The organism is Streptomyces sp. NPDC057694, from assembly GCF_042799415.1.
Taxonomy (GTDB): Bacteria; Actinomycetota; Actinomycetes; order Streptomycetales; family Streptomycetaceae; genus Streptomyces.
Genome location: NZ_JBHVIX010000001.1, coordinates 973,313 through 1,066,198, shown reverse-complemented (window position 1 = coordinate 1,066,198; position 92,886 = coordinate 973,313). Strand labels below are relative to the sequence as shown.

General features: G+C 71.8%; 70 protein-coding genes (1 of these 70 running past the window's edge). 36 read left to right on the top strand and 34 right to left on the bottom strand.

From position 1 onward, the window contains the following. Positions 1–153: 153 nt before the first annotated feature. Entirely contained in the window at positions 154–3,480 is a 3,327-nt protein-coding gene (locus ACFVDP_RS04890) for a S8 family serine peptidase (RefSeq protein ID WP_383483269.1), read from the top strand. A 60-nt stretch (positions 3,481–3,540) separates the two neighbouring features. On the opposite strand, the gene ACFVDP_RS04885 is transcribed toward ACFVDP_RS04890, so the two are convergent. From ACFVDP_RS04885 to ACFVDP_RS04875, 3 genes are read right to left on the bottom strand one after another with little or no spacing between them, the layout of a single operon-like run. Beyond that, positions 3,541–4,383 carry an ATP-binding cassette domain-containing protein gene (locus ACFVDP_RS04885; protein WP_383483266.1) on the bottom strand — a complete coding sequence of 281 codons (843 nt, stop codon included), beginning with the start codon at positions 4,381–4,383 and terminating at the stop codon, positions 3,541–3,543. Beyond that, positions 4,380–6,176 (bottom strand): dipeptide/oligopeptide/nickel ABC transporter permease/ATP-binding protein, encoded by a 1,797-nt coding sequence (locus ACFVDP_RS04880; protein WP_383483263.1) that lies wholly within the window; start codon positions 6,174–6,176, stop codon positions 4,380–4,382. The genes ACFVDP_RS04885 and ACFVDP_RS04880 overlap by 4 nt, the downstream gene beginning before the upstream one ends. Further along, positions 6,173–7,114, bottom strand: coding sequence for an ABC transporter permease (locus ACFVDP_RS04875; RefSeq protein WP_383483260.1), 942 nt, complete (start codon positions 7,112–7,114; stop codon positions 6,173–6,175). Before ACFVDP_RS04875 ends, ACFVDP_RS04880 begins: the two co-directional genes overlap by 4 nt. A 274-nt stretch (positions 7,115–7,388) precedes the next feature. Here ACFVDP_RS04875 and ACFVDP_RS04870 point away from each other — a divergent pair, with 274 nt between their 5' ends. Continuing rightward, a complete protein-coding gene (locus tag ACFVDP_RS04870; protein ID WP_383483257.1) occupies positions 7,389–8,042 on the top strand; it encodes a TetR/AcrR family transcriptional regulator in 654 nt (217 codons plus the stop codon). Here ACFVDP_RS04870 and ACFVDP_RS04865 read toward each other — a convergent pair. Further along, positions 8,032–8,913 (bottom strand): SGNH/GDSL hydrolase family protein, encoded by an 882-nt coding sequence (locus ACFVDP_RS04865; RefSeq protein WP_383483255.1) that lies wholly within the window; start codon positions 8,911–8,913, stop codon positions 8,032–8,034. The genes ACFVDP_RS04870 and ACFVDP_RS04865 overlap by 11 nt on opposite strands. A gap of 219 nt (positions 8,914–9,132) precedes the next feature. Between ACFVDP_RS04865 and ACFVDP_RS04860 the strand changes: the two genes are divergently transcribed. Continuing rightward, complete coding sequence (locus tag ACFVDP_RS04860) at positions 9,133–11,460, top strand: glycoside hydrolase family 3 C-terminal domain-containing protein (RefSeq protein ID WP_383483252.1); 2,328 nt, start codon at positions 9,133–9,135, stop codon at positions 11,458–11,460. Positions 11,461–11,544: 84 nt separating this feature from the next. On the opposite strand, the gene ACFVDP_RS04855 is transcribed toward ACFVDP_RS04860, so the two are convergent. Further along, a complete protein-coding gene (locus ACFVDP_RS04855) occupies positions 11,545–12,129 on the bottom strand; it encodes a TetR/AcrR family transcriptional regulator (RefSeq protein WP_383483249.1) in 585 nt (194 codons plus the stop codon). A 10-nt stretch (positions 12,130–12,139) separates the two neighbouring features. Further along, positions 12,140–13,423, bottom strand: a complete 1,284-nt coding sequence (locus tag ACFVDP_RS04850; protein WP_383483246.1) for a glycoside hydrolase family 1 protein — start codon at positions 13,421–13,423, stop codon at positions 12,140–12,142. A gap of 212 nt (positions 13,424–13,635) precedes the next feature. On the opposite strand from ACFVDP_RS04850, the gene ACFVDP_RS04845 reads away from it, so the two are divergent. Beyond that, positions 13,636–15,264 (top strand): family 20 glycosylhydrolase, encoded by a 1,629-nt coding sequence (locus ACFVDP_RS04845; RefSeq protein ID WP_383483243.1) that lies wholly within the window; start codon positions 13,636–13,638, stop codon positions 15,262–15,264. Between the two features lie 91 nt (positions 15,265–15,355). Here ACFVDP_RS04845 and ACFVDP_RS04840 read toward each other — a convergent pair whose 3' ends face one another. From ACFVDP_RS04840 to ACFVDP_RS04820, 5 genes are all read right to left on the bottom strand, one after another. Further along, on the bottom strand, positions 15,356–16,891 hold the full coding sequence (locus ACFVDP_RS04840; protein ID WP_383483240.1) for an ABC transporter substrate-binding protein: 1,536 nt from the start codon (positions 16,889–16,891) through the stop codon (positions 15,356–15,358). A 326-nt stretch (positions 16,892–17,217) separates the two neighbouring features. Next, positions 17,218–19,428 carry an alpha-L-rhamnosidase C-terminal domain-containing protein gene (locus ACFVDP_RS04835; RefSeq protein ID WP_383483238.1) on the bottom strand — a complete coding sequence of 737 codons (2,211 nt, stop codon included), beginning with the start codon at positions 19,426–19,428 and terminating at the stop codon, positions 17,218–17,220. A 463-nt stretch (positions 19,429–19,891) separates the two neighbouring features. Then, complete coding sequence (locus tag ACFVDP_RS04830) at positions 19,892–20,686, bottom strand: DeoR/GlpR family DNA-binding transcription regulator (RefSeq protein ID WP_383483235.1); 795 nt, start codon at positions 20,684–20,686, stop codon at positions 19,892–19,894. An 84-nt stretch (positions 20,687–20,770) separates the two neighbouring features. After that, positions 20,771–22,129, bottom strand: a complete 1,359-nt coding sequence (locus ACFVDP_RS04825) for a gluconate:H+ symporter (RefSeq protein WP_383483232.1) — start codon at positions 22,127–22,129, stop codon at positions 20,771–20,773. Next, positions 22,126–23,526 carry a homoserine dehydrogenase gene (locus tag ACFVDP_RS04820; protein WP_383483229.1) on the bottom strand — a complete coding sequence of 467 codons (1,401 nt, stop codon included), beginning with the start codon at positions 23,524–23,526 and terminating at the stop codon, positions 22,126–22,128. The genes ACFVDP_RS04825 and ACFVDP_RS04820 overlap by 4 nt, the downstream gene beginning before the upstream one ends. Positions 23,527–23,694: 168 nt before the next feature. On the opposite strand from ACFVDP_RS04820, the gene otnK reads away from it, so the two are divergent. After that, on the top strand, positions 23,695–24,981 hold the full coding sequence (otnK, locus tag ACFVDP_RS04815; protein WP_383483227.1) for a 3-oxo-tetronate kinase: 1,287 nt from the start codon (positions 23,695–23,697) through the stop codon (positions 24,979–24,981). After that, the gene (locus ACFVDP_RS04810) at positions 24,978–25,625 is read left to right on the top strand and encodes a class II aldolase/adducin family protein (protein ID WP_383483224.1); all 648 of its coding nucleotides are present in this window, start codon (positions 24,978–24,980) and stop codon (positions 25,623–25,625) included. Before otnK ends, ACFVDP_RS04810 begins: the two co-directional genes overlap by 4 nt. Before the next feature lie 15 nt (positions 25,626–25,640). Here ACFVDP_RS04810 and ACFVDP_RS04805 read toward each other — a convergent pair whose 3' ends face one another. Next, complete coding sequence (locus ACFVDP_RS04805; RefSeq protein WP_383483221.1) at positions 25,641–26,117, bottom strand: hypothetical protein; 477 nt, start codon at positions 26,115–26,117, stop codon at positions 25,641–25,643. Between the two features lie 169 nt (positions 26,118–26,286). On the opposite strand from ACFVDP_RS04805, the gene ACFVDP_RS04800 reads away from it, so the two are divergent. Beyond that, entirely contained in the window at positions 26,287–26,481 is a 195-nt protein-coding gene (locus ACFVDP_RS04800) for a DUF2304 domain-containing protein (protein ID WP_383483218.1), read from the top strand. 24 nt (positions 26,482–26,505) lie between these two features. Here ACFVDP_RS04800 and ACFVDP_RS04795 read toward each other — a convergent pair whose 3' ends face one another. Together ACFVDP_RS04795 and ACFVDP_RS04790 are read right to left on the bottom strand one after the other, a co-directional pair. After that, complete coding sequence (locus ACFVDP_RS04795) at positions 26,506–27,339, bottom strand: PIG-L family deacetylase (RefSeq protein WP_383483215.1); 834 nt, start codon at positions 27,337–27,339, stop codon at positions 26,506–26,508. Positions 27,340–27,437: 98 nt separating this feature from the next. Beyond that, positions 27,438–29,243: a sigma-54-dependent Fis family transcriptional regulator gene (locus ACFVDP_RS04790; protein ID WP_383483212.1), complete on the bottom strand. Its 1,806-nt coding sequence runs from the start codon at positions 29,241–29,243 to the stop codon at positions 27,438–27,440. Between the two features lie 215 nt (positions 29,244–29,458). Here ACFVDP_RS04790 and ACFVDP_RS04785 point away from each other — a divergent pair, with 215 nt between their 5' ends. From ACFVDP_RS04785 to ACFVDP_RS04770, 4 genes are read left to right on the top strand one after another with little or no spacing between them, the layout of a single operon-like run. Next, positions 29,459–30,253 (top strand): acetoin reductase, encoded by a 795-nt coding sequence (locus tag ACFVDP_RS04785; protein ID WP_383483209.1) that lies wholly within the window; start codon positions 29,459–29,461, stop codon positions 30,251–30,253. 38 nt (positions 30,254–30,291) lie between these two features. After that, positions 30,292–31,293 carry an amidohydrolase family protein gene (locus ACFVDP_RS04780; protein ID WP_383483206.1) on the top strand — a complete coding sequence of 334 codons (1,002 nt, stop codon included), beginning with the start codon at positions 30,292–30,294 and terminating at the stop codon, positions 31,291–31,293. Between the two features lies 1 nt (position 31,294). After that, positions 31,295–32,053 carry a metal-sulfur cluster assembly factor gene (locus ACFVDP_RS04775; RefSeq protein ID WP_383483203.1) on the top strand — a complete coding sequence of 253 codons (759 nt, stop codon included), beginning with the start codon at positions 31,295–31,297 and terminating at the stop codon, positions 32,051–32,053. Next, positions 32,050–33,075, top strand: coding sequence for an NAD(P)-dependent alcohol dehydrogenase (locus tag ACFVDP_RS04770; RefSeq protein ID WP_383483200.1), 1,026 nt, complete (start codon positions 32,050–32,052; stop codon positions 33,073–33,075). The genes ACFVDP_RS04775 and ACFVDP_RS04770 overlap by 4 nt, the downstream gene beginning before the upstream one ends. A 76-nt stretch (positions 33,076–33,151) precedes the next feature. Here ACFVDP_RS04770 and ACFVDP_RS04765 read toward each other — a convergent pair whose 3' ends face one another. The 5 genes from ACFVDP_RS04765 to ACFVDP_RS04745 all read right to left on the bottom strand — a co-directional run bounded on the left by ACFVDP_RS04765 (position 33,152) and on the right by ACFVDP_RS04745 (position 42,232). After that, positions 33,152–36,061, bottom strand: a complete 2,910-nt coding sequence (locus ACFVDP_RS04765) for an alpha-glucuronidase family glycosyl hydrolase (RefSeq protein ID WP_383483197.1) — start codon at positions 36,059–36,061, stop codon at positions 33,152–33,154. A gap of 91 nt (positions 36,062–36,152) precedes the next feature. Beyond that, a complete protein-coding gene (locus tag ACFVDP_RS04760; RefSeq protein WP_383483195.1) occupies positions 36,153–38,483 on the bottom strand; it encodes an AbfB domain-containing protein in 2,331 nt (776 codons plus the stop codon). A gap of 264 nt (positions 38,484–38,747) precedes the next feature. Then, positions 38,748–40,469, bottom strand: a complete 1,722-nt coding sequence (locus ACFVDP_RS04755; protein WP_383483192.1) for an MFS transporter — start codon at positions 40,467–40,469, stop codon at positions 38,748–38,750. A gap of 114 nt (positions 40,470–40,583) precedes the next feature. Next, positions 40,584–41,021, bottom strand: coding sequence for a MarR family winged helix-turn-helix transcriptional regulator (locus tag ACFVDP_RS04750; protein WP_383483189.1), 438 nt, complete (start codon positions 41,019–41,021; stop codon positions 40,584–40,586). A 47-nt stretch (positions 41,022–41,068) separates the two neighbouring features. Further along, complete coding sequence (locus ACFVDP_RS04745; protein WP_383483186.1) at positions 41,069–42,232, bottom strand: MFS transporter; 1,164 nt, start codon at positions 42,230–42,232, stop codon at positions 41,069–41,071. A 92-nt stretch (positions 42,233–42,324) separates the two neighbouring features. Here ACFVDP_RS04745 and ACFVDP_RS04740 point away from each other — a divergent pair, with 92 nt between their 5' ends. The 4 genes from ACFVDP_RS04740 (at position 42,325) to ACFVDP_RS04725 (ending at position 44,364) form a co-directional block, all read left to right on the top strand. Further along, a complete protein-coding gene (locus ACFVDP_RS04740) occupies positions 42,325–42,783 on the top strand; it encodes a winged helix-turn-helix transcriptional regulator (RefSeq protein WP_383483182.1) in 459 nt (152 codons plus the stop codon). Positions 42,784–42,817: 34 nt separating this feature from the next. Next, positions 42,818–43,162 carry a GNAT family N-acetyltransferase gene (locus tag ACFVDP_RS04735; RefSeq protein WP_383483179.1) on the top strand — a complete coding sequence of 115 codons (345 nt, stop codon included), beginning with the start codon at positions 42,818–42,820 and terminating at the stop codon, positions 43,160–43,162. A 52-nt stretch (positions 43,163–43,214) separates the two neighbouring features. After that, positions 43,215–43,871 (top strand): aspartate/glutamate racemase family protein, encoded by a 657-nt coding sequence (locus ACFVDP_RS04730; RefSeq protein WP_383483177.1) that lies wholly within the window; start codon positions 43,215–43,217, stop codon positions 43,869–43,871. Positions 43,872–43,932: 61 nt separating this feature from the next. Then, a complete protein-coding gene (locus tag ACFVDP_RS04725) occupies positions 43,933–44,364 on the top strand; it encodes a nitroreductase family deazaflavin-dependent oxidoreductase (RefSeq protein ID WP_383483174.1) in 432 nt (143 codons plus the stop codon). Between the two features lie 363 nt (positions 44,365–44,727). Here ACFVDP_RS04725 and gndA read toward each other — a convergent pair whose 3' ends face one another. Further along, positions 44,728–46,167: an NADP-dependent phosphogluconate dehydrogenase gene (gene gndA, locus ACFVDP_RS04720; protein ID WP_383483171.1), complete on the bottom strand. Its 1,440-nt coding sequence runs from the start codon at positions 46,165–46,167 to the stop codon at positions 44,728–44,730. A gap of 137 nt (positions 46,168–46,304) precedes the next feature. Between gndA and ACFVDP_RS04715 the strand changes: the two genes are divergently transcribed. Both ACFVDP_RS04715 and ACFVDP_RS04710 read left to right on the top strand, forming a co-directional pair. Then, entirely contained in the window at positions 46,305–47,276 is a 972-nt protein-coding gene (locus ACFVDP_RS04715; RefSeq protein ID WP_383483168.1) for an acetylxylan esterase, read from the top strand. A 106-nt stretch (positions 47,277–47,382) separates the two neighbouring features. Next, the gene (locus ACFVDP_RS04710) at positions 47,383–48,627 is read left to right on the top strand and encodes a transglycosylase family protein (RefSeq protein ID WP_383483165.1); all 1,245 of its coding nucleotides are present in this window, start codon (positions 47,383–47,385) and stop codon (positions 48,625–48,627) included. Here the strand turns inward: ACFVDP_RS04710 and ACFVDP_RS04705 are convergent. Beyond that, positions 48,617–49,726, bottom strand: coding sequence for a DMT family transporter (locus tag ACFVDP_RS04705; RefSeq protein WP_383483162.1), 1,110 nt, complete (start codon positions 49,724–49,726; stop codon positions 48,617–48,619). The genes ACFVDP_RS04710 and ACFVDP_RS04705 overlap by 11 nt on opposite strands. Before the next feature lie 308 nt (positions 49,727–50,034). Here ACFVDP_RS04705 and glgA point away from each other — a divergent pair, with 308 nt between their 5' ends. Both glgA and glgC read left to right on the top strand, forming a co-directional pair. After that, positions 50,035–51,192, top strand: coding sequence for a glycogen synthase (gene glgA / locus ACFVDP_RS04700; protein WP_383484338.1), 1,158 nt, complete (start codon positions 50,035–50,037; stop codon positions 51,190–51,192). 20 nt (positions 51,193–51,212) lie between these two features. After that, on the top strand, positions 51,213–52,430 hold the full coding sequence (gene glgC / locus ACFVDP_RS04695) for a glucose-1-phosphate adenylyltransferase (RefSeq protein WP_383483159.1): 1,218 nt from the start codon (positions 51,213–51,215) through the stop codon (positions 52,428–52,430). 21 nt (positions 52,431–52,451) lie between these two features. Here glgC and ACFVDP_RS04690 read toward each other — a convergent pair whose 3' ends face one another. After that, positions 52,452–53,492 (bottom strand): Lrp/AsnC family transcriptional regulator, encoded by a 1,041-nt coding sequence (locus ACFVDP_RS04690; RefSeq protein ID WP_383483156.1) that lies wholly within the window; start codon positions 53,490–53,492, stop codon positions 52,452–52,454. A 122-nt stretch (positions 53,493–53,614) separates the two neighbouring features. Between ACFVDP_RS04690 and ACFVDP_RS04685 the strand changes: the two genes are divergently transcribed. Genes ACFVDP_RS04685 through ACFVDP_RS04675 form a run of 3 tightly spaced genes read left to right on the top strand, consistent with a single transcriptional unit; the run spans position 53,615 to position 59,391 of the window. After that, complete coding sequence (locus tag ACFVDP_RS04685) at positions 53,615–54,817, top strand: M20 family metallopeptidase (RefSeq protein ID WP_383483154.1); 1,203 nt, start codon at positions 53,615–53,617, stop codon at positions 54,815–54,817. Then, positions 54,814–56,265 (top strand): MFS transporter, encoded by a 1,452-nt coding sequence (locus ACFVDP_RS04680; protein WP_383483151.1) that lies wholly within the window; start codon positions 54,814–54,816, stop codon positions 56,263–56,265. The genes ACFVDP_RS04685 and ACFVDP_RS04680 overlap by 4 nt, the downstream gene beginning before the upstream one ends. Before the next feature lie 9 nt (positions 56,266–56,274). Further along, positions 56,275–59,391: an ATP-binding protein gene (locus ACFVDP_RS04675; RefSeq protein ID WP_383483148.1), complete on the top strand. Its 3,117-nt coding sequence runs from the start codon at positions 56,275–56,277 to the stop codon at positions 59,389–59,391. Here ACFVDP_RS04675 and ACFVDP_RS04670 read toward each other — a convergent pair. From ACFVDP_RS04670 to ACFVDP_RS04640, 7 genes are all read right to left on the bottom strand, one after another. Next, positions 59,372–60,157, bottom strand: coding sequence for an ABC transporter permease (locus ACFVDP_RS04670; protein ID WP_383483145.1), 786 nt, complete (start codon positions 60,155–60,157; stop codon positions 59,372–59,374). The genes ACFVDP_RS04675 and ACFVDP_RS04670 overlap by 20 nt on opposite strands. After that, positions 60,154–61,140, bottom strand: coding sequence for an ATP-binding cassette domain-containing protein (locus tag ACFVDP_RS04665; protein ID WP_383483142.1), 987 nt, complete (start codon positions 61,138–61,140; stop codon positions 60,154–60,156). The genes ACFVDP_RS04670 and ACFVDP_RS04665 overlap by 4 nt, the downstream gene beginning before the upstream one ends. Positions 61,141–61,229: 89 nt before the next feature. After that, positions 61,230–62,261 carry an ABC transporter permease gene (locus tag ACFVDP_RS04660; RefSeq protein WP_383483139.1) on the bottom strand — a complete coding sequence of 344 codons (1,032 nt, stop codon included), beginning with the start codon at positions 62,259–62,261 and terminating at the stop codon, positions 61,230–61,232. Continuing rightward, on the bottom strand, positions 62,258–63,220 hold the full coding sequence (locus ACFVDP_RS04655; RefSeq protein WP_383483136.1) for an ABC transporter permease: 963 nt from the start codon (positions 63,218–63,220) through the stop codon (positions 62,258–62,260). The genes ACFVDP_RS04660 and ACFVDP_RS04655 overlap by 4 nt, the downstream gene beginning before the upstream one ends. Further along, positions 63,213–64,739 carry a sugar ABC transporter ATP-binding protein gene (locus tag ACFVDP_RS04650; RefSeq protein WP_383483134.1) on the bottom strand — a complete coding sequence of 509 codons (1,527 nt, stop codon included), beginning with the start codon at positions 64,737–64,739 and terminating at the stop codon, positions 63,213–63,215. The genes ACFVDP_RS04655 and ACFVDP_RS04650 overlap by 8 nt, the downstream gene beginning before the upstream one ends. 1 nt (position 64,740) lies before the next feature. Continuing rightward, positions 64,741–65,844, bottom strand: coding sequence for an ABC transporter substrate-binding protein (locus ACFVDP_RS04645; RefSeq protein ID WP_383483131.1), 1,104 nt, complete (start codon positions 65,842–65,844; stop codon positions 64,741–64,743). Positions 65,845–66,038: 194 nt separating this feature from the next. Further along, positions 66,039–67,055: a LacI family DNA-binding transcriptional regulator gene (locus ACFVDP_RS04640; protein ID WP_383483128.1), complete on the bottom strand. Its 1,017-nt coding sequence runs from the start codon at positions 67,053–67,055 to the stop codon at positions 66,039–66,041. 190 nt (positions 67,056–67,245) lie between these two features. Here ACFVDP_RS04640 and ACFVDP_RS04635 point away from each other — a divergent pair, with 190 nt between their 5' ends. From ACFVDP_RS04635 to ACFVDP_RS04615, 5 genes are all read left to right on the top strand, one after another. Further along, positions 67,246–69,885 (top strand): PA14 domain-containing protein, encoded by a 2,640-nt coding sequence (locus ACFVDP_RS04635; RefSeq protein ID WP_383483125.1) that lies wholly within the window; start codon positions 67,246–67,248, stop codon positions 69,883–69,885. 79 nt (positions 69,886–69,964) lie between these two features. Continuing rightward, on the top strand, positions 69,965–72,358 hold the full coding sequence (locus ACFVDP_RS04630; RefSeq protein ID WP_383483122.1) for an RICIN domain-containing protein: 2,394 nt from the start codon (positions 69,965–69,967) through the stop codon (positions 72,356–72,358). Positions 72,359–72,420: 62 nt separating this feature from the next. Beyond that, a complete protein-coding gene (locus tag ACFVDP_RS04625) occupies positions 72,421–74,787 on the top strand; it encodes a GH92 family glycosyl hydrolase (RefSeq protein WP_383483119.1) in 2,367 nt (788 codons plus the stop codon). A gap of 174 nt (positions 74,788–74,961) precedes the next feature. Next, on the top strand, positions 74,962–76,329 hold the full coding sequence (locus ACFVDP_RS04620; RefSeq protein ID WP_383483116.1) for a wax ester/triacylglycerol synthase family O-acyltransferase: 1,368 nt from the start codon (positions 74,962–74,964) through the stop codon (positions 76,327–76,329). A 149-nt stretch (positions 76,330–76,478) separates the two neighbouring features. Beyond that, on the top strand, positions 76,479–77,978 hold the full coding sequence (locus ACFVDP_RS04615; RefSeq protein ID WP_383483114.1) for an SDR family NAD(P)-dependent oxidoreductase: 1,500 nt from the start codon (positions 76,479–76,481) through the stop codon (positions 77,976–77,978). Here ACFVDP_RS04615 and ACFVDP_RS04610 read toward each other — a convergent pair. Together ACFVDP_RS04610 and ACFVDP_RS04605 are read right to left on the bottom strand one after the other, a co-directional pair. Then, complete coding sequence (locus ACFVDP_RS04610; RefSeq protein WP_383483111.1) at positions 77,957–78,778, bottom strand: SDR family oxidoreductase; 822 nt, start codon at positions 78,776–78,778, stop codon at positions 77,957–77,959. The genes ACFVDP_RS04615 and ACFVDP_RS04610 overlap by 22 nt on opposite strands. A gap of 150 nt (positions 78,779–78,928) precedes the next feature. Continuing rightward, positions 78,929–79,525, bottom strand: coding sequence for an inositol oxygenase family protein (locus ACFVDP_RS04605; RefSeq protein WP_383483109.1), 597 nt, complete (start codon positions 79,523–79,525; stop codon positions 78,929–78,931). Positions 79,526–79,656: 131 nt separating this feature from the next. Here ACFVDP_RS04605 and ACFVDP_RS04600 point away from each other — a divergent pair, with 131 nt between their 5' ends. From ACFVDP_RS04600 to ACFVDP_RS04565, 8 genes are all read left to right on the top strand, one after another. After that, positions 79,657–80,010, top strand: a complete 354-nt coding sequence (locus ACFVDP_RS04600) for a hypothetical protein (RefSeq protein ID WP_383483106.1) — start codon at positions 79,657–79,659, stop codon at positions 80,008–80,010. A gap of 59 nt (positions 80,011–80,069) precedes the next feature. Next, positions 80,070–80,798 (top strand): DsbA family protein, encoded by a 729-nt coding sequence (locus ACFVDP_RS04595; protein WP_383483103.1) that lies wholly within the window; start codon positions 80,070–80,072, stop codon positions 80,796–80,798. Next, a complete protein-coding gene (locus tag ACFVDP_RS04590) occupies positions 80,795–81,679 on the top strand; it encodes a cytochrome c biogenesis CcdA family protein (protein ID WP_383483100.1) in 885 nt (294 codons plus the stop codon). The genes ACFVDP_RS04595 and ACFVDP_RS04590 overlap by 4 nt, the downstream gene beginning before the upstream one ends. 87 nt (positions 81,680–81,766) lie before the next feature. After that, entirely contained in the window at positions 81,767–82,546 is a 780-nt protein-coding gene (locus ACFVDP_RS04585; protein ID WP_383483097.1) for a DUF4142 domain-containing protein, read from the top strand. 355 nt (positions 82,547–82,901) lie between these two features. Beyond that, positions 82,902–83,075 (top strand): hypothetical protein, encoded by a 174-nt coding sequence (locus ACFVDP_RS04580; protein ID WP_383483094.1) that lies wholly within the window; start codon positions 82,902–82,904, stop codon positions 83,073–83,075. A 204-nt stretch (positions 83,076–83,279) separates the two neighbouring features. Next, on the top strand, positions 83,280–85,166 hold the full coding sequence (locus ACFVDP_RS04575; protein WP_383483092.1) for a family 20 glycosylhydrolase: 1,887 nt from the start codon (positions 83,280–83,282) through the stop codon (positions 85,164–85,166). Between the two features lie 42 nt (positions 85,167–85,208). After that, positions 85,209–86,756 carry an alpha-L-fucosidase gene (locus tag ACFVDP_RS04570; protein ID WP_383483089.1) on the top strand — a complete coding sequence of 516 codons (1,548 nt, stop codon included), beginning with the start codon at positions 85,209–85,211 and terminating at the stop codon, positions 86,754–86,756. Between the two features lie 121 nt (positions 86,757–86,877). Beyond that, entirely contained in the window at positions 86,878–87,879 is a 1,002-nt protein-coding gene (locus ACFVDP_RS04565; protein ID WP_383483086.1) for a formylglycine-generating enzyme family protein, read from the top strand. 19 nt (positions 87,880–87,898) lie between these two features. Here the strand turns inward: ACFVDP_RS04565 and ACFVDP_RS04560 are convergent, their stop codons facing one another. Continuing rightward, a complete protein-coding gene (locus tag ACFVDP_RS04560) occupies positions 87,899–89,548 on the bottom strand; it encodes an amidohydrolase (RefSeq protein ID WP_383483083.1) in 1,650 nt (549 codons plus the stop codon). 52 nt (positions 89,549–89,600) lie between these two features. After that, positions 89,601–91,082, bottom strand: coding sequence for an APC family permease (locus ACFVDP_RS04555; protein ID WP_383483080.1), 1,482 nt, complete (start codon positions 91,080–91,082; stop codon positions 89,601–89,603). A 134-nt stretch (positions 91,083–91,216) separates the two neighbouring features. On the opposite strand from ACFVDP_RS04555, the gene ACFVDP_RS04550 reads away from it, so the two are divergent. Further along, complete coding sequence (locus ACFVDP_RS04550; protein WP_383483077.1) at positions 91,217–91,924, top strand: TetR/AcrR family transcriptional regulator; 708 nt, start codon at positions 91,217–91,219, stop codon at positions 91,922–91,924. Positions 91,925–92,346: 422 nt separating this feature from the next. Here the strand turns inward: ACFVDP_RS04550 and ACFVDP_RS04545 are convergent, their stop codons facing one another. Then, positions 92,347–92,886: the 3' portion of a FadR/GntR family transcriptional regulator gene (locus tag ACFVDP_RS04545; RefSeq protein WP_383483075.1), read on the bottom strand. 159 nt of this gene lie beyond the right edge of the window; 540 of the gene's 699 nt are visible here — the last part of the coding sequence; its start codon lies beyond the right edge, outside the window — the gene reads right to left on this strand; it ends in the stop codon at positions 92,347–92,349.

Sequence of the window (92,886 nt, the reverse complement as noted above, 5' to 3'; positions counted from 1 at the left end):
TCGGCAGCTCGCCTCCCCATATCTCCCCTTTGTCGCTGTTGTTCGCGCCCGCTGCGCGCCTCCCCCCCCCCGCCCCCCGAACCCGACGCGCGCCGGACACCCCGCGCGCGCGTCGAGCACCACCGTCGTCCCTGCTCCCACCTAAGGAACCCCGTGCGCAGACTCGTCACCAGACCCGGCCTCGTCGCGCTGGCCGCCACCGCGGTCGTCGCGGCGACCGCGACCGCCGCCGTCCCGGCCACCGCCGGGCCCGCCGCACCGGCCAAGAAGCAACCGGCCCAGCACCGGGTCCAGTTGATCACCGGAGACGTCGTCCAGGTCACGGACGGCAAGGTCACCGGCTTCACCCCGGCCGCCGGCCGCGCGAACATACCCGTGCACGTCGAGAACGACGGCAAGCGGTCCCTGGTCGTTCCCCTCGACGCCCAGCGGCTGATCTCCGACGGCACCCTCGACAAGCGGCTCTTCGACATCGGGCAGCTGAACACCGCCGCCGCCCGCAAGCTGTACAAGAACGGGCTCAAGGTCATCGTCGGCTACCAGGGCGGCGCCGCCGACGCCCGCGCCGGCGTCCAGGACACGGGCGCCACGGTCCACCGCGGCCTCAAGGCCCTCAACGCCCAGGCCCTCACGGCGACCCCCGACGACCTGCCCGCCCTGTGGAAGTCCCTCACCCGGTCGGACAACGATGTCAGCCGGACCACCGCGGCCCAGGGCGTCGACCACGTCTGGCTGGACGCACCGGTCAGGGCCCAACTCGACGTCAGCGTCCCCCAGATCGGCGCCCCCGCCGCCTGGCAGGCCGGATACGACGGCAAGGGCGTGAAGGTCGCCGTCGTCGACACCGGCGTCTACGCGGACCACCCCGACCTGGCCGGCAAGGTCGTCGCCGCGAAGAACTTCTCCACCTCGCCGGACGACGTGGACCACCAGGGCCACGGCACGCACGTGGCCTCCACCATCGCCGGGTCCGGCGCGAAGTCCGGCGGCAAGTACAAGGGCGTCGCCCCCGGGGCGAGCATCATCGCCGCGAAGGTCCTCGACGACACCGGCAGCGGCGCCGACTCCGACATCATCGCGGGCATCGACTGGTCCGTGGCGCAGGGCGCCGACGTCGTCAACATGAGCCTGGGCGGCACCGACACCCCGGACCTCGACCCGCTCGAGGAGACCGTCAACCGCTACAGCGAGAGCGACGGCGTCCTCTTCGCCGTCGCCGCCGGCAACGAGGGCCCGGGCGACAGCACCGTCGGCACCCCGGGCTCCGCGGACAGCGCGCTCACGGTGGGCGCCGTCGACAGCGACGACAAGACGGCCGACTTCTCCAGCCGCGGCCCGCGCCTCGGCGACGGCGCGATCAAGCCGGACGTGACCGCGCCGGGCGTCGACATCACCGCCGCCTCCTCGCCGGGCAGCGTCATCGCGGGGGAGGTGGGCGAGAACCCCGAGGGCTACGTCACCATCTCCGGTACGTCCATGGCGACACCCCATGTCGCGGGCTCCGCGGCCCTGTTGAAGCAGCAGCACCCGGACTGGAAGGCCGCGCAGCTCAAGGGCGTACTCACCGCGTCCACCAAGGACACCGGCTTCGGCGCGTTCGAGCAGGGCTCCGGCCGCATCCAGGTCGACCACGCCATCAAGACCGGCGTGTACGCCGAGCAGACCTCGCTGAACCTCGGCACGGCCGCCTGGCCGCACGACGACGACCAGCCGATCACCCGCACCCTGACCTACCGCAACACGGGCACCTCCGACGTCACCCTCGACCTCACCGCGAGCGGCACCTCGGCGGACGGCAAGGCCGCCCCCGACGGCATGTTCACGGTCAGCCCGGCCAAGGTCACCGTGCCGGCCGGCAAGACGGCCGACGTCACGGTCGCGGCCGACACCAAGGTGGACGGCCCCGACGGCCAGTACACGGGCGCTGTCGTCGCCGCGGGCGCCGAGCAGAGCGTCCGCAGCGCGTTCGCCGTGAAGCGTGAAGTCGCCTCGTACCAGGTCGACCTGAGCCACATCGGCCGTGACGGCAAGCCCGCCGCGCACTTCCAGACGTACATCGAGGGCCTGACCGGCGAGGCCGCCGGGCAGTCGTTCGCGTTCGACGAGAACAGCGACGCGACGAAGGTGCGCCTGCCGATCGGCGAGTACACCGTGCAGGGCCTGATCCTCGCCGACCGCGCCGACAGCACGAAGGGCGCCGACTGGATCGCGCAGCCGAAGCTCGTCGTGGACGACAAGGACCAGAAGGTCACCCTGGACGCCCGCACCGCCAAGCCGGTCGACATCACCGTCCCCGCGAAGAAGGTCACGGACGCGCAGGCGTACATGGTCTACGGGATCAAGGTGGGTTACAGCACCCGGCAGTTCGGGTGGCAGCTGACCTCGTACAAGAACTTCCGTGCCGCGCACCTCGGTCCGGAGATCACCGACGGTTCCCTCCAGCAGCTGTGGGACGCGGCCTTCACCAAGGGCGACGACACGCAGTACACCTTGGTGTACGGCGGTCCGGTGACACGCATGGCGACCGGCTTCACCCGGCACGCGAAGCGGCGCGACCTCGCCGAGGTGAAGATGGGTCTCGGTGAGCTGGCGCCCGGCAAGGACGCGTACCTCGGCATGATCGGCTCGATCAAGGACGGCCTCATCGGCTTCACCGCGGGCCGGATGCCCCTGGAGACCCCGGGACGGCAACGGATGTACGTGTCCACGGCCGACGACGTGCGGTGGAGCACCTACATGGAGCAGCTGGGCGACACCCTGCCCAACGGCTGGCGGCTGACCGATGTCGGCTACCACGAGAACTTCGCGACCTTCCGCGCGGGCCGGACGTACGAGAAGAACTACAACACCGGTGTCGTCGGACCGGTCATCGACGACGAGGCCCTGCAGAACGTGACGCGTTCGCAGAACACGCTCTACGCGTTCCTGAGTCTGTTCTCCGACGGCCAGGGTCACGAGGCGAGCCCCGAGCTGACGTCGTCGCACACCACCCTCTACCGCGACGGCGAGAAGGTCGCCGACACCGACGACGACCTGGACTTCGCCTCGTTCGCGGTGCCGGCCGAGGACAGCGAGTACACGCTCAGCACGTCACTGACCCGGGACCCGAAGATCGCCGCTGTCGGCAACGCGATCGACGTCAGCTGGACCTTCCGCTCGAAGGACGGGGACAAGACCGTGCCCGCCTCCGTGGTCCGCTTCCACCCCGACCTCGACCTGAGCTCGCAGGCGAAGGCCGGTAAGAAGCTCTCCATGCCGCTGGAGGTGCAGGGCGCCGCCGCCGGTGACAACCTCAAGTCCCTGACGGTTCAGGCGTCGTACGACGACGGCGCCACCTGGCAGAAGCTCACCGTGAAGCACGGCAAGGCGTCCCTGAAGGCCCCCGCCAAGGGCAAGGGGGTCGCGCTGCGCGGCGAGGTCGTCGACCGGCAGGGCAACACGTCGGAGGTGACCGTGCACCACGCGTTCCTCGGGCGCTGACCCGTCCGTCGTCCGGGCCGGGGCCACGGCCGCGGCCCGGACGACGGCGGTGGGACGGCTTCACGCCGTGCTGTTGTGCCGCAGCGCTCTGCGCTCGCGCTGGGCGGCGACATCGGCGACGGGCGACGCGAGCAGGAGCGAGCGGGTGTAGGGATGCCCGGGGGAGCTGGTGAGGGGGTCGGTCTCGCCGGTCTCGACGATCTCGCCGTGGCGGATGACGGCGACGCGGTGGCTCATGAGACGTACGACCGACAGATCGTGGGAGACGAACAAGTAGGCGACGTCGGTGGCCTCCTGGATCTCCAGGAGCAGGTCCAGGATGGTGCGCTGCGTGGTGAGGTCCAGCGCGGAGACCGGCTCGTCGCAGACGATGAAGCGCGGTTCGAGGGCCAGGGCGCGCGCGATGGCGACGCGCTGGCGCTGGCCCCCGGAGAATTCGCGGGGCAGCCGTCCGGCGGCGTCGGCGGGCAGGTGGACACGGTCGAGCAGAGCACGGACGCGCTCCCGGGCCGCGCCGGCACCGAGCCCTTGGGCGACCAGGGGCTCGGCGAGGGTGTCGCCGATGGTGAGGGCCGGGTTCAGTGAGGTGTACGGGTCCTGGAAGACGACCTGGATGTCCCGGCTGAGGGCGCGCCTGCGGGCCCGCGACAAGTGATCGATGCGCTCCCCGTCGAAGGTGACGCGGCCCCCGGAGAGCGGGACGAGACCGAGGATCGCGCGGCCGATGGTCGTCTTGCCCGAGCCGGACTCACCGACCAGGCCGAGGGTTTCGCCGGGCCGGACGTCGAGGTCGACGCCCTTGAGGATCTCGGTGCGCCGGGCGCGCAGACCGCGCCCGGCGAACGAGACGCGGACCTGTTCCAGACGGAGCAGGGGCTGTGGGCTCTGGGCCGTGCTCTTCATGCGGTGGCGCTCCTTGCCGTGCGCGGCTGCCAGGGCGCGCGGGCCGGCTCCTTGTCCAGGACGGCGCCGAGCAGCGTACGGGTGTAGGGGTCGTGCGGACCGCCGAGCAGCTCGGCGGTCGGGCCGGTCTCGACGATGCGGCCGCCGTTCATGACGGCCACCCGGTCGCACAGGTCGGCGACGACGCCGAGGTTGTGGGTGACGAGGAGGACCCCGAGGCCGCGTTCCTCCTGGAGCCGCCGGAGCAGATCGAGGATCTCCGCCTGGACGCGTACGTCGAGCGCGGTGGTCGGCTCGTCCGCGATCAGGAGTTTCGGGTCGCAGGACATGGCGCCGGCGATCAGGACCCGCTGCGCCATGCCTCCGGAGATCTCGTGCGGATAGCGGCGGGCCACCTGGCGCGGGTCCGGGATCTCGACCAGGTCGAGGAGTTCGAGGGCCCGCTCGGCGGCCTCCCGCCGGGACAGGCCGAGGACACCGCGCAGCGGTTCCGCGAGCTGGCTGCCGACGGTGAAGGCCGGGTCGAGGTTGCTCATCGGCTCCTGCGGCACGTACGCGACGGTGCGGCCGCGCAGGGTGCGGTGCGCGCGCTCGGCCAGGCCGACGACCTCGTGGCCGTCGACCAGGATCGAACCGGAACTGACGCGCCCGCCCTCGGGGAGGATGCCGAGCACGGAGAACGCGGTCTGCGTCTTGCCGGAGCCCGACTCGCCGACGAGACCGACGATCTGGCCGGGCCGCACGTCGAGGTCCACGCCGTGCACGACGGTCCTGTCCTGCCCGTCGGGCTGCGCGTAGGCGACGCTCAGGGCGCGTACGGACAGCAGGTCGGCGCGCGGCGTCCGGTCGTCGGACGGGTCCGGTGCCGTACGGGCCGTGGCCGTGGTCCGCCGCCGGGGAGCCCGGGCCGGGACCCCGCCGCGGTCCTCCAGGCAGTCGCGCAGCGCCGCGGCGAGCAGGACGAGCGCGCTGCTGGTCAGGCCGAGCGCGAGGCCGGGCCAGAGCAGGAGCGCGGGCTCGCGCTGGATGTTCTGGAACGCCTCGTTGAGCATGGCGCCCCAGGTGGCCGTGGCACCGCTGCCCACGCCCAGGAATTCGAGGCCGGCCTGCAGCCCGATGGCGATGCCCGCGACGAGGGCGACCTGGATGATCACGGGACCGCGCACCACGACGAGGATGTGCCGGGCCACGATCCGGGTGTCGGACAGCCCGGAGATGCGGGCGGCGTCCACGTACAACTCGCCCCGGACGTCGGCGACGACGCCACGGACGAGGCGGAAGAAGCCCGGCGCGACCAGCACCCCGAGGACGACCATGAGGACCCAGACGTTCGGGCCCAGGATCGCCCGCGAGGCGAGCAGGACGACCATGGCGGGCAGGGCCATCACCAGGTTGACGACCCAGGCGGCGACGGCGTCGAAGGCGCCCCCGCGGTAGCCGGCGAACAGCCCGGTGGGGACGCCGAGGAGCAGAGCGATCCCGACGGCGATGAGCGCGCCGGCCAGCGTGTTGCGGCCGCCGTACAGGATGCGGGAGAGGATGTCGCGCCCGGCGGAGTCCGCGCCGAGCGGGTGGGCGCCGCCCGGCGCCGCGAAGGCGTCCGCCAGGGACGAGGCCGTCGCGGACTGCGGGGCGAGCACGGGCGCGAGGAGCGCGGCGAGGACGATCACGGCGAGAACGGTCAGCGACAGCGCGCCCAGCGGGTTGCGCAGCAGCCTGCCCACCGTGCCGCGGCGCCGTGCCGCGGGGGCCTCGGGCCGCGGAGGTTCGGCCGTGCGGACGGTCCGGCTCATGCCACTCTCGCTTTCGGGTTGAGCCAGCCGATCAGGATGTCGACGGCCAGGTTGATCAGGACGACGCCGATGACGGTGAGCATGACCAGCGCCATGATCACCGGGATGTCGCCGCGGGTGGTGTAGGCGACGGTCATGCTGCCGATGCCGGGCAGCCCGAAGATCTGCTCCACGAGGACCGCGCCGCCGAGCAGTCCGACGAACTGCATGCCGAGCAGGGACAGGGCGGGCGCCGAGGCGTTGCGCAGGACGTGCCGGAACACGATGCTGCGGGCGGACAGGCCGCGGGCGCGCAGGGTGCGGACGTAGTCCTGGCGCAGTACGTCGATGACGGCGCCGCGCACCTGCTGGGAGACGCCGGCGACGGAGGACACGGAGAGGGCGAGCACGGGCAGGGTGATGGTGGACAGCCAGCCGGTCGGTGAGTCGCCGAGCGCGGTGTAGCCGATCGCCGGGAACCAGTTCAGGTTCACCGCGAACACCAGGACCAGGACCAGCGTCACCAGGAAGCCGGGCAGCGCGTATCCGGCGACGGCCGCGATCTGCAGGAAGCGGTCGACGGCGCCGCGTCGCACCCCCGCCCACGTTCCCAGGAGGAAGGAGGCGACGGCGGTGACGAGGGTGACACCGAGCATCAGGCTCAGGGTCACGGGCAGCCGGCCCGCGACGGCCTGGGTCACGTCCTCACTGGTGAACCAGGACGCGCCGAAGTCGCCGCGCACCGCGTGGGAGAGCCAGTCCGTGTACTGCGCGAGGACCGGGCGGTCCAGGCCGAGCGAGGTGTTCTTGGCGTCGACGGCGGACTGCGCGGCGGACTGGCCGAGGAGTTGGCGGCCCACATCGTTGTGGGGGATCGAAAGGAGCAGATACGACAGGAGGGATATGACCAGCAGGAGGACGGCTCCCGCGGCGATTCTCCGGATGATGAAGGTCAGCATGGTCTCGGCGTCCAGGTCCGGTGGCCAGAGGGCCGGTGGGTGCCGCGTGCGGACGGGCGGCCCGGTGGACGGGCGCGGAACCGGCGGCGGTGGGAAGGGACTTCGTCGCCGGTCGCCAGACCGCGGGACACGAAGCCGACGGCGACCCTACCCACAGAATTAACCAGTTGGTAGGTTTCGCGGTGAACTTTTTGACCGGTTGGTAGGTTCATGGCCACCAAGGCCTCCGGCGCGGCGATGGCGGCGGCCCCGATCTCTGGGCGAGGAGCCGACGTTGAGCCGTCCGGCAGGCACGAAGGGGGAGCGCACCCGCGCCCGCATCCTGGAGGCGGCGAGCACCCTGTTCGCCCGCTCCGGCTTCAACGCGGTGTCGCTGCGCGAGATCGCCGCGCAGGCCGGCATGACGCACGCCGGCCTGCTGCACCACTTCCCGGGCAAGGAATCGCTGCTGCTCGAAGTGCTCAGCATCCGCGACCGCGAGGACGCGGCGTGGCTGTTCCCCGGCCTGCTGGAGCCGGGGGATGCCGCGGAGCCCACGGCGGTCTCGGCCGCCGAGCGCTTCTGGAGCGTGGTCGATCTGACCGAACGCAACAGCCGCACACCGGGTCTTGTCGCCCTGTACACGAAGGTGGTGGCGGAGGCCGCGGCCCCCGATCACCCCGCCCACGCGTACTTCGTGCGCCGCTACCAGGTGCTGCGCCGCGAGCTGGGTACCCTGCTCGCCGCCGCGCTCCGCGAGGCGGACCCGCCCGTGGCGGCCGAACCCGAGGCCGTGGCGCAGCAGTTGCTGGCCCTCATGGACGGCCTGCAGACGCAGTGGGTGCTGGAGCCCGACCGCGTCCCGATGCGTCGCCGCGTCGAGGAGTTCCTCGCCCTGTACGGGCTGCGCCCCGCTCACCGTGCCACCACCGGTCCGGTCACCGGCTGAGCGCGGCGAGGACCTGCCCGGCCGCGCTGCGGTGGCCCGCCGCGTTGGGGTGGAAGCCCGCCGCCTGCTCGGTGTCCTGCGGTTCGATCCAGCGCACGCCCTCCGACTGGCAGGCGTCGTGTCCGACGGACGGTCCGTAGAGGTCGACGTAGCCCGCGTCGTTCCCGCCCGCCTGCTCGGCGAGCAGGGAGTTGAGCTGCTTCTCCTTGTCGCGGAACCAGGGGAAGTCGCCCGTGGCGAACGGGATCAGGTCCCGGCAGGCGCTGCCGTCGTCCGGGACGATGCCGGGATAGCCGACGACGAGCACTCGCGCCCGGGGCGACCGGACGTGGATCTCCTTGAGGACCGCGTCGATCCTGGAGCCCACGTCCTTGATCCGGTTGCCGATGATGTCGCTGCCCAGCGGTGTGTAACTGAGCTTGCAGGGGGCGCCGTTCGGGGCGAGATAGCCCACGAGGACGCACTGCGTGACGACTCCGGTCAGGTCGAGATCGTTCCCGCCGACGCCGAGCGTGACCAGCGTGGTGTCGGGGCGCAGTGCGTCCAGTTGCGGGGGCGCCGAGTCCTGAGGCTGCGTCATGTCGGCGGTCGTCGCCCCGGCGCAGGTCACGTCGGTGAAGTCGGCCACGTTCAGGGCCCCGGCCACCAGCGAGGGGTAATCGCTGTCCGAGCGGCCGCAGTCGGCGTCCGTCTGTGTGGGGATGCCCAGGCCGGAGCTGTAGGAGTCGCCGAGCGCCACATAGTGCTCCTGCAGGTCCCCTGTCGTGCCGGGCGTCGCCCCGGCCGGCTGGGCCAGGGTCAGGAACAGTGCCACCGCACCTGCGGCGGCCAGTGCGGCGCGGGCGGGAGCGGGCGGGTGGTGCAGCGTCATGGCCGTACCTCTTCTCCTGAAAGCGGAAGGTCACGGGCCGTGAGAGGTCCGGGACGCGAAAACCGTACGCTGCACGGTTTCTGCGCGTCAATGCTCGCGACAGTGCCACCGTCCGTCCGTGACGCCTGGAAACCGGTCACTTGACACGTGAAAACCGATCACTTTACGTTTTTCGCGTACCGGCGCAGCCGCGCCCCGACCCCGAGCAGAGCAGGTCCGATGGCTGATCGATCCCCCGCCGCTTCGCTTCTCCCGCTCGCCCAGCAGGCCGCGCTGACCAGCGGCGACGGTGACTTCACCACGCAAGAGGCGCCGGGGGTCCCCGCCCTGCGCATGTCCGACGGGCCGCACGGCCTGCGCCTGCCCAAGAACGCGGGGGACGGCGGCCAGACCGACCTGCGCAGCGCCGCCCCGGCCACCTGCTTCCCGCCCGCCGTGGCCCTGGGCAACAGCTGGGACCCCGGGCTGGCGGAACGGGTGGCCGCCGCGATCGCCGCCGAGGCCCGCGCGTTCGGGATCCACGTCGTCCTCGGGCCCGGGATCAACCTCAAGCGGTCACCGCTGTGCGGCCGGAACTTCGAGTACTTCTCCGAAGACCCGCACCTCACCGCCGAGTTGGGCGGCGCCATGGTGCGCGGACTGCAACGCTCGGGGGTGGCCGCGTCCCTGAAGCACTTCGCGGCGAACAACCAGGAGACCGATCGCATGCGGGTCAGCGCCGACATCGACGAACGGCCCCTGCGCGAGATGTACTTGAGGGCCTTCGAGCGCATCGTGCGCCGCGACCGGCCATGGACGGTGATGGCCGCCTACAACGCGGTGAACGGCGTACCGCTGTGCGAGAACGAACGCCTGCTCACCTCGATCCTGCGTGACGAGTGGGGTTTCGACGGGGTGGTGGTCTCCGACTGGGGAGCCGTGCGCGACCGGGTCGCGGCCCTGCTGGCCGGCCTCGACCTCCAGATGCCGGGCACCGGCGGCCGCACCGACCGGGAGGTGGTCGCCGCGGTCGAGGACGGCAGGGTCCCGGCCGCGACCCTGCGCACGACAGTGGAGCGCGTCGAGCTGCTCGCCCGCCGGGTCACCGAAGCCGGTTCCCCGGCGCCGGCCGCGCCCGACGAGGCGCTGTTCGACGACCATCACGCCCTGGCCCGGGAGGCCGCCGAGCGCTCCATCGTCCTGCTGAAGAACGACGGCGGGCTGCTGCCGCTCGACACCGCGGACGGACCGCTCGCGGTGATCGGTGAACTCGCCCGCACCCCTCGCTACCAGGGGGCCGGCAGCTCGCAGGTCACCCCTGCCCGGCTCGACACGCCCCTCGACGCGCTGCGCGAGGCGTCCCCGGGCGCGGACGTCGCCTTCGCCGCCGGATACCGGCTGCCCGGAGCCGAATCGTCCGGGCCCGCGGACGGCGCGGCGCCCGACGGGGTGGCCGACGAGGCCGTGGCCCTGGCCGCCCGCAGCGCGACGGCCGTGGTCTTCCTGGGCCTGCCGGCGCAGGACGAGTCGGAGGGCTTCGACCGCGCCCACCTCTCCCTCCCGGCAGCCCAACTCGACCTGCTGGAGCGGCTCGTGGCCGTCCAGAGCCGGCTCGTCGTCGTACTCGCCCACGGGGGTGTGGTGTGCACGGCGCCCTGGCAGGAGGCGGTGCCCGCGCTGCTGGACGCCTCGCTCCTCGGCCAGGGCGGCGGCCGGGCGATCGCCCGCGTCCTGCTGGGCGCGGCAGAGCCCCGCGGCCGGCTCGCCGAGACGGTCCCGGTGCGTCTGGAGGACACCCCGTCACACCTGTCGTTCCCCGGCGAGGAGGGCCGGGTGCGGTACGGGGAGGGACTCTTCGTCGGCTACCGCGGCCACGACGCCCGGCGCACCCCGGTCGCCTTCCCGTTCGGCCACGGCCTGTCCTACACCACGTTCGAGCACCGGGACCTGCGGGTGACGTGGCGCCCCGACGCACCGCAGGCGCAGGTCACCGTGACCGTGGCCAACACCGGCACCCGTGCCGGACGCGAGGTCGTCCAGGTCTATCTGCACGGCCCCGAAGGCTCCACGGTCGTCCGCCCCGAGCGGGAACTGCGTGGCTTCGCCGGCGTCGAACTCGCCCCGGGCGAGGAGCGGGACGTCACGGTGACCCTGGCGCGGGACGACTTCGCCCACTACAGCGAACGCGAGGCCGGCTGGCGCGTCGAGGGCGGCACCTGGCGCGTCGACGTGGGCGCCTCGTCCCGCGACATCCGCCTGTCGGCCGCGCTGGAGGTCCGGGGCGACCCGTCCCGGCTGACGCTGACGGGCCGGAACACACTCGCCGAGTGGTACGCGCATCCCGCCGGCGGTCCGGCCCTGGCCGAGGCGTTCGCCGCCGGACGGGGCGCCGGTGCGGCGTCGGCGGCGCTGGACGATCCGGTCATGCGCCGCTTCCTGGCCGGCATCCCGCTCGACGTGATCGCCGAGTTCCCGCAGAGCCCGCTCGGCCCGGACGGGCTGGCGGAGCTGGTGGACCGGATGGCCATGGCCCCGACGGCCGACGGGACGCCCACAGCGGCGGGGTGACCGGCGGCCGGAGACAACCGGCGCGCGAGAGAGCGGGAGAGGGCAGGGGCCACGGGCCCCTGCCCTCCTTGTGTCACCGGTGTGTCAGTCGCCCGCCGCGTCCGGCGGCAGCAGCAGGGCGACGGCATCGTCCATCGTCTGCTCCATGTCCACCGAGCGGTCCACGAGCCATTGCAGCTGGATGCCGTCGACGACCGCGATCAGCAGGGCCGCCAGGCGCTCCGGCGGGATGTCGGAGCGCATCGGCGTCGTGTCGAGACGCCTGCGCAGCCAGTCGGTGACCTGGGACCGCATGAGCGGGTAGCGCTCGGCGAAGTGCGCGTGCGCGGGATGCGCCGGATCGCTCGCCGCCGCGGCCATGGACACGAAGAGTTCGACGAGTCCGGGGGTCGCGGCGCCCTCCCGGATGATCTCCCGGTAGCGGTCCGGCTCGGTGCGCTGCTCCTGGCGCACCCGTGCCGTCTCGTCCCGCATCCGCAGGACCTGCGTGAGCAGGTCCTCCTTGGAGTCGAAGTAGTGCATCAGGCCGGGCAGGCTGATGTTGCACCGCGCCGCGACCTTGCGCAACGAGGTACCCCGGTACCCCTCGGCCGCGAAGATGTCGAGCGCCGCCTCCAGGATCTCCTTGCGCTTGGCCTCGCCCTTTTCGTAAGGACCCCGTTTCGCCATGCGCGCCACCCTAACGTGCGGCCGACGGCACCGGCCGGTCGGCGCCCGCCGCGTCGGGGATGCGCCCCGCCGCGGCCAGCGCGCCCAGCCAGCGTGCCGACGGCTTCGGAGTACGGGCGAAGGTGACGGGGTCGACGCCGATCAGTCCGAACGTGGGGCGGAAGGTGCCCCATTCGTAGTTGTCCAGAGCGCTCCAGTGGAAGTAGCCGCGCACGTCCGCGCCGCGCCGCATCTGCTCGGCCAGCGAGGCGAGGGCGCGGTGGGTGTAGGCGATGCGCGCTCCGTCGTCACCGGTGGCGATGCCGTTCTCCGTGACCACGATCGGCACGTCGGCGCCGGTCACCTCGACCGTGTGGGCGACCGCCTCGCCGAGCGCCTCGGGATAGACCTCCCAGCCGGTCAGCGTCGTGGGCGCGCCGTCCGGGACGGGCAGCGGACCGTCCGGGCCGACGCGGTGCCGGGTGTACGCCTGCACGCCGATCCAGTCGTCACCGCGTGCGGCCTCAAGGAACACCTCCTCGCGGGGCCTGGCGTAGGCCGCCGCCACCTCCTCGGCGCCGGGCTCGGCGTGGTAGACCTGGTTGGCCACCGTCCAGCCCACCTCGAAGCCCCCGCCGGCCCCGCGCAGCACGTCGCGGGACCGCTGGTGCGCCTCGATCAGGGTCCGCGTGACGACCTCGTCGGGGCTGATCAGCGCGGGGCTGAACGCGGCGCCGCCCTCGGCGCGGCTCTGCGCGAGCGCCGACCAGCCGTGTTCGGCGGCGTACCGGCGCAGCGCGTACATCAGGGCGACCATGTTGGGCTCGTTCAGCGTGGCGATGCGGGTCGCGCCGCCCAGGATCTCCAGCACGGTGCTGGTGTAGCCGGCGAACAACTCCGCTGCGTCCGGGGCCCGCCAGCCGCCGCGCTCGCTGAACCAGCGGGGCGAGGAGAAGTGGTGCAGGGTCACCACCGGTGTCAGGCCCCGTGCGAGGGCGCCCTCCACCATGGCGCGGTAGTGGGCCAGCGCGGCCCGCGAGACGCGGCCCGGCTCCGGCTCGACGCGGGCCCACTCGATGCTGAACCGATAGGCGTTGAAGCCGAGTTCACGCAACAGGTCCATGTCCTGCGGCCAGCGGTGGTAGCTGTCCGCCGCGTCTCCGCTCGGCACCTCGACGAACGTCTCCGGCGCGTTCTCCAGGGCCCACCAGTCACTGGCGACGTTGTTCCCTTCGACCTGATGCGCGGAGGTCGCCGCGCCCATCAAGAAGCCCTCGGGCAGGACGAGTTCGGTCCCGGTCTTGGGCACCGCCATGGAGTCGCTCCTCTCGCGGGAGCGGCCTGTGCCGCCCCTCCCGCCAAAAACGTTCATTGATCGGTTTTCGTGTTAGCGTACAGGTGGGCGGCATCGGGCGGAAGCGGTGACGAGGAGTGCCGGACCAGAAGGCACCCCGCCCGCGAGCACGCTCCGCCGCGCCCGACGAACCAGCCGGGGCGCCTTCGGGCCCCGGCCCGAGGGAGGTTGTCTTGCCCGCTCTCATCCCCCGACCCGCCGTCGCGCACCGGGGCCCGGGCGCGTTGCGCCCACCCGCCGGGACGCCCTGGCGCATCTCGGCTTCCGCGCCCGGATTCCGGACCGCGGCCGAGACGGTACGGGACCTGCTCGCCCCGCATCTCGGCGGTCGCCTGTCCGTGCGGGGCGGGGCGGACCAGGCCCACGGCCCCGTGCTGCTGCTGACGGACGAGGACGCACCCGACGAACCGAGGCGGCCCGTCGGTGTCGCGCCGATCGGCGAGAGCGCGCCGCCCGACGAGTCGTACGCCCTCACCGTCGACGACACCGGCATCGTCTGCCGCGCCCGCACCCCGGCCGGTGCCCTGCGGGCCGCGACCGCCGCCGCGCAGCTTCTGATCACCACCCCGCCCGGCGAGCCGCTGCCGCACCAACAGCTGCGCGACGGACCGCACTTCGCCTGGCGAGGGCTGATGCTCGACCCGGCACGGACCTTCCTGCCACCGGCCGACCTGCGCCGGCTCATCGACGTCGCCGCGCTGTACCGGCTCAACGTCCTGCACCTGCACCTGACCGACAACGAGGGCTGGCGCCTGCAGATCCCCGGCCTCCCGGGGCTCACCCCGCAGCGCTCCGGGCGCGACCGGGACTACTACACGGTCGACGAATACCGGGACCTCCAGTCCTACGCCGCCGCCCGGCACATCACCCTGATCCCCGAGATCGACCTGCCGGGCCACTGCGCCGCGCTGCGCCGAGCCCTGCCCGGCCTGCCGCCGGCCCCGGCGCCCGAGGGCCTGCGCGGCCGCTTCCCGTTCACACCGCCGCTCGACCTCGCCGACGGCGCCACCCGCGCCGCCGTGTCCACCGTCCTGGCCGAGGTCTGCGCGCTGACCGACGGGCCCTTCGTCCACATCGGGGGAGACGAGGCACTCGGCATCACCGACACCGCGTTCGCCCACGCCGTCACCGAACTGCGCTCTCTGGTGAGGGAGTTCGGCAAGCGGCCGGTCGCCTGGCAGGAGGCGTCGCGCGCCGGGATCGAGCCGGGGGACATCCTGCAGCACTGGGTGGACGTCGCGATGATGGACCTGCCCGACACCCCGGAGGAACTGCGCGCCAGCCCCCATCTGGCCGCCTCCGGGCACGGCCTCGAATTCTTCGGAGCGCTGAAGCGCTTCTTCGGGCCCACCGATCACGACGTGCGGCGCATCCTCGACGGCGGTGGCCAGGTGCTGCTCTCCCCGCAGTCCCATCTCTACCTCGACCGCCGCTATGCCCCCGAGACGCTGCCCGACGAACTCCGGCCCACTCTGGGGGACTTGGGCTTCGCCACTTACCGGCCGCGCAGTACCGCGTACACCGCACAGTGGGATCCCGCCGCGCACGGCATTCCCGCGGACCGGGTCGCCGGGGTCGAGGCCACGCTGTTCGCCGAGGAGATGACCGGTTTCGAGGACATCTCCACCCTGCTGCTGCCCAGGCTCGCGGGCGTCGCCGAAGTCGCCTGGTCGGGGCGGGCGCCGCTCTGGTCGGACCACCGGGACCGGCTGGCCGCGCACGCCCGCTGGTGGGCCGAGCGCGGGCTGCCGTACGCCCCGACGACCGACGTGCCCTGGACGGGAGAACATGCTCGGCGGTAGCCGCGAGCGATTCGAACTCCACGGCTGACGGCTGATGCGTGTGCCCCCGGCGGGAAGGCCGGGGGCACACGCATCAGCCGTGAGGTTCAGGTCAGGAGGCGGGCTTGTAGTCGTAGATCGAAGGCACGCCCATGCCTGACTGCGGCGTGGCCTTGACGTCGCGGGTGGAGACCAGTTGGTAGGTCATGCGGTAGAAGGGCGCGAACCAGCCCTCGTCCACGAGGTGTTCGTTGAGCTGCCGGGCGGCCGTCGCCGCCTCGGTCCCGGTGGCCGTCTGCATCGTCCCGAGGAGCTTCTTCACCGTCGGGTCGCTCGTCCCGAACATGTTGAACGTACCCGGCGTGACCAGGTCCTGGGCGGTCACCCAGGAGGCCGAGGACTGGCCTATGTTCATGACCATCCCCGAGTAGGCGCGGTCCCGGTAGACCTTCTGCACCGCGGTGTTGCCGTCCAGTTGGTCCCACGCCACCGTGATGCCCACGGCCTTGAGGTCGGCGGAGATCGACGAGGCGAGCGCGTCGCTCACGATCGCCGAGACCCGGGGCAGCTTGAGGGTGAACCCCTTGCCGTAACCGGCGCCGGTGAGCAGCTTCCTGGCCTTCGCGGGGTCGTGCGGATAGGCCGTGTCCAGCTTCTTGTCGTACGCGTCGGTCTGCGGGCCGAAGACCTGGTCCGTCACCTCCGCGCTGCCCTGCCGGATCTTGTCGACCATGGTCGTGCGGTCCAGGGCGTAGTTGATCGCCTGGCGCACCGCGCGCGACTTCAGCGCCGGCGTGTGCACCCCGTCGCGGTCGAAGAGCAGCAGACCCTGGAAGTCGAAACTGAACTCGGTCGTCCGCAGGCTCTTGTCCGCGGCCACGGCGCTCTGCTGGTTGGCGTCCTGGATGACGGCGCTGTCGATCTGTCCCGTCCTGAGGCCGTTCACGACGGCGGTCTCGTTGTCGAACACGCTGATGGTCAGCGCCTTGAAGGCCGCTTCCTTGCCCCAGTAGTTCTCCTTGCGGGCGAAGACGTACTTGTTGCCGACCGCGGTCCTTCCCTTGTCGAGCGTGTACGGACCGGTGCCCACGGGCGTGGTCTTCAGGGAGCCGTCGTCGAGCTTGACCGGGCTCGCCATCAGGCCCGCCGCGTCGCTCAGGTAGAACAGCAGCGCGGGATCGGGGGAGGACAGGCGGAGCGTGACGTGCGTGGCGTCCTGGACGTCCACGCTCTTCAGACCCGCGAGGTACTTGGCGCCGCCGCCTCCGCCCTTCTTGAAGTGTTCGAGATTCGCCTTGACGGCGTCGCCGTCGAACGCCGCGCCGTCGCTGAACTTCACGCCCTTGCGCAGCGTCAGGGCCAGGGAGGTGCGGCTGTCGTCGTAGGACCACTTCGTGGCGAGCATCGGCCGGAGGGTGCCGTCGGCGTCCCGCTTGATCAGCGTGTCGTACACGGCCTGGAAGTACGGCATCGCGCTGCCGAGCGCGTCCTTGGGATCCAGGCTCTGGGCCGTCGTCAGGGTGGCGATGTCGAGCTCGCCCGCTCCCGTCCCGGCCGATCCCGAGCCGCCGCCGCAGGCCGTGAGCATCAGCGCGGCGGCGGTGACCCCCGCGGCCGCGGTACCGAGCCGCGTGGCGTACCAGTTCATGATCTCTCCGTCCGGCGGGCCGGCCGATGCGCCGGCAAGAGATGGGAGGGCAGGGCCGAGCGGGACGTACGGATGGATACGGCCCTGCCCTTCGACAGCCAAAACCGTAATGTGATCGGTTTTAGTCGTCAACGCATCTCGGGGGAGCGGTTTTCCGGGCGTCGGCGGGGTGTGTCGCCCCGGCCCGGGTCGCCTCTTGACGTCCAAAACCGATCATCTTATGGTTTTGGGGCGTGGCCGATTTTCTGCGCACAGAACGACGATCCCCCTGCTGTGGGGGCAGGGGGATCGTCGTTCTGTGCGCAGGGGCGGCGGAGGTGTCCCGGTCAGCGGCGGCGCACCGTCACCGTGTGCCTGCCCTCGGGGAAGCCCGCGAGCCGCACGTACCCGTCCTCGTACCGGGCGTCGTGGCTCTTCGCGGTGCGGTCCCAGGCGGTCTTGCCGTCGACGCGTACGACGTAGGCCGAGGCGTCGGGCATCGGGACGGCGATCTCCTCCACCCGGTGGGCCGGGATCTCGGCGGTCAGCCCGAACTCGCCGCGACCGGTGCTCTGCCACGAGACGGCGATCACGCCCGCCGGAGTGGTCAGCTGACCCTCGGCGCGCCGTACGTCGCCGGGCTGCGGCGCGATGCGGAAGGTCCCCGTGCCGTCGGCGACCGGTGCGATGCCCAGCAGCCAGAACGTCAGGGCCGAGGTGGGGCCGGTCGACCAGCCGTGCGCGGCGCTCATGTACGAGCCGGAGTAGTCGGAACCGCCGTCCGTCCGGTACCCCTCCCAGAACGTACTGGCCGTTCCCTGCGGGGCGTCGAGCATGTAGCCCCACTCCAGACGGATCAGGTCGAGCGCCGTCTTCGCGCGGCCCGCGGCGAAGTGGCCGTGGACCTCCATGCCGCCGGGGAAGGGATGGACCGAGGAGTCCGTCTTCTCCGGCGTGAGGGCGCCGGTCCTGGTCCAGCGCCCGGCCAGCGCCTCGCTGACGGTCCGGGCGCGCCCGGCGTCGTCCACCAGCCCGAACCAGAGCGCGAGCGCGTTGGCGTCCTGCGGGTAGAGCGTCGACGAGGGCCTGTCCCGGTACAGGCCGGTGTCGCCGTCCCAGTAACCGGCGTCGTCGACGGCCGACTTCAGGGCGTCGGCCTTCTCGGCGCACGCGGCACCGGTCTGCGCGTCGTCCACGGTTCTGGCCAGCGCGGCCGAGGCGAGGAGCGCCCGGTACATGATGGCGTTCGCTTCGAGGTTCTTGCCGTCGCTGTCCCTGCGCGCCCAGTCGTTGGCGGCCGTGACGTTCAGCAGCCCGTCGTCGTCGATCTTCGCGGTGATGTGGTCGAGCGCGAGCTTGAACTTCGGGTAGATCGCGCGGGCCCAGGCCGCGTCACCGCTGAACTCGACGTACTCGGCGGTGCCGATGAGCGTCCACAGGTGGTACGCGTCGGAGCTTCCGATGAAGTTGACGGCCGGCCCGGCGTAGGGGAGGGCGCCGCTGTCCGCCTGGTGGTTGAAGAGCGTCTGCAGCGAGTTCCTCATGGTCAGGGTGTCGCCGAGGGACACGTAGTCCGTGAGCCCGGAGATGCCCAGGTCGCCGGGCCACACGGTGCGGTCCCGCTTCGCGCCGTCGACCAGGACCGTGTCCCCGACGTCGCCGATCCGCGCGCTGTTGTCCCAGCCCAGCGCGGGCGGACCCCACACCCGGCCCTGGGTGTTGGCGACGATGTTGGTCTGCACGGTGTAGGCGCCCGCGTACCAGATGCGGGTGAGCAGGTCGTCGTCGCAGGAGAAGTGGTTCGGGTAGGCGCGCAGGTCCGCCACGTTCGGCGCGAAGGCGATGTCGACGGACACGCCCGTGATCTCGACGGCGCCGCCGCTCTGGTTCACCAGGGTGAGGTAGCGGAACCCGCCGCGCAGGTTGGCCGCGGGGTCCCCGGTCGCGTCGGTGCCCGCGGTCGCTGTGGATGTGGCGGTGTCGATGCGGCCGCCGGGCAGGGCCGTGTAGCTCACCGGGGGTTCGTTGTTCGAACCGCCGTTGGATCCGTCGCTCGACGTCGTACTGATGTAGGTGGAGAGCTCGGAGTAGGTCAGGCCGAGGGTCTGGTCGGCGTCCGTGCCCTGTCCGAGCGTGATCGTGACGTGTCCGCCCACTTCGAGCCCGAAGTCGAGGGTCACCGACGCGCCCTTGCCGTCCAGCCGGGCGCGGGCCGAACCGTGCTTCCCCGACAGGCCCTTGGCGCTGTCGACCGACCCCGTCGTGCCGTGGACGGACCGGGGACGCACCGTGCGCGTGGTGGGCGAGAGCTTGAACCGGTCCCAGGGGCCGGCCGGGGCCGCGCGGGAGAAGAGCGGTTCGGGTGGCGCGGACGAGCCACTCGCCGACGCCGGGGAAGCGGCGACCGCCGACGTGCCGCGCACAGTGGCGGTCAGCGCCACGGCCGCGGCGCTCGCCCGGAGCAACGCGCGCCGCTTGAGGGCACCCCTGCCGGAACGGGCATCGGCGCCGCCGTCGGATCTGTCGGCGTGCTCGGGCATGGACGGTTCATCGGGCATCGGGGCTCCCGCTCGGATAGACGCCTGCGGCTCATGGCTGACCGCAGGCCGACGGCGGCGATCGCTCCGGGACCGGACCGGCCGCCCTGCGGACAGAGATGCTTCGGAAGCAGTGCCCGCCCGGTGGGTTGAATGGATTCACCCGGCAGGTCGGGGCACACGCTAGCCACGGCTGCGGCGCCGCGACAACCGTCGTGCGCCACTCAATCCCGGCAGCCGACCCGACTTATGAGGTTCTGTCAGTCAAATCATCATCACTGGTCCACGCAGGCGCATCCGCTGATGTGCGGCTGGTCGAACTCGTCCTTTCGCAGGGCTTGTTCGACCGGTCGCGGGCGGGATGTCGTCGATGTGACTGAATCGTTTTTGGAGCCAGGGGAGCGACACCGAGCCCCATCCGCCAGGTGCACGCCGACGACACGATGCCCGGCTCCGCCTGGACCGTCGTCCAGGGAACGCGCCGTCAGCCCGGCCGCGCCACCAGCAGTTCGGCCCCGCTCTCGCGGACTCCCTGGGCGGCGGCCTCCGCCAGCGCGGTGTCCGTGACCACGGTGTCGAACGAGGCCAGGGGCGCCACCCGGTACTTGCCGAACGTGCCGAACTTCGAGGAGCCCGCGACGAGGACGGAGCTGGCCGCCGACTCCATGGCGGCCTGCTTCACCTCGACCTTGGGCTCCGACGGTGTCGTCACCCCTCGCAGCAGGTCCCAGGAACTGGTACTGATGAACGCGATGTCGAGCGCGAGCTGACGCAGCGTCGCGGCGGCCAGCCGGCCCACGCTGGAGCGGTTCTCCACGTCGACCCGGCCGCCGATGTGCACGATGTCCAGGTGCGGGGCGGCGATGAGCCGGTCGACGGTCGTGAAGTCGTTCGTGACCACGGTCAGGGTGCTCAGCCGGGCGAGCACCGGGACCATCGCGAGCAGGGTCGTCCCCGCGTCGAGATAGACGGTCATGCCGTCCTCGACGAGCGCGGCGGCCCGGGCCGCCATGGCCTGCTTCTCGTCCTGCTCGACGAGGGTCTTGTCCCGGAAGCTCGGCTCGCTGCTGACATGGCTGGCGATCCGGACGCCCCCGGGGACCGAGAAGACCAGGCCGCCGCGCTCCAGTTCGGCGATGTCGCGGCGGACGGTCATGTGGGAGACGCCGAAGAGCTGGGTGATCTGCTGAACGCTCAGCACCCCTTCGCGGCGCAGGTGCCGCAGGAGTTGCTCACGCCGTTGGTCAGGGATGAGCGGCAGGGGCTCCTGAGCGGTCATCGTCCATCTCCTCTCACTTTCGTACGCGACGTTAGCCGATGATCTTCCTTTTGCGACTCCGGACCGTCGTGCGACTGAGGACCGTCAGCCGCCCACGAACGTGCTGAGCAGCAGCACCCCGCCCAGGCTCAGCAGCGACTGGAGCGACAGCATCAGTGTCCAGGTGCGAAAGGTCTGGGACACGGAGAGCTGAAAGTACTCCTTGAAGAGCCAGAACCCGGAGTCGTTCACGTGCGAGAGCATCACGGCGCCGGACGCGGTGGCGAGCACCATCAGCTCCGGGGAGACACCGGGGTACGCGGTGAGCAGGGGCGCCACGATGCCGGTCGCCGCCGCGGTGGCGACGGTCGCGGAGCCGAGGCAGATCCTCAGCAGCGCGGCGACGAGCCAGGCCAGGAGCAGCGGCGGTATCGACCAGTCGACGGCGTAGTCCGAGATGATCTTGTCGATGCCGGTCGCGGTCAGCATGGCCTTGAGCCCGCCGCCCGCGCCGAGGATCAGCACGATGGTGCCGACCGGGCCGAGCCCCTTGCCCGCCATCTTCTGCAACTGGCCGAGCCCGAATCCCGAGCGGACGCCGAGCGCGAAGAAGGCGAACACGACGGCGGCGAGCAGGGACAGCACCGAGGAGTCACAGGCCTCGAAGAAGGCGTACGGGAGCGTGCCCTTGGCGGTGTTGGCCGTGCCCAGGGTGCCGATGAGCATGAGGGCGGGCGGCAGCAGCACCGTGATCAGCGCGAGCGTGAACGAGACGGGACGCCGCTGATTGTCGGGCGCCGGGTCGGGCTGGGGCACCGGGCCCCGGTCCAGGTCGGGCGCGGGCCCGAACCAGCGGGAGGCCACCTTCGTCAGCAGCGGCCCGGTGACGATGGCCAGCGGGATGCCGATGATCAGCCCGTACAGGATCGTCAGGCCGGTGTTGGCGTCGTACGCGGAGACGGCGAGCGTCGGCGAGGGGTGCGGGGGCAGCAGGCCGTGCGAGACGTACAGGCCCGCGGCCATCGGCAGGCCGATGTACAGCAGATGGGAACCGGTGCGCTTGGCGACCGCGTAGACCAGCGGCACCAGCATCACGAAGCTGACGTCGAACAGGTGCGGCATGCCGATGAGGAGCGCCGCCGCGGTGATCGCGGTCGGGATCCACTTCACGGGACGCGCGCCGATGAACACCGTCGCGATGCGGTCCGCGCCGCCCGAGCCGAGCAGGATGCCGCCGAGCAGGGTGCCGAGGCCGATGGTCGGGCCGCTGCTGGCCAGCGCGTCCCCGAAGCCGTCCTGGAAGTGCTCGACGGTGGCGCCCGGCGCGATCCCCGCGGCGAGACCGAGTCCCAGGGCCGAGACGGTCAGCGCCAGGAACGGGTGGATCTTGAACTTGGTGATCAGCACGACGAGCACGACGACGGCCGCGGCGCCGAGCAGCAGGTGCTGGACGTCGGTGCTCACGCGGACACCGCCGGGGCGGCCGGACGGGCGGCGCGGCCGGCCGCCCACGCCTGGGCGAGCTCCGCGTCGGCGTCGGCGAGGTCGCCGAGCCGGATCGGCTCGCCCGCGGCGACGGGCCGGGCGAGCGTGGTGTGCGCGGCCAGATAGAGCGGGGCGACGTCGTCGGGCGCGTCCTCGTCCCGCAGCAGGACGGCCTGCACGCCGGTCACGTCGTGGTGGTGTCCGCCCATGTCGAGGACCGTGCCGGCGGGCAGGTCCTGCCGGGCCCGGCCCGCGAGCACGGCGTGGCCGCGGGGGTCGGTGCCGCCGGAGGGGCGCCCGTGCAGCACCGCCGAGAGCAGGGAGACCGGAGTCTCCACACCCATCAGGTGGTACGGGAGATAGACGGCCGCGTACTTGCCGTCGCGGCTGACCACGTGGCCCTTGCCGCGCAGGGTCTCCCAGGTCTCCGGGTCGCCGGTGCGTACGACGACGAACACGCCGCCGGCGAACGAGGCCTCGCCCGGCAGGCGCAGCGCGCTGAACACGTCGACCGCCCCGGCGCGGTGCAGGACGCCGCCGTCCTCGCGCAGCCGGTAGATGTCGGCCAGCTCGGCGATCCGGGCCACGGGGTAGTGCAGAAGTTCGGTGTCGGGCCTGAACCCGGTGTTCGTGGCCACGACGGCCATCTCGCAGTAGTCGGCGGTCGCGCCGACGGGCAGCGCGGAGACGGCGCGGGCCCGGGCCGCGAGGGTGGCGGGCGCGTCGTCGCCGAGGTCGAGCAGACCCGCGAGCCCCGGCGCCTCGACGGTGGTGTCGAGCTGGGTGACGGTGCCCCGCTCCGGGTCCAGTACGAGGTCGTACTCGCTGGACTTGCCGATCGCCACGATGTCGAGGCCGAGCAGCTCGGCCCAGGTCACCAGGCCGATGAGGTTCGCGGGCTGGTCGCCGTCGGCCGTCGTGTAGACGAGTCCCGAGCGCTCGGCGAGATCGGCCAGGTGCAGTCCGGCGACCGAGTCGACCTCCTTGCTGACCATGGCCACGTGCCGGCCGGCGAGGAGCGCCTCCTTGGCCATGGCGTAGCCGTCCGCCGGGCTGCCGGTCGCCTCCACGAGGATGTCCCAGCCGGCGGCGCCGAGCAGTGCGCCGTCCGCCACCAGCGCGATGTGTCCCTCCTGGGCGGCGCGCTCCACCTCGGCGGCGTCCGCGCAGTCCGACACCCGCGCGGTGTCGTAGCCGAGATCGCCGAGCATGGCGCGCACCCTGGGCAGATCCCGGTCGCACAGCACGGTCGGCCGCAGCGCCGGCATGCGCAGGGTCTGGGCGAGGAGGGTCCGGGCGAAGCCGCCACCGGCGCCGGACAGCGCGTAGCGCACGCTCCCTCCTTCGGCGGTGGCGAACAGGTGGTGCAGGTTCATGGGCCCTCCTCGATGAGCGCGGTGGCTGGAAACACTCCGCCGATTAACAACATGTATCAGGCATTCCCATATGAGTAAAGCTTGTTAACATAACTTCACAGACCAGGGTGTTCGACGCTCACACGCCGACCCGCGCCCACCTACAGCCAACGAAAAGAGGGAGGTCCGATGCCGCTCCTCGGGGCCATCGCCGACGACTTCACCGGAGCCACCGATCTCGCCACCATGCTCGTCGCCCGCGGGTTCAGGACGGTGGTCGCGGTCGGCGCCGAGGACCTGGCGGACGACGGGCCCGCCGCGCGGGAGGTGCGCGGGGCCGACGCCGTGGTCGTCGCGCTCAAGTCGCGCACCGCGCCGGTCGACGAGGCCGTCGAGGCGTCCCTGGCCGCCCTGCGCGCCCTGACCGACGCGGGCTGCCGCAGCTTCTACTTCAAGTACTGCTCCACCTTCGACTCCACCCCGCGCGGGAACATCGGCCCGGTCACGGACGCGCTCCTGGACGCCCTCGGCGAGAACGCGACGGTCGTCGTTCCGGCCTTTCCTGCCACGGGACGCACCGTGTACAAGGCGCGGCTGTTCGTCCACGACGAGCTGCTCGAAGAGAGCCCCATGCGCGACCATCCGCTGACCCCGATGCGCGACTCCCACCTCGGACGACTGCTCGCGCCGCAGACCCGACGCCCGGTGCGGGCCATCGGCCTGGACACCGTCCGGGCCGGCGTGCAGGCGCTGCGCGAGGCGCTCACCGCGCCGGGGTTCGCGGACGCGCTCACCGTCGTCGACGCCACCGAGGACGAGGACCTGCGGACCATCTCCGCCGCGACCGCCTCGATGCGCCTGGTCACCGGCGCGGCCGGACTCGCCCTCGGGCTGACCGGCCCGCACAAGGGCGCCGCCCGGGTCCCCGCGGCGTCCCGCGCCGGTGACCCCGGCGCCGTCCTCGCCGGCAGCGCCTCGGCCGCCACCCGCGCCCAGGTCGCCCACGCGACCGCACTGCTCCCGCACCGCAAGCTCGACCTCGCGGCACTGCGGGCCGACCCCACGGCGGCCGTCGCCGGGCTGGTCGACTTCGCCCGCGCCTGCTGGCGCACCGACCCGGGGCGGCCACCGCTCCTCTACGCCGTCGGCTCGCCCGAAGACCTGGAGCACGACATGCCCGTCGGATCCGTCCCCGCGGCCGAACTGGTCGAGCGGGCCCTCGCCGACTGCGCCGTCGAGCTGGTCCGGGCGGGCGCCCGCCGCCTCCTGGTCGCCGGCGGGGAGACCTCCGGCGCCGTGGTCACCGCCCTCGGGGCCCGCACGCTCGGCATCGGCGCGCAGATCGCTCCCGGTGTCGCCTGGGCCCGCACCCAGAGCGGCGTCGGCGGCAGCCCCGAGGGCATCGATCTGGCCCTGAAGTCCGGCAACTTCGGCGGCACGGACATCTTCACCTCGGCCTGGGACGAGCTCGCGTGAGCGCCGCCCGCCACGACCTCGCGGCCACCGGCGCCCGCCTCGCGTCCCTGGGCCTGAGCCCCGGCTCCTCCGGGAACGTCAGCGTCCGCGACGGCGACCACGTGCTCATCACGCCCACCGGCACCGACCTGGCCGCGATCGACCCGGCCGCCCTCACCGTGCTCGACCTCGACGGCACCCACCTGGACGGCCCCCGGCCGTCCAAGGAGTTCCCCCTGCACACGGCCTTCTACCGGCGCGAGCCCGCCACCCGCGCCGTGGTCCATCTGCACTCCCGCCACGCGTCCGCGATCTCCTGCCGCCCGGCCTGGTCGGAGCGCAGCGCGCTGCCGCCGCTCACGCCGTACTTCGTGATGCGCGTGGGCCAGACCCCGCTGCTCCCGTACGCGCCGCCGGGCGACGTCCGACAGGCCCTCGATCTGGAGGAGTTGCCGTTCCCGTTCCGCGCCGCGCTGCTCCAGAACCACGGCCCCGTGGTGTCCGGCCGGTCCCTGGAAGCGGCCGTCGAGGCGGCCGTCGAACTGGAGGAGACGGCCGCGCTGCTCCTCGCCCTCGGCGGGCTCCCCGCGCGCGTCCTCACCGGCGAAGAGGCCCGGGCGATGGCGGAGAAGTACGGGACCGACTGGTCCGCGCTCCCTGGGTAGCGCGGGGCCGCCCGGCTACGCGGGGCGCCATCCGGGAACCGGCGGCGCCTCATGACGGACCCCGGCCGCCAGCGCCTCCTCGATCACCGCGGGATCGGCGAGCCGGTCGGCGCGCACGACGACATCCGCTCCGGCCGGCGTCACCAGGGACTTGCTGAAGACGATGACCGCCCACGCGTCGTCCGGGCCCACCTCCCGCACTTCCCACTCGCTCGACAGCGCCGCCAGCACCCCGCGTCCACGCCAGCGGTAGACGGACCCAGGACGATCGGTGAGGCGGGTGTCGACGCCCCGGATGTGGCGCTGCCGCCCGCCCTTGGTGCGATAGGCGACGTCGTCGCCCATCCGCGGCGGGCCGGCGGCACCCCGCGCAGACGGGCTGTAGGTGAAGGTCGCGCCGGTGCGCCGGTCGCCCTGCCACAGGGGGAACGAGGAGCAGACGATGTGCCAGGTGCCCGCCAGCCGGTCCGGGGTGATGTCGAGTCGATCCATGGGGCGGACCTTACGGCGTACCGCCGAAGGCCCGCCCTCACGCTCCGTGTTCACCCGAGTGGCAGGAGCGACCGCGCGGCCATAGCCTGTCGGATGTGGCGGCGCCCGGCACGAAGCCGTCACCGGCGCGCGGGGGTGCCGACCCAGGCCGGGCCCCGAGGTGACAACGATGGACGCCCTGCATCTGCCCGTGATCCTCGTCCTGATCGTCGCGGTGTTCTTCCTGCTGCGAAAAGGCGGAGGAAAACTCTCCCACATCGCCGTGGGCGCGGCCTTCGGCTTCTACCTGGCCGGCACGTCGGCGGCGTCCGCGGTGTCCTCGACACTCGACTCCGCGGTCACGGCCATCAGCTCGCTGATGTGAGCGGTACGCGTCGGCGCACCCCGGTCAGCGCAGCCCGGCGAAGAGATCGTTCTCGGGAACGGGTGCGTCCGTGGTGTCCTGGACGCGGACGAAGGTCTCCATGCCCATGAAGTCGGCGAACCGCTCCTTGCCCATCTTCAGGAAGAAGATGTTCTCGCCCTGACTGGCGTGCGCGGCCAGCGAGTCGAACTTCTGGCCGCTGAACGCGGTGGTGTCCACCCACGTGGTGATCTCGTCGTCGGGCAGGCCCATCTCGGCCATCGCGGCGGCCTCGGCGGGGTCCGGCTCCGGCATCTCCGGGTGGAACTCGCGAATGATCTCCCCGAACCGCTGCATCCCCGAGCGGGGCATCGTGGTCCAGTACACCTTCGGGGTCAGGTCGGTCATGGCGACCGCCGCCATCGTGATGCGGTGGGCCTGGATGTGGTCGGGGTGGCCGTAGAAGCCGTTCTCGTCATAGGTGACGACCACATCGGGACGGTAGTGCTCCATCAGCTCCGCGAGCCGGGCGGCGCCCGTCTCCACGGGGGTCTGCCAGAAAGCGCCGGGGGCGTCGTTGCTGGGCCAGCCCATCATTCCGGAGTCGCCGTAGTCGAGCGTCTCCAGGTCGCTGATCTTCAGGACGTCGCGGCTCGCCTCCAGTTCCTGCCGGCGCATCCGGGCGACGGCCGCGGGATCGTGCCCGGGGTCACCCGGCTTGACCCCTCCCGGCCCGTCACCACAGGCGCCGTCGGTACACGTCACCAGAACCGTACGGATGCCCTCCGCCGCGTACCGCGCGAGGACCCCTCCGGTGCTGGTGGCCTCGTCGTCGGGATGGGCGTGCACCGCCATGAGCGTCAAAGGCCGGTCGGTCATGAAAAGTCCTTCTGCAGTAGCCACGTAACCGTCCCAGTGTGCGGCAGGCACACCGGAGCCGTGGCGTCCGCCTCGACACGCCGGGCACGGAGACCGTCTCAGTGGCCCCCGGGCAACGTGATCCCGTAGGCCCGCATCTTGCGATAGATCGTCGTACGGGAGATGCCGAGCCGCTGCGCCGCCAGCAGTTTGTTGCCCTCCGCCGCCAGCAGGGCCTGGACCAGCGTGTCGCGTTCGGACGCCTCCCAGGGGCTCAGGGACCGGCCGCCCGCGCTGTGCAGGGACGGCGGCAGATCGCGGGGCTCGATCCGATAGGTGCGCCGGCCCGCGGCCGCCCGGCGCAGGGCGAGGTCCAGCTCGCGGACGTTGCCGGGCCAGTCCTGGCGGCGCAGCAGCGGCAGCACCTCCGGTGCGCATGCGACGCCCGCGCCGATACGCCGCAGCAGACACTCGACCAGGGCGGGCAGATCCGCGAGCCGATGCCGCAGCGCGGGTACCGCGGCCGCTTCGACGAAGCAGTTCCTGAGCGGCTCAGGGACGTCAGGCGAGCCCTGGAGGGTGCCCACGATCCAGGTGCCGCGCGCCGCCGCGGCGTCCAGGGCGCGGGCGACGGCAGGACCCTGTCCGGCGGGTACGGCTTCGACACGGCGCAGGACCAGGGCGCGGTCCGGACCGGCGGGCGCCGCGAGGAGGGCGGCCGCCAGGTCGGTCCCGTCGTCGGCCTGGGCGTCCACGACGGTGGGCGCCGACGCCGCCCCGGTCAGGGCGAGGGCGGCGCGGGCCAGTGCCGTCTTCCCCGTCCCGGGCTCGCCGTGCAGCAGCAGCGGGGTCCGCTCGCGGGCACAGCGCGCCACCGCGCGCGAGACGGTGTTCCACGCCGGGTCCGTCCCCGCGAGGCCCGGCAGCGGCCACGGCCGGGCCGCCTCCCGCTCGGCCCGGGAGCGTGGACCGGTGCGCGGGCCGGTGCGGGGGAGGGCCAGGCCGGTGGACCGGTCGGGGAAGGACAGCTCCAGCAGATAACCGGCCGCGCCCGCCGGGCTGTCGACCTGACGGCACCGCATCAGCACGGTCCCGCCGCCGCTCAGCCGCACCTCTTTACGGACGCGCGGCGCGTGCCCCAGTTCGGCGGCGGCCTCGTGCAGCAGCCGGTGGTCGTCGCCGGTCAGCCGCGCCGTGGCCGCGGAGTTGGCCAGCACGAGATCCTGGCCGAGACAGAGCACCGGCCGGTCACCGTAATGGGTCACCTGCTGGAACGCCTCCAGCAGGGCACGCTGATGCGAGCTGCTGGACTCGTACAGGACACGCTCGATGTCGGCCGCGGCCTCCTGCACCAGGGCCGCCATGAGCATGCGCGCCGGACCGTTCCAGCACGTCAGGTTCACGGCGCCCTCGACCCGTCCGGTGACCGAGTTGCGGATCGGCGAGGCCGCGCAGGAGACGTTCTGCAGACGCTCGTTGAAGTGCTCCGTGCCCTGCACCACATTGGGCCTGCGCTCCTCCAGCGCCACCCCGATGCCGTTCGTCCCGACGAACTGCTCCGCGTAGTTGAAGCCCGGCGCCAGATGGACGCGGTCCAGATGGGCCGAGAGCCGCTTCTCCCCGACCCGGCGGTCGCGCACCCAGCCCTTCCGGTCGGTCACGATGACGCAGGCGTCCGAACCCGCCAGGGCCTGCTCCAGCCGGTCGAGGACCGGCGTCGACGCGCGGACCAGACGGCTCTCCCGGTTGTACTCCGGCTGGTAGGGGACGACCAGCTCGTCCGTGCCGATCCCCAGGTATTTCGAGCGCTGCCAGGAATTGCGGATGCCCTCGGGCACGACCCCCGCGGGCGGCTCCGTGTTCTCCAGGAACCGCAGGCGCGCCCGTGCGATGGTCCGGTCCCGCGCTGTGCTGTCTCCGAGCATGGCGCCTCCGCTGAGCGTGTTTCCGCCATATTACGAAGGCGTTTGGACCTGTCAACGGATGGTTCGCGCTGGCTTTTCCGCACGTTCGCCCGCCCCGGGCCGGGGCGGGCGCGGTGTGTTCCACATTGAAAAAGTCGACAGCGCTCCCCGCCCGCACGCTGAAAGCCGGCGCCGCACGAAGGTGCGGCGGCTCACCGTCGAGCACAGGAGCACCCATGACTTCCACCGGCACCGCACCCCGTACCGCGATCGTCACCGGCGCCGCCCGCGGCATCGGCCGGAGCATCGCGGAGCGACTGGCCGAGGACGGTCTCGACGTGGCCGTCGCCGACCTCCCCGGCATGAGCGAGGAACTCGCCGAGGTGGCGGCCGGCATCGAGAAGACGGGCCGCCGCGCCCTCGCCGTGCACGCCGACGTCAGCAGCAAGGAGCAGACCGACGCGCTCGTCGACGAGGTGGCGGGCCGCTTCGGCCGGGTCGACGTCTATGTCGCCAACGCCGGTATCGCCAGGGTCACTCCGCTCCTCGACACCGGCCTCGACGAGTTCGAACAGGTCATGGCCGTGAACCTGCGCGGCGTCTTCCTCTCCTACCAGGCCGCCGCCCGCCAGATGATCGCCCAGGGCGGGGGCGGCAAGATCATCGGTGCCGCCTCGATCGTCGCGTACCGCCCCTTCGCGCTGCTCGGCACCTACTCGGCGTCTAAGTGGGGCGTGCGCGGTCTGACCCAGGCCGCCGCCATGGAGTGGGCGCACCACGGCATCACCGTCAACGCGTACTGCCCCGGCATCGTCGGCACCGACATGTGGGACCTCATCGACGAGCGGCTCGCGGCGGCCGAGGGCCTCCAGAAGGGCCGGGCCATCAAGAAGTACGCGGAGGCCATCGCGCTCGGCCGCGTCGAGGAGCCCCGCGACGTCGCGTCGTTCGTCTCCTACCTGGCCTCGCCGGACTCGGACTACATGACCGGCCAGTCCGTCATGATCGACGGCGGAATCCAGTTCTCCTGACCCGCCCGTCGCACCGAGCCCGCACACGGAGGAGAGAGATGTATTCCAAGGACGGCGAGAACTACTTCATCGTCGACGCGCACGTCGCACTCTGGGACGCGCGCCCCGAGAACCAACTCAACATCCACGGAAAGCAGTTCATCGACTGCTTCTACGACTATCACCGCAACCTGAGCCCGGAATCGGAGCTGTGGCCGTACGAGGACTACCTCTACTACGGCGGCGAGCGCCTGATGAAGGACCTCTTCGCCGAGGGACACGTCGACCACGCCATCTTCCAGCCGGCCCGCCTCGGAGCGTTCTACCGGAGCGGCTTCGGCCAGACCGAGGAAGCCTTCGCGCTGACGCAGAAACACCCGGACAAGCTGACGTACAACCACTCCTGGGACCCCCGCTACGAACAGAAGGGTCTCGATCAACTGCGGCGGGACGCCGAGCGGTTCCAGCTCAAGGGCGTCAAGCTGTACACCGCCGAATGGAAGGGTGACAGCCGCGGCTACAAGCTCGACGACCCGTGGACGTACCGCTATCTCGAGCTCTGTCAGGAACTCGGGATCACCAACATCCACATCCACAAGGGGCCGACGATCCGGCCGCTCGACCGGGACGCCTTCGACGTCGCGGACGTCGACAAGGCGGCCACGGAGTTCACCGGACTGAACTTCGTCGTCGAGCACTGCGGACTGCCCCGCCTGGAGGACTTCTGCTGGATCGCCACGCAGGAGCCCAACGTGCACGCCGGACTCGCGGTCGCGATGCCCTTCATCCACAGCCGCCCGCGCTACTTCGCGCAGATCATCGGCGAACTCCTCTACTGGCTGGACGAGGACCGCATCCAGTTCTCCAGCGACTACGCGCTGTGGACGCCCCGCTGGCTGATCGAGCGGTTCGTCGACTTCCAGATCCCCGAGGACATGCAGCCCGAGTACGCGCCGATCACCCTGGCGCAGAAGAAGAAGATCCTCGGCCTGAACGCGGCCGCCATGTACGGCATCGAGGTACCGGCCGGGCTCGGCCTCACCGAACCGGCGGTGGCCTGACATGCCCGCCGGCTCACGGGAGGGGTCCGCTCGCGCGGCGCTCGACCAGGTCTTCGACCCGGAACTGGACGAGCCGATCACCGACCTCGGTTTCGTCCGCTCCGTGGTGGTGACCCCCGACGGGGCGCTCACCGTCCGGCTGCGCCTGCCCACCTCGTTCTGCTCGCCCAACTTCGCGTACCTGATGGCCTCCGACGCCAAGGACGCGCTGACGGCCCTGCCCTGGACCCGCGAGGTCGTGGTGCTCCTCGACGACCACCACGACTCGGACCTGATCAACCGCGGGCTCGCCGAGGACGCGGGCTACCGGGGAACGTTCGGCGCCGAGGCGGAGAAGGACCTCCAGGAGCTTCGCCTGACGTTCCGCCGCAAGGCCCACTCCGCGGCGATGGAACGGGCGCTGTCCCGCCATCTCCGGCAGAACCCGGAGCTCAAGGAGGAGGCCCTCGGCGGTGTGGTCCTCGGCGATCTGCCGGACGCCCCGGCCTCCGGTGCGCTGCTGCGGCGGCGCGCGGCGCTGGGCCTCGGCACGGAGCCGTCCGACCCCGTCCTGGTCGACGACGAGGGACAGCCGTTCCCGCCGGGCGAGATCCCGCTCCGGCTGCGCTTCGCCCGCGCCGTCCGCGTGTCGATCGACGGCAACGCGCACTTCTGCCGCGGCCTGCTCCGCACCCGCTATCCGGCGTCCGGGGCCGACCAGTCGCCGCGCGCCGAGGAGCACTTCCAGTTCACCGCTCCACCGAAGGAGAACGTCTCGTGAAGGCAGTCCAGGTCGTCGGATACGGCAAGAATCCGGAGCTGGCCGAGGTCCCGGACCCCGAGGTCACCGGCCCGTACGACGTGATCGTCAGGATCGGCGGGGCCGGAGTGTGCCGCACCGACCTCCACATCCTGGAGGGGCAGTGGGCGCAGAAGTCCGGGGTCGGCCTGCCCTACACGATCGGGCACGAGAACGCCGGCTGGGTGCACGCGGTCGGCAGCGCCGTCACCAACGTCCGCGAGGGCGACAAGGTCATCGTCCACCCGCTGATCACCTGCGGACTGTGCCGGGCGTGCCGGGCCGGTGACGACGTGCACTGCGAGACCAGCCTCTTCCCCGGCATCGACACGGCCGGCGGCTACGCCGAGTACCTCAAGACCTCCGCCCGCAGCGTCGTCCGGCTCGACGACTCCCTCGAACCGGCCGACGTCGCGGCGCTCGCCGACGCGGGACTGACCGCCTACCACGCGGCCGCGAAGGCCGCCCGGCGGCTGCGTCCCGGGGACCGCTGCGTCGTGATCGGCGCGGGCGGCCTCGGCCACATCGGCATCCAGGTCCTCAAGGCCCTCACCGCCGCCGAGATCGTCGTCGTCGACCGCAACCCCGAAGCGGTCGCCCTGGCCACCTCCATCGGAGCCGACCACGGTGTCGTCGCCGACGGCGGCCAGGTCGACCGGATCCGCGAACTGACCGGCGGACAGGGGGCGGAGACGGTCATCGACTTCGTCGGCGAGGGCGGCTCCACCCGGGACGGCGTCGCCATGCTGCGAAGGGCGGGCGACTACCACGTGGTCGGCTACGGCGAGAACATCGACGTCCCGACCATCGACATCATCTCCGCCGAGATCAACTTCATCGGCAACCTCGTCGGCTCCTACAACGACCTGTGCGAGCTGATGGTCCTCGCCGCGCAGGACCGCGTCCGCCTGCACACCGCCAAGTACCCGCTCGACCGCTTCCAGGACGCCCTGGACGATCTCGGCAGCGGCCGGATCAGGGGCCGGGCGATCCTCACACCCTGACGGTGACCGGCCCTGGTCCGGCGCGCAGCGACCGCGCCGGACCAGGGCATGCCCTAGGGCCTGTCTTCAAACTCCCCTAGTCGTCCGCCAGCACCACGCAGGCGCTGAGATGCCAGGTCTGGTCCTCCTTCGCGGAGAGTTCCAGGTCCACCTCGCGGCCGGATGACCCGCCGTCCAACGGCACCTGGAGCCAGGCGAACTCACGGCCGTCGAGCTGTTCGCTGCGGGCCTTCTCGACGCCGTCGACGCGGACGATCAGCGTTCTGTTCAGGGTGTTGGGGTCGCCGGTCAGCAGGTGCGCGGTGCAGTGCCCGGCGGGCAGCGTGAGGCGCAGTACCGCCGGGGCGCTGTCGCGGACGTAGTCCCGGCGGACCACGTCGAACAGACCGGTGTCCGTGGCGTCCGGGGTGTTGCCGACCCAGCCGAAGGCCGCGCCCTCGCGCCACACGCTCGCGGGGGAGAGCCGGTCGTAGTCCGTCAGCACCGGCGACGAGTCGGTTCCCGCGTCCAGCGCGTGCACAGCGCGCGCGGCGGGCGGGACGACGACCGTCTTGGCACGACTGCGCAGGGAGGAGCCGAGAACCTGCACCGAGCCCGACCTGGGGCGCGCGTGCACGGTGGAGAGCGCGGGAGTCAGCGGCGGTACGACGGGCAGCTTCACCGTCACGTCCTTCTCGGAGTCGACGTAACCGGTCACCTCCTCGGCGTGCCAGCCCGCGGGCGCATCCAGTCCGGTCACCGTGCGCAGTCCGGAGCCGGTCGCGTTGACGATCTGCACCGGCAGCTCGTTCCGCTCGCCGCCCAGCAGCACCGTGTCCGCCGGAGCGACGACCGCCTGGAGCCAGCCGCGCCGCTCGTCCCGGATCCGGCTCAGCTCGAACCAGTAGGCGACCAGGGTGTCGCGCCACTCCGCGGCCCGGGCACCCTGATCCTCGAACAGGCGGGACACCTCGGTGAGACGGCGGCGGTCGACGCGCCCGCGCAGCGCGTCCCAGCCGGCCCGCATGTCCGCCACCCGTGCCGCGCCGTCGAAGTGCGTGTCGTAGATGCGCTGGATGACGGTGTCGCCGTTGTCGAGGCGGTGGGTGTACGGGACATGGTGCAGGAAGAGCAGGAGTTCCTCGGGGCAGTTCTCCAGGGACTCGTAGGAGTCCCGGATCTCGGGAGCGTACAGGGCCGGGTAGCCGTCGCCGGTCGCGACGGTGCGGTCGTAGCCGATGCCCATACGGTCCGACTTGTGGAACTGAGTGGTCGTGGTCGGGCTGGGGTCGAAGTGCCCGGTCACGGAGCCGTCCGGCGGGTGCGTGAGGTAGCCCGTGCCGAGCGGCGACGTGTAGTCCTCGTACGTGTGCCAGGACCCGAGCAGCAGGCCGGAGACGGTCCTGACGACATCGGGGTCGTTCCCGAACGTCATCCGGGTCCACTCGTCGGCGAGTTCCTCGGCCGGCAGGTCCGGGTTCCATGCCAGGCGCCCGTAGCCGTGGGTGTTGGCGGCGGCGAGGTGGGAGCCGGTCCAGTTCCGGGCGTCGCCGAAGTTCATCACCCCCGCGAACCCGTGGTGCGTGTACGTGTGGACCTTGCCGGTCACGACCCGTGCCACGGTGCTGCCCTCGCCCGCCTTGAGCGTGTCGAAGTCCAGCACCTCCTTCCACTGCGGGACGAGGTAGCACAGATGGGTGGCGTGCCCGGTGTACTCCTGTGTCACCTGGAGCTCGATCATCGAGTTGGTGTGCGGCAGCGAGCCGAACAGCGGGTGCGCGGGCTCGCGGACCTGGAAGTCGATCGGCCCGTTCTTGATCTGGAGGACCGCGTTGTCGGCGAACTTCCCGTCGAGCGGCGTGAAGTCGAGATAGCCCTGCCGGTCCCACTTCGCGTCCGTGTCGTGCACGAACGCCCGCCACATCACGATGCCGCCGTACGGTTCCACCGCGCCCGCCAGCAGATTGGCCCCGTCGGCGTGGGTGCGCCCGTAGTCCAGCGGGCCGGGCCTGCCCTCGGAGTTGGCCTTGACCAGGAAGCCGCCGAAGTCCTCGATCCTGCCGTAGATCTCCGCTGCCTTCTTCGTCCACCAGTCGCGCACGCCCGTGTCGAACGGGTCGGCGGTCTTCAGACCGCCCAGATCGATGGGCGCGGCGAAGTTCGCCGTGACGTACAGCGTCACGCCCCAGCGGCGCAGCACTCCGGCGAGCGCGGCCAGCTTGGTGAGGAACGGCTCGGCGAGATAGTCCGCCGGGGTGTTGACGTTGTTGATGACGGCGGCGTTGATGCCGAGCGAGGCGAGTACGCGCGCGTAGTCCGTGTACCGGTCGTCGAGCTTCGGGAGTTCCTCCCAGTCGAAGAAGGACCGGCCCGCGTAGCCGCGCTCGATCGACCCGTCGATGTTGTCCCAGTGGTCGGCCACGCGCAGCGGCGCGGCGGGGTGCTCCGTGATGTCGACGTGGTCGAGCGGCTGCCCGGTCTGGACGAGGCGCAGCAGATGGAAGGCGCCGTAGAGCACTCCGCTGTCGGCGGGGGCCGCGACGACGGTGTGGGTGCTGCCGTGCCGGGTGACCCGGCGCACGACGTAGCCCTCCTCGCCGAGCCCGGCCAGCTCGGTCTCCGGTACCAGCGCGCGGACCAGGGCGGAACTCGTGGGTGTGCCCACCACCAGCGCGGCGCCCGACGGCTCGGTGCCGCGCGGAGTCACGCGGCGGCCGAGCAGCCCGGAAAGACCGCGGGTCAGTTCGTCGACGGCCGACCGCTGGAGCGGGCCGCCGCCCTGCCAGACCAGATCCTTCAACGCGTTCCGGTAGTAGGCGAGTCGGCCGGCGTCCGCGACCCGTGGATACCGCAGCCACAGGTCGTATCCGTCCTCGGCGGGCAGCGCGCCGGCTGCGGAGAGGGGTTGCGCCGACGCGGGTGCGGACACGGACAGGCCGAGCGAACCGGCCGCGGCCGCGACGGCGGCCGCCGACAGGACGCTGCGGCGCCGTATTCCTGAACTCATGACTCCCACTTCCATCGTTGGAGAAGGCGTGCGTTTCCGGGTCGTACGCAGGCGCCGGAGGGGAGTCCGGCGCCTGCGTGTCACGGTGGGGTCAGGGCGCCCAGGGCGCCTCCACGGCCCAGGTCGTGTCCTCGGTGAACAGCGACGGGTTGTCCGCGGCCCGGGATCCGCCCGGTACGGCCAGATAGACCTCGGAGTTGTAGTGCCGCAGGTACTGGCCCGGATAGCCCTGCGCCATCAGCCGGACACCGCCCTGCCCGGGCACCGCGCAGAACGTGGCGTCCGCCTTGAACAGCGCCGAACCGTCACCGGCCTCCCGGTGCACCCGGAACTCGCGGTGGCGCAGATACTCGCCCGGGTAGTTGCGGGACTCGAACGAGTAGCAGGAGCTGTCGGCGAGACCCGGCACGACCCGCCACGTGGCGTCGTTCTTCAGCAGGTCACTGCTGGCGGAGTTGACGACCTCCGTGTAGGCGAGGGCGTCCTTGTGCCGGAGGTAGCGGTCGGTGTAGCCGGGGGTGGTGACCCGCAGCGACTTCAGGCCGGTGGGCAGAGTCGTCGGTCCGCCCGGATTCGCGGAGGCCGCGATCAGGGCCTGGTTGGCAGCCTTGACCCGCGCCGCGTCGACCTTGACCACCTGACGGTCGTACGTCATCAGGCCGTTGACCTCGTTCTCGACGTCGGTGATCTCCGTGTACACGGAGGCCGAGAGCCCGGCCGGCATCTGCTGGAGGCGCAGCGCGTCGATCAGCCCGACGAACCGGTTGTTCAGGTGCGCGGTGTCGGCCTGGTCCTCGTAACTGAAACCGTTGCCCGGCGACCACTCGTGCCCCGACACCCGCAGTCCGAGCCCGCCGTACTCGCCGAGCACGGCCGCCCGGGTCGAGGACGGGCTGGTCACCCCCGGGCCCACGTACACATGGTGGTCGATCACGTCACCGTTGCCGCCGTCGACCGCGCCGCAGCAGTTGATGCCGCTCATGTTGTCGACGAGACGCGAGGGATCGGCCGCCTTCACCTTGTCGGCGATACGAGCCTGGTCGTACTGGCCCCAGCCCTCGTTCTCGTCGACCCACATCACCAGCGACGGTGAACTGCGGTGCTCGTCGATGATCTGGTCGAACTCCGCCTCCCACTGGGTGCGGGCGGCCGTGTCCGGGGTGCGGGTGTCCATCGCGGGCATGTCCTGCCACACCAGCAGGCCCAGCTTGTCGGCCCAGTAGAACCAGCGCTGCGGCTCGACCTTGATGTGCTTGCGGACCATGTTGAAGCCGAGGTCCTTGTGCTTCTGGAGGTCGTACTTGAGGGCGTCGTCCGTGGGGGCCGTGTAGATGCCGTCCGGCCAGTAGCCCTGGTCGAGGGTGCCGGTCTGGAAGACGGACTTGCCGTTGAGCAGCAGCCGTTGCTTGCCGCCGACCGTGCCGCGCGAGATCGACCGCATCCCCGAGTACGAGCCGACGGAGTCGACGACCGTGGAGCCGGAGACGATCTCGGCCTTCACGTCGTACAGGAACGGGTCGTCCGGCGACCACAGATGAGGGTTCGTGATCTTCACCGTCAGCTCCGAGCCGACCGAGCCGGTCGCCGTGCCGACCGTCGTCCCACCGGTACTGACCGTGACCCGCGCGCTCTGGCCGCTGATGCCCGTGCCCTGCACGGTGACCCGCAGCGTCGAGTCGGACAGGCGCGGCACCATGTCGAGCCGGGTGACGTGGGCCGTGGCCGTGGGCTCCAGCCAGACGGTCTGCCAGATGCCCGACGCGGCGGTGTAGAAGATGCCGCCGCCGGGGTGCGGCGTCACGTCGTTGATGCGCTGCTTGCCGACGGCCTGGCCGCCGGTCTGGGTCGGGTCGAAGACCGAGACGACGATCGTGTTCGTGCCGCCGTTGAGGAGCGGCGTGATGTCGTAGCCGAACGCGTCGTAGCCGCCGCTGTGGACCGCGCCCGCCTGCTGGCCGTTGACCCACACCGTCGTACGCCAGTCGCTGGCACCGAAGTTGAGCTGGACCCGGCGGCCGTTCCAGCCGGCCGGGACGGTGAACGTGCGCTTGTACCAGAGCTTGTCGTTCTCGGTGATCTTGCGCTGGATGCCGGAGAGCGCGGACTCCGCGACGAACGGGACCCGGATCTGGTCGGTGAACGAGGCCGGCTGCCCGGCGTCCTTCCCGGTGACGGCGAAGTCCCAGATGCCGTTGAGATTGGCCCAGTCGGGGCGCGTCAGCTGCGGCCTCGGATACTCGGGCAGGGGGTTGTCCCGGGAGACCTGGTCGGTCCACGGGGTCGTCATCGGCGCGGGCTTGGGGCTCCAGGCCGCGGGTGCGGCCCGGGCCACCGGGGCCAGCATCGTGATCCCGCCCAGGAGGAGGGCGAGAGCGGCCAGCAGGATGCCGGCGGGTCTTAAGCCGAGGGGGCGCGAGGGCATGGGGGTGCTCCTTCATCGGATGCGTCGCAGTGGCGGTCGTGTTCCGAAGTGCTGCCTGCCTTTTACAACGCTGTAAGGCAGCTGTACAGACTCCGCGTCAGAACTTCTCCTCCGGCCCCACATGTCACTCCCGATCGGCGAATCACGGTGTTTGCCCCGGTAGTTGGAGAGGTGTCGATCAGGGCGGGCGCCGGCGCCGTACATCGATGAACACGACGGGAGTCCCGGGCGTGGACGCCCGGGACTCCCGTCGGTGGATGCGGTTCAGGCCGCGCTGGTGCGCAGTCCCTCCAGGTCGGTGCTGGTCAGCGGCTTCGGCTGATGGTTTTCGCTGACGAGCAGAACGGAGCAGCGGGCCGCGTGCGTGAGCGCGCTGGTGAAGCTGCCGTCGGCGAACTGGGCGAGCGCGCCACGGGGGGAGCGGCCGATGACGACGGCGCGGGCGTTCACCTGCTCGGCGTGCCGGGCGAGGGCCCGGCCCGCGGCGGCGTGGTCACCGAGGCTGGAGAGAAGCTGCCCGTGAGCGGTGACGCCGTGGGCGGCGGCCCGGGCGAGATGGGCGGTCACCGTCGCGCGGGCCCGGTCTGCCGTCTCGGTCTCGGTGGCCTGCTCCTCGACGACGGCCGTCTCCCGCACGTGCACCACTTCGAGGGGGCTGTGGCTGTCGGCGGCGATGCGGGCGGCGGCTTCCACGATGCCGGCGGCCCGTTCGTGGTCGCCGACGGCGACGATCACCCTCGGGGAACCGTCCGGAGCCGGGGCGCCGACCGCCGTGAAGGACGGTGCGACCGGCTCCTCCTCCACCAGGCCGGACTCGGCCTTGCGCAGCATCTTGTGTCCCGTGGCCAGGACGGGAATCGCGAGCACGAAGGACGCGGCGCCCACGTAGAAGGGAAGGCTGAGACCGGCGGCGTCGGCGAGCTTGCCCGCGACGTAGGGCGCGATGCCGCCGCCGATGAAGCGCAGGAATCCGTACGCGGAGGACGCCACGGGGCGTTCGACCGGAGCCACCAGCATCACGGCCTGGGTGGTCAGCGTGTTGTTGATGCCGATGCAGGCACCGCTGACGATGACGGCCACGATGACCACGGTCGGCGTCTCCACGCACGCGGCGATCACCGCCATGATCACGCCCAGGGCGGCGAGATTGGCGTACAGGGTGGGCGCGGTACCGAAGCGCGCCTGCAGGCGCGGGGCGCCGAACACGCTGAAGAAGGCGACGAGCAGACCCCAGCCGGTGAAGACCAACCCGAGCTGGAGCGCGTCGAGTTCCATGGGGTAGGGCGCGTAGCCCAGCATCGTGAAGAAGCCCCAGTTGTACATCAGCGCGACGATGCCCATGGTCAGCAGGGAGCGGTGGCGCAGGGCCTTGAGCGGGGCGATCGGCGAGGTCGGCCGTGCGGGGCGTGGGGTGTCGGGCACGAGGACGACGGTCGCGACGAGGGCGATGGCCATCAGGACGGCGACGCCGAAGAAGGGGCCGCGCCAGCTGACATCACCGAGCAGGCCGCCCAGGAGCGGGCCGACGGCGATGCCCAGGCCCAGCGCGGTCTCGTACAGGATGATCGCGCCGCCGAAACCGCCGCTCGCGGAGGCGACGATCACGGCCAGGGAGGTCGCGATGAACATCGCGTTGCCCAGTCCCCAGCCCGCGCGGAAGCCGACGATGCCGTTGATCGAACCGCTCGCACCGGCCAGCGCCGCGAAGACGACGATCACGGCCAGGCCGATGACGAGGGTGCGCTTGGCGCCGATCCGGCTGGATATCCAGCCGACGAAGATCATGGCGACGGCGGTGACGATCAGATAGCTGCTGAACAGCAGCGAGACCTGGCTCGGTGAGGCGTCCAGACTGCTGGCGAGGGCCGGCAGGATGGGGTCCACGAGGCCGATGCCCATGAACGAGATCACACAGGCGAACGCCACGGCCCATACGGCCCTGGGCTGCTTGAACGGGCTGGCGGCCCGGTTGTGCGGTGTACTCATGACCACTTCCTCTTCCGGAATGGTTCCGGCGTGATTCCGTTGTGGTTCGGCGTGGTTCGTCGCCGTTCGGCATGGTTCCGTTGTGACGAACGAGAGGGTTCCGGACCGTGGTGGTCAGCCGTCCGCGTGGTCCCGGACGGCGCGGGCCAGGGCCGGAAGCGCGATCCGGACCGCTTCCAACTCCGGCTCGGACAGCGCCTCCAGGAGCTGCTGGAGCGCCGACGCGCGCTCGGTCTGCCGCTGTTCGGCGGTGCGCCGGCCCTCGGCGGTCGACTCCACCAGCACGCCCCGGCCGTCGGACTCGTCGGGAACCCTGCGCACCAGGCCCGCCTTCTCCATGCGGGACACGACCTGCGTCATGTTGGGCTGCGAGACGTTCTCGGCCCGGGCCAGCTCCGTGAGCCGCTGCGGCCCCTCCCGGTGCAGCCGGTTGAGCAGGGACGAGGACGCCCTGCTCAACCCGCCCGCCGTGGTGCCGAGGCGGACGAAGCGCACCGTGTCCTCGACCGCGAGCATCAACTCCTCGGCGGAGTGGCCGGAGTCAAGGTCCATAACCCTCTTATGCATAAGGTCATTATGCATGTACGTGTATGGAGAATCTATAGAGCGTGGCCCGTTCTCTGCCCCTGTGCCCAGACCAGCAGGGCGCAGGCGGCGAACGCGGCTCCGAGGAGGCTGGAGCCGGCCCAGCCGTGGGCGATGAAGACCGAGGTGGTGGCGGCCGCGCCGAGGGCGGAGCCGAGCGAGTAGAAGAGCATGTAGCCGCCGATGACACTGCTGGGGCGGTCCGGGTGCGCGGTGGTGAGCAGGTGCTGGTTGTTCACGTGCACGACCTGGACGGCGAAGTCCAGCAGTACGACGCCGACGACGAGCAGCCAAAGAGATCGGTGCAACTGCCCTGTCGCGGCCCAAGAAGCGATGAGGAGGGCGAGGGCGAGACCGGTGGCGGGGCCGGTCCGTCCCGCGTCCGCCCAGCGTCCCGCGCGGGCCGCCCCGAGCGCGCCGGCGAGCCCGGCGAGTCCGAACAGCCCGATTCGGCTTTCGCCGAGATGCCACGGCGCGTCCGCCAGGGGCAGGGACAGTCCGCTCCACAGGGTCCCGAACGACGCGAAAAGGAAGAACGCGATGAGTCCTCGCGTCAGGAAGAGCCGCTGTCCGAACAGAGCACCGAGCGCGGCGAGAGCCTGTCCGTACCCCGCCGGCCGGTGGGCGCGCTCCCGGGGTTCCAGCGCGAACGGGACGAGAGCGGCAAGGCCGAGAGTCAGTGCGGCGAGCGCGATGTAGACACTCCGCCAGCCCCACGCCTGGGCGAGAGCCCCGGCGACGACCCGCGCGCCCAGGATGCCGACCACCACACCCGAGGTCACGACACCGATGTTGCGTCCGCGCTCGGACGGCGGTGAGACCGACGCCGTGTAGGCCACCGTGGTCTGCACGACGACCGCGAACATCCCCGCCAGCGCGAGCCCCGCGAAGGCCGCCCAGGCGACCGGCGCCACGGCCGTGAGGGCCAGGCCCGCCGCGGTGACCGCCAGATGCAGGGCGATGAGCCACCGCCTGTCGGCGACCACGTCACCGAGCGGCACCAGCAGCACCAGCCCGGCCAGATAGCCGAACTGGCCGGTCGAGACGATCCACCCGAGGTGATCCGGTGCGACGCCGAGACTGCGCCCCATCGGCGCCAGTACCGGCTGCGCCGCATAGACGCTCGCCACCGCGACACCGCACACGCTCGCCAGAAGCAACCGTCGCCAGACGTCCATCGAACCCCCGCCAAATGAGAATAGGTAGCAGATTGCAACCAATTTGACGCTACGACATAATGGTCTCGATCTGCAACTCTTCGGGAGGTGTCATGCCGCGCCCCGCCGCCGGTGCCCCACAGTCCGCCTGGACCGATCCCGACTGTCCCGTCGCCCGCACGCTCGACCTGGTCGGCGACCGGTGGAGCCTTCTGGTGATCCGCGACGCGATGGACGGGGTCCGCTCCTTCACCGAGTTCCGCCGACGCACCGGCATCGCCCGCAACATCCTCACCGACCGGCTCCGCAAGCTCACCGAGCACGGACTCCTCACCCAGCGCACGGCTCCCTCGGGGCGCCGGATGGAGTACGTGCTCAGCGACACCGGACGCGACCTCTTCCCGGTCCTGCTCGCCCTGCGCCAGTGGGGAGAACGCCACGCCTTCGACGCGGGCGAGCCGCACTCCCTGCTGCTCGACCGGCACGGCGCCCGGGTGCCCGACATCGTGCCGACGGGCGCCGACGGCGGCGTCATCGACGCCGACACCACCCACGTACAGAAGCTCGGGTAGGGCCGGGCCGGAGAAAACCGTCGACAATGTGCAGATGAGCGACATCGAGATGCACGACGACCGCGACGCCGGTCTGCTGATCGCCCGCACCGGTGGTGACATCGCCGGCTACATCCAGTACTTCGTCCTTGAGGAGCCGCAGCGCGCCCTCGTGCCGGTGCACACCATCGTGGAGCCCGCGCAGGAGGGGAAGGGCATCGGAGGCTCCCTCGCCCGCGAGCTGTACGCGATCGCCGCACGGGAGGCGATCGTGGTGGCGCCGCTGTGTCCGTTCGTCGTCGAGTGGGCGGCCCGGCACCCCGGCGAGGCCCCGGCGGTCCCGGACACGCTCGTCGAGGCCGCGAAGGCAGCCGTCGCGGACCACCCGGAACTGTACTGACCTGCGCGGACAGGGGAAGACCTCGGCGGCACCGCTGCGTAGGGTGCCTCGCATGAAGCTGGCGCTCCTGCACACCTCGCCCGTCCACGTCCCCGTCTTCGACGCCCTGCGCGACGCTGGCCACCCCGGCCTCGCGCTGCGCCACGTCGTGCGCGAAGACCTCCTGGAGCGGGCCCGCGCCGAGGGCCCCCGGGCCGTCACCGACGACATCCGTACGCTCCTGGAGGCGGCGGCCGCCGACGGGGCCGACGCCGTCCTGTGCACCTGCTCCAGCATCGGAGCCGTCGCCCAGGAGCAGGCCGCGGCCGCCGGAGTGCCCGTGCTGCGGGTCGACCGGCCGATGGCCGCGCGGGCCGTCGCCGAGGGCCCCCGCGTCGTCGTGGTCGCCACCACCCACAGCACCCTGGGCCCGACCGCCGCCCTCGTCGAGGAGGAGGCCGACCGCGCCGGGCGCACCGTCGACCTGCGCACGGTGCTGGTCGACGGCGCCTGGGAGCTGTTCCTCGCCGGTGAGCGCGAGGCCTACCTCGACCGGGTCGCCGCCGCGCTGGACGCCGTCACCGGGAGGGACGCCGACGTGATCGTCCTCGCCCAGGCGTCCCTGGCCGACGCCGCCGGGCGCACCCGCACCGCCGTCCCCGTCCTGTCCAGTCCGCGCCTCGGACTCGCCGCCGCGGCGGAGGAATGCGCACGGGTCAAAAGCGCTTAGGTTGAGGGAAGTTGTCCGCACCGCACCGCACCGCATCGCAGCCGAGGGACGAGGAACCGCCATGACCGACGTCGTCATCAGCCCGACCGGATGGGTCGCCGACCAGGCCCGTGTCTACGAGGAGTCCGGCGGCACCAAGGGCACCACCATCCAGGGCACCCCCTGCCTGCTCCTCGACTACCAGGGCCGCAAGTCCGGGCAGTGGCGCCGCACCGTCCTCATCTACGGCCGCGACGGCGACGACCTGCTGATCGTCGCCTCGTACGGCGGCTCGGACCAGCACCCCCTGTGGTACCTGAACCTGCTGGCCAACCCGGACGTCCGGCTGCGCGTCGGCACCGAGCGGTTCGCGGCGCGCGCCGAAACCCTCCCGCCCGAGGACAAGGCCCGCGTCTGGGACTCCCTCGTCGAGCTGTTCCCGAACTACGCCCAGTACCAGAAGAAGACCAGCCGCGACATCCCGGTGGTGCGGCTCGTTCGTACGGACGGCTGACACCACGCGTGGACTCGGCGGGCGTGGGCACGCGCCCCGGGAGACAGTGGAAGTCCACCGCGGCCCGCGGCACTCCCGCGGGCGGGCCGGTGGACCACGCCCCGCCGAAACGCTGGAGGCACCGCCATGACCCAACCGTTCCCCGACCCCGTCCCGCCGGGTCCCGTGCCGGGCCCGGGGCCGAGTCCGGGCCCGGGACCGGACCGGCCGGATCCGGGACCGCTGCCGGACCCGATGCCGACCCCCATGCCCCGGCCCGTGCCGCAGCCGCCGCCGTCGCCGGTCCCGCCGGGCCCGACCCCGGACCCCGACCCGACACCGCCGGAGCCCGAGCCCTCACCCGTGTGAGGCAGCGCGTGCGGCTCAGGCCTCCACCTCGGAGCGGTCACCGCCCCAGAGCGTGTGGAACGAGCCCTCGCGGTCGGTGCGCCGGTAGGTGTGCGCGCCGAAGAAGTCCCGCTGTCCCTGGGTGAGCGCGGCCGGCAGCCGCTCGGCGCGCAGCGCGTCGTAGTACGCGAGCGCCGCCGCGAAGCCCGGTGTCGGGACACCCTGGATGGTCGCGGCGACCAGGACGGCACGCCAGTCGTCCTGCGCCGCCGCGATCTCGTCGGCGAACTCCTTGTCGGAGAGCAGGCTCACCAGGCCGGGCTCGGCCTCGTACGCGGCCGTGATCCGGTCGAGGAAGGCCGCCCGGATGATGCAGCCGCCGCGCCAGATACGGGCCACCGCGCCCGAGTCGATGTCCCAGTCGTACGTCTCGCTGCCCGCGGCGATCTCGTGGAACCCCTGCGTGTACGACACGATCTTCGACGCGTACAGCGCCTGCTCGACCCGGTCGGCGAACGCGGCGGCCTCCGACTCCGGCAGCGCCAGCGCCGCGGGACCCGCCAGGTGCTTCGACGCCGCGCGCAGGTCGGCGTGCCCGGACAGCGAGCGGGCGAACACCGCCTCCGCGATGCCGGACACCGGCACGCCCAGGTCGAGGGCGATCTGCACGGTCCAGCGGCCGGTCCCCTTCTGCTCGGCCTGATCCTGGACGATGTCGACGAACGGCTCGCCCGTCGCCTCGTCGACGTGGCCCAGCACCTCCGCCGTGATCTCGATCAGGTACGAGTCGAGCCGGCCCTCGTTCCAGGAACGGAAGGTCTCGGCGATCCGCGCGGGGGAGTACCCGGCGACATCGCGCAGCAACTGGTACGCCTCGCCGATGAGTTGCATGTCCGCGTACTCGATGCCGTTGTGCACCATCTTCACGAAGTGCCCGGCGCCGTCCGGACCGACGTGCGTGACGCACGGGGCGCCGTCCTTCGCCTTCGCGGAGATCTTCTCCAGCATCGGACCGAGGGAGGCGTACGACTCGACGCTGCCGCCGGGCATGATGCTCGGCCCGTGCAGCGCGCCCTCCTCGCCGCCGGAGATACCGGTGCCGACGAAGTGGATGCCCTGCTCCCGCAGTTCCTTCTCGCGGCGCCGGGTGTCCGCGAAGTGCGCGTTGCCGCCGTCGATGATCATGTCCCCGGATTCGAGGAGCGGGGCGAACTCCTGGATCACCGCGTCCGTCGCCTCGCCCGCCTTCACCATGATCACCAGGCGGCGGGGCCGCTCCAGCGCCGCCACGAACTCCTCGGCGGTCTCGGCCGGGACGAAGATGCCCTCCTCGCCGAACTCCTCGACCAGCTTGTGCGTACGGGACGCGGTGCGGTTGTGGAGGGCGACCGTGTATCCGTTCCGGGCGAAGTTCCGGGCGAGGTTGCGGCCCATCACCGCGAGACCCGTGACACCGATCTGCGCTGTAGTGCTCATGCCTGTCGCTCCTGGATTGGGAAAATGAAAGATCTTGTTCAGTTATGGCGTCGTGAGGCGTAGCGTGGCTGACCGTCCCCCCACGAGAAGTCCCTTCGTAGTGCCCGTCTGCACTCTTTACGATCCTGGAGCCGTGCGTGCCTCATTTCGATCTGTCGCTCGACGAACTGCGGGCCTACGAGCCCGCCTTGACGGCCCCCGACGACTTCGACGCCTTCTGGGAGAAGACGCTGGCCGAGGCCGGGGAGCACGCGCTCGACGCGCGGTTCGAGCCCGTCGACGTGCCGTACGCGGCGGTCGACGTATTCGACGTTACGTTCGCGGGCTTCGGCGGGCACCCCGTGAAGGGCTGGCTGGTCCTTCCCGCGGGCACCCGGGAGCCGATTCCGGCCGTCGTGCAGTACATCGGCTACAACGGCGGGCGCGGCCTCCCGCACACCCACCTGCAGTGGGCCGCCGCCGGATTCGCGCACTTCGTGATGGACACCCGCGGCCAGGGCAGCGGCGGCTCGGTCGGGGACACCCCGGACCCGGTCGGCAGCGCCCCGTCGGTCTCGGGGTTCATGACCCAGGGCATCCAGGACCCGCACGACTACTACTACCGCCGGGTCTACACGGACGCCGTGCGCGCCGTGGAGGCCGCCCGCTCGCACCCGCTGGTCGACGCCTCCCGGGTCGCCGTGGTCGGCGGCAGCCAGGGCGGCGGCATCTCCATCGCCGTCGCGGGCCTCGTCCCCGACCTGCGGGCGGTCGCGCCCGACGTGCCGTTCCTGTGCCACTTCGGCCGCGCGGCCACGCTCACCGAGCGTCACCCGTACCGCGAGATCGCCCTCTACCTCAAGACGCACATCGGTGAGGACGAGCGTGTCTTCCGTACGCTCTCGTACTTCGACGGCATGAACTTCGCCGCCCGCGCCACGGCGCCCGGTCTGTTCTCGGTCGCTCTGGAGGATCTGACCTGCCCGCCGTCGACCGTCTTCGCGGCGTACAACCACTGGGCTGGGGCGGAGCGCTCGATGGAGGTGTACACCTTCAACGACCACGAGGGCGGCGGTGCCTTCCAGCAGGGGGTCCAACTCCGCTGGGTTCCGGGGTACTTGAGGGACTGATTACAGCCACGGTGGCCGACGGCACCCTTGTCAGGCATGCGTGGGAGCGGATAATTTGCCGCTCCTACGTGTGCCTGTGGGATTCAGGGCAGCCAAGGGGGCGTTCATGGCATTACGCGGCCGGCACCGCCGGTATCAGCCGAGCCGGGTCAACCGGGCCTCGCTCACCGTGACCGTGGGCGGCGCGGGCATGGCGATCCCGCTGATCGGCGCGGGCGGCGCACAGGCCGCGGACGCCGGGACCTGGAACAAGGTCGCCGCCTGCGAGTCCAGCAACAACTGGAGCATCAACACGGGCAACGGCTTCTACGGAGGCCTGCAGTTCACCGCCTCCACCTGGTCCGCGTACGGCGGCGGGGCCTACGCCCAGCGCGCCGACCTCGCCACCAAGGACCAGCAGATCGCCGTCGCCGAGAAGGTCCTGGCGAGCCAGGGACCCGGCGCCTGGCCGGTGTGCTCGCAGCGGGCCGGCCTGGCCCGCGGCGCGGCCACCCCGGTGCACACCGTCGAGAAGACCAAGACCGTCAGGGACACGAAGGTCGTCAAGGACGTCAAGGACGTCAAACCCGAGGTCACCCCGCAGTCGACGGCGAGCAAGGGCCGTCCGGAGATGTACACCGTCGTCCACGGCGACACCCTCTCCGGCATCGCGGAGTCACGGAAGGTGAGCGGCGGCTGGACCCGCCTGTACGCGGCCAACCGCACGGTCGTCGGCGGCGACCCGGACCTGATCGTCCCGGGCCAGCGGCTCACGGTGCCCGGACACGGCAAGAGCGTGCCGAAGCAGACCGACACGCACCGGGCCGCCCCGAAGAAATCGGAAGCGGAGAAGGCCGAGTCCAAGAAGGCCGAACCGAAGAAGGCCGACGCCAAGAAGCAGGACGTCAAGAAGCAGGACGTCAAGAAGGCCGAGACGAAGAAGGCCGGCACCGGGCAGAAGGCGGCGGGCGGCGTCGTCGCCCCGGTCTCCGCGTCCATCGGCACCCCGTACCACGCGACCGGTTCCTCCTGGTCGAAGGGCTACCACACGGGCGTCGACTTCGAGGTGGCCACCGGCACGTCGGTGAAGGCCATCGAGGCGGGCACGGTCGTCTCGGCCGGCTGGGGCGGCAGCTACGGCTACGAAGTGGTGATCCGGCACGCCGACGGCAAGTACAGCCAGTACGGGCACCTGTCGGCCCTCTCGGTGAAGAGCGGGCAGCGCGTGGTGACCGGGCAGCGCATCGCCCGCTCCGGGTCCACGGGCAACAGCACGGGCCCGCATCTGCACTTCGAGGTGCGGACCGGGCCCGGCTTCGGCAGCGACGTGGACCCGCTCGCCTATCTGCGGGCCCACGGCGTCAGGATCTGAGGAACCTGTCCCCGCACGGGCTGCCCAGCCCGTCGCGCCGGTCCTCGGACTGGCGCGGCAGGCTGTGCAGCGCCGCGGGACTGTCCGGGACCTCCGGGCTGTCCCGGGCCGCGGGGCCGCCCGGAGCCGCCAGATTCTCGGGGAGCGTCAGATCCTCGGGGAGCGCCAGCTCGTCCGCGACGGCCGTGTCCGCCCTGTCCGCCGGATCGCCCCGGCCGTCACCTTCCGAAGTCTCCGGTGACCCCTGAGCGACGACCTGCCCGGTGTGCTGCCCCCGCCCGATGCGCTCGGTCGTCAGCAGTATCAGGCCGCCCGCTGCGACGACACCGCAGCCCAGCGCGAGGACCGTACCGATCGTGCCGTGCCGGAACGTCTCGCCGAACAGGGTGAGGCCGACGGCCGCCGCGACCACCGGGTTCACGACCGTGGCGGTGGCCAGCGGAACGGCGAGGCCCGCGCCCCGGTAGGAGGCCTGCGACACGAGCATGCCGGTGACGGCGAGGCCCGCTATCGCCAGGAGGGTCGTGAGCTGCTCCAGCGGCTCGCCCGACCAGTCCACGGCCACGGACTTCGTGAACACCGACGCCATGCCGAACGCCCCGCCGGCCGCGACGGCCAGCAGCACCGAGCGCACCACCGGGTGCCGGTGCACGGCCCGCGCCGACGTGGTCAGCACCAGCACGCCACCGGCCGTGATCAGCCCGACGAGCAGCCGCTCCGTGCCGCCCAGGGACTGCTCGGAGGCGCTGCCGGTGAGTGCCAGCAGGCCCGCGAGACCGGCCGTCGCCATGATCGCCCCGCGCCACGCGGTGGCCCCTGCCCGGCGCCCCACGAGCAGGGCCGCCATCGGCAGCGCCAGGACGATCGTCAGCGCGCCCAGCGGCTGCACGAGGCTCAGCGGGCCGTAGGCGAGCGCGACGACGTGCAGCAGGGCGCCCAGGCCGTTCAGACACCCCGCGCCCCACCACGCGGGCCTGCGCAGCGGAGCGTAGGCCGTCCCCGGAGAGGTCTCCGCCACCCGCTCCTGCACGATCGCCCCGCCCGCGTACGCCACCGCGGAGACGAGGGACAGCAGCACGGACAGCGCCAGGGCGCTCATGAGGCGCTCCTGGGGGAGTGGTGCGGCCAGCGATCGGTTGTCATACCTCTACGATCTCTCGTCCGGGCCGTCCGCGTCGTCCGACCTGAGCAGTCATTGGGTCCTACTGCCGATGGAGTACGCCGCACACCGAGTCATCCCCAGGGCGGGTGTCCAGGGGACTACCGAACGTGTCGGCACTCTTCCGCGAGGACCGTTCATGGGTGACCATGAGACGCGCCCCGCAAACGAGCGGTACGGAAACGGTTGTGCGAGGGCGGCTACGACCAGCGGATTTGCCCGACCGATGACGGGGGTCGCGCGTGCGAGTGGGACTGCTCAGCCGGGAATATCCGCCGGATGTCTACGGCGGCGCGGGGGTCCATGTCGAGTTCCTGGCGCGCGAGCTCAGACCGCTCGTCGACCTGGAGGTCCACACCTGGGGCGAGGGCGCGGGCGACGGGGTGCGCAGGCACCGCGCCTGGCCGGCCCTGGACGGGGCGAACGACGCGCTGCGCACGCTCTCCGTGGACCTGTCCATGGCCGCCGCGCTCGAAGGCCGGGACCTCGTCCACTCCCACACCTGGTACACGAACCTCGCCGGGCATCTCGCCGCGCTCCACCTCGGCATCCCGCACGTGCTGACCGCTCACTCCCTCGAACCGCTGCGCCCCTGGAAGGCCGAGCAGCTCGGCGGGGGCTACGCGCTGTCGGCCTGGGCGGAGCGCACGGCGATCGAGGCCGCGGACGGGGTCATCGCGGTGTCCCGGGCGATGCGCGACGACATCCTCGCCTGCTACCCGACACTGGAGCCGAAGCGGGTCCGCGTCGTGCACAACGGCATCGACGTCTCGCTCTACCAGGCCGAGCCCGGCATCGACGTGCTGCGCCGCTTCGGCGTCGACCCGGCCCGCCCGTACGTACTGTTCGTCGGCCGCATCACCCGGCAGAAGGGCGTACCCCATCTGCTGCGCGCGGCGAAGGAGTTGACCAAGGGCGTGCAGCTGGTGCTGTGCGCGGGGGCGCCGGACACCCCGGAGCTCGGGCGCGAGTTCCGGGAGCTGGTGGAGGAGCTGAAGCGGACACGGGACGGGGTGCACTGGATCCCGTCGATGCTGCCCCGCTCCGAGGTCGTCCAACTCCTCGGCCACGCCACGGCGTTCGTCTGCCCGTCGGTCTACGAACCGCTCGGCATCGTCAACCTGGAGGCGATGGCCTGCGGCACCGCGGTGGTCGCCTCCGCGGTCGGCGGCATCCCCGAGGTGGTGGCCCACGGCGAGACCGGTCTGCTCGTCCCGTACGCGGAGCAGGACCCGGAGGGCTTCGAGAGGGGCCTGGCCGAGGCGCTGAACACGGTGGTCGCCGACCCCGGCGCGGCGGACCGCCTGGGCGCGGCCGGACGCGAGCGGGCGGCCGCGGAATTCGGCTGGGACGCGATAGCCCGGCGCACGGTCGGGGTATACGAGGAGATCCTGAACGGCGCTTGATACATGGGGGGTTGATGGCCATGCGCGGTGGGCCTTCGGTACTCGGGATCGTTCTGGCGGGAGGAGAGGGTAAGCGGCTGATGCCGCTCACCGCGGACCGGGCGAAGCCGGCGGTGACCTTCGGCGGCATGTACCGCCTCGTCGACTTCGTGCTCTCCAATCTCGTCAACGCAGACATCCTGCGCATCTGCGTCCTGACGCAGTACAAGTCGCACTCGCTGGACCGGCACGTGTCGACGACCTGGCGGATGTCGAGCCTGCTGGGCAACTACGTCACGCCGGTCCCCGCCCAGCAGCGGCTCGGCCCGCGCTGGTTCTCGGGCAGCGCCGACGCGATCCTCCAGTCCCTGAACCTGGTCCACGACGAACAGCCCGATTTCATAGCGGTGTTCGGCGCCGACCACGTGTACCGGATGGACCCGCGTCAGATGCTCACCCAGCACATCGAGTCCGGAGCGGGCGTCACCGTCGCCGGGATCCGGGTGCCGCGCGCGGAGGCGTCCGCGTTCGGCGTCATCACGCCCGCCCGGGACAGCACGCGCGTCGAGGCGTTCCTGGAGAAGCCCGCCGACCCGCCGCCGCTGCCCGGCTCCCCGAACCAGGTCTTCGCCTCCATGGGCAACTACCTCTTCACCACCAAGACCCTCGTCGACGCGCTCAGGGAGGACGCCGAGGACGACAACTCCGCGCACGACATGGGCGGTTCGATCCTGCCGCTGCTCACCGAGCGCGGTGTCGCGCAGGTCTACGACTTCGACGGCAACCACGTCCCCGGCGAGACCGAACGCGACCACGCCTACTGGCGCGACGTCGGCACACTCGACACGTACTACGACGCCCACATGGACCTGATCTCCGACCGGCCCGCGTTCAACCTGGACAACCGGCACTGGCCGATCTACACCCACGCCGGGCAGCTGCCGCCCGCGAAGTTCTGCGCGGCCGGCATCGCGAGCGAGTCGATCGTCAGCCCCGGCTGCGTCATCCGCGGCCAGGTCACCCGCTCCGTCCTGTCGCCCGGGGTGAGCGTCGAGGACGGCGCGGTCGTCCAGGGCTCGGTGCTGCACGACAACGTCCGCATAGGGCGCGGGGCCGTGGTGCGCGGCGCGGTCCTCGACAAGAACGTGGAGGTCCCCGCGGGCGCCACCATCGGCGTCAATCCGGGCCGCGACGCCGAGCTGTACACCGTCTCCAAGGGCGGTGTGATCGCGCTGGGCAAGGGGCAGTCCGTGCACTGACGGGGGCCACGGCCGCGCTCATCACCCGCCCACGGCCCGCACGTCGATCGGCACCGCGCCCGTGCGGTAGCCGTGCTCGTCCAGCAGGTTCCCGTTCAGCTTCATCGGCCACAGGGCGACCGCCCGGTCGACGACGGTCAGGGCGGGCACCCGCTGGGCGAGCCGGACCTCGAAGCGCTGGGCGTCGTCGAGCGAGCGGACCCAGGCGACCAGCTTGAGGTTGTGCCGGCCGATCACCCCCGCGCACAGGCGCACCTCGCGCGCGCCCGTGACCTGCTCGGCCACCGTCCGCAGTTCGGCGGGGGCGGCCCGGCCCCACAGGATCAGCGAGACCGGCCACTCCGACAGGGGCCTGGCCACCTCGCAGCGGAACTGCGCCATACCCGAGGAGAGCAGGCGGTTCACCCGGCGGCGGACCGTGTCGGGGCTCGTCCCGCATCGCTCGGCCAGCACCTTGTGGCTCGCCCTGCCGTCCACGGACAGCTCGCCGAACAGCGCGTGGTCGAGGTCGGTGAGCTCGAAGACGGAGGCGTCGCCCCGGGGCGCCGCGTCGTCGGCGAGCCGGGCGATCTGCTCGCTGCTCAGGGCGCGCAGCCGCCACCGGCTGCCCTCCGTGTACACCGTGCTCGCCAGATGGGTGCGGGTGCTCACGATGCCCTCCAGCGCGCCCAGCCGGTGCGTCACCCAGCGGGTGAGCGCCGACAGCCGGGGCGCGAGCACCGTCAGCAGCAGATCGCGCCCGCCGCTGACGTGCTCCACCGTGATCACGTGCGCCTCCGCCACGAGCGCGCGGGCCACCTCGGTCAGCCGCCCGTTCGCGCAGTCGACCTCGACGAACGCCAGGCACCCCTGTCCGGACTCGGCGGCGGCAGGACCCGGATGGCAGCCGATCCAGGCGGACCCGCTCCGGGCCAGCCGGCTCCAGCGGCGGGCCACCGTCACCGGATCCGCCCCGACCGCCGCGCCGATCCGGGCCCAGCCGGCCCGCGGCGCGATCTGCAGCGCGTGTACGAGGGCCTGGTCCAGGTCGTCCAGTGCGGTCCTGCCGAATTCCTGCGTCACCGCTCCATCCTTGCGTTTTCCCTGCGGTTCGTCACCCGCTCCCGCGGCAGAGCAGCACCCTGACGCCATTCCCTCACGCTCTCCCGTGGCCAGCCGGACCGTACCAGGAGGTTCACCCCCGCATGACGCTCACCGAACGTGCCCAGGAACTCCAGCCCGAACTCGTCCGGCTGCGCCGCGCCCTGCACCAGGAACCCGAACTCGGCTTCGACCTGCCCCGCACCCAGGAGAAGGTCCTCGCCGCGCTGGACGGCCTGCCCCTGGAGATCACCCTCGGCAAAGGGCTCAGCTCCGTCACCGCGGTACTGCGCGGCGCGAAGCCCGGCGGCGCCGTCCTGCTGCGCGGCGACATGGACGCCCTGCCCGTCACCGAGCGCAGCGGCGTCGCGTACGCCTCCCGGGTCCCCGGCGCCATGCACGCCTGTGGCCACGACCTGCACACCGCGGGCCTCGTCGGCGCGGCGACGCTGCTCGCCGAGCGACGCGAGCAGCTCCAGGGCGACGTGGTGTTCATGTTCCAGCCGGGGGAGGAGGGCCACAACGGCGCGAGCCTGATGATCGAGGAGGGCGTGCTCGACGCGGCGGGCAGGCCCCTCGACGCCGCCTACGCGCTGCACGTCGCCGCGAACACCCTGCCCGGCGGCTGGATCGCCACCCGCCCCGGCACCGTCACCTCCGCCTCCGACATCCTGACCGTGACCGTACGCGGCAAGGGCGGCCACGGCTCGACCCCGTACAGCGCCAAGGACCCGATCCCGGTCGCCTGCGAGATCGTCACCGCGATCCAGACCTGGGTGACCCGCCGCTTCGACCTGTTCGACCCGGCCGTCGTCACCGTCGGCACCTTCCACGCCGGCACCCAGCAGAACGTCATCCCGGACACCGCCACCTTCAAGGCGACGGTGCGCAGCTACTCCGAGATCGCGCACGAACGCCTCATCGAGGGGCTGCCGCGCCTGGTACGCGGCATCGCCGAGGCGCACGGCGTCGAGGCCGACGTGGAGTACGAGGTGAGCTACCCGGTCACCGTCAACGCCCCCGACGAGACGGCCTTCGCGCTCGACACCGCCCGCGACCTGTTCCCCGAGCACGAGGTGTGGCAGGCGCCCAACCCGTCCAACGGCTCCGAGGACTTCGCGTTCGTCCTCCAGCGCGTCCCCGGCGCGATGCTCATGGTCGGCGCCGCCCCCGAGGGCACCGACGTCGCGAACGCCCCCATGAACCACTCCCCGCTGGCCGTCTTCGACGACGCGGTCCTCGCCCGCCAGGCCGCCCTGCTCGCCGCCCTCGCCGAGCGGCGCCTCGCCCGGGGAACAGCCGCGTGAGCGCGGACCCCGGTACGCCGAAGGTCCGCGCCGTCGTCGGGCTGCTCGTCGCCTTCGAGCTGGTCAGCGGGTTCCTCCAGGGCGCGGCCGTGCCGCTGGTCCCCGAGATCCAGGACTGGCAGGGCATCAGCACCGGGCAGGCCCAGTGGTTCACCTCGGTCCAGTACCTCGCCGCCGCGATCAGCGTCCCGGCCTTCGGCCGCCTCGGCGACCTCCACGGACACCGGCGGATGCTCCGGGTCTCCCTGGGGATCGTCGCGGCGGGCACGGTGCTCGTCGCCTGCGCGCCGAACCTCGGTGTCCTGCTGCTGGGCCGCGCGCTCATGGGCCCCCTCGCCGCGCTGCTGCCGCTGGAGATCGGTCTCGTACGGGACCGGCTCAGCGTCGACGGCGGCCGCCGGGCCGTCGGCATGCTGGTCGGCGCCCTCACCCTCGGCACCGTCCTCGGCCACGGGCTCGTCGGACCGCTGCTCACCCTGCTCGGCGGCGATCTGCGTCCGACCCTGATCGTGCTGGCCGTGTCCGCCGTCGGCTGCCTCGTCCTGTCCTTCACCGCGATCCCCGAGTCCCGCACCCGGGGACGCGGCCGCATGGACTGGTCCGGCGCCGCCCTGCTCGCGCTCGCCCTGGTCGCCCTGCTCGGCACCGTGTCGCGCGGCGCCGCCTGGGGCTGGGCCTCGGCGCCCACGCTCGGCGGACTGCTGCTCTCCGCCGTGCTGTTCACCGCCTGGACCAAGGTCCAACTCGTGCGCCCGCACGCCCTGGTGGACGTCCGCGCCGTGGCCCGCCGGGACAGCGCCCCCTACTACACGTCCGGGTTCGTGCTCGGCGCCGTGATGCTCGGCGGGCAGTCCGTCGCCGTCAGCTTCATGGCCGCCTCCCCGGCCGAGACGGGGTACGGGTTCGACCTCGCGGCCTGGCAGATCAGCCTGTACGGCGTCATCCCGAACATCATGGCGTTCGCAGGCTCCGCCCTGTGCGCGAGGCTCGCCACCCGGATCGGCTACCGCAAACTGCTGCTGATCGCCTTCGGCCTGCTCACCGTCGGCTACGTCAGCCTGCTCGGCGTGCACTCCGGGCTCGCCCCGTTCGCCGTGGCCAACGCGCTCGTCGGCGTCGGCTGCGGGCTCGCGCTCGGCGGGCTGCCCACGGTGATCGTGGAGGGCAGCGCCGCCGACCGCACCGCCAGCGCCACCGCCGTCTACAACAACCTCAAGACGCTCGGCGGCAGCGTCGGCGGCGCCGTCTTCGCCGTCGCCCTCGGCTCCCTCGTCATCGGCGCCACGGACACCCCGTCACTCACCGCCTACCTGACGATCTGGACCGGCGGGGGAGCGGCCTGCGCGCTCGCCATCCTGGCCCAACTCGGCCTGAGCGGGAGGAAGTCCGGCACGCGGGCACCCGCCGTTCCCGCCCCGGCGGGGTCGGTGTCCGAAGGCCCTGGCTAATCTGCACGCGTGACCTGTGACCTGATCCTGCTCCCGCGCGTGGCCTGGCGCGGGCAGGAGATCACCGCGCCCCGGCTGCGCGGACTCCTCGCGCTGCTCGCGGGCGAGCCGCGCACCGGCCGCAGCACCGAGCACCTCGTCGCCGGCCTGTGGCCGGAGGGCGAGCTGCCGGAGCGGCCGGGGAAGGCGGTGCAGGTCCTCGTCTCCCGGGTCCGCACCCAGTTGGGCCCCGACGTCGTCGTGAGCACCCCGACCGGATACCGGCTCGCGCTCACCGACGACCAGGTCGACAGCTCGGCCCTGCTGCTGCACGCGGCCACGGGCGCCGGCCGCGCCAGAGCCGGGGACCACGCGGGCGCGCTGGCCGCCGCCGAGGCCGGACTCGCCCTGTGGGAGGGAACCCCGGACCACGCCGGGGACGACCCGGTCGCGGCGCTGCGCGGCGAGCGCGCCCCCGTGCACGCCGCGCTCGTACGGGCGCGGGCCCTCGCCCTCGCCCGCCTCGGCCGGCACCCGGAGGCCGCCGGGCCCCTCACCGGGATCCTCGCCCGGCACCCGCGCGACGAGGAGATCCTCGCCGAACTGCTGCGCGCCGAGGCGGCCACCCTGGGACCGTCCGCCGCACTCACCCGCTTCGAGGCGTACCGGCGCGGCCTGCGCGACGAACTCGGCACCGATCCGGGCCCACAACTCATCTCCATACAGCAGGAGTTGCTGCGCGGCGAGGCGCCGCCCACCCGGCACGGCGTCCCGCACGAGCCGAACCCGCTGCTCGGCCGCGACGACGACATCGCCGCCGTACTGGAACTGCTGCGCGACTCCCGCGCCGTCACCGTCGTCGGCCCCGGCGGCCTCGGCAAGACCCGCCTCGCCCACGCCGTCGGCCGCCGCGCCGCACAGCGCCTGGTGCACTTCGTACCCCTCGCCGGTGTCACCGCCGACGCGGACGTCACCGCCGAAGTCGCCTCCGCCCTCGGCGCGGGCGAGACGCTGCCCGGCGCCCCCACCGCCCACGGCCGGCTCACCGGCATCCTCGGCGTGCTCGGCACCGGCCCCGCGCTGCTCGTCCTGGACAACTGCGAGCAGATCGTGACGGGCGCCGCCGACCTCGTGCGCGACCTGCTCGCCGCCGCACCGGACCTGCGGGTGCTCGCTACCAGCCGGTCCCCGCTGGACCTCACGTCGGAAGCCGTCTACGCGCTGCCCGAACTGCCGCTGCCCACCTCCGTCGAACTGTTCACCCAGCGCGCCCGGGCCGCCCGGCCGGGCGTGGACCTGCCCCCGGGGCCGGTCGCCGAACTCTGCCGCCACCTCGACGGGCTGCCCCTCGCCGTGGAACTGGCGGCCGCCCGGGTGCGGGTGCTGTCCGTACCGGAGATCGCCCGCCGCCTCGGCGACCGGTTCGCCCTGCTGCGCGGCGGCGCGCGCGACGCCCCCGAACGCCACCGCACCCTGCACGCCGTCGTCGACTGGAGCTGGAACCTGCTCGACGAGGACGCGCGGGCCGCCCTGCGCACCCTGTCCGTGTTCCCCGGCGGCTTCCTCGCCGGGACGGCCGAACGGGTCCTCGGCGCGGACGCGCTGTTCCTCCTGGAGGAGCTGACCGGCCAGTCGCTGGTCACCGGCGTCGACACCCCGACCGGAGTGCGCTTCCGGATGCTGGAGACCGTACGGGAGTTCAGCGCGGCCCGCCGCGTCGAGGCCGGCGACGAGGAGCACGCGGTGCGCGAACTCCTCACCTGGGCGCGGGAGTTCGGCGAGGCGCACCATGACGTGATCTTCGGCTCGGAGCCGCTGCCCGGCTGGGAGCGGATCAAGGCCGAGCAGGACAACCTCGTACTCGCCCTGCGGCTCGCGCTGGCCCGCGAGGACGGCCCCACCGTCGCCGCGCTGACCGCCGTCCTCGCCGCCCTGTGGTCCAACGACGCCCACTACTCCCGCCTCGCCCAGCTCGCCGCCGACACCGGCCCCCTGCTCTCCCACTACCGGCCCGCGCCCGAGCGGGTCGAAGTCGTCCGCGCCGCCACGGTGCTGTGCGTCGCCGCCCTGCTCATGGGCTCGGGCGTCAGCGCCGTCCGCCAGCTCGTCGTCCTGCGCCGGCTGCCCGCCGCGCGGCCGGACACCCTGCTGCGTGCCGCCGCGGTCGTGCTTGCCGCCGTCCCCGAGATGCGCCCGCCCGACCACGCTGTGCTGCGCCGGCTCTGCGCCGACGGGCAACCCCTCGTCGCGGGGGTCGCCGAGAGCATCGCCACGTACGTCTGGGAGAACGCGCACGACCTCGACCGCGCGGTCGCGTCGGCCCACCGGATGCTCACCGAACTGGCCCCGGCCGACAACCCGTTCGTGCAGCTCATGGGTCACTCCCGGCTGAGCGAGCTGTACCTGCGCACAGGGAACGGAGACGCGGCGTACGAGCACCTCCAGGCGGTGCTGGCGGTGGTGCCGCGGCTCAACGACGGGCACGATTACCTCTTCATCCGCTGGCATCTGGTCCTCGCCTGCCTGCAACGCGCGGACCCCGACGAGGCCGAGTACTGGCTGCGCAGGACGGAACAGGACGCCGCCCGCCGACAGGACGCCTACTACCGGCCCGACCTCGCCGGACGCGCCGAGATCGCCCTGACCCGCGGGCTCACCGAGGTCGGACTCGGACTGTGGCGCGGCGCCGTGGAGCAGATGCTCGCCGCCGGGGCACGGCACAGCGCCGCCGCCGCGCTCGAACCGTGGGAGCTGGTGATCCAGTCGGTGTCGGTGACCGCCCACGCCCACGCCGACCGGCTCGAACCCGTCGCGGTGACCGTCGGCCGGCTGCGGCAGTGGCTCAAGGCCGCGCTCGCCGCTCCGGTCTGTTCACCGGTCGACCTGTACGTGCTGGGGCCGGTGCTGCACGCGCTCGGCCTGGTGCAGCTCGGCTCCGACGCCCCGAACGCCGTACGGATGATCGCGCTGGCCGAACGGCTCGGTGTGGGCCGCGAGTTCCAGCCGACGATGTCCGCGCAGCGGGCCCGGCGGGCGGCCGAGAACGCCGACAGGGCGGCGTTCACCGACGCGGTGTCGGAGTACGCCGCCCTGGAGCGGGACGAGTTGGGGGAGGCGGCCCGCACCCTCACTTCTGGTCGCGGTTGAAGGACGCCGTCGCCCAGCGGTAGCCCAGCGCGGCCAGCGCCACGCACCAGAGCAGCGCGATCCACCAGTTGTGGCCGATCCCGGTGCCGAGCAGCAGACCGCGCAGCGTCTCGATCGCCGGGGTGAACGGCTGGTACTCGGCGATCGGCCGGAACCAGCCCGGCATCGTGTCCGCCGGGATGAAGGCGCTGGAGATCAGCGGCAGCAGGATCAGCGGCTGCGCGCTGTTGGCCGCCGCCTCCGGGTTGGGGCTGGCGAGCCCCATGCCGACCGCGATCCAGGTGAGCGCCAGGGAGAAGAGCACGAGCAGCCCGAACGCCGCCAGCCACTCCAGGACCGTCGCGTCGTGCGAGCGGAACCCGATGGCCACCGCCACGGCGCCGACGAGGACGACGCTCGCCACGCACTGCAGCACACAGCCGACGACGTGCCCGATGAGCACCGAACCACGGTGGATGGCCATGGTGCGGAAGCGGGCGATGATGCCCTCGGTCATGTCGGTGGCGACGGACACCGCGGCCCCGATCACCGTGCCGCCGATGGTCATCATCAGGATGCCGGGAACGATGTAGGCGATGTAGTCGGAGCGGTCGCTGCCGCCGATGCCCGCGCTCATCACGTCGCCGAAGATGTACACGAACAGCAGGAGCAGCATGATCGGCGTGAGCAGCAGGTTCAGCGTCATCGACGGGTAGCGGCGGACGTGCAGCAGATTGCGGCGCAGCATGGTCCGCGAGTCACGGACTGCGAGGGTCAGGGTGCTCATCGGACCGACTCCTTCGGCTGGTTCGGCTGGTTCGACCGGTTCGGCCGGTCGGTGCTGGTCAGGGCGAAGAAGACGTCGTCGAGGTCGGGCGTGTGCACGGTCAGCTCGTCGGCCTCGACGCCGGCCGCGTCCAGCCAGTCGAGAATGGCGCGCAGCTCGCGCTGGCTGCCGCCGCTCGGGATCTGCAGGGTGAGCGCCTCGTCGTCGGGCGTGGCCTCGCGCAGGGCGACGGCGGCCGACCGGTAGGCGTCCGGGTCGGTGAAGCGCAGCCGCACGTGTCCGCCCGGCACGATCCGCTTGAGTTCGTCGGCGGTGCCCTCGGCGGCGATCCGGCCGTCGTGCAGCACGGCGATCCGGTCGGCGAGTTCGTCCGCCTCCTCCAGGTACTGCGTGGTGAGGAGGACGGTGACGCCGTCGCGGACCAGCTCGCGGATGATGCCCCACATGGTGTGGCGGCTGCGCGGGTCGAGTCCGGTGGTGGGCTCGTCGAGGAAGATGATGCGCGGGGCGCCGACCAGCGTCATGGCGATGTCCAGGCGCCGCTTCATACCGCCGGAGTAGGTGGAGGCGGGCTTGCCCGCGGCCTCCGTGAGGTCGAACCGCGCAAGCAGCTCGGCGGCGGTCCGGCGCCCCTCCGCCTTGGACAGGTGGTGCAGATCCGCCATGAGGAGCATGTTCTCCTCGCCGGTGATCAGCCCGTCCACGGCCGAGAACTGACCGGTCACCCCGATCACGGCCCGTGCGGCCTGCGGGGCGACGGCCAGATCGTGGCCGCCGACCCGCAGCTCGCCGGCGTCGGCGTGCAGCAGCGTGGAGAGGATCTTCACGGCGGTGGTCTTGCCCGCGCCGTTCGGTCCGAGCAGGGAGAAGATCGTCCCCTCCGGCACGGTCAGGTCGATGCCGTCGAGCACCACCTTGTCGCCGAAGGACTTGTGGAGTCCGTGCGCCGCAACCGTGAGCGGGGGACTGGTCGTTGTCGTCATGCCGCAGAGCGTGCGGCATGACGCATTCAACGCGGTTTCACGCCGGTTTCAGCGCCCCTGAAAACGCTGAACCCGCTGAAACCACCAGCTCACAGCACCCGGCGCCGCTTGCCGAGCCAGGTCTGCGCGATCACCACGACGGCCAGGAACGCGCCGCTGACCACCTGCTGGTACGCGGAGTCGAGCGAGCCGATCTGGTTGATCACGTTCTGGATGACCTTCAGCAGCAGGACGCCCACGAGCGAGCCGCTGATGAACCCGAAGCCGCCCGTCAGGAGCGTGCCGCCGATGACGACCGCCGAGATCGCCTCCAGCTCCATGCCGGAGCCGAGGATGGTCACACCGGACACGAGCCACGCCGCGTTCAGCGCCCCGGCGAGCCCCGCGCACAGCCCCGACACGGTGTACACGCCGATCTTCGTGCGGGCCACCGGCGCGCCCATCAGGGCCGCCGCGTCCTCGTTGCCGCCGACCGCGTACACGTACTGTCCGAAGCGCGTACGGCGCAGGACCACCGCGCCGGCCACGAACAGCGCCAGCGTGATCCACACCGGGACGCCGATGCCGAGCAGCTTGCCCTGGCCGAGCGTCGCGAAGAACGTGGACTTGTCGACGAGATACGTGGTCGAGCCCTCGTCGGTGATCGCGAGCAGCAGTCCGCGCGCGCCGAGCATCGCCGCCAGCGTCACGATGAACGGGGCGAGCCGGGAGCGCGCGATGAGCAGCCCGTTCACCAGCCCGATCAGCCCGCACACCGCGAGCGGCAGCAGCAGCGCGACGACCGTCCCGTACTGCGAGCCCCACGCGGCGAGCACCCCGCCGAGCGCGAACAGCGAGCCCACCGACAGGTCGATGCCGCCGGTGACGATCACGAAGGTCATGCCGAGCGCCACGACGGCGAGGAACGCCGACGACAGCGCCATGTTCTCCATGTTGTCCCCGGTCAGGAACGTGTCGAAGGAGAGCGACGCGACGATCACCGCGATCACCAACGTGACCAGGGCGCCGTGCTGCTGGGCGAGCGCGCTGAGCCGTTCCGCGCGCGTCGCGCCGAGCGGATCGTCCTCGACCGTGCCTGTCGGCCTGGCCTTCTCGGCCGCTGTGGAGTCCGTCATCGTCATCGCTTCCCCCGCTCCCTGGCCGCGTAGACGGCGAGCACGATCACCACGGCCTGCGCGATCTGCGTCCACGACGGTGGCAGGTCGTGCTTGATGAGCGTGGCCGTGAGCAGCTGGATGAGCACCGCGCCCGCGACCGTGCCGCCGATCCGCACCCGGCCGCCGGTGAGCGGCGTGCCGCCGACCACGACGGCCGTGATCGCGGAGAGTTCCATCAGATTGCCGAGCGACGTCGGGTCGCTCGCGGTGAGCCGCGCGGTCGCCAGCACGCCGGCGATCGCGGCCAGTACGCCGGACGCGACGTAGACGAGGATGAGCACCCGCCGCACCGGAAGGCCCGCCAGCTGCGCGGCCGGGCGGCTGTCGCCGATGGCCAGCAGCTGGCGGCCGAACGTGGTGCGCCGCACGACGAAGGCGACCAGCAGGGCCAGCGCCGCCGCGATCAGCACCAGATAGGGGATGCCGAGCACATCACCGGTGCCCAGCGAACGCAGCCCCGGATCCCGTACGTCCTTGAGCTGGGGGAGCAGCACCAGGGCGAGACCGCGTCCGGCGACCATCAGCGCCAGGGTGGCGACGATGGGCTGGACGCCGATGAACGCCACGAGCGCACCGTTCGCCACACCCACCAGGGCCCCGCCGACGAGCGCCGCGACGACGGCGATCGCCGCGCCGTAGCCCAGATAGAGGGAGACGACGGAGGTCGCCAGCGCCATCACCGAGCCGACCGACAGGTCCACGCCCTCGCTGCCGATGGCCAGCGCCATGCCGAGCGCCACGATCAGCACCGGCGCCACCTGCACGGCCTGGGTGCGGAAGTTCTCCGTCGACAGGAAGTGCGGGGTGAACGCGATGTTCGCCAGGATCAGCACCGCGACACCGGCGTACACGCCGTAGTCCTGGAGGAGGCGCAGCAGCCGGTCGCGGTCGACACCGGCCCTGCCCAGGGTCAGGTCACTCAACGTGCTTCCCTTCGGCGGGAGTTGCGGCGATCGCGCGCATCAGTCGGTCCTCCGTGACCGCGTCTCCGGTGAGCTCGGCGACGACCGCGCCGTCCTTCAGGACGACGACCCGGTCCGAGCCCTCGATCAGCTCCTCCGGGTCGGAGGAGATCAGCAGCACACCGAGACCGTCGTCCGCCAGCTCGTCGATGAGCTTCTGGACCTCGGCCTTGGCGCCGACGTCGATGCCGCGCGTCGGCTCGTCGAGGAGCAGCACCTTCGGGTTCATCGCCAGCCAGCGGGCGAGCAGCACCTTCTGCTGGTTGCCGCCCGACAGTTCGCCGACCTTCTGGTGCGGGCCCGCCGTCTTGATGTGGAGCCTTTTGACGAACGTGTCGACGATTTCGTCGATGCGTGACTCGTCGACCAGCCCGAACCGGGACAGCCCCGGCAGCGCGGCGAGTGCGATGTTCTCCCGCACCGAGAGGCCCGGCACGATCCCCTCGGCCTTGCGGTCCTCGGGCAGCAGGCTGATGCCCGCCCGGATCGCCGCCGGGGTGGACCCCGTACGGACCGGGGCACCGGCCACGACGACCCGGCCACTGTCCGTGGGGAGCGCCCCCGCGATCGCCTTCGCGGTCTCGCTGCGCCCCGAACCGAGCAGCCCGCCGAGCCCGACGACCTCCCCGGGCCGCACCTCGAGCGACACCCCGTGCAACTGGTGCCGGGCCGTCAACTCCTCTGCCCGGAGGATGGGTTCGGCCGCCGCGTCGTGCTCGCCGGAGAACTTGGTGAGCCCCTCGTCCTGTACGTCACCGATCGCGCGGCCGAGCATCAGCGACACGAGGCCGAGCCGGTCCAGATCGGCGAGGTTCCCCGTGTGCACGACCTTGCCGTCGCGCAGCACGGTGACCGAGTCGCACACCTCGTACAGCTCGTCGAGCCGGTGGCTGACGTAGACGACCGCGATGCCCCGCTCGCGCAGCATCCGGATCACCCCGAACAGGGTCCGCACCTCGCGCGGCTCCAGCGACGACGTCGGCTCGTCCATGATGACGACCTTCGCGTCGACCGAGACCGCGCGGGCCAGGGCCACCATCTGCTGGGCGCCGACGCCGAGTTCACGCAGCGGGCGCTGCACGTCCACGCGTACACCCAGCTCGCGCAGCGCCTCGCCCGCCTCCCGGTGCATCCGCCGGAAGTCGATCAGGCCGAGCCGGGTGCGCGGTTCGCGGCCGAGGAAGAGATTGCGGGCCACGCTCATCAGGGGGACGAGATTGACCTCCTGGTAGATCGTGGAGATGCCCGCGTGCTGTGCGTCCAGCGGGGTGGCGAAGCTGACCGGCGATCCGTCGTAGGTGAGTTCCCCCGCGTCCGGGTCCGGCCGGTACACGCCGGTGAGGACCTTGATGAGGGTGGACTTGCCCGCCCCGTTCTCCCCGATGAGCGCGTGCACCTCCCCGGCGCGCGCGGTGAAGTCGACACCGTCGAGAGCGCGCACGCCGGGGAACGTCTTGCTGAGACTGGTCACTGACAGCATGTCAGAACGCCTTGTTCAGATCCGTCTTGGCGTTGTCCTTGGTGTAGGCGCTGTCCTTGATGACGATGTCCTGGCCGACCTTGTCGCCCTTGGTGAAGGAGTCCAGGGTCTGGAAGGCCAGCGGGCCGAAGCGCGGGTTGGACTCGATGACGCCGGAGATCCAGCCGTCGACGATGCCCTGCACCGCGTTGCGCGTGCCGTCCACCGTCACGATCTTCACGGCGCCGGCCTTCTTGCCCGCGCCCTTGAGGGCGTTGACCGCGCCGAGGCCCATCTCGTCGTTCTCGGCGTAGATCCCGGTGATGTCCGGCTTGGACTGGATGAGCTGCTCGGTGACCGCCTGGCCCTTCTCGCGGGCGAACTCGCCGGTCTGCTTGAAGACGACCTTCAGGCCCGGCGCCTTCGCCTTGAGCTGGTCCTCGAAGCCCTTGGTGCGCTCGGTGGTGACGTTGTTGCCCGCCGCGCCGAGCAGGATCGCGATGGTGCCCTTGCCGCCGGTCGCCTCGATCATCTGGTCGGCCGCCCGCTTGCCCTGCTCGACGAAGTCCGAGCCGATGAAGGACACGTAGTCCTTGCAGGCCGTCGCGTTGATCTTGCGGTCGACGGTGACGATGGGGATGTGCTTGGCGCCCGCCGCGCGCAGCACGGGCTCCCAGCCGTCGGAGTTCAGCGGCGCGATGACCAGCAGGTCCGCGCCCTTGGCGATGAGGTCCTGGACGTCGCTGATCTGCTTGGAGAACTGCGACTGGGCGTTCGCGGCGAGCAGCTTGATGCCGCGCTTCTTCGCCTCGGCCTTGATCGAGGCCGTCTCCGCGATGCGGAACGGGTTGGCCTCCTTCTCGGACTGCGAGAAGCCGACGGTGGCGCCCTTCAGGTCCAGCTTCTTGCTGCCGAACGTGGAGACGTCACAGGTCTTGCCGTCGCCGGACGAGGCGACCTCCTGCCCGGCCTCGTCCCCCGTGGAGCTGGAACTGGCCTTGTCGGAGCTTGAGTTGTCGTCCTCCGACTTGGCGCAGCCGGTGGCGAGCGCGAGGCTCGCGACGAGGCCGGCGGCGAACAGGGCCCGGGCGGAGGTACGGCGACGGTGGAGCACGGTCTGCGTCATGTTCAGGTCCCCAAAACGGCACGGCCCGGCGCGAAACGCGGCAACGGGGTGGGTCGGCTGGTGCGATGGCTTAAGTGTTCGACCGGTCGGATCCAGAGATGCATCGGCGGTACAGGGGAGGTTTTTACATCGTTGGAAGGACGCTGTAAAGGGTTCGCGCAACGCCGGGTGCGGACGCCGGTGACGATCCGGTGTCAGCGGCGCCCCAGCGTGCTCTCCCGTTCCACCAGCCGGAATTCGGCGGTCAGTTCACGTCCTGCCTGCTCGGCGGGGTGCTCCAGGCGGTCGAGCAGCGACTGCACCGCGAGCCGGGCGATGGCCAGCTTGTCGGGCGAGATCGTGGTCAGCGTGACCGCCCCGAACCGCCCCTCCGCGATGTCGTCGAACCCGATCACCGCCACGTCCCACGGAACCCGCAGGCCCCGCTCGTGCAGCACCCGCATCGCCCCGATCGCCACCAGGTCGTTGTACGCGAACACCGCGTCGGGTCGTACCCCGGAGTCCAGCATCCGGGCCATCGCCTCGGCCCCGTCCCCCCGGTCCCAGCCCCCGGTCGCGCCGACCAGCGTCTCGGGCGCGGGAAGCCCCGCGCGCGTCAACTCCTCGCGCCAGCCCGCCAGTCGCAGCCGGGCCGGCTGGTTCGCCGAGTCGGTGCGTTCGCCCAGGTAGGCGATCCGGGTGCGGCCCCTGCCGAGCAGATGGCGCACCGCGGTGCGGGCCGCGGCGACGTTGTCGATGGCGATGTGGTCGTAGGGCAGGCCGTACTCGCGCTCACCGAGCAGCACGAGCGGCACCTCGTCGCCGTCCCGGCCGCGCAGATCGTCCGCCTCCAGCTCCAGCGGGCTGAGGATCAGCCCGTCGATCACCCGGGCCCGGAATCCCTGGCTGACCAGCAGCTCCTGCTCGCGCTCACCCCGGGTGTGGTCGAGGAGCACCGTCACGTCGTGCTCGGCGGCGGCGTCGATCACCGCGCCGGCCAGCTCCGCGAAGTAGGGGTTGCCCAGCTCGGGCAGGGCCAGGGCGATGATGCCGGTACGGCCTTTGCGCAGGTTGCGGGCCGTCAGGTTCGGCCGGTAGCCCAGCTCGTCGATCGCCTCCTGGACCCGGGCCCGCATCGCGGGCGTGACGTGCTGATAGTTGTTCACGACGTTCGAAACGGTCTTGATCGAGACGCCCGCGCGTTCCGCGACATCCTTCAGGCTCACCCGCACGGAATCTCCTTCGGCTCGCCGCGCCCGCTCTTCGGACGCGATTGTCATGACCCTGGACAGCGCGCCGGAACGCGTGCTGTCATGCCAACTGCCGTTCTTTCCAACGATGTACAAACGAGTTGTACCGACTAGAGCGGCGAGCCGCCACCCTTCCTCGACGCCTCATCCGCGTTCCACACCAGGAGGATCCGTGCGCATCAGAAGCTTCAGACACCGGGGCCGACCGCTGGCCCTGCTGCTCACCGCGGCACTCGGAGTCACCGCGCTGTCCGTGGCACCCCACGCCACGGCCGGCACGGCGAAGGCCGCGCAGAGCACCGCCGACGAACCCGTGGTCCCGCACGGGCTCAAGGGGGAGTACTACACCCAATCCGCCCCCGGCGCCTTCGACTTCGACACGCTGAAGGCCACCGGGTTCGACCCGCAGATCGACTTCGGCAGTCTGGACTCCAGGCTCCAGGCCGCCACCGGCAGCGCCGACGACGCGAACGTGCGCTGGACCGGAAAACTCGTCCCGGAGAAGTCCGGCTCGACAACGTTTTCCCTCATAGGGGACAACGGTTTCCGGCTGTGGGTCGACGACAAGCTCGTCGTCGACCACTGGGTCGACGACTGGGACAAGGAGCAGACCTCCGCGCCCGTGGACCTGACCGCCGGCCAGGCGGTCGACATCAAGGTCGAGTACTTCGAGCACTTCGGCGGGTCCAATCTCCATCTGCGCTGGACCGAGCCGGGCGAGACGAAGGAAGCGATCCCGTCCTCCGCGTTCCGGCTGCCCGACGACTGGAAGTACGACGGTGCCATCGGCACCACCGTCCTCGGCGACGGGCGCACCCTCAAGCTCGACTTCGCGCAGAAGCTCGGCAAGGTGCCGGGTGACGTCAACGACCACCTGTCGGCCGTCATCGGCGGCGCGAAGTGGCCGCTGAGCACGGTCAAGGCCGACCCCGACGACCCGAGGGCCCTCATCGTCGGCCTGAAGGAGCCGGTCGTCGGCAACAAGAAGGGCGACGCCGACGGTCTCGCCGACGTCACCTACGACGGCAAGGGCGGTCTGACCGGCGGTGACGGCACGGCCGTCGGCACCTTCTGGTCGAGCGGCCCGAACCACTCCACGTACGAGCTGAGCACCAAGTGGGGCGACGACGTCACGGCCGGCAACGCCCACCGTGAGTACCCCCGCCCCCAGCTCACCCGCTCCGACTGGCAGAACCTCAACGGCACGTGGGAGTTCGCGGGTGCCGAGGAAGGCGACGCGGTCCCCGTCGGCAAGAAGCTCCGCGAGAAGATCCTCGTGCCCTACCCGGTGGAGTCCCAGCTCTCCGGCGTCGAGCGCCACGAGGACCGCATGTGGTACCGCCGCACCTTCACGGTCCCCAAGGACTGGAAGGTCGGCAGCGGCAAGCGCCTCCAGCTGAACTTCGGCGCCGTCGACTGGCAGTCCGAGGTCTACGTCAACGGCAAGAAGGTCGCCGACCACAAGGGCGGCTACGACAAGTTCAGCGCGGACATCACCGACGCGCTGAAGCCGGGCCGCACCCAGGAGCTGATCGTCGGCGTCTACGACCCGACGGACGCCAAGGACGGCGAGAACCCGCCGATGGGCAAGCAGCGCACCGACCCCAGCGGCATCTGGTACACCCCGTCGTCCGGCATCTGGCAGACGGTGTGGATGGAGCCGGTCGCCACCGACCACGTCAGTGACCTCAAGCTCACGCCCAGCGTCGAGAAGAGTGAACTGGCCGTCGAGACCACGGGAGTCCGCGCCGGGCTTCCGGTGACCGCCACCGCGTACGAGGGCAAGCGCAAGGTCGCCACCGCCACCGGAACCTCCGGCAAGTCCCTCAGCCTGAAGCTCAAGAACCCGCGCCTGTGGACCCCCGACGACCCCTACCTCTACGACCTGAAGGTCAGCGTCGGCGGCGACCGGGTCGGCAGCTACTTCGGGATGCGCTCGGTCGAGGTCGAGAACGTGAACGGCACCCCGCGCACCGTTCTCAACGGCAAGCCCACCTTCATGATGGCCACCCTCGACCAGGGGTTCTGGCCCGACGGCCTGTACACCGCACCCAGTGACGAGGCCCTCGCCTACGACCTGAAGATGCACAAGCAGATGGGCTTCAACTCCGTCCGCAAGCACATCAAGGTCGAACCCGACCGCTGGTTCTACTGGGCCGACAAGCTGGGCCTGCTCGTCTGGCAGGACATGCCGGCGATGGAGGCCGGGACGAACCCGTCCACGGCCGCCCGCGCCGAGTTCGAGCGCGAGATGAAGACCATGATCGACCAGCACTACAACCACCCGTCGGTCATCATGTGGGTCACCCTCAACGAGGGCTGGGGCCAGTACGACGAGGCGCGCCTCGCCGACCAGGCGAAGTCCTGGGACCCGACCCGCCTGATCAACTCCATGTCCGGCATCAACCTGGGCAAGGACGGCGGCACCGGCGACATCATCGACGAACACGGCTATCCGAGTCCCGCCCTGCCGCCGCACCCCGACGGCAAGAGAGCCCTGGTCAGCGGCGAGTACGGCGGCCTCGGCCTCGCCGTGCCGGGGCACGCGTGGGCGGTCCAGCAGTCCTACGTGGACGTGGACCCGGCGACGTACACGGACGACTACCTCGAGAAGCTCGGTGAGGTCCACAAGCTGGCCTGCCAGGGTTCCAACGGCGCCGTCTACACGCAGATCTCCGACGTGGAGGGCGAGCTGAACGGCCTGCTCACCTACGACCGCAGGGTCGTCAAGCCGGACGTGAAGCGCCTGCACGACGCCCAGCAGCAGCTGATCAAGGACGCCTCCCAGGCGACCGTGGCCAACTGCTCCTGATCCCGTAAGCCCTCCGGGGGCGGGCCCGCACCGTCGGGCCCGCCCCTTCTCGTTCGTTCTCTCTCGTGGGAGGAAGCTCATGACAGTGACACGACGCGGCGTGCTCCAGGCCGCGACGGTGGTCTCCGCCGCCACCGCGTTCGGCGGCCTGCCGGCCGTGACCGCACGGGCGGCCGCGGCCGCCCCGGCCGCCGACGCCCTCACCCGTCTCCCCGTCGGCAGCATCACCGCGCACGGCTGGCTCGCCGAGCAGCTGAGGCTCCAGCTCGCAGGTTTGTGCGGCCGCTACGCCGAGACGTCCCACTTCCTCGTCATGGACACCTGCGGCTGGGTCCATCCCGAACTCGGCGGCTGGGAGGAACTCCCTTACTGGCTGCGGGGGTTCGTACCGCTCGCGATCGCCACCCGGGACGCCGACGCGCTCGCCGCCTGCAAGCGCTGGATCGACGCGATCCTCGCCACCCAGGAGGCGGACGGCTTCTTCGGCCCGCGCGCCCTGCGCACCTCGCTGAACGGCGGCCCCGACTTCTGGCCGTTCCTGCCGCTGCTGATGGCGCTGCGCACCTACCAGGAGTACACGGACGACGAGCGCGTCGTGCCGTTCCTGACCCGCTTCATGACGTTCATGGAGGCCCAGGGTAAGGGCGCCTTCGACTCCAGCTGGGTCTCCGTGCGCTGGGGCGACGGCATCGACACCGCGCGCTGGCTGCACGAGCGCACCGGCGACGCGTTCCTGGAGAGCCTCGTCGACAAGATGCACCACTACGGCGCCGACTGGACCGGCGACCTGCCCACCCCGCACAACGTGAACATCGCCCAGGGCTTCCGGGAGCCCGCCCAGTACGCCCAGTGGGCGGCCGGCGACACCGACGCCCTGGTGCGGGCCACGTACCGCACGTACGAGCAAGTCCTGGACGAATACGGTCAGTTCGCGGGCGGCGGTATCGCCGGCGACGAGAACGTCAGGCCCGGCTTCGGCGACCCGCGGCAGGGCTTCGAGACCTGCGGCATCGTCGAGTTCATGGCCAGCCACGAGCTGCTCACCCGCATCACCGGCGATCCGGTGTGGGCCGACCGCTGCGAGGACCTGGCCTTCAACATGCTGCCCGCGTCCCTCGACCCGCAGGGCAAGGGCATCCACTACATCACCAGCGCCAACAGCGTGGACCTGGACAACTCCCGCAAGACGGACGGGCAGTTCCAGAACGGCTTCGCCATGCAGTCGTTCCAGCCGGGCATCGACCAGTACCGGTGCTGTCCGCACAACTACGGCATGGGGTGGCCCTACTTCACCGAGGAGCTGTGGCTCGCGACGCCGGACGGCGGACTCGCCGCGGCGCTGTACGCCCCGAGCGAGGTGAAGACCCGGGTCGGGGGTGCGACGGTGACCGTACGGGAGGAGACGGACTACCCGTTCGACGAGACCGTCACGCTGACGTTGAGCGTGGACAAGTCCGTGGAGTTCCCGCTGCGGCTGCGCGTCCCCGGCTGGTGCGACAAACCCCGACTCGCCGTCAACGGGCGTACGGTGAAGGCCGGTTCGGGCCCCTCCTTCGCCGAGATCCGCCGCACCTGGAAGGACGGCGACCGGGTCACCCTGCGCCTGCCCCAGCGCACCACCCTGCGCACCTGGAGCGGCAACCACGACAGCGTCAGCGTCGACCACGGGCCGCTGACCTACTCGCTGAAGATCGCCGAGAAGTACGTCCGCACCGGCGGCTCCGACACCTTCCCCGAGTACGACGTGCACGCCGCCTCGGCCTGGAACTACGGCCTCGTGCCGGGAAGTTCACCGGAGCTGCGACGCCGTCCCGGACCGCTGCCCGCCAACCCGTTCACCCTCGACGGCACCCCGCTCACCCTGGCGGCCAAGGCACGCAGCCTGCCCGAGTGGATCGCGGACGACGAGCACGTGGTCGCGCCGCTCCAGCCGAGCCCCGCACGCAGCCGGGCGGGCGTCGAGACCGTGACGCTCGTACCGATGGGCGCGGCCCGGCTGCGGATCACGTCCTTCCCCACGGCCGCGCCCGACGGACACCCGTGGACCCCCGAGCCGCCCTACCGGCGTATCCGGAACAAGCACAGCGGCAAGGTCCTCGCCGTCGACTCCATGTCCACCGCCGACGACGCGCGGGTCGTCCAGTTCGACAACTCGGGGACCGGCGACCACGCCTGGCAACTGGTCGACGCGGGGGAGGGGCGCGTCCGTGTCCGCAACGGCCAGAGTGGCAAGTTCCTCGCCGTTCTGAACAGTTCGACCGGCGACAGCGCACACGCCGTCCAGTACGAGGACAACGGCCGCCCCGACCTGCTGTGGACCCGGATCGACCAGGGCGACGGCTGGTTCCTGCTCCGCAACGAGCACAGCGGCAAGGTGCTCGGCGTCGACGGGATGTCCACCGACAACAGCGCACAAGTGGTGCAGTTCGCCGACAACGGGACGGAGGACCACCTGTGGCGCCTGGACTCTTGACGGGGCATCGACACCGACGAAGAATGACCGCGCTTGCTGACAACGTTGTCGAGAGGCCCAGTATGAGAAGCCGTACGACGAAGACGCGCACGACGGGTTCGAGAGCCCGCCGCGCCCTGGGGGTACTCGGCGCGGCCGTGTTCCTGGGCGCCGGACTCGCGGCCCCGGCGGCGCAGGCCGCGGCCGGAAGCGCCGGCCAACTGACCGACCTGGTCAACCCGTTCATCGGAACCGAGAACGAGGGCAACACCTACCCGGGCGCCGCCGTACCGTTCGGCATGGTGCAGTTCTCGCCGGACACCGGGCACAACACCGGCTACGACTACTCCGAGAACCACATCCGCGGTTTCTCCACCGTCCACCTCTCGGGCGTCGGCTGCGGCCTCGGCGGTGATCTGCCCGTTCTGCCGACGACCGGCGACATCACGTCGACCGACTACGCGAAGTACGCCGCGGAGTTCAGCCACGACGACGAGAAGGCGTCACCCGGCTACTACAAAGTGGGCCTCAAGACCGGCATCGAGGCCGAGTTGAGCGCCACGAAGCGCACCGGCGTGCAGCGCTACACCTTCCCGGACACCGACAAGGCCAACGTCCTGATCAACGCGGGGCAGTCGCTGCACAAGACGGTCCACACCAAGGTCGAGATCCTCGACAACCGCACCGTGCGCACCGCCATCACCGGCAGCGGCTTCTGCCAGGACACCAAGCAGTACACCGTGTACACGATCACCCGCTTCGACCGGCCGTTCACGACGTCCGGCACGTGGAAGGGCGACACCGTCACGGCGGGCTCGAAGACCTCGGACGCGGACGCCGACCGCAACGGCGCCTACGTCCGCTTCGACACCGCCAAGGACCGCACGGTCGAGGCGACCACTGCGATCTCCTACGTCGACGCGAAGGGCGCCGCGCTCAACCTCCGTACGGAGGGCGGCCGTTCCTTCGACAAGGTGCACCGCGCCGCGCAGGCCGCGTGGGAGGACCGGCTCGACGACGTCCGCGCCCAGGGCGGCAGCGAGACGCAGCGCCGCACCTTCTACTCGTCCCTCTACCGGTCCTTCCTCGCGCCGAACATCGGCAGCGACGCCGACGGCCGCTACACGGGCTGGGACCAGAAGATCCACCGCGCCAAGGGCTTCACGTACTACCAGAACTGGTCGCTGTGGGACACGTACCGCACTCAGGCCCAGTTGCTGTCGCTGCTCGCGCCGAGCGAATCACGGGACATGGCGCTGTCGGTCATCCAGATCGACAAGGACAGCGGCTGGCTGCCCAAGTGGGGCTACGGCACCGTCGAGACGAACATCATGACCGGCGACCCGGTCACCCCGTTCCTCACCAACGCCTATGAGCAGGGCCTGCTCAAGGGGCATGAGGACGACGCGTACCGCGCGCTCAAGAAGAACGCCGACGGGGTGCCGCCGGCCGACTCCGCGCCGGTGGGCCGCGAGGCGAACAAGGAGTACCTCGCCGACGGGTTCGCCCCGTACATCAAGGACCGCGCGCACGTGAAGCCCGGCGACTCCGACTACGACCACGGCGCCTCGGCCACCCTGGAGTACGCGCTCTCCGACGCCATGCTCGGCAAGATGGCCAGGGAGCTGGGCCACAAGGCCGACGCGAAGCGCTACACCGAACGGGCCCAGAACTACCGCAAGATCTTCGACAGCTCGACCGGGTTCTTCCGGGCCCGCGACGCCGCCGGGAACTTCACCGGTCCGGCCGACCCGGCGCAGAGCGAGGGCTTCCACGAGGGCACGAGCTGGCAGTACCAGTGGCTCGTCCCGCAGGACCTGCCCGGCATGGTCTCGCTGATCGGCGGCGAGGACGCGGCCAATCAGCGGCTCGACTCGTTCTTCGCCTACGACCAGCTCGTCGCCGACCCGGCGAAGACCGCCCGCGAGGTGTGGGTCAACGGGCCGTACGACTACTACAACGCCGACAAGTACAACCCGCAGAACGAGCCCGACCTGATCGCGCCGTACACGTACCTGTCCACCGGTCAGCCGTGGAAGACGACCGATGTCGTGCACGCGGCCCTCACCCTGTTCACCGATGCGCCGACCGGCATGACCGGCAACGACGACCTCGGCACCATGTCCGCCTGGAACGTGCTCTCCTCCATCGGGATCTTCCCGGTCCAGCCGGGCGCGGACACCTGGGGCCTGTCGACGCCCGTCTTCGAGCGGGTCGACCTCACGCTCGACCGGCGCTACTACCCGAAGGGCGGGCTGACCGTCCGGGCGCAGGGCACCTCGGACACCGACCGCTACATCCAGTCGGCGCGGGTCGACGGCTCCGCGTACGGCAAGACGTACCTGACGACCGCCGACCTGCGCGGCACGCGCGACCTGTCGTTCACCGTCGGCGCGCAGCCCTCGTCGTGGGGGACCGGCGCCGACGCGGCGCCGCCCGCGGTGAAGTGAGGTAACCGACAAGCCCCACCCGTCACACGAGACCCGCCACGCGCAGAGCTGCTCGCGCGTGGCGGGTCTTAATCTGTTGTTAACTGTGCGTGCCTAGATCGTACTTGACCGTAATCGACTGTGGGCTGTTGACTGCGACTTCTCGTTCCCCCGTCGTCGACGCGAGAGCACTCCATGACTGCGAAGAGCTCGGACCTGCTCGCCCCTCTCGACCTTGCCTTCTGGAACATCGAAACCGCCGAACACCCCATGCACCTGGGCGCGTTGGGGGTGTTCGAGGCCGACGGGCCGGGCGCCGCCCGGCACGCCGGGGAGCTGCTCGCCGCCCGCGCGCCCGCCGTGACCGGCCTGCGCATGCGGATCGCCGGGGTGCTCGTCCCGGTGGGCGGCGCGGCCCGGGTGCCCGTCGCCGACTTCGACCCGCTGGACCACGTGCACATCACCGAGCCGGTCACCGACTTCCACGCCGCCGCGGGCGCGCTCATGGAGCGCCCCCTGGACCGGAGCAGGCCCCCGTGGGAGGCGCACGTCCTGCCCGCGGCGGACGGCCGCAGCTTCGCCGTGCTGTTCAAGTTCCACCACGCCCTCGCCGACGGACTGCGCGCCCTCACGCTCGCCGCCGCCGTCCTCGACCCGATCGACCTGCCCGCCGCCCGCACCCCGAAGCCGGAGCCCGCCCCGCGCCGCGGCCTGCGCCTGCCGTTCCCCGGCCTGCGCGACATCACGCTCGGCGACCTCGACCCGCGCCGCTACCCGGGGCACGTGCGCGCGGTGGCCGGCGCCACCACGCAGGCCGTCTCGATCGGCGCCTCCGTGGTGAAGGCCACCTGGGGCGTGCGCACCTCGCCCGCGCTCGCCGCGAAGGCCACCGGCACCCGCCGCACCGCCGGCGTCGTCCTCGACCTCGACGACGTCCACCGGATCCGCAAGACCGCGGGCGGCACCGTCAACGACGTCCTGATCGCGGTCGTCGCCGGAGCCGTCCGGCGCTGGCTCGACGAGCGCGGCGACGGCAGCGACGGGGTGGAGCCGCGCGCGCTGATCCCCGTCTCGCGCCGCCGCCCGCGCACCGCCCATCCGCAGGGCAACCGCCTCTCCGGCTACCTGCTGCGACTGCCCGTCGCCGAGGGTGACCCCATCGAGCGCCTGCGGGTGGTGCGCGCCGAGATGGACCGGCACAAGGACCGCGGCCCGAACCGCGGCGCCGGAGCCGTGGCCCTGCTCGCCGACCACGTGCCGCCGCTCGGCCACCGGCTCGGCGGCACCCTCGCCGGCCGCAACGCCCGCCTGCTCTTCGACCTCATGGTCACCAGCGTGCCGCTGCCCAGCCTCGGCCTGAAACTCGGCGGCTGCCCGCTCACCGAGGTCTTCCCGCTGGCCCCGCTCGCCCAGGGCCAGTCCCTGGCCGTCGCGGTGTCGACCTATCGGGGGAGCGTGCACTACGGGCTCGTCGCCGACGCCGCCGCGGTGCCGGACCTCGACCGCCTGGCCCGTGCGATCACCGACGAGGTCGCGGCGCTGACCGAGGCCTGCACACCCTGACCGGGAGCGCCCCGGGCCCCGGTCACCGGCATGAGTTCGGTCACGGGTCCGGAGCACGGGTTTGGAGACACCCGCCACCGCTACGTAAAATTCCGCTTTCGGCAGCGTGCGCGGTTCGCGCGGCACGCGGACTCCAGGAAGCAGCGGCGATGACGGTGACAGAGAACCATGAGGCCCCGGGGGCCGACGACGAGATCGCGTACGGTCCCGGCATCGACCCCGAGCGTCTCGCCGTCTGCCTCTCGGTCCTGGAAGAGCTCGACAAGATCGACGTCGACCACCCCGACGCGATCACGGTCCGGCGCGCCACCGCCGGCATCTACCGGACCGTGAAGCAGCGCCGCCGCCAGGACCGCCGCGCCGCCAAGACCGCCCACGACAAGGCCGTCACCGAGGCGACCGCGACCGGCTCCGCGCAGCGCATCGACGACGAGACCGAGGGCATCCTGCCGTCGTCGGTCACCGAGGCGGGCCGGATCGCCGGGATACTCCAGCGCCCGCGCTCCTGCTACACCTGCAAGACCCGCTACGTCGAGGTCGACTACTTCTACCACCAGCTCTGCGCGGACTGCGCCCGGCTGAACCGGGACAAGCGCGACGTCCGCGCCGACCTGTCCGGCAAGCGCGCCCTGCTCACCGGCGGCCGCGCCAAGATCGGCATGTACATCGCGCTGCGACTGCTGCGCGACGGCGCGCACACCACGATCACCACCCGCTTCCCGAAGGACGCCATCCGCCGCTTCAAGGCGATGGAGGACTCCGCGGACTGGATCGACCGCCTGGAGGTCGTCGGCATCGACCTGCGCGACCCGGCGCAGGCCGTCTCGCTGGCCGACCGGGTCGCCGCCGCGGGCCCGCTCGACATCCTGATCAACAACGCGACGCAGACCGTGCGCCGGCTCCCGTCCGCGTACGCCGCCCTGGTCGACGGCGAGAGCGCGCCGCTGCCCGCCGGCGAGCTGCCGCCGTACTCCGTCATCGGCGCGTTCAACTCGGGCGCCGTCGACGGCATCGCCGCGCTGCCCATCGGCGCGAGCGGCATGGACGCGCAGAAGGTCGCCGACCTGGCGCTCGTCGCGGGCAACGCCAGCGTGGAGCGGCACCTCGCCGGCACCGCCATCGACGCGGGCGGGCTGATGCCCGACGTCGTCGACAGCAACACCTGGGTGCAGAGCATCGAGCAGATCTCCCCGGTGGAGCTGCTGGAGACCCAGCTGTGCAACTACACCGCGCCGTTCATCCTCATCAGCAAGCTCCGCGCCTCCATGGCGGAGGCCGCGAAGAACGCCAGGAGCGGACGCGCCTACGTCGTCAACGTCTCGGCGATGGAGGGCGTCTTCGGCCGCGGCTACAAGGGTGCGGGCCACCCGAACACCAACGCGGCCAAGGCCGCGATGAACATGGTGACGCGCACCAGTGCCCAGGAGATGTTCCAGTCCGACGGCATCCTCATGACGTCCGTCGACACCGGCTGGATCACCGACGAGCGCCCGCACTACGACAAGCTGCGCCTCGCCGAGGAGGGCTTCCACGCCCCGCTCGACCTGGTCGACGGCGCAGCCCGCGTCTACGACCCCGTCGTGCTCGGCGAGTCCGGCGAGGACGTGTACGGCGTCTTCCTGAAGGACTACGCGCCCGGGAAGTGGTGACGCAGCTGCCGCTGCACGGCACGCGCGTCCCCGGCCTGTGAGGCCGCCCGGACGCGCGTGCCGCCGTCCACCAGCAGATCCGCGCCGGTGATCCACTCCGCCTCGTCGGAGACCAGCCAGCGCACCGCGCGGGCCACGTCGGCCGGTTCACCGATCCGGCCGGCGGGCAGGCCCGCCGCGATCGTCTCCTCGGCCCGCTCCCACACGAAGCGCGCCATCTCGGTGCGGACCAGGCCGGGCGAGACGGAGTTGACCCGCACCGACGGGCCGAGCTCGCCCGCGAGCTGCGCGGTCAGGTGACGCAGCGCGGCCTTGCTCGTGTTGTACGCGCCCACGTTCGGGCCGACGTGCGTGGCGCCCTCGGTGCACACGTTGACCACGGCGCCGCCGTGCTCGCTCATCCACGCCCGCCACGCGCACTGCACCAGCCGCAGCGGAGCCTCGACATTGACGGTGAAGGCGGCGCGCCAGGCGTCCGGGTCGGCGTCCATGAGCGGGCCGTAGGGCTGGTTCGTCGCCGCGTTGTTCACGACGACGTCGACGCGGCCGAACGCCGCCATGGTCCGCTCCGTCACCTCCCACAGATGCGCGGGGTCCGCGACCGTGCCCGCCACGCCGATGGCGTCCGCGCCCTGGGCGCGCAGCGCCGCGACCGTGTCCCGGACGTCGTCGGCGTCACGCGCCGTGACGCACAACCGGGCGCCCGCGCGGGCGAGTTCCTCGGCGATCGCCCGGCCGATGCCGCGCGAGGCTCCGGTCACGACGGCGGCCCGGCCGGCCAGGGATGGCTGCGACGTCATGCGCGTACGGTCTCATGGCGGACCGGGGTTGACGATCTGTCAGGCGTGCGGTTGTCGTGGATGGTTGGTGGGGTTTTGCGGGTCGCCCCCTCCTCCCCTTCCCGTCCCGAAACCGGGGGTGCGCCCCGGCCCGCCTGCGCGCGTTGTTTCTTACCTGCGCGTCGGTTGTGGTTGCTCGCGCCGTTCCCCGCGCCCCTTGCGGGGCTCGTTCGCCAGCAGGGTCAGCAGGGGGCGCCAGTCCTCCATCACGCCCGCGTCCAGACCGACCACCTTGCCCGCGTCGTCCGCCTGCCGCAGCTCCACCGCGTCCGCCCCGTGCGGGTCCGTCTCGAACGCCGCCACCTCGGCCGGTGACATCGGGCCGCCCTGCGCGTCCAGCGTGAGCGCGCTCTGCGCCGACAGAGCCCGGGACGGCTCGACCGCGGCCAGGTACCGCTTGGCCGGGACATGAAGGCGGATCAGCTCCGCGACCCGGACGCCCAGCAGCCCGCGCACCGCGTCCGCGGCCGTCCCGGCGTGCCCCGCGTCGTCACCGGGACACAGCAGATGGCCCAGGTCGTGGACCAGGCCCGCCACCTGCAACTCCTTGTCGCTGGGATGCGAGCGGCGCAGCAGCGCCGCCGTCTGCAGGGCGTGGTCGTGCAGATCGACGGGATCGCCGCTGCGGTCGGGGGTGTCCCACGCGCCCCGGCAGGCGTGCAGCGCGGCCATCAACTCGTCGACGGTGCGCAGGGTGACCCGCTCCATGGATGACTCCTCCCGAAGACCTTCCGAGGCTTGTCCGGAAGCAGACCATGGCGACCTGACGCACCGGTCAACGGCACGTTAACGCTCGTGCATGGTCGGGGAGGGCGGGGCCCGTGAGGCAGAATTGCCGCATGCCGCGTCTCGCCGTCCACGCCCTCCTGGTGACCCTGTTGGTCACCGTGCTGGGTTGCGCGCAGGACACCGGCACCCGGGCGACGGCGTACACACCGGTGGCCGCGGCGGCCGAGCGGGCCGCTCCCGTCACCCCGGGTTGTGCCCCCGAGCAGCGGCACGCCCCGGACAGCGGGCAGGGTGTGCCCTCGCGCGGTACGTCGGCGTACCAACTGCTCGCCCCGCTCGTGCACGAGCACGCGTGCGGGGCGACGGCCGTCCTCGAAGGCGTCGCGCCCGCCGTCCCGGCGGGCCGCGGCCCGCCCCCGCACGACCCGCCGTCACCGGTCGAACTCTCCGTCCTGCGCGTGTAGACGACACGGCTCCTCCCCGTGTCCGCTCCCGACCCCCTTCACGCAAGGACGACTTCGGCATGCCGAAAACCCCGACCACGTCAAAAGCCCGCCCCCTCGCCCTGATCGCCGCCGTCGCGGTGGCCGCCGCCGTGCTGGGCACGGTCTCGTACACCGCGACCCGCCCCGAACCCCGCACGGACGTCTCCCAGCAGGAGGCCGCCGCGGGGCAGCGGCCCGACGACGCCACGGCCCGGCTCGCGAAGCTCGCCCGGCGCGACGCCGACGACCGTCTCGCGCGGGGCAGGGCCGACGCGCCGGTCGTCCTCATCGAGTACGCCGACTTCAAGTGCGGCTACTGCGGCAAGTTCGCCCGCGACACCGAACCCGGCCTCGTGAAGAAGTACGTCGACGAGGGCACCCTGCGCATCGAATGGCGCAACTTCCCGATCTTCGGCGCCGAGTCCGAGGCCGCCGCGCGCGCCGCCTGGGCGGCCGGGCAGCAGGGCCGCTTCTGGGAGTTCCACCGGGCGGCCTACGCCGACGGAGCCAAGGAGAAGGGCTTCGCCGCCGACCGGCTCGAAGCGCTCGCCCGCGAGGCCGGCGTCGACGACCTCGGCCGGTTCCGCACCGACCGCGACAGCGACGCGGCCCGCGCGGCCGTCGAGAAGGACCGGGCCGAGGCCTACTCGCTCGGCGCCACCTCGACCCCGTCGTTCCTCGTCAACGGACAGCCGATCGCGGGCGCCCAGCCCGACGCCGCGTTCGAGCAGGTCATCGAGTCGGCGAAGGCGCAGGCCGCGCGGTGAGCGACATCGGCTACCTGGCGGCGTTCCTCGGCGGACTGCTCGCCCTGCTCAGCCCGTGCAGCGCGCTGCTGCTGCCCGCCTTCTTCGCGTACTCCATCGGCAGCCCCACCCGCCTCGTCGCCCGCACCGGCATCTTCTATCTCGGGCTCGCCACCACGCTCGTACCCCTGGGGGCCGCGGGCTCGTACGCGGGACGCTTCTTCTACGGCAACCGCGACCTGCTCGTCACGGCCGGCGGCTGGCTGATCATCGCGCTCGGTGTGCTGCAGATCGCCGGGCGCGGCTTCGCCTCCCGCCGGATGACCGAACTGTCCGGCCGCATCCGCCCCACCGGCGCCCTGTCCGCGTACGCGCTGGGCGCCGTCTACGGCCTCGCCGGATTCTGCGCGGGCCCCATCCTGGGCAGCGTCCTGACCGTGGCCGCGCTCGGCGGACATCCCGTCTACGGCGGGCTCCTGCTCGCCGTCTACGCGCTCGGCATGGCGGTGCCGCTGTTCCTGCTCGCGCTGCTGTGGCAGCGCTACGACCTGGGCCGGCGGCGGCTGCTGCGCGGGCGGCCGGTCCGCGTCGGCCGCTTCGAGGCGCACAGCACCACCCTCGCCTCGGGTCTGTTCTTCATCGTCCTCGGCACCCTCTTCCTCGTCTTCGACGGGACGACCGCGCTGCCCGGACTGCTCGACGTGGACGGCTCGTTCGCCGCCGAGCAGTGGGCGCGCGATGTCGGTTCCCACGTCCCCGACGGGATGCTGCTCGCGGCCGTCGTGGGCCTGGTGGGGATCGTCCTCGTCGTACGGGCCTGGGGGCGGGGCCGGCCGAAGGCGGCCGAACCCACCGACAACTCTGCGCACCCCGCGAACCCCGTGAATCCCGCGGGGAACTGAACAGGAGACCCGTCCCGCGCGTATCTTCCGGTGTCACCAACCGGCTCGCCGTCCGGGCGAGCCGGGCCCGGTTCCCCGGAGGCCCGCTTGCGTCGCGTCAACGGCACCGCCCTCATCCTCGCCGCCCTGGTCGCCACCGTCGGTGCCCTGGCGTTCCCGATCTGGTCCTACGCCAGCCGTTCGGGAACCGGGCAGGCGAATCTGAACGCCGCCACCGTGGCCACCCAGTGGGGCCCGCTGTCGGCGAGCGACCGGGACTTCGTCGTACGCGTCAGACTCGCCGGGCTGTGGGAGATCCCGGCGGGTCAGCAGGCCATGGAGCGCGCGCCGACGAAGGCGATCAGGGACGCGGGCGACCATCTCGTCGTCGGACACACCGACCTCGACCAGCGGGTGCGCTCGGTGGCCGAGAAACTGGGCGTCGAACTCCCGAACCAGCCCAACGCGCAGCAGCAGGGCTGGCTGAACGAGCTGACGGCGGCGAGCGGCAAGGACTATGAGCGGAAGTTCGCCAATCTGCTGCGGGACGCGCACGGAAAGGTCTTCGCGCTGCTGGCGCAGATCCGCCACACCACCCGCAACTCACTGGTGCGAGAACTGGCCACCGACGCCAACCAGACCGTCCTCGACCACATCACGATGCTGGAGAACACCGGTGACGTGGACTTCGACGCGATCGCCAACGAGGCGGCGAACAGCGCGAGTGCCAGCCCGACCGGACCGCCCCCGCCGGACGGGCGGACCCCGGACACCCCGAACCCCGCTGACGCCACAGGGGACACGGACGCGACCTCACGGCCGTCGGCCGAGCCGACCGAGGACCAGGGCCGCACGATCAACACCGACCGCCCCGCCCCCACCTCCTGACCCGCGCGTTTCGGTCCGGAGGGCGGGCGGAGGCAAATCCGGTCGCGTCGGAACGGACCGGCGTGGCTGAATGAACACCTGGCGACCCCTCGGGGGACGACAGGATTCAGCCCCATCGAGCGGACCCCCGCTCATTTGGTTACTCTGTAGCCGGACGGTTACCGCACGTGGGTCCCACCCGTACCCATGGTTCCGTTCGGGGAGAGGCCGGTCACCACGGCCGATCCCACCAGCGCAACCGGCGCCACCGCGCCCGAACTGGCCCTCTACTCACACCTGATCGGGCGTCCGGTGCCCTGCGCGATGCTGGGCCGGTCACGCCGGAGCGGGTTACCCGACACACAAGGAGTGCGCGGTGACACCAGAGAAGACGAACATCGAACAACGCCCGAAGGAACGCGCGGAGCGCGCCGGCCGCAGGCCGGAGAAGCTCGGCAGTCTGGACGTGTGGGCCCGCTCGGCGCCCATCCGGCTGGCCGGCTACGAGGACGACCTCGCCGAGCCGCACATCCTGCCCAGCGTCGACTGAACTTCGGGGTAGCGCCGCCCTGAGCCCGTCGCCCGTACTCCTCGATGACGAGGGGTGCGGGCGAGCGGGTTTTTGAGGTGTCTGTCCGGCCTCATTCATCGGAGGGCTTCCGGTCGGCCGTCACGGATCTCTCCACAGATGTCCAAGTGGTCATGGACTCGGATCCCTTGACACGTCCATGTCTAGCTTGAAGCATCCGATGTCATGACCGAATCGAGTGCGCTCAACCCGTCGCGACGGCGCCGACACCGGCTCGTCGGTGCCGCCGCGGCCCTGCTGCTCCTCGCCGCACCGGCCCCGCTGGCCCACGCCACCACCGAGGCCGTCGCGGCCCCCGCCACCGTGCCGGCCCTCACCGACTGGACGCCGGGGGAGGGGAGTTACACGTACGGGGACGACACCCGCCTCGTCGCGTCCGACGCCGCGTCCCGGCGTGTCGCCCACACCCTCGCCGACGATCTGCGGGCCGCGGGCAACGGTGTCGTGCCGGTGGTCGGCGGGGGCTCCCGCACCGGCGACATCGTTGTCGACGTCACGTCCGGCGAGCGGGGCCGACTGGGCGGCGAGGGCTACGAGCTGACCGCCGGGAAGCGGCTGCGGATCACCGGCGCCGCCGAGACCGGGGCCTTCTACGGCACCCGCACCCTCCTCCAGCTCCTCGCTCAGGGCGACCGGATCCCCGCGGGCCGCACGGTCGACGTGCCGCGCTACCAGGAGCGTGGCGTCGGCGTCTGCGCCTGCTACGTCCACATCTCCACCGAGTGGCTGGAGAACCTGGTCCGCGACATGGCGTACCACAAGCTCAACCAGCTCCTCCTCGAACTCAAGGTGAAGAGCGACGCCCACCCGGAGGCCAACTCCTGGGGCTACTACACCAAGAGCGAGATCCGGCGGCTCGTCGCACTCGGCGAGAAGTACCACGTCACGATCATCCCGGAGATCAACTCGCCCGGGCACATCGACCCGTGGCTCGAGAACCGCCCCGACCTGCAACTCGTCGACGCCGACGGCCAGGCGCAGACCTCGCGCCTCGACATCACCGAGCCCGAGGCCTTCGACTACTACACGAGCCTCATCGACGAGTACAGCGACGTGTTCCCCGCCAAGTGGTGGCACATGGGCGCCGACGAGTACATGCTCGGCTCGGATTTCGCCAAGTACCCGCACATCCTGGAGTACGCGAAGGCGAAGTACGGCCAGGACGCGACGCCCCAGGACGCCTTCATCGACTTCGTCAACCGGGTCGAGGCGTACGCGGCGGGCAAGGGCAAGCGGCTGCGCATCTGGAACGACGGGCTGACCGGCGACAACACCGTCCCCGTCACACCCGGCACGACGGTCGAGCACTGGCTCGGCGTGCAGGTGAAGCCCAGCGAACTCATCGCGCAGGGCTACCCCGTGATGAACGCCGCCTACTCCCTCTACCTCGTGCGCGGCGGCTTCCACACCGACACGGAGAAGCTGTACGACGAGCAGTGGGACCCGCGCAGCTTCGAGGGCGAGAAGCTCACCTCCAGCAAGGGCATCACCGGCGCCAAGATCAGCCTGTGGCCGGACTACGCGGCCGCCGAGACCGAGAACCAGGTCGCCGCGACGACCGAACTGCCCCTCGCCCACATCGCCCAGACGACCTGGGGGACACCCCACCCCGACGCCACGTACGCCGAGTTCACCGCGCGCGCCCGGGCCGTCACCCACGCCCCCGGATGGCGCGACCTCACCCGCGTCCCGGTCGCCGACGGCACCTACACGTTCACCGACACCCGGCACCGCACCGAGGCCGAGGACCTGACGGTCACCCGCACCGCCGACGGCTACGTCACCCTGACCGACGCGTCCGGCGCCTGCCTGGAGACCCGCAGCGGCAAGCTCACCCACAACCTCCCCCTCGAACCGGGCTCCGCCGTCACCCGGGAGACCTGCGACGCGAAGAACACCCTGCAGCGCTGGCAGCTCACCAGGACCACCGGCGGCTACCGCATCACCAACGCCCTCAGCCAGATGCCCGTCCACGTCACCGTCGACGGCTCCCTCGTCCAGTACCCGGCCGACCAGCAGTCGCCGTCCACATGGAAGCTGACCCGCGCCTAGCTCACGCACTCCCCCCCACGACTGAAGGGACCCACACGGCTCATGGCTCTCAGCAGACGGCACTTCCTCCTCGCCGCCACCGCCACGGCGGTCGTCGCCACCACCGGAGCGCCCGCGTTCGCCGCACCGCCCGCCGAACCCCACTTCCGGATCCCCGTCAGCCCCGACGACACCCCCGCCGAACTCATCGCCAAGGCAGCCCGGGTCCGGCCGACGCAACGTCAACTCGCTTGGCAGGGGCTTGAGAAGGCCGCCTTCCTGCACTTCGGCGTGAACACCTTCACCGGCCTCGAATGGGGCATCGGCGACGAGGACCCGGATGTCTTCCAGCCCACCGGCCTCGACACCGACCAGTGGGCGCGCGCCCTGCGCGACGGAGGATTCAAGCTCGCCATCCTCACCGTCAAGCACCACGACGGCTTCGTGCTCCACCAGTCGCGGTACACCGAGCACAGTGTGGCGAGCAGCAGTTGGCGCGGCGGCAAGGGCGATGTGCTGCGCTCGTTCGCCGACTCGATGCGCGCCCACGGCATCAAGGTCGGCGTCTACATCTCGCCCGCCGACGAGAACCAGTACCTCGACGGCGTCTACGCCAACGGCAGCGCCCGCACCACCCGCACCATCCCCACCCTCGTCGACGGTGACGACCGCGCGGGCCGCGACCTGCCCACGTATGAACTGGACGCCACCGACTACGGCGCCCACATGCTCAACCAGCTCTACGAGGTCCTCACCGAGTACGGGCCGGTCGACGAGGTCTGGTTCGACGGGGCGCAGGGCCGCATCCCGCCGGACAAGGTCGAGACGTACGACTGGGACAGCTGGTACAGCCTCGTGCGCGAACTGGCCCCGGACGCGTCCATCGCCGTGTCCGGACCGGACGTGCGCTGGGTCGGCAACGAGGACGGCATGGCGCGCGAGAACGAGTGGAGCGTCATCGCCGTCAAGGAGAGCGGCAACGGCAGGTACGACCGTGTCCTGCCCTACGACTCCGCCGACGAGGGCAGCCGTGACGCCCTGCTGAAGGCGCAGCCGGACGCCGCAGCGCTCCAGTGGTGGCCGGCCGAGTGCGATGTGTCGATCCGGCCCGGCTGGTTCTACCACTCCGACCAACAGCCCAAGTCCGTCGACGAGTTGACCGACATCTGGTACCGGTCGGTGGGACGCGGCGCCGTGCTGCTGCTCAACATCCCGCCGGACACCGACGGCCTGCTGCCCGCCGCCGACGTCGCCCGCCTCAAGGAGTTCCGCGAGCGCACCGACCGGGAGCTGCCCGCTGACTTGGCGCACGGCGCACGGGTGAGTGCCGGGCGCGACGGCGGCCGCACCGTCGATCTCGGCAGGTCGCTCGCGGTCGACCGGATCCGGCTCGCCGAGGACATCCGGCACGGCCAGCAGATCGAGCACTTCGTGGTCGAGGCGTACATCGACGGCGCCTGGACCATCGCGGCCGAGCTCGGCACCGTCGGCGCGGCCCGCATCATCGCGCTGCCCGCGCCGGTCACGGCCCGGCGCTGGCGGCTGCGCGTCACCCAGGCCCGGTCGGCCGTGCACCTGAAGGAGTTCGGGCTGTACAAGTCAATGGCGTGAGGCAGGGGGGTCGGGGTCCGTGTGCGGGCCCCGACCCGGCCGATCTGTTCCGTCGGCGGGCCGCGTGCGAGGATCGACCGCAGGCGAACACGAACATCTGTGCCTGTACCGGGAGAGAGCCTTGAGCGCGCACGACCCCTCCGCGACCCGCCCCGCCGCGCCCCACGGCGGCGACGAGACCACGGTCCCGGCGTGCTGCGCCGCACCGCGCGGCGCCACGGCCCCCGCGCAGGCGCCGCTCACCCTGACCGTGCCGACGCGCACCAGTACGTCGGGCAAGGGCATGGTCACGCTTCCCGGCGGCACCTTCCGCATGGGCAACGACGACGCGCACGCCAACCCCGGCGACGGCGAGGGGCCGGTCCGCGAGGTCACCGTCTCCGCGTTCCGCATCGACGAACACGCCGTCACCAACGCCCAGTTCGCCACCTTCGTCAAGGACACCGGGTACGTCACGGCCGCCGAGCGGTTCGGCTGGTCGTACGTGTTCGCGGGCTTCCTCACCCCGCAGCTGGCGCGCGCCACCCCCGCGCCGGCCGGGACACCGTGGTGGCGCGGCGTCGAGGGTGCCACGTGGCGCGCGCCGGAGGGCCCCGGCACCGGCGTCGGGGGCCGGGCCCGGCACCCCGCCGTCCACATCGGCTGGGACGACGCGAGCGCGTACGCGCGGTGGGCCGGCAAGCGGCTCGCCACCGAGGCCGAGTGGGAGTACGCGGCCCGCGGCGGCCTCGACCAGGCCCGCTACCCGTGGGGCGACGAGCTGACCCCGCGCGGCCGCTGGCGCTGCAACATCTGGCAGGGCGACTTCCCCCGGCTCAACACCGGCGAGGACGGACACCTCGGCACCGCCCCCGTCGACGCCTACCGGCCCAACGCCTACGGCCTGCACAACATGGTGGGCAATGTGTGGGAATGGGTCGCCGACCGGTTCACCGCCACCCACCCGGCGGCACCGGCGACCGACCCGTGCGGCCCCGGCGAGGGCGAGAACCGGGTGATGCGCGGCGGCTCCTACCTGTGCCACGACTCGTACTGCAACCGCTACCGGGTCGCCGCCCGCACCAGCAACACCCCCGACTCCAGCAGCGGCAACTGCGGCTTCCGCTGCGCCGCCGACGTCTGAGGGGCGGCGGCGCGGCGCGTCAGCCGAACACCCGCCGACCGCCCACGAAGGTCTGCTCCACCCGCGTCGCGCCGATCTCCTCGGGCGGCCCCGCGAACGGGTCACGGTCGAGCACCACCAGATCCGCCAGGAACCCGTCGGCGATCGTGCCCGTTTCGTGGTCGAGGTGGTTCACGTACGCGCTGCCCGCCGTGTACGCGGTGAGCGCGTCCAGCAGCCCGATCCGCTCCCCGGGCAGGAAGACCGGGGTTCCGGCGGGCGCGTCCGGACCCACCCGGTTCACCGCGACATGGATGCCCTGGAGCGGGTCTGGGCTGCTCACCGGCCAGTCGCTGCCCGCCGCGAGGGTCGCCCCCGACCGCAGCAGCGCCCCGAACGGGTACTGCCACGACGTCCGCTCGGCGCCCAGGAACGGGATGGTCAGCTCGTCCATCTGCGGCTCGTGCGCCGCCCACAACGGCTGCAGGTTCGCCGTCGCGCCCAGCGCCCTGAACCGGCCGATGTCGTCCGGATGCACCACCTGGAGATGGGCGAGGTGCGGCCGGGTGTCCGTGCGGCCGTTGGCCCGCCGGGCCGCCTCCACCGCGTCGAGCGCCTCGCGCACGGCCCGGTCGCCGAGCGCGTGGAAGTGCACCTGGAAGCCGTGGGCGTCCAGCTCGGTGACGTACTTCTTGAGGTCCTCCGGCGGGACGAAACTGATCCCGCTGTTGTCGGACACGCACCCGCAGCCGTCCAGGTACGGGCCGAGCAGCGCCGCCGTGCCGTTCTCGGCGACCCCGTCCTGCATGATCTTCACGGTCGTCGAGCGGAGCCGGCCCCGGGTGCCGGCGGCGCGCCGGGCGAGCAGTTCCTCGATCTGCTCGGTGCCACGCGCCCGGTCCCACCACAGCGCGCCGACCACGCGCGCGGTCAGGGTGCCGTCGTCGGCGCACGCCAGGTAGGCGTCGGTCGGGTCGGTGAGGTTGGCGTGGTCGCCGAGCAGGGCGTCCTGCCAGGCGGTGATGCCGAGGGAGTGCAGGAGTTCCTGGGCGCGCAGGAGCCCCGCGACGCGCTCCTCCCGGGTGACCGGCGGCAGCAGCCGGCCGACCAGGCTCGCGGCGCCCTCCTGGAGCATGCCCGTCGGGGAGCCGTCCGGGTGCCGCTCGATCCGGCCGTCGGACGGGTCGGGCGTACGGGCGTCGAGACCGGCCAGCTCCAGAGCGAGGGAGTTGACCCAGGCGCCGTGATGATCCCGGTTCACCAGATAGACCGGCCGGTCGGGGACGAGGGCGTCCAGCTCGGCGGCGGTCGGCAGGCCGCCGGGGAACGCCTCCATCGCCCAGCCGCCCCCGGTGATCCACTCGGCGTCGCCGTGCGCACGCGCGTACGCGGTGATCGTCTCCCGGTACTCGCGGAGCGTCGTCGCCCCGCTCAGATCGCACTGGCCCATCTCCAGGCCGCCGCCCACCGGATGCGCGTGCGCGTCCTGGAAGCCGGGGACCAGCAGCTTGCCCGCCAGATCGACGACCTCGGTGCGCGGGCCGATCAGCTCGCGCACCTCGTCGTGCCCGACGGCCACGACGCGCTCCCCGCGCACGGCCACGGAGGTGGCCCGGGACCGGGCCGGTGAGCCGGTGTGGACCGGCCCGCCGGTCAGGACGAGATCGGCGGCGGTGGTGGTGTCGGGCATGTGCGGCAACTCCTGTTTTCGGTGCGGGTGTTGTGAGTCCTGAGGCGAGTGTCTACGGGGCCCCGGTGGTGGCCAGCGGGACGGCGTCGGCATCCGTGCCGTGCCCGGTGACGAAGTACGGCGAGCGGCGGCGGTACTTGGCGACGGCCGCCATCGCGAGCCCCGACAGCAGGATCGCCGCGGGCACGGACAGCATGAACCAGCCGTTGTCCGGGCTGAGTTCGAAGTGGTCGCTCATCGTCGCGTAGTCACGGCCGAGATAGATGCCGATGCCCAGCAGGGCGATCCCGCTCAGGCCGGGAGCGACGACCGCGCGCAGCGCCTCGCGCGGCGCGGTGCGCAGCATCCCGCGGAAGCGGACCGCACACGCGAGCGCGGTGAGGCCGTAGTACAGGGCGACCACGAGGCCGATGGAGTTCACGGCCGCCAGGATCATCTCGTTCAGCTTCGGGATGGCCAGGGCGAGCAGGGCCACGGCCGCCGAGATCGACGTGACGAGGACGGTGCCGATGGCCGGGGAGCCGTAGCGCGGGCTGACCTTTGTCCACACCTGGCCCATCGTGCGGTCCCGGCCCATCGCGAGCAGGCCGCGGGCGGTCGGGATGACGCTGGACTGGAGCGAGGCGACGGCGGAGAACAGCAGCGCGAGCAGCGGCAGACTCGCCCACGGTTCGTCCGCGAGCTTCGCGCCGAGATACGTGAGCGCCTGCGGACCCTGCTCCATCAGCTCGGACAGCGACATCTCGCGCTGGAAGGCCACGGACCCGTACAGGAACAGCGCGAGCATCGTGAACAGGGCGATGAACCCGCCGCGGCCCGCGTCCCGTACGTCGTTGGTCTCCTCGGTGACGCTGAACGCCGCGTCCCAGCCCCAGAAGAAGAACACCGCGAGGACGAGCCCCTGGGCGAAACCGGTGCCGTCGTGCACGGCGAGCGGGTTCAGCCACGACCACGAGAAGCCGTGCGAGCCGGTGACCAGCGCCCAGCCGCAGAAGCCGAGCAGCACCGTGTACTCGAAGACCAACAGCCACGCCTGGAGCCGCGTCGCCTTGCGCACCCCGGTGACGGCCGTGACCGTGACCGCGGCCAGTACGAGCAGACCGACGACGGTGGACAGCGCCGTCGAGTTCGGATCGAGCCGCAGGCCCCCGAGGGACTCCAGGTGGGCCTTGTTCGCGAACTGGAGGAACACCGAGCCGGTCACCGCGCTCGTGTACGCCATGAAGATCAGCGTGCCGACGAGGGTGACCCAGCCGGTGAGGAAGCCCAGCCAGGGGCCGAGGGAGCGGCCGACCCACACGTAGCCGCTGCCCATGTTCCGCTCGACGCGGTTCAGACGGGCGTACGCCGTCGCGATGCCGAGGATCGGGACGAACGCGACGAGCAGGATCGCAGGCGCCTGGAGACCCACGGTCGCGGCGAGCGAGCCCATGCCGATGCCGATGCTCGTGGTGGCGGCCGTACTGGAGGCGGCGATGGCGATGCCGTCGACGACACCGAGGGAACGACGCAGGCCTGGCGGTTCACTTCTCATGGACAGACTCCTGGGACCGGAGAACGGGAGGTGTGGGAGGAGGCTGCGATCAAACCGGCCTTGTCAACATTGCGTCAATGGTGTTGACATAAGGAGACCGGGGTCTTGCCGGGATCTTGGAGGAAGGGGCGCACATGGTGGCTGACGGGCGGATTCCCGCGGAGCGGCGACGGCGCAAGCCGACCAGATCGGGAGTGCTGCTGTCCGAGGACGTGATCGTCGACTGCGCGCTCCGGCTCGTCGGACAGCACGGGCCCGACGCGCTGAGCGTGCGGCGGCTCGGTGCCGCTCTGGGCTGTGACCCGAGCGCGCTGTACCGGTACTTCCACAACACGGACGACCTGCTGCTCGCCGTCGCCGACCGGATCATCGGGGACGCGATGGCCGGGTTCGAGCCGGACGCCATGCCGTGGCGGGACGCTCTCCGCGAGATGGCGCTGCGGATTCACCGGGGGTACCGGGAGCAGCCGCGGGTCGCCGCGCTCGCCGCGTATCGGGTGACGCGGCGGGCCCATGAGTTCCGGGCCGTGGACGCCGGGATCGGGCTGTTGCGGCGGGCCGGGTTCGGGGACGCCGATGCCGTCCGGCACTATTCGGCGTTCGTGGACACCGTGCTGGGGCATGCCGCGCTCGATGCCGCGCATCTGGCGCTGCCGGTGGAGCGACGGGAGGCCGATGACCGGGCCTGGGCCGGGGTGTACGCCGAACTGTCGGATGCCGGGCATCCGCATCTTGCCGCCGTACGGGGGGCGCTGCCGCTGATGGCGGGGAGTTCGTTCGAGACGGCGCTGGAATTGCTGCTCGCCGCGTTGGTTGCGGCGGCGCCGGGGGAGGGGGGTTAGGGGTTCGTCGCCGGGTGCGTCTCGCGTCGCGGCTGGTCGCGCAGTTCCCCGCGCCCCTGAGATGCGCACTTCGTGCGCCATCTCATCAGGGGAGGCGGCGCGAAGCGCCTGCCTCAGGGGCGCGGGGAACGGCGCGAGAGGCGGCCACCGGCCGTCAGTCGACGGACAACGTGATCAGGGGCGCGGGGAACGGCGCGAGGGGCGGCCACCGGCCGTCAGTCGACGGACAACGTGATCAGGGGCGCGGGGAACGGCGCGAGAGGCGGCCACCGGCCGTCAGTCGACCGACAACCCGTTAAGGGGCGCGGGGAACTGCGCGAGAAGCGGCCACCGGCCCGCACCCGACCGACAACCCATTAAGGGGCGCGGGGAACTGCGCGACCAGCCACGACGTGAGCCGCGGCCGGGAGGCGCGACCCGGGTCAGTCCAGTTGGGACCGCAACCAGGCCTCCACCTCGCCCACATGCGCCGCGGCAGCGGCCCGCGCAGCCTCGGGATCGTGCGCCACGAGCGCCCGGTGAATACGGGAGTGCTCGCGTCGGGTCCGCTCGAACGCGCCCTCCTCCTGATACCCCCGCCACACCCGCGCCCGGAACGTCCGCGACGACAGCCCCTCCAGGATCGCCGCCATCGTCTCGTTCCCGGCCGCCGCCACGATCGCCCGGTGGAAGGCCAGGTCGTGGGAGAGGATCTCCTCCGGGTCGTCGGTGGCCTCCATCGCCGCCAAGTGCTCCTCGACCTGCGCGAGTTGGGAGCGAGTGATGCGCGCAGCGGCGAGCGCGGTTGCCGTCGACTCCAGGATGCGGCGCACCTCCAGGAGCTCCACGAGCTGCGGCCCGCGTGACAGATCGGCGACGACCCCGAAGGTCTCCAGCAGGTCGCCGGCCTCCAGCTGGGTGACGTAGATGCCGGAGCCGTGCCGCGCCTCCAGCACGCCGAGCACGGTCAGCGCCCGGATCGC

Coding starts and splice junctions, on each gene's coding strand:
- ACFVDP_RS04795 (WP_383483215.1), bottom strand. CDS start 27,339: ATGACCGACCGGCCTTTGACGCTCATGGCGGTGCACGCCCATCCCGAC.
- ACFVDP_RS04755 (WP_383483192.1), bottom strand. CDS start 40,469: ATGAGTACACCGCACAACCGGGCCGCCAGCCCGTTCAAGCAGCCCAGG.
- ACFVDP_RS04750 (WP_383483189.1), bottom strand. CDS start 41,021: ATGGACCTTGACTCCGGCCACTCCGCCGAGGAGTTGATGCTCGCGGTC.
- ACFVDP_RS04730 (WP_383483177.1), top strand. CDS start 43,215: ATGAAGCTGGCGCTCCTGCACACCTCGCCCGTCCACGTCCCCGTCTTC.
- ACFVDP_RS04685 (WP_383483154.1), top strand. CDS start 53,615: ATGACGCTCACCGAACGTGCCCAGGAACTCCAGCCCGAACTCGTCCGG.
- ACFVDP_RS04595 (WP_383483103.1), top strand. CDS start 80,070: ATGCCGAAAACCCCGACCACGTCAAAAGCCCGCCCCCTCGCCCTGATC.
- ACFVDP_RS04550 (WP_383483077.1), top strand. CDS start 91,217: ATGGTGGCTGACGGGCGGATTCCCGCGGAGCGGCGACGGCGCAAGCCG.
- glgC (WP_383483159.1), top strand. CDS start 51,213: ATGCGCGGTGGGCCTTCGGTACTCGGGATCGTTCTGGCGGGAGGAGAG.
- ACFVDP_RS04820 (WP_383483229.1), bottom strand. CDS start 23,526: ATGAACCTGCACCACCTGTTCGCCACCGCCGAAGGAGGGAGCGTGCGC.
- ACFVDP_RS04710 (WP_383483165.1), top strand. CDS start 47,383: ATGGCATTACGCGGCCGGCACCGCCGGTATCAGCCGAGCCGGGTCAAC.
- ACFVDP_RS04555 (WP_383483080.1), bottom strand. CDS start 91,082: ATGAGAAGTGAACCGCCAGGCCTGCGTCGTTCCCTCGGTGTCGTCGAC.
- ACFVDP_RS04625 (WP_383483119.1), top strand. CDS start 72,421: ATGAGAAGCCGTACGACGAAGACGCGCACGACGGGTTCGAGAGCCCGC.
- ACFVDP_RS04645 (WP_383483131.1), bottom strand. CDS start 65,844: ATGACGCAGACCGTGCTCCACCGTCGCCGTACCTCCGCCCGGGCCCTG.
- ACFVDP_RS04600 (WP_383483106.1), top strand. CDS start 79,657: ATGCCGCGTCTCGCCGTCCACGCCCTCCTGGTGACCCTGTTGGTCACC.
- ACFVDP_RS04610 (WP_383483111.1), bottom strand. CDS start 78,778: ATGACGTCGCAGCCATCCCTGGCCGGCCGGGCCGCCGTCGTGACCGGA.
- ACFVDP_RS04805 (WP_383483221.1), bottom strand. CDS start 26,117: ATGGATCGACTCGACATCACCCCGGACCGGCTGGCGGGCACCTGGCAC.
- ACFVDP_RS04780 (WP_383483206.1), top strand. CDS start 30,292: ATGTATTCCAAGGACGGCGAGAACTACTTCATCGTCGACGCGCACGTC.
- ACFVDP_RS04860 (WP_383483252.1), top strand. CDS start 9,133: ATGGCTGATCGATCCCCCGCCGCTTCGCTTCTCCCGCTCGCCCAGCAG.
- ACFVDP_RS04800 (WP_383483218.1), top strand. CDS start 26,287: ATGGACGCCCTGCATCTGCCCGTGATCCTCGTCCTGATCGTCGCGGTG.
- ACFVDP_RS04605 (WP_383483109.1), bottom strand. CDS start 79,525: ATGGAGCGGGTCACCCTGCGCACCGTCGACGAGTTGATGGCCGCGCTG.
- ACFVDP_RS04865 (WP_383483255.1), bottom strand. CDS start 8,913: ATGACGCTGCACCACCCGCCCGCTCCCGCCCGCGCCGCACTGGCCGCC.
- ACFVDP_RS04740 (WP_383483182.1), top strand. CDS start 42,325: ATGCCGCGCCCCGCCGCCGGTGCCCCACAGTCCGCCTGGACCGATCCC.
- gndA (WP_383483171.1), bottom strand. CDS start 46,167: ATGAGCACTACAGCGCAGATCGGTGTCACGGGTCTCGCGGTGATGGGC.
- ACFVDP_RS04560 (WP_383483083.1), bottom strand. CDS start 89,548: ATGCCCGACACCACCACCGCCGCCGATCTCGTCCTGACCGGCGGGCCG.
- ACFVDP_RS04885 (WP_383483266.1), bottom strand. CDS start 4,383: ATGAAGAGCACGGCCCAGAGCCCACAGCCCCTGCTCCGTCTGGAACAG.
- ACFVDP_RS04705 (WP_383483162.1), bottom strand. CDS start 49,726: ATGAGCGCCCTGGCGCTGTCCGTGCTGCTGTCCCTCGTCTCCGCGGTG.
- ACFVDP_RS04745 (WP_383483186.1), bottom strand. CDS start 42,232: ATGGACGTCTGGCGACGGTTGCTTCTGGCGAGCGTGTGCGGTGTCGCG.
- ACFVDP_RS04840 (WP_383483240.1), bottom strand. CDS start 16,891: ATGAACTGGTACGCCACGCGGCTCGGTACCGCGGCCGCGGGGGTCACC.
- ACFVDP_RS04670 (WP_383483145.1), bottom strand. CDS start 60,157: ATGAGCACCCTGACCCTCGCAGTCCGTGACTCGCGGACCATGCTGCGC.
- ACFVDP_RS04665 (WP_383483142.1), bottom strand. CDS start 61,140: ATGACGACAACGACCAGTCCCCCGCTCACGGTTGCGGCGCACGGACTC.
- ACFVDP_RS04875 (WP_383483260.1), bottom strand. CDS start 7,114: ATGCTGACCTTCATCATCCGGAGAATCGCCGCGGGAGCCGTCCTCCTG.
- ACFVDP_RS04760 (WP_383483195.1), bottom strand. CDS start 38,483: ATGCCCTCGCGCCCCCTCGGCTTAAGACCCGCCGGCATCCTGCTGGCC.
- ACFVDP_RS04830 (WP_383483235.1), bottom strand. CDS start 20,686: ATGACCGCTCAGGAGCCCCTGCCGCTCATCCCTGACCAACGGCGTGAG.
- ACFVDP_RS04725 (WP_383483174.1), top strand. CDS start 43,933: ATGACCGACGTCGTCATCAGCCCGACCGGATGGGTCGCCGACCAGGCC.
- ACFVDP_RS04790 (WP_383483212.1), bottom strand. CDS start 29,243: ATGCTCGGAGACAGCACAGCGCGGGACCGGACCATCGCACGGGCGCGC.
- ACFVDP_RS04630 (WP_383483122.1), top strand. CDS start 69,965: ATGACAGTGACACGACGCGGCGTGCTCCAGGCCGCGACGGTGGTCTCC.
- otnK (WP_383483227.1), top strand. CDS start 23,695: ATGCCGCTCCTCGGGGCCATCGCCGACGACTTCACCGGAGCCACCGAT.
- ACFVDP_RS04620 (WP_383483116.1), top strand. CDS start 74,962: ATGACTGCGAAGAGCTCGGACCTGCTCGCCCCTCTCGACCTTGCCTTC.
- ACFVDP_RS04615 (WP_383483114.1), top strand. CDS start 76,479: ATGACGGTGACAGAGAACCATGAGGCCCCGGGGGCCGACGACGAGATC.
- ACFVDP_RS04785 (WP_383483209.1), top strand. CDS start 29,459: ATGACTTCCACCGGCACCGCACCCCGTACCGCGATCGTCACCGGCGCC.
- ACFVDP_RS04765 (WP_383483197.1), bottom strand. CDS start 36,061: ATGAGTTCAGGAATACGGCGCCGCAGCGTCCTGTCGGCGGCCGCCGTC.
- ACFVDP_RS04735 (WP_383483179.1), top strand. CDS start 42,818: ATGAGCGACATCGAGATGCACGACGACCGCGACGCCGGTCTGCTGATC.
- ACFVDP_RS04660 (WP_383483139.1), bottom strand. CDS start 62,261: ATGACGATGACGGACTCCACAGCGGCCGAGAAGGCCAGGCCGACAGGC.
- ACFVDP_RS04850 (WP_383483246.1), bottom strand. CDS start 13,423: ATGGCGGTGCCCAAGACCGGGACCGAACTCGTCCTGCCCGAGGGCTTC.
- ACFVDP_RS04775 (WP_383483203.1), top strand. CDS start 31,295: ATGCCCGCCGGCTCACGGGAGGGGTCCGCTCGCGCGGCGCTCGACCAG.
- ACFVDP_RS04835 (WP_383483238.1), bottom strand. CDS start 19,428: ATGCCCGATGAACCGTCCATGCCCGAGCACGCCGACAGATCCGACGGC.
- ACFVDP_RS04855 (WP_383483249.1), bottom strand. CDS start 12,129: ATGGCGAAACGGGGTCCTTACGAAAAGGGCGAGGCCAAGCGCAAGGAG.
- ACFVDP_RS04570 (WP_383483089.1), top strand. CDS start 85,209: ATGGCTCTCAGCAGACGGCACTTCCTCCTCGCCGCCACCGCCACGGCG.
- ACFVDP_RS04880 (WP_383483263.1), bottom strand. CDS start 6,176: ATGAGCCGGACCGTCCGCACGGCCGAACCTCCGCGGCCCGAGGCCCCC.
- ACFVDP_RS04575 (WP_383483092.1), top strand. CDS start 83,280: ATGACCGAATCGAGTGCGCTCAACCCGTCGCGACGGCGCCGACACCGG.
- ACFVDP_RS04650 (WP_383483134.1), bottom strand. CDS start 64,739: ATGCTGTCAGTGACCAGTCTCAGCAAGACGTTCCCCGGCGTGCGCGCT.